The organism is Nocardioides sp. Z40_12 (assembly GCF_058215795.1).
The window spans coordinates 110092-222510 of record NZ_JBZAJA010000003.1 but is presented as its reverse complement, the minus strand read 5'-3'; the positions used below and the strand labels follow the sequence as shown (position 1 = coordinate 222510).

The 112419-nt window shown below is 73.1% G+C and carries 109 protein-coding genes and 1 riboswitch (2 of these 110 cut by a window edge); of the genes, 85 read left to right on the top strand and 24 right to left on the bottom strand.

All coding sequences use genetic code 11. The features are described from left to right. Positions 1–65: riboswitch (TPP riboswitch) on the top strand (it extends 67 nt beyond the left edge of the window). The 5 genes from AC4BG9_RS07375 to AC4BG9_RS07355 all read left to right on the top strand — a co-directional run bounded on the left by AC4BG9_RS07375 (position 58) and on the right by AC4BG9_RS07355 (position 6519). After that, complete coding sequence (locus tag AC4BG9_RS07375) at positions 58–1116, top strand: thiamine ABC transporter substrate-binding protein (protein ID WP_490570430.1); 1059 nt, start codon at positions 58–60, stop codon at positions 1114–1116. (Overlaps the previous riboswitch by 8 nt.) A 7-nt stretch (positions 1117–1123) precedes the next feature. Continuing rightward, positions 1124–2758, top strand: a complete 1635-nt coding sequence (locus tag AC4BG9_RS07370) for an ABC transporter permease (RefSeq protein WP_490570429.1) — start codon at positions 1124–1126, stop codon at positions 2756–2758. A 1-nt stretch (position 2759) separates the two neighbouring features. Then, a complete protein-coding gene (locus AC4BG9_RS07365; RefSeq protein WP_490570428.1) occupies positions 2760–3791 on the top strand; it encodes an ABC transporter ATP-binding protein in 1032 nt (343 codons plus the stop codon). Between the two features lie 9 nt (positions 3792–3800). Beyond that, positions 3801–4877, top strand: coding sequence for a phosphatase PAP2 family protein (locus AC4BG9_RS07360; protein WP_490570427.1), 1077 nt, complete (start codon positions 3801–3803; stop codon positions 4875–4877). A gap of 208 nt (positions 4878–5085) precedes the next feature. After that, on the top strand, positions 5086–6519 hold the full coding sequence (locus AC4BG9_RS07355) for a C40 family peptidase (RefSeq protein ID WP_490570426.1): 1434 nt from the start codon (positions 5086–5088) through the stop codon (positions 6517–6519). A 56-nt stretch (positions 6520–6575) separates the two neighbouring features. On the opposite strand, the gene AC4BG9_RS07350 is transcribed toward AC4BG9_RS07355, so the two are convergent. Further along, positions 6576–7457 carry a sulfotransferase domain-containing protein gene (locus AC4BG9_RS07350; RefSeq protein WP_490570425.1) on the bottom strand — a complete coding sequence of 294 codons (882 nt, stop codon included), beginning with the start codon at positions 7455–7457 and terminating at the stop codon, positions 6576–6578. A gap of 118 nt (positions 7458–7575) precedes the next feature. Between AC4BG9_RS07350 and AC4BG9_RS07345 the strand changes: the two genes are divergently transcribed. From AC4BG9_RS07345 to AC4BG9_RS07325, 5 genes are all read left to right on the top strand, one after another. Further along, on the top strand, positions 7576–9591 hold the full coding sequence (locus tag AC4BG9_RS07345; protein ID WP_490570424.1) for an acyl-CoA dehydrogenase family protein: 2016 nt from the start codon (positions 7576–7578) through the stop codon (positions 9589–9591). Next, on the top strand, positions 9588–10205 hold the full coding sequence (locus AC4BG9_RS07340) for a hypothetical protein (protein ID WP_490570423.1): 618 nt from the start codon (positions 9588–9590) through the stop codon (positions 10203–10205). The genes AC4BG9_RS07345 and AC4BG9_RS07340 overlap by 4 nt, the downstream gene beginning before the upstream one ends. A gap of 314 nt (positions 10206–10519) precedes the next feature. Next, complete coding sequence (locus tag AC4BG9_RS07335; RefSeq protein WP_490570422.1) at positions 10520–11812, top strand: HNH endonuclease signature motif containing protein; 1293 nt, start codon at positions 10520–10522, stop codon at positions 11810–11812. Between the two features lie 86 nt (positions 11813–11898). Next, a complete protein-coding gene (locus AC4BG9_RS07330; RefSeq protein WP_490570421.1) occupies positions 11899–12474 on the top strand; it encodes a carboxymuconolactone decarboxylase family protein in 576 nt (191 codons plus the stop codon). Continuing rightward, positions 12471–13382 (top strand): RNA polymerase sigma-70 factor, encoded by a 912-nt coding sequence (locus AC4BG9_RS07325; protein WP_490570420.1) that lies wholly within the window; start codon positions 12471–12473, stop codon positions 13380–13382. Before AC4BG9_RS07330 ends, AC4BG9_RS07325 begins: the two co-directional genes overlap by 4 nt. Positions 13383–13451: 69 nt before the next feature. Here the strand turns inward: AC4BG9_RS07325 and AC4BG9_RS07320 are convergent, their stop codons facing one another. Further along, positions 13452–13991 carry an inorganic diphosphatase gene (locus AC4BG9_RS07320; RefSeq protein WP_490570659.1) on the bottom strand — a complete coding sequence of 180 codons (540 nt, stop codon included), beginning with the start codon at positions 13989–13991 and terminating at the stop codon, positions 13452–13454. A 157-nt stretch (positions 13992–14148) separates the two neighbouring features. Here AC4BG9_RS07320 and dacB point away from each other — a divergent pair, with 157 nt between their 5' ends. From dacB to AC4BG9_RS07260, 12 genes are all read left to right on the top strand, one after another. After that, positions 14149–15675: a D-alanyl-D-alanine carboxypeptidase/D-alanyl-D-alanine endopeptidase gene (gene dacB, locus AC4BG9_RS07315; protein WP_490570419.1), complete on the top strand. Its 1527-nt coding sequence runs from the start codon at positions 14149–14151 to the stop codon at positions 15673–15675. 9 nt (positions 15676–15684) lie between these two features. After that, positions 15685–16722 carry a zinc-dependent metalloprotease gene (locus AC4BG9_RS07310; protein ID WP_490570418.1) on the top strand — a complete coding sequence of 346 codons (1038 nt, stop codon included), beginning with the start codon at positions 15685–15687 and terminating at the stop codon, positions 16720–16722. Positions 16723–16733: 11 nt separating this feature from the next. Next, entirely contained in the window at positions 16734–17789 is a 1056-nt protein-coding gene (tilS, locus tag AC4BG9_RS07305; RefSeq protein ID WP_490570417.1) for a tRNA lysidine(34) synthetase TilS, read from the top strand. A 10-nt stretch (positions 17790–17799) separates the two neighbouring features. Continuing rightward, positions 17800–18351 (top strand): hypoxanthine phosphoribosyltransferase, encoded by a 552-nt coding sequence (gene hpt / locus AC4BG9_RS07300; protein WP_490570416.1) that lies wholly within the window; start codon positions 17800–17802, stop codon positions 18349–18351. 81 nt (positions 18352–18432) lie between these two features. Continuing rightward, positions 18433–20499 (top strand): ATP-dependent zinc metalloprotease FtsH, encoded by a 2067-nt coding sequence (gene ftsH / locus AC4BG9_RS07295; protein ID WP_490570415.1) that lies wholly within the window; start codon positions 18433–18435, stop codon positions 20497–20499. Positions 20500–20594: 95 nt separating this feature from the next. Next, on the top strand, positions 20595–21113 hold the full coding sequence (folE, locus tag AC4BG9_RS07290; RefSeq protein WP_490570658.1) for a GTP cyclohydrolase I FolE: 519 nt from the start codon (positions 20595–20597) through the stop codon (positions 21111–21113). 32 nt (positions 21114–21145) lie between these two features. Next, positions 21146–21946: a dihydropteroate synthase gene (folP, locus tag AC4BG9_RS07285; RefSeq protein ID WP_490570657.1), complete on the top strand. Its 801-nt coding sequence runs from the start codon at positions 21146–21148 to the stop codon at positions 21944–21946. Next, complete coding sequence (folB, locus tag AC4BG9_RS07280) at positions 21946–22317, top strand: dihydroneopterin aldolase (RefSeq protein ID WP_490570414.1); 372 nt, start codon at positions 21946–21948, stop codon at positions 22315–22317. The genes folP and folB overlap by 1 nt, the downstream gene beginning before the upstream one ends. Continuing rightward, positions 22314–22883 (top strand): 2-amino-4-hydroxy-6-hydroxymethyldihydropteridine diphosphokinase, encoded by a 570-nt coding sequence (gene folK / locus AC4BG9_RS07275; protein WP_490570413.1) that lies wholly within the window; start codon positions 22314–22316, stop codon positions 22881–22883. The genes folB and folK overlap by 4 nt, the downstream gene beginning before the upstream one ends. Before the next feature lie 42 nt (positions 22884–22925). Then, complete coding sequence (locus AC4BG9_RS07270) at positions 22926–23456, top strand: DUF3180 domain-containing protein (RefSeq protein ID WP_490570412.1); 531 nt, start codon at positions 22926–22928, stop codon at positions 23454–23456. A 10-nt stretch (positions 23457–23466) separates the two neighbouring features. After that, a complete protein-coding gene (locus tag AC4BG9_RS07265) occupies positions 23467–24066 on the top strand; it encodes a hypothetical protein (RefSeq protein ID WP_490570411.1) in 600 nt (199 codons plus the stop codon). A gap of 105 nt (positions 24067–24171) precedes the next feature. Continuing rightward, positions 24172–25257, top strand: coding sequence for a GNAT family N-acetyltransferase (locus AC4BG9_RS07260; protein WP_490570410.1), 1086 nt, complete (start codon positions 24172–24174; stop codon positions 25255–25257). Here AC4BG9_RS07260 and AC4BG9_RS07255 read toward each other — a convergent pair. Next, positions 25247–26257: an ABC transporter ATP-binding protein gene (locus tag AC4BG9_RS07255; protein ID WP_490570409.1), complete on the bottom strand. Its 1011-nt coding sequence runs from the start codon at positions 26255–26257 to the stop codon at positions 25247–25249. The two genes, AC4BG9_RS07260 and AC4BG9_RS07255, sit on opposite strands and share 11 nt — an antisense overlap. Before the next feature lie 10 nt (positions 26258–26267). Between AC4BG9_RS07255 and AC4BG9_RS07250 the strand changes: the two genes are divergently transcribed. Genes AC4BG9_RS07250 through AC4BG9_RS07240 form a run of 3 tightly spaced genes read left to right on the top strand, consistent with a single transcriptional unit; the run spans position 26268 to position 28688 of the window. Continuing rightward, positions 26268–26984 (top strand): ABC transporter permease, encoded by a 717-nt coding sequence (locus AC4BG9_RS07250; RefSeq protein WP_490570656.1) that lies wholly within the window; start codon positions 26268–26270, stop codon positions 26982–26984. Positions 26985–26994: 10 nt separating this feature from the next. Next, positions 26995–27699, top strand: coding sequence for an ABC transporter permease (locus tag AC4BG9_RS07245; protein ID WP_490570408.1), 705 nt, complete (start codon positions 26995–26997; stop codon positions 27697–27699). A gap of 26 nt (positions 27700–27725) precedes the next feature. Next, entirely contained in the window at positions 27726–28688 is a 963-nt protein-coding gene (locus AC4BG9_RS07240) for an ABC transporter substrate-binding protein (RefSeq protein WP_490570407.1), read from the top strand. Here the strand turns inward: AC4BG9_RS07240 and AC4BG9_RS07235 are convergent. Continuing rightward, positions 28681–29673, bottom strand: coding sequence for a phosphatase PAP2 family protein (locus tag AC4BG9_RS07235; protein WP_490570406.1), 993 nt, complete (start codon positions 29671–29673; stop codon positions 28681–28683). The genes AC4BG9_RS07240 and AC4BG9_RS07235 overlap by 8 nt on opposite strands. 49 nt (positions 29674–29722) lie before the next feature. Then, complete coding sequence (locus AC4BG9_RS07230; RefSeq protein WP_490570405.1) at positions 29723–30871, bottom strand: glycosyltransferase family 2 protein; 1149 nt, start codon at positions 30869–30871, stop codon at positions 29723–29725. 44 nt (positions 30872–30915) lie between these two features. Here AC4BG9_RS07230 and AC4BG9_RS07225 point away from each other — a divergent pair, with 44 nt between their 5' ends. From AC4BG9_RS07225 to AC4BG9_RS07180, 10 genes are all read left to right on the top strand, one after another. Next, positions 30916–32079, top strand: coding sequence for a sulfotransferase family protein (locus AC4BG9_RS07225; RefSeq protein WP_490570404.1), 1164 nt, complete (start codon positions 30916–30918; stop codon positions 32077–32079). Next, the gene (locus AC4BG9_RS07220; protein WP_490570403.1) at positions 32076–33011 is read left to right on the top strand and encodes a hypothetical protein; all 936 of its coding nucleotides are present in this window, start codon (positions 32076–32078) and stop codon (positions 33009–33011) included. Before AC4BG9_RS07225 ends, AC4BG9_RS07220 begins: the two co-directional genes overlap by 4 nt. Positions 33012–33228: 217 nt before the next feature. Then, a complete protein-coding gene (locus tag AC4BG9_RS07215; protein ID WP_490570402.1) occupies positions 33229–34158 on the top strand; it encodes a Rossmann-like and DUF2520 domain-containing protein in 930 nt (309 codons plus the stop codon). Beyond that, a complete protein-coding gene (gene panC / locus AC4BG9_RS07210) occupies positions 34155–35072 on the top strand; it encodes a pantoate--beta-alanine ligase (RefSeq protein WP_490570401.1) in 918 nt (305 codons plus the stop codon). Before AC4BG9_RS07215 ends, panC begins: the two co-directional genes overlap by 4 nt. After that, entirely contained in the window at positions 35072–35488 is a 417-nt protein-coding gene (gene panD, locus AC4BG9_RS07205) for an aspartate 1-decarboxylase (RefSeq protein WP_490570400.1), read from the top strand. Before panC ends, panD begins: the two co-directional genes overlap by 1 nt. A gap of 5 nt (positions 35489–35493) precedes the next feature. Further along, positions 35494–37233 carry an L-aspartate oxidase gene (locus AC4BG9_RS07200; RefSeq protein ID WP_490570399.1) on the top strand — a complete coding sequence of 580 codons (1740 nt, stop codon included), beginning with the start codon at positions 35494–35496 and terminating at the stop codon, positions 37231–37233. Continuing rightward, positions 37230–38141, top strand: a complete 912-nt coding sequence (gene nadC / locus AC4BG9_RS07195) for a carboxylating nicotinate-nucleotide diphosphorylase (protein ID WP_490570398.1) — start codon at positions 37230–37232, stop codon at positions 38139–38141. Before AC4BG9_RS07200 ends, nadC begins: the two co-directional genes overlap by 4 nt. After that, complete coding sequence (locus AC4BG9_RS07190) at positions 38138–38920, top strand: type III pantothenate kinase (protein ID WP_490570397.1); 783 nt, start codon at positions 38138–38140, stop codon at positions 38918–38920. Before nadC ends, AC4BG9_RS07190 begins: the two co-directional genes overlap by 4 nt. 150 nt (positions 38921–39070) lie before the next feature. Then, the gene (locus tag AC4BG9_RS07185; protein ID WP_490570396.1) at positions 39071–39412 is read left to right on the top strand and encodes a histone-like nucleoid-structuring protein Lsr2; all 342 of its coding nucleotides are present in this window, start codon (positions 39071–39073) and stop codon (positions 39410–39412) included. Between the two features lie 192 nt (positions 39413–39604). Next, entirely contained in the window at positions 39605–42178 is a 2574-nt protein-coding gene (locus AC4BG9_RS07180) for an ATP-dependent Clp protease ATP-binding subunit (RefSeq protein WP_490570395.1), read from the top strand. A 191-nt stretch (positions 42179–42369) separates the two neighbouring features. Here the strand turns inward: AC4BG9_RS07180 and AC4BG9_RS07175 are convergent, their stop codons facing one another. Together AC4BG9_RS07175 and AC4BG9_RS07170 are read right to left on the bottom strand one after the other, a co-directional pair. Next, entirely contained in the window at positions 42370–43227 is an 858-nt protein-coding gene (locus AC4BG9_RS07175; RefSeq protein ID WP_490570655.1) for an HhH-GPD family protein, read from the bottom strand. A 43-nt stretch (positions 43228–43270) separates the two neighbouring features. Then, a complete protein-coding gene (locus AC4BG9_RS07170; protein WP_490570394.1) occupies positions 43271–43993 on the bottom strand; it encodes an AIM24 family protein in 723 nt (240 codons plus the stop codon). A gap of 84 nt (positions 43994–44077) precedes the next feature. On the opposite strand from AC4BG9_RS07170, the gene AC4BG9_RS07165 reads away from it, so the two are divergent. Further along, entirely contained in the window at positions 44078–44947 is an 870-nt protein-coding gene (locus tag AC4BG9_RS07165; RefSeq protein ID WP_490570393.1) for a hypothetical protein, read from the top strand. 27 nt (positions 44948–44974) lie between these two features. Here the strand turns inward: AC4BG9_RS07165 and disA are convergent, their stop codons facing one another. Next, positions 44975–46069, bottom strand: a complete 1095-nt coding sequence (gene disA, locus AC4BG9_RS07160; protein ID WP_490570654.1) for a DNA integrity scanning diadenylate cyclase DisA — start codon at positions 46067–46069, stop codon at positions 44975–44977. Positions 46070–46115: 46 nt separating this feature from the next. Beyond that, a complete protein-coding gene (radA, locus tag AC4BG9_RS07155; RefSeq protein ID WP_490570392.1) occupies positions 46116–47537 on the bottom strand; it encodes a DNA repair protein RadA in 1422 nt (473 codons plus the stop codon). A gap of 146 nt (positions 47538–47683) precedes the next feature. On the opposite strand from radA, the gene AC4BG9_RS07150 reads away from it, so the two are divergent. Continuing rightward, the gene (locus tag AC4BG9_RS07150) at positions 47684–48694 is read left to right on the top strand and encodes a LacI family DNA-binding transcriptional regulator (protein WP_490570391.1); all 1011 of its coding nucleotides are present in this window, start codon (positions 47684–47686) and stop codon (positions 48692–48694) included. 33 nt (positions 48695–48727) lie between these two features. Here the strand turns inward: AC4BG9_RS07150 and AC4BG9_RS07145 are convergent, their stop codons facing one another. The 3 genes from AC4BG9_RS07145 to AC4BG9_RS07135 all read right to left on the bottom strand — a co-directional run bounded on the left by AC4BG9_RS07145 (position 48728) and on the right by AC4BG9_RS07135 (position 51004). Then, complete coding sequence (locus AC4BG9_RS07145; protein ID WP_490570390.1) at positions 48728–49387, bottom strand: class I SAM-dependent methyltransferase; 660 nt, start codon at positions 49385–49387, stop codon at positions 48728–48730. An 83-nt stretch (positions 49388–49470) separates the two neighbouring features. Beyond that, positions 49471–50106, bottom strand: coding sequence for a VOC family protein (locus tag AC4BG9_RS07140; RefSeq protein ID WP_490570389.1), 636 nt, complete (start codon positions 50104–50106; stop codon positions 49471–49473). A 112-nt stretch (positions 50107–50218) separates the two neighbouring features. Continuing rightward, complete coding sequence (locus tag AC4BG9_RS07135; protein WP_490570388.1) at positions 50219–51004, bottom strand: DUF3109 family protein; 786 nt, start codon at positions 51002–51004, stop codon at positions 50219–50221. A 40-nt stretch (positions 51005–51044) separates the two neighbouring features. On the opposite strand from AC4BG9_RS07135, the gene AC4BG9_RS07130 reads away from it, so the two are divergent. The 6 genes from AC4BG9_RS07130 to proC all read left to right on the top strand — a co-directional run bounded on the left by AC4BG9_RS07130 (position 51045) and on the right by proC (position 56091). Continuing rightward, a complete protein-coding gene (locus AC4BG9_RS07130; RefSeq protein ID WP_490570387.1) occupies positions 51045–51977 on the top strand; it encodes a Ppx/GppA family phosphatase in 933 nt (310 codons plus the stop codon). Between the two features lie 10 nt (positions 51978–51987). Next, positions 51988–52797 carry a sugar phosphate isomerase/epimerase family protein gene (locus AC4BG9_RS07125; protein ID WP_490570386.1) on the top strand — a complete coding sequence of 270 codons (810 nt, stop codon included), beginning with the start codon at positions 51988–51990 and terminating at the stop codon, positions 52795–52797. 65 nt (positions 52798–52862) lie between these two features. After that, positions 52863–53570 (top strand): ABC transporter ATP-binding protein, encoded by a 708-nt coding sequence (locus tag AC4BG9_RS07120; RefSeq protein ID WP_490570385.1) that lies wholly within the window; start codon positions 52863–52865, stop codon positions 53568–53570. Further along, the gene (locus AC4BG9_RS07115; protein WP_490570384.1) at positions 53567–54304 is read left to right on the top strand and encodes an ABC transporter permease; all 738 of its coding nucleotides are present in this window, start codon (positions 53567–53569) and stop codon (positions 54302–54304) included. Before AC4BG9_RS07120 ends, AC4BG9_RS07115 begins: the two co-directional genes overlap by 4 nt. A gap of 10 nt (positions 54305–54314) precedes the next feature. Beyond that, positions 54315–55262: a proline dehydrogenase family protein gene (locus AC4BG9_RS07110; RefSeq protein ID WP_490570383.1), complete on the top strand. Its 948-nt coding sequence runs from the start codon at positions 54315–54317 to the stop codon at positions 55260–55262. A 16-nt stretch (positions 55263–55278) separates the two neighbouring features. After that, positions 55279–56091, top strand: a complete 813-nt coding sequence (gene proC / locus AC4BG9_RS07105; protein WP_490570382.1) for a pyrroline-5-carboxylate reductase — start codon at positions 55279–55281, stop codon at positions 56089–56091. Positions 56092–56118: 27 nt separating this feature from the next. Here the strand turns inward: proC and AC4BG9_RS07100 are convergent, their stop codons facing one another. Then, complete coding sequence (locus AC4BG9_RS07100; protein WP_490570381.1) at positions 56119–56628, bottom strand: YflT domain-containing protein; 510 nt, start codon at positions 56626–56628, stop codon at positions 56119–56121. 331 nt (positions 56629–56959) lie between these two features. On the opposite strand from AC4BG9_RS07100, the gene AC4BG9_RS07095 reads away from it, so the two are divergent. The 5 genes from AC4BG9_RS07095 (at position 56960) to AC4BG9_RS07075 (ending at position 60923) form a co-directional block, all read left to right on the top strand. Then, positions 56960–58147 (top strand): acetoin utilization protein AcuC, encoded by a 1188-nt coding sequence (locus AC4BG9_RS07095; protein ID WP_490570380.1) that lies wholly within the window; start codon positions 56960–56962, stop codon positions 58145–58147. A 179-nt stretch (positions 58148–58326) separates the two neighbouring features. Beyond that, complete coding sequence (locus AC4BG9_RS07090; RefSeq protein ID WP_490570379.1) at positions 58327–58527, top strand: helix-turn-helix domain-containing protein; 201 nt, start codon at positions 58327–58329, stop codon at positions 58525–58527. Positions 58528–58675: 148 nt separating this feature from the next. After that, the gene (locus AC4BG9_RS07085; RefSeq protein ID WP_008356322.1) at positions 58676–58777 is read left to right on the top strand and encodes a 30S ribosomal protein bS22; all 102 of its coding nucleotides are present in this window, start codon (positions 58676–58678) and stop codon (positions 58775–58777) included. Between the two features lie 15 nt (positions 58778–58792). Further along, on the top strand, positions 58793–59788 hold the full coding sequence (locus AC4BG9_RS07080) for an NAD-dependent epimerase/dehydratase family protein (protein ID WP_490570378.1): 996 nt from the start codon (positions 58793–58795) through the stop codon (positions 59786–59788). Further along, positions 59781–60923, top strand: coding sequence for a lysophospholipid acyltransferase family protein (locus AC4BG9_RS07075; RefSeq protein WP_490570377.1), 1143 nt, complete (start codon positions 59781–59783; stop codon positions 60921–60923). Before AC4BG9_RS07080 ends, AC4BG9_RS07075 begins: the two co-directional genes overlap by 8 nt. A 4-nt stretch (positions 60924–60927) precedes the next feature. On the opposite strand, the gene AC4BG9_RS07070 is transcribed toward AC4BG9_RS07075, so the two are convergent. The 3 genes from AC4BG9_RS07070 to AC4BG9_RS07060 all read right to left on the bottom strand — a co-directional run bounded on the left by AC4BG9_RS07070 (position 60928) and on the right by AC4BG9_RS07060 (position 64228). Further along, on the bottom strand, positions 60928–62322 hold the full coding sequence (locus AC4BG9_RS07070; protein ID WP_490570376.1) for a DUF5667 domain-containing protein: 1395 nt from the start codon (positions 62320–62322) through the stop codon (positions 60928–60930). Between the two features lie 136 nt (positions 62323–62458). Next, positions 62459–63253 carry a sigma-70 family RNA polymerase sigma factor gene (locus tag AC4BG9_RS07065; protein ID WP_490570375.1) on the bottom strand — a complete coding sequence of 265 codons (795 nt, stop codon included), beginning with the start codon at positions 63251–63253 and terminating at the stop codon, positions 62459–62461. 87 nt (positions 63254–63340) lie between these two features. Further along, a complete protein-coding gene (locus AC4BG9_RS07060; RefSeq protein ID WP_490570374.1) occupies positions 63341–64228 on the bottom strand; it encodes an HAD family hydrolase in 888 nt (295 codons plus the stop codon). 52 nt (positions 64229–64280) lie between these two features. Between AC4BG9_RS07060 and AC4BG9_RS07055 the strand changes: the two genes are divergently transcribed. The 7 genes from AC4BG9_RS07055 (at position 64281) to hemB (ending at position 72010) form a co-directional block, all read left to right on the top strand. Beyond that, positions 64281–65924, top strand: coding sequence for a class I adenylate-forming enzyme family protein (locus AC4BG9_RS07055; RefSeq protein WP_490570373.1), 1644 nt, complete (start codon positions 64281–64283; stop codon positions 65922–65924). Between the two features lie 5 nt (positions 65925–65929). Then, positions 65930–66196, top strand: a complete 267-nt coding sequence (locus AC4BG9_RS07050) for a glutaredoxin family protein (RefSeq protein ID WP_490570372.1) — start codon at positions 65930–65932, stop codon at positions 66194–66196. 147 nt (positions 66197–66343) lie between these two features. Then, the gene (locus tag AC4BG9_RS07045; protein WP_490570371.1) at positions 66344–67057 is read left to right on the top strand and encodes a redox-sensing transcriptional repressor Rex; all 714 of its coding nucleotides are present in this window, start codon (positions 66344–66346) and stop codon (positions 67055–67057) included. Next, entirely contained in the window at positions 67054–68364 is a 1311-nt protein-coding gene (locus tag AC4BG9_RS07040; protein WP_490570370.1) for a glutamyl-tRNA reductase, read from the top strand. The genes AC4BG9_RS07045 and AC4BG9_RS07040 overlap by 4 nt, the downstream gene beginning before the upstream one ends. Further along, positions 68361–69314, top strand: coding sequence for a hydroxymethylbilane synthase (gene hemC, locus AC4BG9_RS07035; RefSeq protein WP_490570369.1), 954 nt, complete (start codon positions 68361–68363; stop codon positions 69312–69314). The genes AC4BG9_RS07040 and hemC overlap by 4 nt, the downstream gene beginning before the upstream one ends. Next, positions 69311–70969 (top strand): bifunctional uroporphyrinogen-III C-methyltransferase/uroporphyrinogen-III synthase, encoded by a 1659-nt coding sequence (locus AC4BG9_RS07030; RefSeq protein ID WP_490570368.1) that lies wholly within the window; start codon positions 69311–69313, stop codon positions 70967–70969. Before hemC ends, AC4BG9_RS07030 begins: the two co-directional genes overlap by 4 nt. Positions 70970–71044: 75 nt before the next feature. Continuing rightward, positions 71045–72010 (top strand): porphobilinogen synthase, encoded by a 966-nt coding sequence (gene hemB / locus AC4BG9_RS07025; protein WP_490570653.1) that lies wholly within the window; start codon positions 71045–71047, stop codon positions 72008–72010. A 3-nt stretch (positions 72011–72013) separates the two neighbouring features. Here the strand turns inward: hemB and AC4BG9_RS07020 are convergent, their stop codons facing one another. Further along, a complete protein-coding gene (locus tag AC4BG9_RS07020) occupies positions 72014–73465 on the bottom strand; it encodes a lytic transglycosylase domain-containing protein (RefSeq protein WP_490570367.1) in 1452 nt (483 codons plus the stop codon). A gap of 128 nt (positions 73466–73593) precedes the next feature. Between AC4BG9_RS07020 and hemL the strand changes: the two genes are divergently transcribed. Genes hemL through ccsB form a run of 6 tightly spaced genes read left to right on the top strand, consistent with a single transcriptional unit; the run spans position 73594 to position 79590 of the window. After that, a complete protein-coding gene (hemL, locus tag AC4BG9_RS07015; RefSeq protein ID WP_490570366.1) occupies positions 73594–74913 on the top strand; it encodes a glutamate-1-semialdehyde 2,1-aminomutase in 1320 nt (439 codons plus the stop codon). Continuing rightward, a complete protein-coding gene (locus AC4BG9_RS07010) occupies positions 74910–75587 on the top strand; it encodes a histidine phosphatase family protein (RefSeq protein ID WP_490570365.1) in 678 nt (225 codons plus the stop codon). The genes hemL and AC4BG9_RS07010 overlap by 4 nt, the downstream gene beginning before the upstream one ends. 2 nt (positions 75588–75589) lie before the next feature. Next, positions 75590–76198 (top strand): TlpA disulfide reductase family protein, encoded by a 609-nt coding sequence (locus AC4BG9_RS07005; protein WP_490570364.1) that lies wholly within the window; start codon positions 75590–75592, stop codon positions 76196–76198. Beyond that, positions 76191–76952, top strand: coding sequence for a cytochrome c biogenesis CcdA family protein (locus AC4BG9_RS07000; protein ID WP_490570363.1), 762 nt, complete (start codon positions 76191–76193; stop codon positions 76950–76952). Before AC4BG9_RS07005 ends, AC4BG9_RS07000 begins: the two co-directional genes overlap by 8 nt. Beyond that, positions 76949–78547 carry a cytochrome c biogenesis protein ResB gene (gene resB / locus AC4BG9_RS06995; protein WP_490570362.1) on the top strand — a complete coding sequence of 533 codons (1599 nt, stop codon included), beginning with the start codon at positions 76949–76951 and terminating at the stop codon, positions 78545–78547. The genes AC4BG9_RS07000 and resB overlap by 4 nt, the downstream gene beginning before the upstream one ends. Further along, on the top strand, positions 78544–79590 hold the full coding sequence (gene ccsB / locus AC4BG9_RS06990; RefSeq protein WP_490570361.1) for a c-type cytochrome biogenesis protein CcsB: 1047 nt from the start codon (positions 78544–78546) through the stop codon (positions 79588–79590). Before resB ends, ccsB begins: the two co-directional genes overlap by 4 nt. Here ccsB and AC4BG9_RS06985 read toward each other — a convergent pair. Further along, positions 79563–79775 carry a hypothetical protein gene (locus AC4BG9_RS06985; RefSeq protein ID WP_490570360.1) on the bottom strand — a complete coding sequence of 71 codons (213 nt, stop codon included), beginning with the start codon at positions 79773–79775 and terminating at the stop codon, positions 79563–79565. The two genes, ccsB and AC4BG9_RS06985, sit on opposite strands and share 28 nt — an antisense overlap. Positions 79776–79821: 46 nt before the next feature. On the opposite strand from AC4BG9_RS06985, the gene AC4BG9_RS06980 reads away from it, so the two are divergent. Continuing rightward, on the top strand, positions 79822–80082 hold the full coding sequence (locus tag AC4BG9_RS06980) for a DUF4229 domain-containing protein (protein WP_490570359.1): 261 nt from the start codon (positions 79822–79824) through the stop codon (positions 80080–80082). Between the two features lie 20 nt (positions 80083–80102). Further along, a complete protein-coding gene (locus AC4BG9_RS06975; protein WP_490570358.1) occupies positions 80103–81362 on the top strand; it encodes a GNAT family N-acetyltransferase in 1260 nt (419 codons plus the stop codon). Positions 81363–81366: 4 nt separating this feature from the next. On the opposite strand, the gene AC4BG9_RS06970 is transcribed toward AC4BG9_RS06975, so the two are convergent. The 3 genes from AC4BG9_RS06970 to AC4BG9_RS06960 are packed head-to-tail and all read right to left on the bottom strand — an operon-like array spanning position 81367 to position 84417. Then, a complete protein-coding gene (locus AC4BG9_RS06970) occupies positions 81367–82236 on the bottom strand; it encodes a 1,4-dihydroxy-2-naphthoate polyprenyltransferase (protein WP_490570357.1) in 870 nt (289 codons plus the stop codon). Further along, the gene (locus tag AC4BG9_RS06965) at positions 82233–83063 is read right to left on the bottom strand and encodes an acyl-CoA thioesterase domain-containing protein (protein ID WP_490570356.1); all 831 of its coding nucleotides are present in this window, start codon (positions 83061–83063) and stop codon (positions 82233–82235) included. The genes AC4BG9_RS06970 and AC4BG9_RS06965 overlap by 4 nt, the downstream gene beginning before the upstream one ends. 22 nt (positions 83064–83085) lie before the next feature. Beyond that, positions 83086–84417, bottom strand: coding sequence for an MFS transporter (locus AC4BG9_RS06960; RefSeq protein WP_490570355.1), 1332 nt, complete (start codon positions 84415–84417; stop codon positions 83086–83088). Positions 84418–84565: 148 nt separating this feature from the next. Between AC4BG9_RS06960 and AC4BG9_RS06955 the strand changes: the two genes are divergently transcribed. From AC4BG9_RS06955 to menD, 4 genes are read left to right on the top strand one after another with little or no spacing between them, the layout of a single operon-like run. Next, positions 84566–86296, top strand: coding sequence for a M28 family metallopeptidase (locus tag AC4BG9_RS06955; RefSeq protein ID WP_490570354.1), 1731 nt, complete (start codon positions 84566–84568; stop codon positions 86294–86296). 47 nt (positions 86297–86343) lie between these two features. Then, positions 86344–87387 (top strand): AMP-binding protein, encoded by a 1044-nt coding sequence (locus AC4BG9_RS06950; protein ID WP_490570353.1) that lies wholly within the window; start codon positions 86344–86346, stop codon positions 87385–87387. Then, positions 87384–88337, top strand: coding sequence for an o-succinylbenzoate synthase (locus AC4BG9_RS06945; protein WP_490570352.1), 954 nt, complete (start codon positions 87384–87386; stop codon positions 88335–88337). Before AC4BG9_RS06950 ends, AC4BG9_RS06945 begins: the two co-directional genes overlap by 4 nt. Next, positions 88334–89959: a 2-succinyl-5-enolpyruvyl-6-hydroxy-3-cyclohexene-1-carboxylic-acid synthase gene (gene menD, locus AC4BG9_RS06940; RefSeq protein WP_490570351.1), complete on the top strand. Its 1626-nt coding sequence runs from the start codon at positions 88334–88336 to the stop codon at positions 89957–89959. Before AC4BG9_RS06945 ends, menD begins: the two co-directional genes overlap by 4 nt. Positions 89960–90042: 83 nt before the next feature. Here menD and AC4BG9_RS06935 read toward each other — a convergent pair whose 3' ends face one another. Next, positions 90043–91275, bottom strand: coding sequence for a glycoside hydrolase family 16 protein (locus AC4BG9_RS06935; RefSeq protein ID WP_490570350.1), 1233 nt, complete (start codon positions 91273–91275; stop codon positions 90043–90045). A 144-nt stretch (positions 91276–91419) separates the two neighbouring features. Here AC4BG9_RS06935 and AC4BG9_RS06930 point away from each other — a divergent pair, with 144 nt between their 5' ends. Beyond that, positions 91420–92061: an MBL fold metallo-hydrolase gene (locus AC4BG9_RS06930; protein WP_490570349.1), complete on the top strand. Its 642-nt coding sequence runs from the start codon at positions 91420–91422 to the stop codon at positions 92059–92061. 15 nt (positions 92062–92076) lie between these two features. Here AC4BG9_RS06930 and AC4BG9_RS06925 read toward each other — a convergent pair whose 3' ends face one another. After that, the gene (locus AC4BG9_RS06925; protein WP_490570348.1) at positions 92077–93366 is read right to left on the bottom strand and encodes an isochorismate synthase; all 1290 of its coding nucleotides are present in this window, start codon (positions 93364–93366) and stop codon (positions 92077–92079) included. A 73-nt stretch (positions 93367–93439) separates the two neighbouring features. Between AC4BG9_RS06925 and AC4BG9_RS06920 the strand changes: the two genes are divergently transcribed. The 16 genes from AC4BG9_RS06920 (at position 93440) to AC4BG9_RS06845 (ending at position 111001) form a co-directional block, all read left to right on the top strand. Further along, entirely contained in the window at positions 93440–94129 is a 690-nt protein-coding gene (locus AC4BG9_RS06920) for a demethylmenaquinone methyltransferase (protein ID WP_490570347.1), read from the top strand. A 216-nt stretch (positions 94130–94345) separates the two neighbouring features. Next, the gene (locus tag AC4BG9_RS06915; RefSeq protein WP_489964370.1) at positions 94346–94705 is read left to right on the top strand and encodes an NADH-quinone oxidoreductase subunit A; all 360 of its coding nucleotides are present in this window, start codon (positions 94346–94348) and stop codon (positions 94703–94705) included. A 12-nt stretch (positions 94706–94717) separates the two neighbouring features. Beyond that, positions 94718–95272: a NuoB/complex I 20 kDa subunit family protein gene (locus tag AC4BG9_RS06910; RefSeq protein WP_490570346.1), complete on the top strand. Its 555-nt coding sequence runs from the start codon at positions 94718–94720 to the stop codon at positions 95270–95272. After that, on the top strand, positions 95269–96060 hold the full coding sequence (locus AC4BG9_RS06905; RefSeq protein ID WP_490570345.1) for an NADH-quinone oxidoreductase subunit C: 792 nt from the start codon (positions 95269–95271) through the stop codon (positions 96058–96060). The genes AC4BG9_RS06910 and AC4BG9_RS06905 overlap by 4 nt, the downstream gene beginning before the upstream one ends. Continuing rightward, on the top strand, positions 96060–97406 hold the full coding sequence (locus tag AC4BG9_RS06900; RefSeq protein WP_490570344.1) for an NADH-quinone oxidoreductase subunit D: 1347 nt from the start codon (positions 96060–96062) through the stop codon (positions 97404–97406). Before AC4BG9_RS06905 ends, AC4BG9_RS06900 begins: the two co-directional genes overlap by 1 nt. Continuing rightward, positions 97403–98080 (top strand): NADH-quinone oxidoreductase subunit NuoE, encoded by a 678-nt coding sequence (gene nuoE / locus AC4BG9_RS06895; protein ID WP_490570343.1) that lies wholly within the window; start codon positions 97403–97405, stop codon positions 98078–98080. The genes AC4BG9_RS06900 and nuoE overlap by 4 nt, the downstream gene beginning before the upstream one ends. Then, a complete protein-coding gene (gene nuoF / locus AC4BG9_RS06890) occupies positions 98077–99396 on the top strand; it encodes an NADH-quinone oxidoreductase subunit NuoF (protein ID WP_490570342.1) in 1320 nt (439 codons plus the stop codon). The genes nuoE and nuoF overlap by 4 nt, the downstream gene beginning before the upstream one ends. After that, a complete protein-coding gene (locus tag AC4BG9_RS06885; protein ID WP_490570341.1) occupies positions 99393–101849 on the top strand; it encodes an NADH-quinone oxidoreductase subunit G in 2457 nt (818 codons plus the stop codon). The genes nuoF and AC4BG9_RS06885 overlap by 4 nt, the downstream gene beginning before the upstream one ends. Positions 101850–101872: 23 nt before the next feature. Continuing rightward, complete coding sequence (nuoH, locus tag AC4BG9_RS06880) at positions 101873–103231, top strand: NADH-quinone oxidoreductase subunit NuoH (protein ID WP_490570652.1); 1359 nt, start codon at positions 101873–101875, stop codon at positions 103229–103231. Next, positions 103231–103818, top strand: coding sequence for an NADH-quinone oxidoreductase subunit NuoI (gene nuoI, locus AC4BG9_RS06875; protein WP_490570340.1), 588 nt, complete (start codon positions 103231–103233; stop codon positions 103816–103818). Before nuoH ends, nuoI begins: the two co-directional genes overlap by 1 nt. After that, positions 103815–104630 carry an NADH-quinone oxidoreductase subunit J gene (locus AC4BG9_RS06870; protein WP_490570339.1) on the top strand — a complete coding sequence of 272 codons (816 nt, stop codon included), beginning with the start codon at positions 103815–103817 and terminating at the stop codon, positions 104628–104630. Before nuoI ends, AC4BG9_RS06870 begins: the two co-directional genes overlap by 4 nt. Next, on the top strand, positions 104627–104926 hold the full coding sequence (gene nuoK, locus AC4BG9_RS06865) for an NADH-quinone oxidoreductase subunit NuoK (RefSeq protein ID WP_490570338.1): 300 nt from the start codon (positions 104627–104629) through the stop codon (positions 104924–104926). Before AC4BG9_RS06870 ends, nuoK begins: the two co-directional genes overlap by 4 nt. Before the next feature lie 13 nt (positions 104927–104939). Then, complete coding sequence (gene nuoL, locus AC4BG9_RS06860; protein ID WP_490570337.1) at positions 104940–106883, top strand: NADH-quinone oxidoreductase subunit L; 1944 nt, start codon at positions 104940–104942, stop codon at positions 106881–106883. Continuing rightward, positions 106880–108397, top strand: a complete 1518-nt coding sequence (locus AC4BG9_RS06855) for an NADH-quinone oxidoreductase subunit M (RefSeq protein WP_490570336.1) — start codon at positions 106880–106882, stop codon at positions 108395–108397. Before nuoL ends, AC4BG9_RS06855 begins: the two co-directional genes overlap by 4 nt. Further along, positions 108390–109997, top strand: coding sequence for an NADH-quinone oxidoreductase subunit NuoN (nuoN, locus tag AC4BG9_RS06850; protein ID WP_490570335.1), 1608 nt, complete (start codon positions 108390–108392; stop codon positions 109995–109997). Before AC4BG9_RS06855 ends, nuoN begins: the two co-directional genes overlap by 8 nt. Before the next feature lie 26 nt (positions 109998–110023). After that, positions 110024–111001: a polyprenyl synthetase family protein gene (locus AC4BG9_RS06845; RefSeq protein WP_490570651.1), complete on the top strand. Its 978-nt coding sequence runs from the start codon at positions 110024–110026 to the stop codon at positions 110999–111001. Between the two features lie 35 nt (positions 111002–111036). On the opposite strand, the gene rarD is transcribed toward AC4BG9_RS06845, so the two are convergent. Next, on the bottom strand, positions 111037–111945 hold the full coding sequence (gene rarD / locus AC4BG9_RS06840; protein ID WP_490570334.1) for an EamA family transporter RarD: 909 nt from the start codon (positions 111943–111945) through the stop codon (positions 111037–111039). Positions 111946–112059: 114 nt separating this feature from the next. On the opposite strand from rarD, the gene AC4BG9_RS06835 reads away from it, so the two are divergent. Then, positions 112060–112419: the 5' portion of a hypothetical protein gene (locus AC4BG9_RS06835; protein WP_490570333.1), read on the top strand. It continues 27 nt past the right edge of the window; 360 of the gene's 387 nt are visible here — the first part of the coding sequence; it begins with the start codon at positions 112060–112062; the stop codon falls past the right edge of the window.

The window sequence follows — 112419 nt, the reverse complement described above, 5'->3', positions numbered from 1 at the left end:
AGAGCCGCAGACCCTCCGAACCTGCACCGGTTAGCACCGGCGAAGGGAGTCAGAGAAGTGAAGACCCATGCCCTCCTCGCGTCCGTGGCGGTGCTGAGCGCGGTCACGGCCGGCTGCAGCGCCCTCGGCGACGACAACGACGACACCGCCGGCGCGGACGAGCGTGACCGGGTCATCCTGGTCACCCACGAGTCCTTCCAGCTGCCCGAGGAGCTGATCGAGGAGTTCAGCGAGCGGCACGACCTCGACCTGATCGTCCGGGCCTCCGGCGACGCCGGCTCCCTGAGCGCCAAGCTCGGGCTGACCAAGGAGAACCCGCTCGGGGACGCCGCCTTCGGCATCGACAACACCTTCGCCTCCCGCGTGCTCGCCGAGGGTGTCTTCGCCCCCTTCGAGGCCCCGCTGCCGGCCGGCGCCGAGGAGTTCGCGCTGCCCGAGGGGGCCGACCGGCTTACCCCGGTCGACGTGGGCCACGTCTGTGTCAACGTCGACGACACCTGGTTCGCCGAGCGGGACGTGAAGCCGCCGCGGACGCTGGCGGACCTCGCCGAGCCGGCGTACCAGGACCTGATGGTGGTGCCGGCCGCCTCGACCTCCTCGGTCGGGATGTCCTTCCTGCTCGCCACCGTGGCGGCCTACGGCGACGAGTGGCCCGTCTACTGGCAGTCGCTGGTCGACAACGGCGTCAAGATCGTCGACGGCTGGAGCGACGCCTACTACACCGACTTCACCCAGGGCGGCGAGGACGGCACCCGCCCGATCGTGCTCTCCTACGACTCCTCGCCGGCGTTCACCGTCCCCGAGGGGAAGAACCGCTCCACCACCAGCGCGCTGCTCGACACCTGTTTCCGCCAGGTCGAGTACGCCGGGGTGCTGGCGGGCGCGTCCAACCCCGAGGGGGCCGAGGCGCTGGTGGAGTTCCTGGTCGGCCGGTCGGTGCAGGAGGCGCTGCCGGAGTCGATGTACGTCTTCCCGGTCGACGCCTCCGTGGAGCTGCCCGAGGCCTGGGCCGCCCACGCCGTCCAGCCCGACGAGCCGTTCACCGTGGCGCCCGAGGAGATCGCGGCCAACCGCGAGCGGTGGCTCCAGGAGTGGACCGAGCTCACCACCCGGTGACCGGGCCGTGACCCGTCGGCTGCTGGCGCTGGCCGCCCTCTCCGCCGGACCGCTGCTGGTGCTCGGCGTCTTCTTCGTGCTGCCGGTGACCGGAATGGTGGCCCGCGGGTTCTGGGTCGACGGCGCCTTCGACCCCGGCGGGGTGCTCGAGGTGCTCCGCCGGCCCCGGGTGCTGCGGGTGCTCTCCTTCACCGTGGGCTCGGCACTGGCCGGGACGCTGCTCTCACTGGTGCTCGGGCTGCCGGCCGCCTACGCGCTCAGCCGGCTCGCCCTGCCGGGGCGCCGGGTGGTCCGCGCCGCGCTGCTGGTGCCGTTCGTGCTCCCCACCGTGGTGGTCGGCGTCGCCTTCCGGGAGCTGCTCGGGGAGTCCGGCCCGCTCGGCTTCCTCGGGCTCGACGGCACGCCGGCGGCGATCGTGCTGGGCCTGGCCTTCTTCAACTCCGCCGTCGTGGTGCGCGGGGTGGGGGCGGCGTGGGAGTCCCTCGACCCGCGCCCGGCCGAGGCCGCTGCGGCCCTCGGTGCCCCCCCGTGGCAGGTGCTGCGCACGGTCACCCTGCCCGCCCTGCGGCCGGCCATCGTCTCCTCGGCGTCGGTGGTCTTCCTCTTCTGCGCGACCGCGTTCGGCATCGTGCTCACCCTCGGCGGGGTCCGCTACGCCACCGTGGAGACCGAGATCTACCTCCTGACCACCACCCTCTTCGACCTGCGGGCGGCGGCCGCCCTCTCGCTCGTCCAGCTGGCGGTGGTGGCCGGGTTGCTCCTGGTGACCGGCCGGCTCCGCGCGACCACGGCGGCGGTCGCCCGGCGTACCGCCCGCGCCCGGCGCCCGGGTCGCCACGACGTCTGGGCGCTGGCGATGACCGGTCTGCTGCTGGCCTTCGTCGCCGCCCCGCTGGTCACCCTGGTGCTGGGCTCGCTGCGGGTCGGCGGCGCCTGGAGCCTGGACAACTACCGCGCCCTGGGTGGGCGTGGCGACGACGGGGCGCTGCTGGTCCCGGTGACCGAGGCGCTGGTCAACTCGCTGCGGATCGCGGTGGACGCCACCTGGATGGCGCTGCTCCTCGGGCTGCTGCTGGCGGTGCTGGTCACCCGGCGCTCCCAGACCCGCACCGAGCGCCGGCTGAGGTCGGGGATGGACGCCCTCTTCATGCTGCCGTTGGGGGTCTCCGCGGTCACCCTGGGCTTCGGCTTCCTCATCACCCTCGACCGGCCGCCGGTCGACCTGCGCGACTCGGCGCTGCTGGTGCCGATCGCCCAGGCGCTGGTGGCCCTGCCCCTGGTGCTGCGCACGCTGGTCCCGGTGCTCGCCGGTGTCGACGACCGGCTGCGGCAGGCGGCCGCCTCGATGGGTGCCGGACCGGTGCGCACCTGGGTCACCGTCGACCTTCCGGTGGTGTGGAAGCCGCTGCTGGCGGCCACCGGGTTCGCCTTCGCGGCGTCGCTGGGCGAGTTCGGGGCTACCTCGTTCCTGGCCCGCGACGACCGCCCCACGGTGCCGGTGGTGATCTTCCGGCTGATCGGCCACCCCGGGCAGATGAACTACGGGATGGCCCTGGCCGCCTCCGTGGTGCTGGCGGCCACCACCGCGCTGGTGATGCTGGCCGTGGAGCGGCTGCGGGTGCCGAGCGTGGGAGCCTTCTGACATGGCCGGCGACCAGCAGGGGCTGCAGCTCGAGGGCGTCGAGGTGCGCTACGACGGCGTGCCCGCCGTGGTCGACGTCGACCTGGAGCTCCCACCGGGCGAGGTGCTCGCCGTGCTCGGCCCCTCGGGCTGCGGCAAGTCGACGCTGCTGCGCGCGGTCGCCGGCCTGGAGCCGGTCACCGCCGGCACGGTCCGCTTCGACGGCGAGGACCTGGGCGGGCGCCCCACCCACCGGCGCGGCTTCGCGCTGATGTTCCAGGACGGCCAGCTCTTCGCCCACCTCGACGTGGCGCGCAACGTCGGCTACGCGCTGCGCCTGGCGCGGCGTCCCCGGGCCGAGGTCGCCCGCCGGGTGGCTGAGCTCCTGGCGCTGGTGGGGCTGGAGGGCTACGGCGCGCGGATGCCGGCGACGCTCTCGGGTGGCGAGCGGCAGCGGGTGGCGCTGGCCCGGGCCCTGGCCGTGCGGCCGCGGCTGCTGCTCCTCGACGAGCCGCTCTCCGCCCTGGACGCCGCGCTGCGCGAGTCGCTGGCCCAGGACCTCCGCGCGATCCTCACGGCTGCGCGGACCACGGCGGTGATGGTCACCCACGACCACGAGGAGGCGTTCACGGTCGCCGACCGCTTGGCGGTGATGTTCCGCGGCCGGGTCGTGCAGGAGGGGCCCATCGGCGCGGTGTGGTCGGCACCCGCCACCCCCGAGACCGCGGTCTTCCTGGGCTACGCCACGGTGCTCACCGGCGCCGCGGCGCACCGGCTGGCCGACGCGGCCGGCCTGCCCCGCGGCGGGGGGCTCGCACTGCGCCGCTCGGCGCTGCGGGTGGCGGCCGACGGCCGGCTGGAGGGGACGGTGACGCTGGCCGCGGCGACCCCGGAGCTGCTCCGGCTCCAGGTCGAGGTGCCGGGCCTGGGGGCGCTGCACGCGGTGGCCCCCCGCGACCTGGGCGTCGCGGTCGGGGACCGGGTGCGCCTCGGTGTCGACGCGAGCCGGCTCGCGCCGGTGCCCGTCCGGGCGCAGCTGCCCGGAACTCTCTAGGATGCGGGGGTGTACCGCCGCGCCCACGTCCTCCTCATCGGAGTCGCGGCCACCATGGGGCTCCTGGCCCTGGTGGCCTCGATCTCCTTGGACCGACCGCTCGTGGACCCCGAGGGGTTCCTGGGCCCGGCCGCCGTCCGCCTGCCGCTGCTGGTCGGGGCGGCGCTGCTGGTCGACATGCTTCCCCGCTACTTCTGGGAGGGCATGGGACACCCTCGCGCCGGCTGGGAGGCGATGAAGAAGCGGTGGCACACCCACTGGAACCGGGAGCGCCTCACCCTCGTGGTGCTCGGCATCGTCTGCTTCTACCTCACCTACGTCAGCTACCGGAACCTCAAGTCGTTCCTGCCGTTCATCATGGGCGACACGAAGTACGACCGCGAGCTCCACGTGCTCGACCGGGCGATGTTCGGCGGCACCGAGCCGGCCGAGGTGCTGCACACGGTCTTCGGCACCAGCTTCAGTGCGTTCTTCCTCTCCACCATCTACCTCTGGTTCCTGCCGCTGGTGCCGATCGGCGTCGCGGTCTTCCTGGTCTGGTCGCGCAACATCACCTTCGGCTACTGGTTCGCCAACTCCCAGGTGCTGATCTGGACGCTGGGGACGGCCTCCTACTACGCGCTGCCCACCCTCGGCCCCGGCTTCCGCTACCCCTGGCTCTACGCCGACCTCCCCGACACCGGCACCAGTGCGTTGATGGAGTCGCTCTTCTACGTGCGCAAGGGGGTGATCCACGACGGGATCGAGGGTGCGGTGCAGTCGGTGGCTGGGTTCGCCAGCCTGCACACCGGCGTCACCCTGCTGGTCGCGCTGATGATCCAGTACACGATGCGCAGCCGCACCCTCAAGATCGTCTTCTGGGTCAACTTCGCGGTGACCGTCGTGGCCACCCTCTACTTCGGCTGGCACTACGTGGCCGACGACATCGCCGGGGTCGCGATCGCGCTGGTCTCCTTCTACGCCGGGGGCCTGGCCGCGGGGCAGAAGTTCACCAAGAGGGGCCTGCTCCTCAACTCGTCCTCGACGTCGTCGCGGGAGACGGTGGACCTGCCGGACGAGGTCGCGGAGCGAATTACACCAGTGTAGTTCGTCAAGGCGACACGCCGGTGTGGCGAAGAAAACTTGAGATTTGTGTTTCCAATGTGACGAAAGCGCACTACCGTGCCTGATGTGTCTCGGGCGGTGGGGAAGCCGCCCGAGGCGCAGCCGACTCGGTGACCCGCCGAGCGGCTGAGCTCCAGGCAGGTCCGGGCGGGCCCACGCAGGCCCCGCCGACCTAGGCGAGGGGAACACCGTGCGCAGGCGACGGCACCACCGCACCCGTGCGCGGCGACAGGTGCCCCTGACCGGTGCCCTGCTGGTGCTGCTCCTGGCGGCGACTCCCGCCGGGGCGACCGACGAGCCCGTGCCGTCCGCCGACGAGGTGGCGGCCGCCGAGCGGGCCACCGACACGGCCGCCCGCGGCGTCGCCGCGGTCCGGGCCGAGCTGGCGCTGGCCGGCCACGCGCTCGACGAGTCGGCGATCCGGGCGGCCCAGGCCGCGGAGACCGCCAACCGCACCGCCTGGGAGCTGACCCAGGCCGAGGCCGCTGCCGAAGCCGCCCGGGTCGCCGCCGCCGCCGCGACCGACGACCTGGCCCGGCAGCAGGAGGCGTACGGCGCGACCCTGGTCCGCTCCTACGAGACGGTCCCGCAGGTGGCGGGGCTGGCCGCCATGGTGGAGGCCGACGGGATCACCGACTACGTGGAGCGCTCGGTCACCACCGCCAACGCCGTCGAGGCGATGGAGGGCTCCTACGACCGCTTCCGGGCGTCCGCGACCTTGGCCGAGGTCGCGGTCACGGGCGCCGAGGACGCCGAGCGGCGCGCCGCCGAGCTCGCCGAGGAGGCGCGGCTGAGCCGGGAGTCGGCGGAGTCCGCCGCCGCCGTGGCCGCCGCCGAGGCGCAGCAGATCGCGGCGCGCAAGGCCGAGCTGGTGGCCGAGCTCGCCACCCTCCAGGGCATCAGCGTGCGGCTCGCCGAGCGGCGTCAGACCCGGCTGGAGCAGCGCGCGGCCGAGGCCGCCGCCCGGGCCGAGGAGCAGCGACGCCGCGAGGAGGCGGCGCAGGCGCGCCGCGCCGAGCGGGAGGCGGAGAAGCAGCGCGCCACCCCGACGCCGGCGCCCACCCCGACGTCCGCGCCGACGCCCACCCCGACCCGCACGCCCACGCCGGCGCCCACCCCGACCCGCAGGCCCGCGCCCACCCCGCCGTCCACGCCGGAGCCCACCCGGACCGCCACACCGACTCCGACAGCCACCCCGACCCCGACCCCGACGCCGACGCCGACGCCGGCCCCCGCTGTGCCGCCCGCGCCGGCCCCCGCCTCGGGCGCCCCGGCCGCGATCGCCTTCGCCACCGCCCAGCTCGGCGAGCCCTACCGCTGGGGTGCTGCCGGCCCCGACGCCTGGGACTGCTCCGGCCTGACCGCGATGGCCTGGGCGGCCGGGGGAGTGGCGCTGCCCCACTACTCCGCGGGTCAGTACGCCGCGTCCACGCCGGTCCGGCCCGCCCAGCTGGCGCCGGGCGACCTGGTCTTCTGGGGCTCGTCGTCGAGCCCGTCCTCGATCTACCACGTGGCGCTCTACGTCGGCGACGGGATGATCGTGCACGCGCCGCGCACCGGCCGGCCCGTGGTCAGGGAGTCGATGTACTACTGGCGCACGCCCAACTTCTACGCGCGCCCCTAGCGTCGCGGGTGCCTAGGGCCGAGCGCCCCTAGCGCGGTGCGGCCCCGGGCGGGCGGTCAGGCCGGGGCGACGCGGGTGGCGAAGCGCGCCGCCAGCTCGCCGGGGTCGAGATCGCCGGCCAGGATCCGCGCCGTGGGCCAGTGCGAGGTGTCGATCCCGGTGAGCCGGGCGAAGAGCGCGAGGTCGTCGGCATAGAGCCGGGCCAGGCCGTCGAGGTCCTCGGCGGTCGGCGCCGTCCCGGGCACCAGCTCGGCCCCGGCGTACCGGTTGCGCAGCGGCGGCCGCTGCTCGAAGCGGGGCAGTCCCAGGTGGTCGGTGACCCGGTCGAGGACCGTGTCGTAGTCGGCCAGCATCTGCCGGAACTCCAGCAGCAGCCACTGGTCCCGGTCGAAGACCTCGAAGCCGTGGGCGAGCTGGGCGCCGTAGAAGCCGCGGGCGATCCCCGAGAGGTGCTTGTAGCGCATCGGCCGCACCCCCTCGGGCAGGCTGGTGGGGAAGGTGGTGGGCCGGAACTCGGTGAGGAAGCCCGGCCAGTCGGGCCAGTCGGGGTGCCGGGTGCGCAGCATCGTCCAGTGCGAGAAGAGCCGCTCCAGCGGGTCGCGGAAGATCGCGATCAGCGGCATGTCCGGCTTGTAGGCCGCCATCCGCTCCAGCGCCTGGGGCCACATCAGGTAGACGGGGGTCGAGTCGCCCACCATCCGGTGGATCCGGGCCCGCTTCGGCGCGGTGTAGTCACGCTCGTAGTCGGGGTCGGCCCAGTCGTACTCCTCGTCGTTGAAGAAGTGCGCCTCCTTGCGCGGGGGGCGGCAGACCAGGGGGTGCTGGCTGATCGTGCCCGACAGGGTGGAGGTGCCGGACTTCTGGGCCCCGACGATCGAGAAGTTGTAGCCCAGCCGACCGAACGGGGTCTCCTCGGGCTCGGGACGGGGGGGAGTCACGGGGCTGAGGCTACCGACCGCCTCCGGTACGGGCGCAGTGCGCCACCCGGTGCCGTGGCGGTACAGACCACTCCCGCCCCACGAATCCCTCTGCCTACTCGCGGGTACCGTCGGGGACATGACAGCCCAGAGCCTCTCCCCCGCCCAGGCCGCTGCCGCCGAGGAATCCGTCCAGGACAAGGGATACCGCCAGCCGGTCGTCGACGTCGAGGCGCTGACCCGCCTGCTGGACGGTAGGTACGGCGAGGTGCGCCAGCTCGTCCGCGACAACCTGGTCGACCACGCCGGCCTGCTCGCCGAGGCCGAGGAGCTGGACAGCGAAGCGTTCCGCGAGCGGGTCAAGGACGTCGTCCTCGAGCTCGCGGCCACGGGGCAGACCGGGATGGGACTGCCGCAGGAGTACGGCGGAGGCGGCGACGTCGGGGCCTCCATCGCCGCCTTCGAGACCCTCGCGCTCGGCGACCTCTCGGTGCTGGTCAAGGTCGGCGTGCAGTTCGGCCTCTTCGGCGGGGCGATCCTCCAGCTCGGCACGCAGGAGCACCACGAGCGCTGGATGGCCGACATCATCAGCGGGCGGCTGATGGGCTCCTTCGCGATGACCGAGACCGGGCACGGCTCCAACGTGCAGGCGCTGGGCACCGTCGCGGTCTACGACCCCGAGACGGCCGAGTTCGTGATCACCACCCCCGACGAGGCCTCCCGCAAGGACTACATCGGCAACGCCGCCCGGCACGCCGAGCTGGCCGTGGTCTTCGCCCAGCTCGAGGTGGCCGGCGAGCGGCACGGCGTGCACGCCTTCGTCGTCCCCGTCCGGGTCGACGGCGAGCCCGCTCCCGGCGTCCGGATCGAGGACTGCGGCGCCAAGATGGGGCTCAACGGCGTCGACAACGGACGCTTCTGGTTCGACGGCGTCCGGGTGCCCCGCGCCAACCTGCTCAACAAGTTCGCCGAGGTCAGCGAGGACGGCGTCTACAGCAGCCCGATCGAGAGCCCCGGCCGGCGCTTCTTCACCATGCTGGGCACCCTCGTGCAGGGTCGCGTCTCGGTCGGCGGCGCGGCGATCAACGCCGCCAAGGTGGCGCTGGCCATCGCCGTGAAGTACGCCGACAAGCGGCGCCAGTTCGAGGCCGCCGACCCCGACAGCGAGCAGCTCCTCCTCGACTACGGCATGCACCAGCGCCGGCTGCTGCCGCTGCTCGCGGAGAACTACGCCATGCACTTCGCCCAGGAGGTGGTCGCCGGCCAGCTCCACGACGTCTTCTCCGGCATCACCGACGACCCGGAGACCCGGCGGCTGCTGGAGTCGCGGGCCGCGGGCACCAAGGCCTACGGCACCTGGCACGCCACCCGCACCATCCAGGAGTGCCGCGAGGCCTGCGGCGGTGCGGGCTACCTGTCGACCAACCGGTTCCACGCCCTCAAGGCCGACACCGACGTCTTCACCACCTTCGAGGGCGACAACCACGTCCTGCTCCAGCTGGTCGCCAAGGGCCTGCTCACCGACTACGCCGGCGAGTTCGAGGAGATGGACCAGTTCGGGATGGTCCGCTTCGTCACCGGCCTCGCCGTCGAGACGGTGCTGGAGAAGAGCGCGGTCCACAAGCTGCTCGAGCGGATCAAGGACGTGCTGCCCGGCGGTGACGAGTGGGACCAGGAGGCCGGCCTGCTCGACCCCAACTACCAGCTGGCGATGCTCCGCTTCCGCGAGGAGCACATGCTCGGCGGGGTGGCCCGGCGCCTCAAGGCGGGGGTCGACGGGGGCGGCAACCCCGGCGAGGTCTTCTCCCGCGTCCAGGACCACGTGATCGCCACCGCCCGCGCCCACGTGGAGCGGCTGGTCCTCGAGGCGTTCGTGACCAAGGCCGCCGAGCTGCCCGAGGGTGACAACAAGGTCGCGCTCAACCTGCTCTGCGACCTCTACGCCCTCTCCCGCATCGAGGCCGACCGGGCCTGGTTCATGGAGCACGGCCGGCTCTCCATCGCCCGGAGCAAGGCGATCACCCGCGAGGTCACCAGCCTGTGCCGCAAGATCCGTCCGATCGCGGTCGACCTGGTCGACGCCTTCGGCATCCCGCGCGTCCTGCTGCGCTCTGAGGAGCTGCTGGCCGACGAGGCCGTGGGGGTCGACCGATGACCTTCGGCGGGCTGCCCGTCCGGTGGGAGCCGGAGGGCCCGAGCCGGGGGCTGGCGCTGGTCCTGCCGGGGCGCGCCTACGCCCCCAGCGCCCCGCTGCTGGAGTTCGCCCGCCGTGCGCTGCTGCAGCACGGCTTCACCGTGCGGCAGGTCTGGTGGGACACCACGGCGATGACCCCGGCCGACAACGACGCGCCCGAGGCCTGGGTGCGGCGGCACGTCGAGGAGGCGCTGGTCGAGGAAGGGCTGGCCGAGGAAGGAGTGGTCGGAGCGGGGGACGGCCGGGTGCTCGTGGTCGGCAAGTCGCTCGGCACCTTCGCCGCGTCGTACGCCGCGGAGCGCGGCCTCGACGCCCTCTGGCTCACCCCGCTGCTGACGCGGCCGGAGGTGGCGGAGGCGATCGCCTCCAACACCGGGCGACAGATGCTGGTCGGAGGGCTGGCCGACGAGGCCTGGGACGCCGACGTGGCGGCCGAGCTGGTGCGCAGCGGTCACGACGTCCTGGAGATCCCGGGGGCGGACCACTCGATGAGCACCCGGGACGCGGTGCGGTCGGCGGAGATCCAGTACGCCGTGGCCGAGGCGACGGAGCTCTTCCTGCGCCGACTGGACTGACCGCTCCCTGCCGGCTGGTCACGGCTCCTCCAGCTGGGTGTGTCCCGGCAGCCGCCTGACGCGCTCATGCGAACCGCACTCATCGCGGCAGATCCGGAGGTTCTCAGTCGACGGTTTCGCGGCGCATGTACACCCACTCTTGGTTGTCGCAGGGGCAGATCGCCTCGATCGTGGGGGAGCACAAGTCGACGATCTGCCGTGAGCTGGCCAGGAGCTTCTCAGCGCCGGGGGCCCCGGGAAAGTGGCCGGCTAGTTATCGCACATGCTATCGAATACAGTCCAGAACTGTCGGTGGTCCTCCGTAGGTTGTGGGTATGAGCCGGCCGGTGATCCCCGAGGAGACGCACCCCGTCCTGGGCTGCGCGGCGGTGATCGAGGCGGCGCTCAGCGAGGTGGCCGTCCTGGATCCGGTCTTCATGAGCGTCGCCGCGAAGCGCGAGGCGCTGGTGGTCCTGGACCGGTTGGTGTCCAGGGTGACCGCACTCCAGACCCGGGTCGTCGCGGCCTCCGAGGACGTCGCGGCCGCTGAAGGTCACCGCGACGTCGCGTCCTGGCTCCTTCACCGGACCCGCCGCGACCGGCACCACCACCGTCGGCTCCTACGCCTCGCCCGGGCCTGCGACGAGCGGTGGCACGACCTCGGCGCCGCCCTGGAGACGGGTGCGGTCAACACCGACCAGGGACAGGTGATCGCCCGGGCGCTGGACGACCTCGACCGCGTGCTCGGCGACCTCGCCGCCGACCCCCGGATCAGCCCGGCCCTCACGCCCGATCGTCGGGCCGAGGTGCTTTCCCTGGCCCAGGAGCACCTGCTCCGGGAGGCCGCGACCTTCGGGCCGCGTGACCTGGCCCGGATCGGCGCGAAGATCCTCCACGTCATCGCCCCGCACCTCGACGAGGATGCTGAGGGCAAGAAACTGGCCGACGAGGATCGCCACGCCCGACGCGTCACGACCCTGTCCACCCAGAGCCTCGGCGACGGGACCACGCTGGTCAAGGCCCGCGTCCCGGACCACGTCGCGGCCCGGCTGGTCACTACCTTGGAGGCGTTCACCAACCCGCGTGGAGGAGCGAGCGACGGCACCGGGGAGCGGCTGCCCTACGACCTGCGGCTCGGCCAGGCCTTCTGCTCCCTGCTCGAGGGGCTCGACCCCGGCCGGCTGCCGATCCACGGCGGGAACGCCACCCAGCTCGTCATCACGATGCAGCTCTCGGACCTTCTCGAGGGCCTGGGTGCGGGCACCCTGGCCGACGGGCAGGCGATCAGTGCCGGTCAGGTGCGCCGGCTCGCCTGCACCGCCGACCTGGTCCCCGCCGTCCTCGGCACCCGGTCCGAGCCCCTCGACCTCGGCCGCACCGCCCGGCTCTTCTCCCCGGGCCAACGCAAGGCCCTCGCCCTGCGCGACCGGCACTGCCGAGCCGAGGGGTGCACCATCCCCGCCACCTGGTGCGAGGCCCACCACCTCACTCCCTGGATCCGGTGGGGCCCCACGGACCTCGACAACGGACTCCTGCTCTGTTCGCACCACCATCACCGCATCCACGACGACCGCTACCTGACCAAGCGCCTCCCCAACGGCGATATCCGCTATGCCCGACGCAGATAGCCGTCGACCTGTCACAGATCGACCGTGGGCGGTGTCTCCATGTCGACAGCCCGGCACCGGCAGGGTGCTCAGCAGATGGAGGAGAGATGTCCAGCAGCTTCCGGATCCCGCAGGCCCGACCCGACGGCGCCTACGGCGCGGTGATGACCCGTATCGCTCGGCGGATGTGGGGCAAGGTGCCCGACAGCGCCTACGTGCTCTGGCACAACCGGGCGGTGACGAGGACGATCTTCGGTTTCGAGCGCAAGGTCGCGTCGTGGTCGGCGCTCGACGCCCACCTCAAGACCTATGCGGTGATGGCCTCCGCGGGCAGCATCGGCTGCTCCTGGTGCCTCGACTTCGGCTACTTCATGGCCCGCGAGGACGGTCTCGACCTGGCGAAGGTCCGCGAGGTGCCGCGCTGGCGGGAGTCCGAGGTCTTCTCCTCGCTCGAGCGCGACGTGATGGCCTACGCCGAGGCGATGACGGCCACCCCGCCGACCGTGACCGACGAGATGGTCGCCGGTCTGGGCCGGGCGCTGGGGCACGCGGCGGTCGTGGAGCTGACGATGATGGTCGCGGTGGAGAACCAGCGCTCCCGGTTCAACTCCGCGATGGGACTGGCGAGCCAGGGCTATTCCGACGTCTGCGAGCTGCCGCTCGCCGTACCCTCGACCGCGTGAGTGACACCGGACGGGGGAGCGCCGGGCAGGGGAGCGTGGCAGGCGCCACCGACGACTTCGTCCGGCACCGCAGCCTGCTCTTCACCGTGGCCTACGAGATGCTGGGCTCCGCCGTCGACGCCGAGGACGTGCTGCAGGAGACGTGGCTGCGCTGGGCCGAGGTCGACCACGAGCAGGTCCGCGACCCGCGGGCCTACCTGGTGCGCACCACCGCCCGGCAGGCGCTCAACCGGCTGCGCGCGGCGTCACGGCGTCGCGAGGAGTACGTCGGACCCTGGCTGCCGGAGCCGCTGCTCACCGCCCCCGACGTAGCCGACGACGTGGTGCTGGCCGAGGGCGTCTCGACCGCGATGCTGCTGGTGCTGGAGACCCTGCCCCCGGCCGAGCGGGCGGTCTTCGTGCTGCGCGAGGTCTTCGACCTGCCGCACGACGAGATCGCCCGGGCTCTGGGGCGCAGCTCCGCGGCCGTGCGCCAGCTCGCCCACCGGGCGCGCGAGCACGTGGCCGCGCGCCGGCCGCGGGCCCGGGTCGACCCCGAGGAGGCGCGGGAGGTGATCGAGCGGTTCCGGGTCGCCACCGAGACCGGTGACCTCCAGCAGCTGCTCGACGTCCTCTCCCCGGACGTGGTGCTCACCACCGACGGCGGCGGGCAGGTGCACGCCGCGCTGCGCCCGATCGTGGGGGTGGAGAAGGTGCTGCGCTTCCTCACCGGCGTCCGGCCGGAGTCGGCGGTGCTGGAGCCGATCTGGCTCAACGGCGCGCCGGCGATGCGGTTCGTCCTCGACGGGGTGGCCGACGGGATCGCCACCATGCTGGTCGAGGGCGGGCGGGTGACCGCGCTCTACCTGGTGCGCAACCCGGAGAAGCTGCGGGCGCTCGAGGTCGAGGCGGCGCTCTCCCGGAGATGACAGAACCGGGTGCGCCGCGCGGGAGATCCCGTGCTGCGCACCCGGCTCAGGGCCCGGAAGGGGCCGGTGTCAGGAGTTCTTCTCGCCCAGGCTGTCGTCGGCGAGGTTGGCCACGTCGTCGCCGTGGCCCTCGGTCTTGAAGCGCTCGAAGGAGGCGTGCACCTCGGCGATCGCCTCGTCCTTGCCGACCCACTCGGCGCCCTCGACCGACTTGCCGGGCTCCAGGTCCTTGTAGACCTCGAAGAAGTGCTGGATCTCGAGCCGGTCGAACTTCGACACGTCGCCGATGTCCTGCAGGTGCTCCATGCGCGGGTCGTGCGTGGGCACGCACAGCACCTTGTCGTCGCCGCCGGCCTCGTCGGTCATCCGGAACATGCCGATCGCCCGGCAGGCGATCAGGCAGCCCGGGAAGGTCGGGGCGCCGAGGATCACGAGCGCGTCCAGCGGGTCGCCGTCCTGGCCCAGGGTGTTCTCGATGTAGCCGTAGTCGGCCGGGTAGGCGGTCGAGGTGAAGAGCATCCGGTCGAGCCTGAGGCGCCCGGAGTGGTGGTCGACCTCGTACTTGTTGCGCTCGCCCTTGGGGATCTCGACCAGCACGTCGAACTCCAGCACGGATTTCACCTCGTCATCTCTACGTCAGCGGTTGTGGGCCACGGCGACCAGCTTCACCTGCCGGCGGTGACAACCGCCAGGGGAGTCCCCGGGACGTGACGGGGGTGATTGTCGCGCACAATGGGCGCGCACACACACTCGGGAGGAGGTAGCCGTGACGCGACGTGACGCAGGCCACACGTCGCCGACGTGTCCGCGAGGCCCCGGCAAGGTCGCCCACTGGCTGCCGACCCTGCTGGTCCTGGTCCTCCTGGGCGGCGCCGCCGCGGCCTGGCAGCAGGGATGGGGAGCGACCCACCTGGGCTGGGGGAGTGAGCCGGAGCGGGGTCCGGAGGCCCGGACGGCGCTGGCCCTGCCCGCCCCGGCGGACCCGCTGCCGGTGGCCGAGCCGGCGACGCCGGCGCCGCTCGACCCGGCCGCGGTGCGCGCGGCGATCGGCGACGGGCTGCGCGACGACGCCCTGGGCGACCACGTGGTGGCCGCGGTCGCCGACCTGGCCGGGGGTGAGCCGGTGCTGACCCGGGGGCGAGGCCGGGTGCTGCCGGCCTCGACGACCAAGCTGCTCACCGGCGTGGCCGCGCTCGAGGTGATGCCTCCCGAGACCCGCTTCCGGACTCGGGTCGTCGAGGGCGCCAAGGACGGCCAGGTGGTGCTCGTCGGGGGTGGCGACCCGCTGCTCGCCGCGGAACCGGACCCGGCCGCCGCGTCCGAGGGGTCGGCCGGACCCGCACGGGCCGACGTCGTCACCCTCGCCGGGCTCGTCGCCGAGGAGCTCGTGGCCGGCCGGCAGGCCAGGGCCGAGCCGGACGCGGGTGCGCCCAAGGTGCGGGTCCGCTACGACACCAGCCTCTTCACCGGAGGGCAGGAGAGTGCCCACTGGCGCCCCGACTACGTCCGCGACGGCATCGTCTCGCCGATCGTCCCCCTGTGGGTCGACTCCGGCCGTGACGACTCGGGGTGGGGCCGGGTGGCCGACCCGGCCCGGGTGGCCGCCGAGAGGTTCGCCGACGCGCTGCGCGCCGCCGGGGTGCGGGTGGTCGGCGAGCCCCGGCCCGCCGTCGCCCCGCCGGGAGCCGCCGAGCTGGCCGCGGTCGAGTCGGCCCCGCTGGACCAGCTGGTGGCCCGGATGATCGAGGTCAGCGACAACGAGACCGCGGAGGTGCTCGCCCACCACGTCGGGCTGGTCACCTCGGGGGTCGGCAGCTTCGAGGCCGGTGCCGCCGGGACGACGCAGGCCCTGGCCGACCTGGGCCTCGACGTCTCCGGCGACCGGATCCACGACGGCTCCGGCCTCTCCCGGGACAACCGGATCTCGGCGCGCACCCTGCTGGAGGTGGTGCGGCTGGCCGCCTCGCCCCAGCACCCCCGGCTGCGTGCCGTGGTTGAGGGGCTCCCGGTGGCCGGCTTCAGCGGGTCCCTGGCGCTCCGCTTCGGCGAGGGCGCGCCGCAGGGGCCCGGCCGGGTCCGCGCCAAGACCGGCACCCTCACCGGGGTGCACTCGCTGGCCGGCCTGGTGGTCGACCTGCAGGGCAACGCCATGGCCTTCGTGCTGGCCGCCGACCGGGTGCCGGCCGACCGGAGCCTGGACGCCCGCGAGGCGCTGGACGCCGTGGCCGCCTCGCTGGCCGCCTGCTCCTGCGGGCCTCCCGAGGCCCCTGCCCCGTCGGGGGGCGGCGGCTAGGGTCGGCCCATGACGTCACAGGGCATGGTCGACTGGGAGCTCGCGGCACGCATCGGCGCACGTGCCGCCGGCGCCGGCCCGGAGGTGAGCGCGGCGCAGGCGGCCGACGCCGTCGCCGAGCTGCGTGCCGGGGCCGAGCGCTCCACCGGCCTGGTCTCGGAGTTCACCGGGCTGGAGGCCGCCTGGGGTGAGGCCCCGGTGCTCGTCGTCGACCGGGCCGGCTGGGTGCAGGCCAACGCCGACAGCTTCGCCCGGATCATCGACCCCCTCGCCGACCGTCTCGCCGCCCGCAAGGGCGCTCCGCGGGGGATCGCCCAGGCCGTCGGCTCCCGGGTGACCGCGGCCGAGGTCGGGGGGCTGCTCGGCTTCCTCGGCGGCAAGGTGCTCGGCCAGTTCGACCCGTTCCACGAGCCCGCCGGCCGGTTGCTGCTGGTGGCCCCCAACGTCGTCCACGTGGAGCGCGAGATCGAGGCCGACCCCCACGACTTCCGCCTGTGGGTCTGCCTGCACGAGGAGACCCACCGGGTGCAGTTCACCGCGGTCCCGTGGATGCGCGAGCACCTCTTCACCCTGATGGACCAGCTCGTGGGCTCCGTGCGGCCCGACGAGATGGCCGACGACCTCCTGGCCCGGGTCTCCGAGGTGGTCCGCGGCGCCAAGGAGGGCAGGAGCCTGCTGGAGCTGGTCGGCTCCCCCGAGCAGCGCCGGCTGATCGACCAGGTGACCGGGGTGATGTCCCTGCTCGAGGGCCACGCCGACGTGGTGATGGACGGCGTCGGCCCCGAGGTCATCGCGTCGGTCGCCGCGATCCGCCGCCGCTTCGACCAGCGGCGCGGCGGCGTAGGCACCCTGGACCGGCTGCTGCGCCGGCTGATGGGGCTCGACGCCAAGATGGCGCAGTACCGCGACGGTGCCGTCTTCGTGCGCACGGTGGTGGACCTGGTCGGCATGGACGGCTTCAACGCGGTCTGGGACGAGCCGGGCAACCTGCCGTCCAAGGCGGAGATCCACGAACCCGGCGCCTGGGTGGCCCGGGTGCACGGCTGAGGCGGCCGGTCGTGGTGGGTCCCGACCCCGCGGTGGCCGCCACCCGGGTGGCGGTCCGGCGCACCCTCGCCGCGCTGCCGGGCGACGCGCCCACCGTCCTCGTCGCCTGCAGCGGCGGTGCGGACTCGCTGGCCCTGCTCGCCGCCTGTGTCTTCGAGGCCCGCGAGCGACCGGGCAGCCGCCCGGTGCGGGTGGTGGGGGTGACCGTCGACCACGGCCTGCAGCCGGGGTCGGAGGAGCAGGCGGCCCGGGTGGTGGCCCAGATGGAGGCCCTCGGTGTCGCCGAGACCTTCAGCGCCCGGGTCCGGGTGAGCGCGCTCGGCCGGGGCCCGGAGGCGGCGGCCCGGGAGGCGCGCTACGCGGTGCTCGGCGAGGTGGCCTCGCGCACCGGTGCCGCAGTCGTGCTCCTGGGTCACACCCTGGACGACCAGGCCGAGACCGTGCTGCTGGGCCTGACCCGGGGGAGCGGTGGCCGGTCGATCGCCGGCATGCGGGGCGTCCTGGAGCGGGACGGGACGACCTACGCCCGGCCGCTGCTCGACCTGAGGCGGGCGCAGACCGAGCGGGCCTGCGTGGCCCAGGGCCTCGACTTCTGGACCGACCCCCACAACGCCGACCCGCGGTTCCTGCGCTCCCGTGTCCGCCACGACGTGCTCCCGGTGCTGGAGCGCGAGCTGGGCCCGGGGGTCGCGGAGACGCTGGCCCGGACCGCCGAGTCGCTGCGCGTCGACCTGGAGGGCCTCGACGACCTGGCCGAGGCCGCCCTCGCCGAGGCGTCGCCCCCTGGGGAGGGCGCTGCGGGTGGCCTCTCGGTCCGGGCGCTCGTGTCGCAGCCCTCGGCCGTGCGCCGCCGGGTGCTGCGGCTGGCCGCCCTGGGTGCGGGCGCCCTCGGCGGCGAGCTCGCGCACGCCCACGTGCTGGCCCTGGAGGAGCTGGTGACGCGCTGGCGCGGGCAGCGCGGGGTCGAGCTGCCCGGCCACGTGCGCGCCGTGCGCCGCCGCGACCCGTCGCAGGGCGACTGGGTGTACTTCGAGCGGACCCGCGGCACCGGGGACGGCGCGGGTTAGGGTTCTCGGCATGGAGACCACCGATGTGGAGAACGACCTGGTCAACGTGCTCTTCACCGAGGAGGCGATCCAGGCCCGGCTCGCCGAGATGGCGGAGCAGATCGCGGCCGACTACGAGGGCCGCGAGATCCTGATGGTCGGCGTGCTGCGCGGCGCGGTGATGGTGATGGCCGACCTGGCCCGCGCCCTCCCGGTGCACGTGGAGATGGACTGGATGGCCATCAGCTCCTACGGCGCCGGCACCAAGTCGAGCGGGGTCGTGCGGATCCTCAAGGACCTCGACACCGACATCAGCGGCCGCGACGTGCTGATCGTCGACGAGATCATCGACACCGGCCTCACCCTGAGCTGGCTGGTCAACAGCCTGAGCACCCGCAACCCCGCCTCGATCGAGATCGCGACGCTGCTCCGCAAGCCGGAGGCGATGTCGATGCCGGTGGAGCCGAAGTACGTCGGGTGGGACATCCCCAACGAGTTCGTCGTGGGCTACGGCCTCGACTACCGCGAGCGGTATCGCAACCTGCGCGACATCGGCACCCTCGCCCCGCACGTCTACTCCTGAGCCGTCCCTGGGGGCGGCTGGGGCTCGGCGGGTAACGTCTTCCTTCGAACCCGTCCGTCGTCCTGATCGCGAAAGAAGCCTGTGAAGCGCATTTTCAAGGGTCCCTGGCTGTGGATGGTCATCGCCGCCCTCGGTGTCCTGCTGGCCATTCAGCTCTTCGCGCCCAACGACGGGTACGACGAGATCACCACGTCGGAGATGAACGCCTACATCGCCGACGGCAAGGTCGACGAGATGACCTTCGTCGACGGCGACCAGGAGATGCGCGCCACCCTCGACAAGGGTGCCCGCGAGGGCTCGGACAAGGTCGTGGCCTTCTGGCTCAACGGCACCCAGGCCGAGATCGAGAAGGCGGTGGCCAAGGGCGTCGACGACGGCACCATCGCCGAGTACACCACCGAGGTGCCCAAGCCCAGCGTCTTCGGCTCGATCCTGCTGACGCTGCTGCCCTTCGTGCTGATCGTCCTCCTCTTCGTCTTCCTGATGAACCAGGCCCAGGGCGGTGGCGGCCGCGGGGTCATGCAGTTCGCCAAGTCCAAGGCCAAGCTGATCACCAAGGACATGCCGAAGACGACGTTCACCGACGTCGCCGGCTGCGAGGAGGCCATCGAGGAGCTCGGTGAGATCAAGGAGTTCCTCCAGGAGCCGGCGAAGTTCCAGGCGGTCGGCGCCAAGATCCCCAAGGGCGTGCTGCTCTACGGCCCGCCCGGCACCGGCAAGACCCTGCTGGCCCGCGCGGTGGCCGGCGAGGCGGGCGTCCCGTTCTACTCGATCTCGGGCTCCGACTTCGTCGAGATGTTCGTCGGCGTCGGCGCCTCCCGGGTCCGCGACCTGTTCGAGCAGGCCAAGGAGAACGCGCCGGCCATCGTCTTCATCGACGAGATCGACGCCGTCGGCCGCCACCGCGGCGCCGGCATGGGCGGCGGTCACGACGAGCGCGAGCAGACCCTCAACCAGCTGCTGGTCGAGATGGACGGCTTCGACGTCCGCGGCGGCGTCATCCTGATCGCCGCGACCAACCGCCCCGACGTGCTCGACCCGGCGCTGCTGCGCCCGGGCCGCTTCGACCGCCAGATCCAGGTCGACGCCCCGGACCTGCACGGCCGTCACCAGATCCTCAAGGTGCACTCGCGCGGCAAGCCGATGGCCGACGACATCGACCTGCTCAGCGTGGCCCGCCGTACCCCCGGCTTCACCGGGGCCGACCTGGCCAACGTGCTCAACGAGGCCGCGCTGCTGACCGCCCGCTCCAACCAGAAGCTGATCACCGACGAGAACCTCGACGAGGCCATCGACCGGGTGATCGCGGGCCCGCAGCGCCGGACCCGCCTGATGAGCGAGAAGGAGAAGCTCATCACCGCCTACCACGAGGGCGGTCACGCCCTGGTGGCCGCGGCGCTGCCCGGCACCGACCCGGTGCACAAGGTGACGATCCTGCCGCGCGGCCGCGCCCTGGGCTACACGATGGTGCTGCCCGACGAGGACAAGTACTCCACCACCCGCAGCGAGATGCTCGACAAGCTGGCCTACATGCTCGGCGGGCGCGCGGCCGAGGAGATGGTCTTCCACGACCCGACCACCGGGGCCGGCAACGACATCGAGAAGGCCACCAACCTGGCCCGCGCGATGGTCACCCAGTACGGCATGACCGAGCGGCTCGGCGCGATCAAGCTCGGCGAGACCCAGGGCGAGCCGTTCCTGGGCCGCGACATGGGCCACCAGCGCAACTACTCCGAGGAGGTCGCCGCGGCGGTCGACGAGGAGACCAAGAACCTGCTGGCCACCGCCCACCAGGAGGCCTTCGACATCCTCGTGGAGAACCGCGACGTCCTCGACGCGCTGGTCCTGGAGCTGATGGACAAGGAGACCCTGGACAAGGCCCAGATCGCCCGGATCTTCGAGGCGCTGCGGCTGCGGCCCCGCCGTCCCGCGTGGACCGGCAGCCCCGACCGCACGCCGTCGGACATCCCGCCGGTCGAGATCCCGCAGGCGATCCGCGACCGCGCCAAGGCCAACGGCACCGTCGCCGAGGAGGAGTCGGAGGCCAACGTCATCCTCACCCCGCCCGGCAGCGGCGGCGACGTGCACGGCGCGATGCCGCCCACCGGCCAGACCCCCACCCCGCCGAGCCCCGGGACGGGCGCGTGACCGACCCGATCGGTCTGGCGGCGCGCGACCCGCGCTCCGTGCCGGAGTTCGACCACGCCCGCGCGGAGGCGGCGGTGCGCGAGCTGCTCGCCGCGATGGGCGAGGACGTCGACCGCGAGGGCCTGCGCGAGACGCCGGCCCGCGTCGCCCGCGCCTATGCCGAGCTCACCTGCGGCCTGCGCCAGCAGCCCAGCGACGTCCTGACCACCACCTTCGACCTGGGCCACGACGAGATGGTGCTGGTCCGCGACATCGAGCTGTGGTCGATGTGCGAGCACCACCTGGTGCCCTTCACCGGGGTGGCCCACGTGGGCTACATCCCGGCCGAGACCGGGAAGATCACCGGCCTGTCCAAGCTGGCCCGGCTGGTCGACGTCTACGCCAAGCGCCCGCAGGTCCAGGAGCGGCTCACCACCCAGATCGCCGACGCGATGACCGAGATCCTCGAGGCGCGAGGGGTGATCGTGGTGATCGAGGCCGAGCACCTGTGCATGACCATGCGCGGGGTGCGCAAGGCCGGCGCCCGCACCATCACCTCCGCGGTCCGCGGCATCATGCACAACGCGGCCACCCGCAGTGAGGCGATGGCCCTGATCCGCTCCGGCACCCGGTGACCCGCCCGGAGCCCGACGGCCGCCCGCTGGTGATGGGCATCGTCAACGTCACCCCGGACTCCTTCTCCGACGGCGGCCGCTGGGCCGACCGGGACTCCGCGGTCGCCCGCGGCCGCGAGCTGCGCGCCCAGGGGGCGGACCTGCTCGACATCGGGGGGGAGTCGACCCGGCCCGGGGCCACCCGGCCGCTGGTCGCCGAGGAGCTGGACCGGGTGGTCCCGGTGATCGCCGACCTCGCCGCGGACGGCGCGGTGGTCTCGGTCGACACCATGCGCGCCGAGGTCGCCGCCGCCGCGATCGCGGCGGGCGCCCGGATCGTCAACGACGTCAGCGGCGGGCTGGCCGACCCGCGGATGCTCGCGGTGGTCGCCGACTCCGAGGCCACCTACGTGGCGATGCACTGGCGCGCCCACGCCACCCACATGGACTCCTTCGCCCGCTACCAGGACGGCGTGGTGGCCGGCGTGCGCGACGAGCTCGCCGCCCGGCTCGAGGCCACCCGGGCCGCCGGCCTGCCCGACGAGCGGCTCGTCCTCGACCCGGGGCTCGGCTTCGCCAAGACCTCCGAGCAGAACTGGGAGCTGCTGCGCGGCCTCGACGAGATCGCCGGGCTCGGGCTGCCGCTGCTGGTCGGCGCCTCCCGCAAGCGCTTCCTGGGCACCCTGCTGGCCGACGCCGAGGGCATCCCGCGGCCCGTCGCGGAGCGCGAGCACGCCGGGGCGGCCCTGTCGCTGCTCCTGGCCCAGCGGGGGGTCTGGGGTCTGCGCGTCCACGAGGTCCGTGCGACCCTCGACGCCTTGGCGGTCTGGCAGCGACTGGGAGGGGGAGCCTGATGAGCGACGAGCTGACCATCTCGGGCCTGGAGTGCTGGGGGCACCACGGTGTCTTCGACTTCGAGCGCCGTGAGGGGCAGAGGTTCGTGGTCGACCTGACGCTGGGCCTGGACACCTCGACCGCGGCGCGGACCGACGACTTGCAGGACACCGTCGACTACGGGAGCCTCGTGGCGCGCGTCAAGCACGCGGTGGAGAACGACCCCGTGGACCTGATCGAGCGCCTCGCACAGCGCCTCGCTGACGTGGCCCTGGAGCAGGACCGTGTTGAATGGGCGCGGGTGCGGTTGCACAAGCCCGACGCCCCCATCGACGCCACGTTTCGGGACGTGACGCTGACCATCACCAGAAGCAAGGGGAACCACCAGTGACCGAGACGCCCAACCCGCACATCGTCGACACGGACGCGTTGACCGGCGAGATGCACCCCATCCGCCGGGTGGTGGTGGCCCTCGGATCCAACCTGGGCGAGCGGATGGCGGCGTTGCAGGGTGCGGTGGACGCGCTGGCCGACACCCCGGACGTCTGGCTCACCAGTGTCTCCGGCGTCTACGAGACCGACCCGGTCGACGCCCCCGAGGGCTCCAAGCCCTACCTCAACGCCGTGGTGCTGCTCGACACCACGCTCCCGGCCCACCGGCTGATGGAGCGGGCCCTGGCCATCGAGATCGCCTTCGACCGCGAGCGCAGCGACATCCGCAACGCGCCGCGCACCCTCGACGTCGACCTGATCCAGGTCGGCGACCGGCGGGCCGACGACGAGCTGCTCCGGCTGCCGCACCCCCGGGCCCACGAGCGCGGCTTCGTGCTCAAGCCGTGGCACGACCTCGAGCCCGACGCGGTGCTGCTCGACAGCGGTCCCATCGCCGACCTGCTGGAGAAGGTCGACCTCTCCGGCGTCCGGCGGCGCGACGACCTGACCCTCGAGATGAGCTGACGGCACCGGCCCGCCGGTCGCCCGTCGACACCTCCCGGTGAGATGACCTCCCTGCCCCCGGACAGCCCCGACCCCGACTCCCCGGAGTCCGGGGAGGAGCCGCCGGGCGGGGTGTCGCCGGCGCACCTGCGGCCGCTCGGCCCCGGACCGATCGCCGGCGCCACGGTGCTGGGCCTCTTCGGGGGGTGGCTGTGGCACCCGGTGGCCGAGCGGGTCTCCGGGACCGCGCCCGTCCTGTCCTGGACCCAGGGCCTGCTGCTCTTCTTCGTCGCCGCCATCCTGGGGGCGGTGGCGCTGGTGACCTGGCGCGCGGTCCACGTGCGGCGGGAGCGGCTCGTGGCCCGCCAGATGGTCAACCGGCTGGTGCTGGCCCGCGCGTGCATGCTGGTGGGTGCCCTGGTCGGCGGGATCTACACCGGCTACCTGATCTCCTGGCTGGGCTCCCCGGCCGAGCTGGCCGACGAGCGGATCCGGCACGCGGCGGTCGCCGCGGTGGGTGGCGCGGCGGTCGTCGTGACGGGCAAGTTGCTCGAACGCGCGTGTCGCGTCCCCAAAGACAACCCTCACCTCTAGCCTGAGGGTCATGACTTCCCCGTCTGCTCGTTCCAGCGCCCGCCGACGTCAGCGCAGCACGCGCCTGACCGTCGCCTCCGGCCTGCTGTTGCTCGCGACCGCCCTCGTCCTCGGGTCGATCGCCACTGGCCAGTTCGTGCTGGTCCTCTGCGGAGCCCTCTCCGCCCTCGTCCTCGGTGCCGCCGCCACCCGGATCACCTACTCCGAGCTGGTGCAGGCCCGCCGCGACGCCGCCATGGACAGGGCGCAGCAGGCCCAGGCCTACCGCGACATCACCGCCCGGCGTACGGCGGAGAGCGCCGCCTTCGCCGCGGACATGTCCACCCGCATCGCGCAGCGCGAGGAGACCATCGGTCAGCTCGAGAGCGAGCTCGGCAAGGCGCTGGAGCGCGCGGCCACCGCGACGCTGAAGATGAACACCGAGGCCCGCCGGGCCGACGTGGCCGAGCTGGAGGGCCTCAAGCTGAGCGAGGTGCTCGAGCAGTCCGAGGCCCGCGCGGCCGACGCGATCGTCCGGGTCGCCGAGCTGGAGGCCGAGCTCGACGCGCTCCGCGCCGAGCTGGAGGCCTGGCAGGCCGCGGCCAACCAGGCCGCCTACAAGCGCGCCTGAGACCCGCGCCACCCGGTCCCCCGCGGCCGGTGACCTCCCCGCGGGAGGCCGCCGGACGCGGGGGACTGTCGCGTCACGGTCATGGAGTGAGGAAGAATCACACGCGTGATCCCCGACGACAACAGGTTCGAGAGCGATCCAGACGCGGCCCTCCCCGACGACTCCGGGCTACCCGAGGGGTGGACCGCCGAGCCTCCTGACGGCACCTCCGCCGCCGACGTGGGCCGGCTGACCTGGCTGCTGCGCGAGCACGAGCGCGCCGGCCGCGGCTGGGCCGGCGCCACCGAGCAGGACGTGCTGGTGGAGGTCTCCCCGCCCGCCCTGGCGATGCGGGAGAACCTGGTGGTCCGGGACGCCGCTGGCCTGATCCGCGCCTGGGCGAGCGTCCACGACCGCTCCCTGGGGCGGATGCTCCTGGTGCACGTGGTGGACCGGACGCTCCCGGAGGTGGAGGCGCGGCGCAGCGCGCGGGTCCTCTTCGAGTGGGCCGAGAGCCAGGCCCGGGCGGTGGGGGCCGCACGCGGCCTCGAGGTGCAGCAGATCGACACCGGCACCTTCGCCGACGACGAGCGCCAGCACGCGATGCTGAGCGACCGCGGGTTCGAGCGGGTGCGCACCTGGTGGCAGATGACCCGCCCGGTGACCTCCGAGGAGGCCGAGCTGGTCGAGGACCCGGAGCTGTGGGAGGACGGCGGGGTCCGCTTCCGCTCCGTCGGTCGCCAGGGTGACGGGATGCCCGACGAGGCCGACCTGCGCGCCGTGCACGACGTCCTCGAGGGCGCCTTCACCGACCACTTCAACTCCTCCGAGGAGACCTTCGAGGAGTTCGTGCACCGGCTGCGCGAGGACCCCGGCCACCGCTGGGACCACTGGTGGCTGGCCGAGCTGCTCGACGGCGAGACCCCCCAGCCCTGCGGCGCGCTGGTCGGCACCGTCTCGGAGTCGCTCCGGGGACCCGACGGCTCCTACGTCTCCTACCTCGGGGTGCTGGAGTCGGCCCGCGGCCGCGGGGTGGCCAAGGGGCTGCTGCGCACGGTGATCGCCGACGCGGCCTCGCGCGGCCGGGACCGGGTCGGGCTCGAGGTCGACGCCGACTCCTCGACCGGGGCCGACGGGCTCTACGTCTCCATGGGGTGGGGCACCACCTACGTCACCGAGTCATGGCACAAGGACGTGCCGGTCAGCGACTGAGCGAGGCCCGCAGCTGGGCGTGCACGCCCGCCGGGGTCAGCACGCCCAGGAAGCGCGGGCCGCGGCGCACGCCGATCATCGACTTGTCCTCGCGCAGCATCAGGGCCAGCGCCTCCTCCAGGGTGGAGTCGATGTCGATCGCCGAGCCCAGCTGACCGGCGGTGACGCCCTCGAGGGGCTCGAGACGGGACTCGTCGATCCGGGTGACCGCGAGGCGGCGCAGACCGCTGGTGGCGCCGACGAAGTCGGCCACGAAGTCGTCGGCGGGGTGGGCCAGCAGCTCCTGCGGGGTGCCGTACTGGGCCAGCCGACCGCCGTCGGCGAAGATCGCGACCCGGTCGCCCATCCGCACCGCCTCGTCGATGTCGTGGGTGACCATGACGACCGTCTTGCCCAGGTCGCGCTGGAGGCGGAGGAACTCGTCCTGGAGCCGGGTCCGCACCACCGGGTCGACCGCGCCGAAGGGCTCGTCCATCAGCAGCACCGGGGGGTCGGCGGCCAGGGCCCGCGCCACCCCGACGCGCTGGCGCTGCCCGCCGGAGAGCTGGTGGGGGTAGCGCTGGCCGTAGAGGTCGGGGTCGAGGCCGACCGTCTCCAGCAGCTCGCGGGCCCGCTCCCGGGCGCTGGCCCTGGACTCGCCGTGGAGCAGCGGCACGGTCATCACGTTGGCCTCGACCCGCTGGTGGGGGAAGAGCCCCACCTGCTGGATGACGTAGCCGATGTTGCGCCGCAGGGCGTGCGGGTCGATCCCGGTGACGTCCTGGCCGTCGAGCAGGATCCGGCCGGTGGTCGGCTCGATCAGCCGGTTGATCATCTTCAGCGTCGTGGACTTGCCGCAGCCCGAGGGGCCGACCAGGCAGACCAGCTCGCCGCGGGCCACCTGCAGGTCGAGCTCGCGCACGGCGACGGAGCCGTCGTCGTACGTCTTGCCGAGACCGACCAGCTCCAGCATCGGCAGCTCGCCCGTGGTCTCCCCGGCCCTCGACCCGGTAGCGTCCATGCCCGTGACCATGCCCGTGACCCTACTGGTGTCAACGGGTGCCGCGCCTCAGGCGGCCGTCGAGCCGAGCTGCTACAGCCGGCTCCGCAACGAGTGGCTCTGCGCCGACTACCTGGTCGACCGGCGCGAGGAGATCCTCTCCGCCCTCGGCTCCCACGTCGCGCTGACGCTCTCGGCGGTCCTGCTCGGCCTGCTGCTCGCGTTCCCGCTGGCCCTGCTGGCCCGCCGGGTGCCGCGGCTGGAGGGGGCGGTCACCGGGCTCTCCACCGGTCTCTACACCGTCCCGTCGCTGGCGCTCTTCCCGCTGCTGGTGCCCTTCACCGGCCTGACCGCGACCACCGTGGTGATCGGCCTGGCGCTCTACGCCCTCACCATCCTGGTCCGGGCCCTCATCGACGGCCTCGCCGCGGTGCCCGAGGAGGTCCGGGAGGCCGCCCGGGGGCTGGGCTACACCCCCACCCGCCAGCTGCTCCGGGTGGAGCTGCCGCTGGCCCTGCCGGTGCTGATGGCGGGCATCCGGGTCGCCTCGGTCTCCACCGTCGCCCTGACCACGGTGGGGGCGCTGGTCTCCCACGGCGGGCTGGGCAACCTGCTGGTCACCGGGGTGGCGGAGTCGTTCCGCGCCCAGGTGCTGACCGCGGCGGTGCTCTGCGTGGCGCTGGCGGTGCTCCTCGACGGCCTGCTGGTGCTGCTCCAGCGCGCGCTGACCCCGTGGGCCCGAGCATGAGGGGGCGGCGGTGAGCGTCTTCGCCGACATGTGGCACTACCTGACCGACCCCGACAGCTGGCGGGGGCCGGGCGCGATGCTCGAGCTGCTGTGGCAGCAGCTGCTGCTGACCGGTACGGCGCTGGCGGCGGCGATGCTCCTCGGCCTCCCGCTGGCGCTGTGGCTCGGGCACCTGGGCCGGGGCGGCTTCGTGGCGATCAACCTCTCCGCGGTCGGCCGGGCAGTCCCGACCTTCGCCCTGCTGGCGATCCTGGTCGCGGCGCAGTGGCCGGGCAGCGCCTCGCTGGGGCCCTACGGCCGCGCCGGGGCGGCCACCCTGATCGCCCTGACCCTCTTCGCGCTGCCGCCGCTGATCACCGGCGCCTACGTCGCCCTCACCCAGGTGCCGCCGGAGGTGAAGGAGGCGGCCCGCGGGATGGGCATGACCGGCCGGCAGCAGTTCTGGCGGGTCGAGCTGCCCCTGGCCCTGCCGCTGGTGGTGGCCGGGATCCGGCTCGCGCTGGTCCAGGTGTGGGCGACCGCCACCATCGCCGCCCTGGTCGCCGGGCCCGGCCTGGGCCGCGTCATCACCGACGGGTTCTACCGCAACGACTACGGCCAGGGCCTGGCCGGAGCGGTGGTGGTCGCGCTGGTGGCCCTGGCGTTGGAGATCGCCGCCGGACGGGTACAGCGAAGTGCGGCCCGGCGGGCCCAGCTCGCGCCGGCCGGCCGATGACCGCCCCACCACCCCCGGAGACGACCATGGACCGACACCCCTTCCCGACCACCAGGCGACGGGTCGCGGCCGCGACGGCGCTCGCCGGTCTCCTCCTGCTGGGCGGCTGCGCCGGCGACGACCTCGCCGCCGACGGCGACGGCGAGGCCGAGCGGGAGGGCGGCGGCACCGTCACCCTGGCCAGCCAGAACTTCCCCGAGGCCGCCCTGGTCACCGCGATGTACGAGAAGGTCCTCGACGACGCCGGCTACGACGTCACCACCCGGCTGGTCGGCACCCGCTCGGTCTACATGGCGGAGTTCCCCGGCGACGTCGACGTCGTCCCGGAGTACGTCGCCGGCATCTCCGACTACCTCAACACCGCCGCCTCCGGCGCCGACGCCAAGCCGATCACCACCAACGACCCCACCGAGTCGATCGAGGCGGCGGGCCAGTTGCTGGACGAGGCCGGGATCACCCTCCTCGCCCCGTCGGAGGCCACCTCCCAGAACGCCTACTTCATCACCGCCGAGCGGGCCGAGGCCGACGGCATCACCGCCCTCTCCGACCTCGAGGGCGAGCAGACCGTGCTGGCCGCGGCCCCCGACTGCGAGGGCCGCGACGACTGCGAGAAGGGCCTCCGGGAGGTCTACGGCATCAAGATCGCCGAGCTCCTGCCGCTGGGCTACGGCAGCCCCGAGACCTACAAGGCCGTCGCCGACGGCGAGGCCGACCTCGGCCAGACCGGCACCCTGGACGGCACCCTGGAGGAGCAGGGCCTGGTCCTGCTGGAGGACGACCTGGGCATCCAGCCGGCGCAGAACCTGGTCCCCGCCGTCTCGGCCGACTTCCTCGCCGCCAACCCCGAGGTCGCCGGGATGCTCGAGGACCTGATGGCCGCCCTCGACAACGAGACGCTGGCCGGCCTGATCCAGCAGGTCTCGGTCGACCGGGCCAAGCCCGCCGACGTGGCCGAGCAGTTCCTCCAGGAGGAGGGCCTGCTCAGCTGAGAGCCGGTGCCTGGTCGGGTGACTCGCGGTGCGCCCGCCGGCGCTCCCAGACCGAGCAGCCCCACAGCACCAGCACCGCCGCGAGCCAGCCGGCGAGCACGTCGACCACGTAGTGCTCGGCGTAGTAGACCAGCGCGAACGCCATCACCAGCGGGTAGGCGACCAGCAGCAGCCGGACCGCGGCGTTGCTGCGGGAGAAGGCGTACAGGGCGACGAAGGCCGCGACGCCCGCGTGCAGCGAGGGCATCGCGGCCACCGGGTTGCCGGCCGCGGAGAAGGTGTCGTGGAAGTTGCCGGGGCCCAGGTCGTACCAGCCGCGCCCGGTGATCCGGGCGATGTCGTCGCTCAGGTAGCCGTGGTGCGAGGCCAACCACGGCGGGGACATCGGGTAGGCGATGTAGATCACCAGGGCCAGGATGTTGAGCGAGAGGTAGCGGCGCATGAACCGCACCCACGCGCGCCGGCGGCTCGCCCACAGGATCGCGGCGGTGATGGGCGCGACGAAGAAGTGGGAGTAGTAGACGGTCGTCAGCACCACGTCGTACCAGGCGCGAGGCGCCGTCCGCTCGCACGGGACGCCGCACAGCTGGGCCTGCAGCCACTCGGTGGGCAGCACGCCGCCGAAGAGCGCCCGGTCGGCCGCGATGGGCTCGGTCACGTGCACCGTGACGAGGCCGAGGTCGTCGGCCAGGCCGCGGCTGAAGAGGTAGAAGGTGAGCACCGCCAGGGGCAGCGACCAGTCGCGCAGGAAGGCCAGGTGGGAGCGCCACGGCGCCTGGATGTTCCAGGCGATGAGGGCGAGCCAGATCCAGGTGAAGGCCTGGTAGACCGACTTGGGCAGCTCCACCAGCTCGATCCACGCCGCCAGTGCGACGGTGTAGACCGCGAGGGCGAGCACCCGCGCCCGGTGCGAGGTCACCGGGGTGGGGCCACCGCCGGGCTCGTCGGCCTCCGCCGCGGGCTCACGCGAGGCCGTGTCGGTCACCGGGTGCCCCGGGAGGCGCGGTCGTGCACAGACCTACGGTAGGTCCCCCTCACCGTTCGTGCGACCTGATCTCCAGGGCGACGTCGGGGACGCTGGCCGGCCGGATCACCTCGGCCGGGATCGCCAGCCGCTCGCCGCTGGCGGTGGTGGGGGCCGGGCCCACGAGCGAGGCGGACCAGGTCATCAGGGCCTCGGCGTCCTCGCGGCGGCCCCGCTCGACCAGGAAGCCGCACACCCGGTGCACCGGCGGCAGGCCCGAGTGGGCCAGGGAGCGCTCGCCCCACAGCTCGCGGACCCCGTCGCGCAGCAGCTGCCACCAGGCGTCGGAGCAGCCCGGGATCAGCTGGAAGTAGCGCCACATGTCGCCCGGCATCACCCGGTCGACGAAGACCTGCGTCACGCGGGGGTCGCCGTGCTCGCGCACCGACGCCAGGGCCATCCGCTTGGTTGCCCACCGGTCGACGAGGTCCGCCACCGAGCTGCGCTGCTGGGTGATGGAGGTGCCGTCGGTGCGCACCCGCCACTGGTAGACCGGCTCGGAGAGGATGTCGAAGGACCCGGCGAGGTAGGCGCGCGTCGTCGTCGGCTGGTCCTCGTAGTGGATCCGCTCGGGCCAGGCCAGCCCGGCCGACTCCCAGAAGGAGCGACGGTAGAGCTTGTTCCAGGCGAAGACGTCGCCCAGGATCTCGGGGTGGTCCGCGATCCGCGCACCCGAGCGCGGCGGATGGTGCAGACGTCGCATCCACGGCGGCTCGTGCAGGCCGGCCCCCTCGGGCGGCGGTGCCTCCCAGCGCAGCACCGAGCCCACCGCGAAGTCGGATCCGCTGGCCTCCAGCGAGGCGACCAGCCGGCGCAGCGCGTCGGGGGGCAGCAGGTCGTCGGAGTCGAGGAAGGCCAGGTGCTCGACAGGGGTCCCGGTGTCGGCGAGCAGCGCGGCCACCCCGGCGTTGCGGGCCGCGCCCAGGCCGCCGTTGGGCGTGTGCAGCACCCGGATGCGGGAGTCGCGGGCGGCGTACTGCTCGGCGACCTCGCCGCTGCGGTCGGGAGAGCCGTCGTCGACGACCACGGCGCGCCACGCGGTGTGCTCCTGGGCCAGCAGGCTCTCCAGCGACTCCGGCAGCCACTGCTCGACGCAGTAGGCCGGGACCACCACGCCCACCACGGGTCCCTGTCGGCGCAGACGAAGTGACCACCTCATGGGGCGAGAGTATCCAGCGTCCCCCTCGGATAGGCTCACCGACCGTGACTGGAGCAGAGACCGGCAGCGCGAGCGGCACACCCGCGCAGCGCCGCGCGCGTGCCATCGACGAGCTCAACCCCGAGGGCGTTCCGCGCAAGGTCCTCTTCGTCGCCGGCGCGGGGCGCAGCGGCACCAGCACGCTGGCGGGGATCCTCAGCCTGCTGGGCATGCACGTGCCCAAGCCCGAGGTGGAGGCCGACGCGTCCAACCCCAAGGGCTTCGGCGAGCCCAAGTGGGCGGTGGAGACCCACGACGCCTGGCTGCGCGAGGTCGACGTCCAGGTCAGCGACTCCCGCCCCAGCGCCTGGTTCGAGACCGGGCGGATCTCCAGCCGGGAGCCTGCCCGCATCCGCGTCTCGGACTGGCTCGAGACCCACTTCGCCGAGCACCCCGAGCTGGTGGTCAAGGACCCGCGGCTCAGCTGGTTCCTCGGCCTGTGGCGGGTCGCGGCGATCCGCACCGGGGCGACCCCGGTCTTCGCGACCATGCTCCGCCCGCCCGCCGAGGTGGTGGGGAGCAAGCAGAAGTACTACGCCAACAAGCTCGGCTCGGCCCACCTGGCCGCGAGCTGGCTCAACATGCTGCTGCACACCGAGAAGGCGACCCGCGAGTCGCTCAGCGGCTCCCATGTGGGCGGCGGGCGCGTCTTCGTGCGCTACGAGGACCTGCTCAGCGACTGGGTGCGGACCACGATGGCGCTGGGCCGGCGGCTCGACGTGCAGTCGGTGATCCACACCCGCAGCGACCAGATCCGCGAGGTGCACCGCTTCATCGACCCCAGCCTGCGCCGGGTCACCACCTCCCTCGACGACCTCGGCCTGCCGCCGCGCCTGCACGAGCTGGTCGCCGAGACCTGGTCGGAGCTCAACAAGCTGGCCGACGAGGGCGGAGACACGCCCGCGGCCCACGCCACCCTCGACCAGCTCCGGGCCGCCTACACCGCCCTCTACGAGGAGTCCGAGGCGATCTCCCGGTCCTCGGTGGTGGCCGCCCGTCTCGCGCAGGCCCGACAGGACGCCCAGGCGCACGACCTCGTCGTCCCGCGGGCCGGGCTCGCCGACCTGGTGCCGCACGAGGTCCGGGCCAAGATCCCGCCGTCGGTGCGCCGCGGCGTGCGCAAGGCGCTGGGTCGCGAGCGCGACGGGCATCCCGAGGCGCAGGGATGATCCCCATCGGCCAGGGCGACGGCATCGCCAACCTCGAGGGTCACACCGACTTCGACATCACCTGGCCCTGGCGGCGGCCCGGCGGGCTGCGCCGCGGCGCCACCGCGGTGCTGCGGGTCAAGGACGAGGCGCCCGGCCTGCGGTTCGTGCTGCCCCCGCTGCTGCGCGCGGTCGACCACGTGCTGCTGGTCGACAACAACTCCACCGACGGCACCCCGCAGGAGGCGCTGCGGGTGGTGGAGGAGACCGGCCACACCGACCGGTTCACCCTGGCCCACTACCCCTTCGACGTGGCCCGGGCGGGGGCCGAGCACCTCGCGGTGCCCGAGCGCTCGGTGCACTCGCTGGCCTACTTCTACAACTGGTGCTTCTCCCACGTGCGGACCAGCTACAGCTGGAAGTGGGACGGCGACATGGTGCTCACCACCGAGGGGGAGGTCTCGATGGGCGACCTGTCCTGGCAGGTCGGCGCCACCGACGCGGTGATCCGCTTCCCCCGCCACGGCCTCTACGTCGAGTCCGAGCGGCGCGCCTTCCTCGACCTCGGGCTGCGCAACATCGAGGAGTGGGGCTTCCCGATGGGCCCCGACTACGTCTACACCAAGGCGCCGGAGTGGGAGATCCGCACCACTCCCGACCACTTCGAGATGTTCGCCCTCCCGCAGGGGCTGTGCGTGGAGCTGAAGTGGCTCGACGGCGACGAGTTCGCGCACTGGACCGACCCGCAGTCGTTCGCCACCAGCCTGCGCAACCGGCGCAAGCGCCGCGAGTGGACCGTCTGGAACGCCCTCCAGGAGGGGACGGTGCCCGAGGGCGTGGTCGAGATCGTCGCCCCCGACGGGGTCCACGTGGTCGACCACGTCACCCACGACTGGCTGCCGCGCGCCCCTCGGCCCTTCGTCGTCGACGACCCCGCCCACGCCGTCGGCTGACCGCCCGCGCGCCGCGGACCGCCCGGAGCTGGGCCCGGAGGTGGGCCCGGAGGCGGGCTGCGGGTGGGCCAGGTCACACGCCGACCTGTTCACACGCGTGTAACAGCGACGTAGTCTCGTGTTCGCACGATCCACAGAGCCACATCGTCTGGTACCCGTACCGGCTCCCCCGCCCCGGCGGAGGAGTGGTCGGCGGGACTGAAGCGAGAGGTCCCTCATGACTGCCGCACCCCTCCGGGTGGGCGTGGTCGGCGCTGGCCGCGTCGGCGCCGTCCTCTCTGCCGCGCTGCGCTCCGCCGGCCACCGCGTGGTCGCCGCCGCCGCAGAGTCCGACGCCTCGCGTCACCGCCTCGAGACGCTGCTGCCGGGCGTCCCGGCCCGCAAGCCGAGTGCCGTCGCGCGCTCCTGCGACCTGCTGCTCCTCACCGTGCCCGACGACATGCTCGGCAACGTCGTCTCGATGCTCGCCGCCAGCGGCTCCCTGCGGAAGGGCCAGTACGTCGTGCACACCTCGGGCCGTCACGGCCTCGCGGTGCTCGCCGACGCGACCGCGGTGGGTGCCCGTCCGGTGGCGCTGCACCCCGCGATGACCTTCACCGGGACCGAGGTCGACCTGCCCCGGCTGGCCGGCTGCGTCTTCGGTGTCACCGCCGGTCCGCAGGAGCGCGGCCTGGTCGAGAGCCTGGTCGCCGACCTGGGCGCCCGGCGGGTCTGGGTCCCGGAGGAGAAGCGCACGCTCTACCACGCCGGCCTGGCCCACGGCTCCAACCACCTGGTCACCCTGGTGACCGAGGCGATGGAGATGCTGGCCGCCTCGGGGGCCGACGACCCGGCGGCGATCCTGCGCCCGCTGCTCTCCGCGGCCCTGGACAACTCCCTGGCCCACGGCGACGCGGCCCTGACCGGCCCCATCGTGCGCGGCGACGTGCAGACGGTGGCCGCGCACCTGGTCGACCTGCAGGCCAACGCCCCGCAGACCGTGCCGTCCTACGTCGCGCTGGGCCGCGCCACGCTCGGCCGGGTGGTGACCGACGGCCGGGTGCTGCCGATCCGCGCCGCCCGCATCCTCGAGCTGCTCGACGCGGCCGCCCGGGGCGTCGCGGTGACCGGCCTGCTGCGCACCGACGAGGGTCGCCCGGCCCGATGAACGACATCCGTCTCGCGCACAGTCGCGAGGAGCTCGGCGGGGCGCTCGACCGGCCCGCCTCGACGCGCCGCGTCGCCCTGGTGCCGACGATGGGCGCCCTCCACGAGGGGCACGCCAGCCTGATCCGCGAGGCGCGGCGTCGGGCGGGCGAGCAGGGCCGGGTGGTGGTCAGCATCTTCGTCAACCCGCTCCAGTTCGCCCCCGGCGAGGATCTCGACCGCTACCCGCGCACCCTCGAGGCCGACCTGGCGCTGTGCGCCGCCGAGGGTGCCGACGTGGTCTTCGCCCCGAGCGCCGAGGAGGTCTACCCCGGCGGGGTGCGCCCCGGCCACACCGACGAGCTGATCACCGTCGACCCGGGGCCGCTGGCCCTGGAGCTGGAGGGCGTCAGCCGGCCCACCCACTTCCGCGGGGTGCTCACCGTGGTCGCCAAGCTCTTCGGCCTGGTCCGCCCCGACGTCGCGGTCTTCGGCGAGAAGGACTACCAGCAGCTGGTGCTGGTGCGCCAGATGGCCGCCAACCTCTGCATGGGCGTGGAGGTGGTCGGTGCGCCCACCGTGCGCGAGCCCGACGGGCTCGCGCTGAGCAGCCGCAACCGCTACCTCGACCCCGAGCAGCGCTTCCGCGCCGCCGCGCTGCACCGGGTGCTGGTGGCGGCCGAGGAGGGTGCCCCGTGGGGGCCGGACGTCGCCCTGGAGGCCGCCCGCGCCGAGCTGCGGGAGTCCCACGGGGTCGACCTGGACTACCTCGAGCTGCGCACCCCCGAGCTCGCCCCCCTGACCGCCGTGCTGCCCGAGAGCACCCCGGCCCGGATCCTGATCGCCGCGCGGGTGGGCACCACGCGGCTGATCGACAACCTGCCCCTGACCCTCGGTCCCCGCCGAGAGCCGCGCGCCACCGAAGGAGAACGCTGATGCTGCGCACCATGATGAAGAGCAAGATCCACCGGGCCACCGTGACCCAGGCCGACCTGCACTACGTGGGCTCGGTCACCGTCGACGAGGACCTGCTCGACGCGGCCGACCTGCTGGCCGGCGAGCTCGTCCACATCGTCGACGTGACCAACGGCGCCCGCCTGGAGACCTACACGATCGCCGGCGAGCGGGGCTCGGGCGTGATCGGCATCAACGGCGCCGCCGCCCGGCTCGTCCACCCCGGCGACATCGTCATCCTGATCGGCTACGGCCAGATGGAGACCGCCGAGGCCAAGGAGTACCAGCCGGCGGTCGTCTTCGTCGACGCCGAGAACAAGATCCTCGCCACCGGCTTCGACCCGGCCGAGACCTTCGGCGACCCCTCGCTGAAGCGCGGCGACCTGATCGGCCGCTGAGGTAGGTGGCCCCGCACCTGCAGGCCCCCCGGATCCCGGCGCGGCTGGTCGCTCCCGCGCCGGGATGGACCACGCGCGCCGACGTGGTGGTCGTGGGCTCGGGGATCGCCGGCCTGACCGCGGCGCTGCGCATCGACGCGGCCGCGCCCGGGCTCAAGGTCCTGGTGGTCACCAAGGACGTCCTGCACGCCGGGTCGACCCAGTGGGCCCAGGGTGGGATCGCCGCGGCCCTCGGCCCCGGCGACACCCCCGACCAGCACGAGCGCGACACCCTGGTCGCGGGCGCGGGCGCCTGCGACGTGGAGGCGGTCCGGGCGCTGGTCACCGAGGGGCCGGCCGCGGTGCACGAGCTGATCGCGCTGGGCACCGAGTTCGACCACCACCCCGACGGCGAGCTGAGCCTGACCCGCGAGGGGGGCCACCTGCGCGACCGGATCGCCCACGCCGGGGGTGACGCCACCGGCGCGGAGATCCAGCGCGCGCTGATCGCCGCCGTCGAGCGGGCCCCGCAGATCGAGGTGGTGCAGCACGCGCTCGCCGTCGACCTGCTCCGCGCCGCGGACGGCGGCGTCGCCGGGCTGACCCTGCACGTGCTCGGTGAGGGTCAGCGCGACGGGGTCGGCGCGGTCCACGCCCGCGCGGTGGTGCTGGCCAGCGGCGGCCTCGGCCAGGTCTTCTCCCAGTCCACCAACCCGGCGGTGGCGACCGGCGACGGCATGGCGCTGGCGATTCGGGCCGGTGCGGCGGTGCGCGACCTGGAGTTCGTGCAGTTCCACCCGACTGTGATGTACCTCGGCCCCGACTCCCAGGGCCAGCAACCGCTGATCTCCGAGGCCGTCCGCGGCGAGGGCGCCGTCCTGGTCGACTGGGAGGGCCGACGGGTGATGGAGGGCGTCCACGAGCTCGGCGACCTGGCGCCCCGCGACGTGGTGGCCAAGGCCATCACCCGCCGGATGCTGGAGACCGGGCGGCCGCACATGTGGCTGGACGCCCGCCACCTGGGCGCGGAGTTCTGGGGGCGCCGCTTCCCGACCATCCTCAGCGTCTGCCGCGCCCACGGGGTGGACCCGGTGACCGCGCTGGTCCCGGTCTCGCCCGCCCAGCACTACGCCTCCGGCGGCGTGGCCACCGACCTGGACGGCCGCACCAGCGTCCCCGGGCTCTACGCGACCGGTGAGGTCGCCTGCTCCGGGGTGCACGGAGCCAACCGGCTGGCCTCCAACTCGCTGCTCGAGGGCCTGGTCTTCTCCCGGCGGATCGCCGAGGTCCTGCCCGGTGAGCTGCGGCCCTGGGCGGAGCCGGCCGTCGGTCCCGACGACCCGCGGGCCGAGGACACCTGGCTGGTGCCGGGGGCGGCCCGGCGCCGGCTCCAGGCGCTGATGACCCGCCACGTCGGGGTGCTGCGCCACGACACCGGCCTGCGCGAGGCGCTCGCCGCGCTGGCCACCCTGGGGCAGGCCGGCGCCCGGGAGCCCGCCGAGCCGGGCGTCGCCGCGTGGGAGACGACCAACCTGCTCACGGTGAGCGCCGCGCTGTGCGCCGCCGCGCTGCTGCGCACCGAGACCCGCGGCTCGCACTGGCGCGAGGACTTCCCCGAGCGCGACCCGCGGGTCGCCGGCCACGTCGACGCCTGGCTGGCGGACGGTGCGGTCGAGGCCCGCTGGACCCCGTCGCCGTCGACCGACCCCACCGACGCCAACACCAGTACCGGCCCGTCCACCGTCGCGTCAGGGAGCCCCGCATGAGTCCGTCGTACGCCGCACTTCCCGACGACCTCGCCGGCGAGCTCTGGGTCGCCGGGCTCGACCCCGAGGCGGTGCGCCGGCTGATCCTGGCCGGCCTCGAGGAGGACCTGCCCGACGGCGGGGTCGACACCACCAGCTTCGCCACCATCGGGGCCACCCAGCAGGGCGCCGCCGGCTTCCACGCCCGCGAGCCCGGCGTGGTCGCCGGCCTGGCGGTGGCGGCGGCGGTCTTCGCGGTGGTGATGGGCGAGGAGGTGCAGGTCACCGACCGGCTGCCGGACGGCGCCCGGGTTGCCCCCGGGGACAGGGTGATGACCGTCAGCGGGCCCACCCGCGGGCTGCTCACCGCGGAGCGGACGGCGCTCAACTTCGCCAGCCACCTCTCCGGGGTGGCGACCGGCACCGCGCGCTGGGTGGAGGCGCTCCAGGGCACCCGCGCCCGGGTGCTCGACACCCGCAAGACGCTGCCGGGCTGGCGGGCGCTGCAGAAGTACGCCGTGCGCTGCGGGGGCGGGGTCAACCACCGGTTCAGCCTCACCGACATGGCGATGGTCAAGGACAACCACGTGGTGGCCGCGGGCGGGGTGGTCAAGGCCCTGGAGGCGGTCCGGGAGGCCTTCCCGGGACTGCCGGTGGAGGTGGAGGTCACCGACCTCGACCAGCTCGCCCAGCTGCTGGACGCCGGCTGCGACCGGGTGCTGCTCGACAACATGGACACCGCGACGATGGCCGAGGCGGTACGGCTGCGCGACCAGCACCCCGGCGGTGCCGCGGTCGAGCTGGAGGCCTCCGGCGGGCTCACCCTGGGGCGCGCCCGGGAGGTCGCCGAGACCGGGGTGGACTACATCTCGGTGGGGGCGCTGACCCACTCGGTGACGGTCTTCGACCTCGGGATGGACCTGGCATGAACGTGCTGCTGGCGGCCGACATCGGCAACAGCAGCACGGTGCTCGGCCTGCTGGTGGGCGAGGAGGTGGTGGCCCACTGGCGGGTGGCCACCGACGAGCGGCGCACCAGCGACGAGTGGGCGGTGCTGGTGCGCGAACTGCTGGCCGACAGCGAGCACGGCGCGCGCCTGTCGGGAATCGCGGTCTGCGCGACCGTTCCGGCGGTGCTGGCCGAATGGCGGGAAATGCTCGCGACCTATTTCTCCGGGCTTTCCACGGTCATCGTCGAGCCCGGCGTCCGCACCGGAATCCCGGTGCTGATGGACAATCCGCGCGAGGTGGGCGCCGACCGCGTCGTCAATGCACTGGCCGCCGCCCGTATCCACGGCGGCCCGGCCATCGTCGTCGACTTCGGTACCGCCACCACCTTCGACGTGGTCAACGACCAGGGCGCCTACGTGGGCGGCGCCATCTCGCCCGGTATCGAGATCTCCCTGGAGGCGCTCGGCCGCCGCGGCGCCCAGCTGCGCAAGGTCGAGCTCAAGCGGCCCCGCCAGGTGATCGCCAAGAACACGGTGGAGGCGCTCCAGTCGGGCATGCTCTTCGGCGTGGCGGCGCAGGTCGAGGGGATGGTCGCCCGGATGGTGGCCGAGCTCGGCGCCGATCCGGCGCAGGTGCAGGTGGTGGCCACCGGGCACCTGGCGCCCCTGGTGGTGGAGGAGTGCGACTGCTTCACCGCGCACGAGCCGTGGCTCACGATCCAGGGCCTGCGGATGGTCCACGAACGCAATTGCCAGTAACTGCGGCGACGAGGGTTAATTCACACCGCGGACGTCCAGCGCAATCCCCAAAAAGGCACGTCGCTCCTCTTTTCTCGGGGGAATTGTCGCGGCGATATTGCGTGTGGCAAGGTGGAGGGGTTGCTCCGACCAGTAGAAGGAATTAATCCCATGGCTCAAAAGGTGAACATCGTGCTGGTCGACGACCTCGACGGCAGCGAGGCGACCGAGACGGTCAGCTTCGCCCTGGACGGCACCTCCTACGAGATCGACCTCAACGACGAGAACGCCGCGGCGCTGCGCGAGGCGCTGAGCGGCTACGTCGGTCACGCCCGCAAGGCGTCCGGTGGTCGCCGCGGCGGCGCCCGTCGCTCCTCCGGCTCGGCCGGCGGGTCCGCCGGCGGACCGAGCGCGGCCGACGTCCGGGCCTGGGCCCGCGACAACGGCTTCGAGCTCTCCGAGCGGGGCCGGGTGCCCGCCGAGGTGCGCCGGGCCTACGACGCCGCGCACTGAGCGCCCCTGGTTGACCGGCCCGGCGCCTGTTCGCTCTGAGCGGACCGCGTGGGGTCGGTCACCGGGAACACGTAGGCTGTCGGAGGAGTTGGAACTCGTGTCCGCTGCCCCGCTGCTCCGACCCCGGTCGGCCCGCCGCGAGGCGGACCCACGACGTACCACCTGTGCACACTGCTGAGAATCGAGGCGCACATGTTCGAGCGGTTCACCGACCGAGCCCGACGAGTTGTCGTGCTGGCCCAGGAAGAGGCCCGCATGCTCTCCCACAACTACATCGGCACCGAGCACATCCTGCTCGGGCTGATCCACGAGGGCGAGGGTGTCGCGGCCAAGGCGCTCGAGTCCCTCGACATCTCGCTGGAGGCCGTGCGCGCCCAGGTCGAGGAGATCATCGGCCAGGGCCAGCAGGCCCCGTCCGGTCACATCCCCTTCACCCCGCGTGCCAAGAAGGTGCTCGAGCTCTCGCTGCGCGAGGCGCTGCAGCTCGGCCACTCCTACATCGGTACCGAGCACATCCTGCTCGGCCTGATCCGGGAGGGTGAGGGCGTCGCCGCCCAGGTGCTGCAGAAGCTGGGCGCCGACCTCAACCGGGTCCGCCAGCAGGTCATCCAGCTGCTCTCCGGCTTCCAGGGCAAGGAGGCCGCCGGCGCGGCCGCCGGCCCGGGTGCCAGCGGCAGCGAGGCTCCGTCCTCCTCGCTGGTCCTCGACCAGTTCGGCCGCAACCTGACCCAGGCGGCCCGCGAGGGCAAGCTCGACCCGGTGATCGGGCGCGAGCAGGAGATCGAGCGGGTCATGCAGATCCTCTCCCGCCGCACGAAGAACAACCCGGTGCTGATCGGCGAGCCCGGCGTCGGCAAGACGACGATCGTCGAGGGCCTGGCCCAGGACATCGTCAAGGGCAACGTCCCGGAGACGCTCAAGGACAAGCAGATCTACACCCTCGACCTCGGTGCGCTGGTGGCGGGCAGCCGCTACCGCGGCGACTTCGAGGAGCGCCTCAAGAAGGTGCTCAAGGAGATCCGCACCCGCGGCGACATCGTGCTCTTCATCGACGAGATCCACACCCTGGTGGGTGCGGGTGCCGCCGAGGGTGCGATCGACGCCGCCAGCATCCTCAAGCCGATGCTGGCGCGTGGCGAGCTGCAGACCATCGGGGCCACCACCCTCGACGAGTACCGCAAGTACCTCGAGAAGGACGCCGCGCTCGAGCGCCGCTTCCAGCCGATCCAGGTCGCCGAGCCGTCGATCGCGCACACCATCGAGATGCTCAAGGGGCTGCGCGACCGCTACGAGGCGCACCACCGGGTCACCATCACCGACGAGGCCCTGGTCTCCGCCGCGACGCTGGCCGACCGCTACATCTCCGACCGCTTCCTCCCGGACAAGGCGATCGACCTGATCGACGAGGCGGGCTCCCGCCTGCGGATCCGCCGGATGACGGCGCCGCCGGACCTGCGCGCCTTCGACGAGCAGATCGGCGAGGTCCGCCAGCGCAAGGAGGCGGCCATCGACGGGCAGGACTTCGAGGCCGCGGCCCGCCTGCGCGACGAGGAGAAGCAGCTCATCGCCAAGAAGTCCGAGCGCGAGAAGCAGTGGCGCGCGGGCGACATGGACGAGATCGCCGAGGTCGACGAGGAGCTGATCGCCGAGGTGCTGGCGGTCGCGACCGGCATCCCGATCGTCAAGCTCTCCGAGGCCGAGTCGACGCGCCTGCTCAACATGGAGGAGGAGCTCCACAAGCGGGTCATCGGGCAGGAGGAGGCCGTCAAGGCGCTCTCCCGCGCCATCCGGCGTACCCGTGCCGGCCTGAAGGACCCGAAGCGTCCCGGTGGGTCGTTCATCTTCGCCGGGCCCTCGGGCGTCGGCAAGACGTGGCTCTCCAAGACGCTGGCCGACTTCCTCTTCGGTGACGAGGACTCGCTGATCCAGCTCGACATGAGCGAGTTCTCCGAGAAGCACACCGTCTCGCGGCTCTTCGGCTCGCCTCCCGGCTACGTCGGCTACGAGGAGGGTGGCCAGCTGACCGAGAAGGTGCGGCGCAAGCCGTTCTCGGTCGTCCTCTTCGACGAGGTCGAGAAGGCGCACCCCGACATCTTCAACTCGCTGCTCCAGATCCTGGAGGAGGGTCGCCTGACCGACTCCCAGGGCCGGGTGGTCGACTTCAAGAACACCGTCATCATCATGACGACCAACCTCGGCACCCGGGACATCGCCAAGTCGGTCAACTTGGGCTTCGCCCAGGTCGGCGACGCGGCCGGCTCCTACGACCGGATGAAGAGCAAGGTCGCCGACGAGCTCAAGCAGCACTTCCGGCCCGAGTTCCTCAACCGCGTCGACGAGATCATCGTCTTCCCGCCGCTCTCGCAGCAGCAGATCGTGTCGATGGTCGACAACATGATCGCCGCCGTCGAGCTGCGTCTGCGCGACCGGGACATGCAGCTGGAGCTCACCCCGGCCGCCAAGCAGCTGCTCGCAGTCCGGGGCTTCGACCCGGTGCTCGGCGCCCGGCCGCTGCGCCGCACGGTGCAGCGCGAGATCGAGGACACGCTCGCCGAGAAGATGCTCTTCGGCGAGGTCGGCCCCGGCCAGATCATCCTGGTCGACGTCGAGGGGGAGGGTCCGTCCGCGACCTTCACCTTCCAGGGCCAGAAGGTCGACAAGCTGCCCGACATGCCGCCGCTGGAGACCGTCGACACCGGGGTCGCCCCGATCGAGGGTCCGGACGACTCCGCCGGCCCGGTGGACGTCCCCCGCGCGGAGGACTGAGACAGCTGCACCCCGACGCCCCGGTCACCTCTGGTGACCGGGGCGTCGTGCGTCTGACCGGGGGTGTCCCCGAGCTCTCTGGCCGAGCCTCCAGCGTGTGGCTCGGTGATGGACCCGTCGGGCGTTGGTGGCCTGGTGCTCTGGACGTCGCCGGCTCCTGAGCCGCGCGGGGCGTCACCGCGAGGTCCCGCTCACGGCAGGGAGAACGACCGGTCCTCGTAGGAGACCAGGAGCCCGTCGGCCGCCAGGCCGGCCAGGCAGCGCTCGCGCTGGACCGCGTCGGGCCAGACGGCGTCGATGCGGTGCCGGTGCACCGGGCCGTCGGCCTCGCGCAGCACCGCCATGATCCGGCCCCGGCACTGCCGGTCGGTGCCGTCCCAGGCCTGGCCGCGCCGCGGCGGGCCGTCGTACGCCGGGTAGCCGGCCGCGCGCCAGGCGCACAGGTCCGCCACCGGGCAGTCGCCGCAGCGGGGGGCGCGAGCGGTGCAGACCAGGGCGCCCAGCTCCATCACGGCCACCGACCAGGTGGCGGCGGTGGGCGGGTCCTCAGGGAGCAGCTCGGCGGCGTCGCGCCGCTCGTGGGCGCGGACCGCGTCGGGCGGGGGCTCCACGGCCCGCAGCACCCGGTGGTGGACCCGCCGCACGTTGGTGTCGAGCACCGCGACCCGGCGGCCGAACGCGAAGGCGGCGACCGCCGCCGCGGTGTAGTCGCCGACTCCCGGCAGGGCCCGCAGCGCCTCGGGGGAGGAGGGCACCTGGCCGTCGTGGTCGGCGAGGATCGCGGTGGCGGCGGCGTGCAGGCGCAGGGCGCGGCGCGGGTAGCCCAGTCGGCCCCACGCCCGCAGAGCCTCCCCGACGGGCTCCGCGGCCAGCGCCGCGGGCGTGGGCCAGCGCGCCAGCCAGGCGTCGTGGACCGGCAGCACCCGGGCCACCGGCGTCTGCTGCAGCATGAACTCCGAGACCATCACCGACCACGCCGACGCCTCGGGTCGCCGCCAGGGCAGGTCCCGGGCGTTCTCGTCGTACCACTCCAGCAGCGGCTCGGTCAGCGACCCCGGAACCGCCCCGCCCCCGGCACCCGCCGCAGCCGGCTCAGCCCTTGAGGACGTCACCGAAGAACCCGCCCGTGCTCGTGTCGCAGGAGCCGTCGTCGGGCTGCTGCGTCGGGCCCGCGGCCGGTTGGACCACCACGAAGCCGGGCCCGTGGAAGGCGTACTGCGCGGACTCGCCACCGCCGCGGCGCGTCGGGCGGGAGGGGGTGGCGCCCTGCAGCACCGGCTGCAGCCCGGCCGACCAGCAGACGGCGGCATGGACGTCGACCTGGGTCGGCTCCCGGCTGCAGTCGAGGACCACTGGCGTGCCGTGGCAGGTCACGGCCACCCGGCCCTGACCCCGCAGCAGGGCGGTGAAGGCACCGGCGGCCGGCAGCCCCAGGCCACTGGCGGGGTGGACGTCGTAGTCGAGGGCGGACTCGAAGGCCAGGAGGCTGGTGCCGGAGACGGTGAGGGCGTCGTCCGGGCCCTCCAGGTCGACGAGGAAGACGTGGCGGCCGGAGTGGGCGAAGAAGGCCTGCCCGCTCCCGGAGACGGTCATCAGCGGGGTGTCGTCGCTGGTGACGATCCGCCGCAGCAGCCTGCTCACGGACCCGACGGACCGGTGCTCGCACGTCACCTGCCCCTGGGAGGCGACCATCGAGCCCTTCGCCGCGACGACCGGGGCACCCAGGGTCGCCCGCAGGAGGGAGCCGTTCTGCAGGGCCAGCGCCTCCGGTGAGGGGACCTCCTCGTGGACGCGGGAGAAGAGATCACCACGCATGCGCGGAAGCCTAGACGCAGGCCGTCGCCCGGGGCACGGTGTGGCACCCACCACTCGGCGCCTCGGCTCGATAGCGTGCTGGCCATGTCTGCGCTGACCGCACCCAAGGGGCCGCTGCCCGCCCGGGTGTACTGGTTCCGTCGGATCCTGGTGCTCTCGACCGTCCTGGTGCTGCTGCTCGGTGCGGTGCGGCTCTTCGGCGGCGGCGGCGAGGAGCCGCCCGAGGCCGACCAGCAGGCCGCGCCCGCCGCGGCCGAGGTGGTGCCCGAGGCCGAGGAGACGCCGGAAGCGCCCGCCGAGGAGACGACGGGGAAGAAGAAGGGTCGCGGCCAGCAGGCACCCGCGCCGGAGGCGAGCGCCGAGCCGGCGCCGGAGCCCACCCCCGAGCCGACACCGGAGCCGCCGCCGCTGCCCGCGCCGACCGGTCCGTGCGTCAACAGCGACGTGACGGTCACGCCCGTGGTCGGCGCGCCGCGCGCCGACGGCAAGGTCGACATGGTGCTGCTGCTGCGCACCCTGACCACCCCGGCGTGCACCTGGCAGGTCTCGGCCGAGACGGTGACGGTCAAGATCAGCTCGGGCAGCGACGACTACTGGTTCAGCAGCCACTGCCCCCAGGCGCTCCCGGCGCAGGACGTCGTGCTCTACCAGGGCACCGACACCACGGTCCCCTTCCTGTGGAGCGGTCGCCGCTCGGACCCGGAGTGCTCGCGGGCCACCGACTGGGCCCAGCCCGGCTTCTACCACGTCAAGGCCGCCGCCTTCGAGGGCGAGCCCACCGAGGTGCAGTTCGAGCGCACCCGAGCCTCGATCACCGCGACCCGGGCACCCGAGCCGGAGCCCGCTCCCGCGAAGAAGAAGAAGAAGAAGAAGAAGAAGAACAAGCCCGCCGGTCAGGCGACGCCGCCGGCCCCGAAGCCCTCGGGCGCGGTGGAGCCCACGCCGGCCGGCTGACGCCTCGGGCCCCTCGGGCGCGGGACGTCAGACGTAGCGCTCGAGGATGCTCGACTCGGCGAGCCGGGAGAGCCCCTCGCGCACGCTGCGCGCCCGCAGGTCGCCGACCCCGTCGACGACCTGGAGGTCGTCGATGCCCGCCGAGAGGAGCTGCTGGAGCCCGCCGAAGTGCTCGACCAGGCGGTCGACGACCGGGCTGGGCAGCCGGGGCACCTTGGCCAGCAGACGGTAGCCCCGGGGCGCCACGGCGCCGTCGAGGTGGTCGCCGGTGGTGAGGCTGAGGGCCTTGGCCACGGCGGCGGGGTCGACCAGCTCGGTGGGGGAGAGCAGGCCGAGGTTGTCCAGCAGGGCCTCGGGAGAGGCGGTCGTCCCGCTCGGCAGGTAGTCGCGGATGACCAGCTCGCGGTCGGCGTCGACCCCGGTGATCAGCTCCTCGAGCTGGAGCGAGAGCAGCCGGCCGTCGGTGCCGAGCTCGAGCACGTAGTCCTCGATCTCGCGGGCGATGCGGGTGACCATCTCGAGCCGCTGGGCCACCACGGCGACGTCGCGCACGGTGACGAGGTCCTCGATCTCCAGCGCGGAGAGGGTCGAGGAGACCTCGTCGAGCCGGAGCTTGTAGCGCTCCAAGGTCGCCAGGGCCTGGTTGGCCCGGGAGAGGATCTGCCCGGAGTCCTCCAGGACGTAGCGGGTCTCGCCGACGTAGACGGCGATGATCTGCATCGACTGGGAGACCGAGATGACCGGGAACCCGGTCTGCCGGGCGACGCGGTCGGCGGTGCGGTGCCGGGTGCCGGTCTCCTCGGAGAAGATGGTGTGGTCGGGCATCAGGTGGACGGCGGCGCGGTGGATCCGCGTGACGTCCTTGTCGACGATGATGGCGCCGTCCATCTTGGCCAGCTCGCGCAGGCCGGTGGCGGTGAACGGGACGTCGAGGGTGAAGCCGCCGCTGGCGATCGAGTCGACCAGCTTGTCGTGGCCCAGCACGATCAGAGCCCCGGTGCGGCCGCGCAGGATCCGCTCGAGCCCGTCGCGCAGGTGGGTGCCAGGAGCGATCGTGGCCAGGGTCGCCCGCAGGCGCAGGCTCTCGTCACTGCGCTCGATGCCGACCAAGGCGCCCTCCATCACGGACCACACGACGAAACGCCGAGTGGCTGCAGCGCTCCGCGCGTCAGTCTATGGGACGAAGCGCAGTGGCGCGGGTCCTGGTGAGCCTCAGCAGCCCCAGAGCGGTGGCGACGTCTCCCACGTCGAGCACCTGCATGCCGTCGATCGTCCACGACTCGGGAGACCGAGGCCCCGGCGGCGCGTTGCGCTCGCTGGGCACCACGGCGACCTTGAACCCCAGCCGGGCGGCCTCCGAGAGCCGCTGGGGGAGGTCGCGCACCCGGCGCAGCTCGCCGGCCAGGCCGATCTCGCCCATCGCCACCACCCCGGTGGGGGCCGGGATGCCGAAGGTGGCGCCGGCCAGGGCGACGGCGATGGCCAGGTCGCTGGCGGGCTCGTGGATCCGCGCGCCGCCGACGGTGGAGACGAAGACGTCCATGTTGTGCAGCCGGATCTGGCAGTGCTGCTGGAGCACCGCCAGCACCATCGAGACCCGCGAGGAGTCGACGCCGGAGGTGGTGCGGCGTGGGCGCTCCGCGGGCGTGGGCGCGACCAGCGCCTGCACCTCGGCCAGCAGCGGGCGGCGTCCTTCCATGGTGACCGCCACGCAGGTCCCCGGGACCTGCTTGGAGTGGTGCTCCACGAAGAGGCCGGTGGGGTCGGTGACCGCCCGGATGCCCTGGGCGGAGAGGTCGAAGCAGCCCACCTCGTCGACCGGGCCGAACCGGTTCTTCATGGCACGGACCATCCGGAACCGCGAGTTGCGGTCGCCCTCGAAGTGGAGCACGACGTCGACGAGGTGCTCCAGCACCCGCGGCCCGGCGATGGAGCCGTCCTTGGTGACGTGGCCGACGATCACCGTGGTGATGTTGCGGGTCTTGGCGACCCGGATCAGGGCGGCGGCGACCTCCTTGACCTGGGTGACGCCACCGGGGACCCCCTCGATCCCCGAGGCGCCGATGGTCTGGATCGAGTCGACCACCAGCAGCGTGGGCTTGACCTGCTCGATGTGGCTGAGCACGGCGCCGAGGTCGGTCTCGGCGGCGAGGTAGAGCTCGTCGTGGACCGCGTCGGTCCGGTCGGCGCGCAGCCGCACCTGGGAGGCGGACTCCTCGCCGGTGATGTAGAGGGTGCGGTGCCGGTGGCGCGCGGTCTGGGCGGCCACCTCGAGGAGCAGGGTGGACTTGCCGACCCCCGGCTCGCCGGCGAGCAGGATGGCCGCCCCCGGCACCAGCCCGCCGCCGAGCACCCGGTCGAGCTCGGCCACCCCGCTGGAGCGGAACGCGGACTCCTCCACCGAGACCTGGCCGATCGGCACCGCGGCGGTGGTGACGGCGCTGGCCTGGGTGCGCCCCACCGGGGCGGCGGCCGCCTCCGCGACCGACCCCCAGGCCTGGCACTCGCCGCAGCGCCCCACCCACTTGCCTGTCTCCCACCCGCACTCGGAGCAGCGGTAGGCGGGGCGGGTCCGGGCCTGTTTGCTCATGGCGCAGACGGTAGGCCACAGCGCCGACAGGCCCGAAAGTGCGGACAGCGCAGCAGAGACGCCGGGGCGGCGCATGCGCCTATGCTCTCGTTGGAACGATCAAGGGCCGGCCCGAGCCGGTCCGCGGCGGTCGGAGGGGAGGCACGGTGGCGGTCAACCCACCCACGCTGGCCGACGTGGCGGAGCGCGCCGGGGTCTCGCGGCAGACGGTCTCCAACGCGGTCAACAGCCCACACCTGCTGCGTCCCGACACCCTGCTCCGGGTCCAGGCGGCGATCGCCGAGCTCGGCTACTCGCCCAACCGCGCCGCACGCAGCCTGCGCACCCGCGCTTCGCACCTCGTCGGCCTGCGGTTCACCCCCGCCCAGGAGGGCACCGCCAACGCGCTGATGGACCGCTTCGTGCACAAGCTGGTCGCCACCTCCGCGCTCGCGGGCTACCACGTGCTCCTCTTCTCCGACGACGACACCGAGCCGCTCTCGGCCTACGACCACCTGCTGCGCTCCACCGCGGTGGACGCCTTCATCGTCACTGACACCTATCTCGGCGCCCCGCAGGCCGCCTACCTGACGCAGCAGCGCGCGCCGTTCGTGGCCTTCGGCCGGCCGTGGCAGGACCCGCACGCCGCCCACTCCTGGGTCGACGTCGACGGGGCCGCCGGGGCGCAGCTGGCCACCGACCACCTGCTGGAGCGCGGCCACACCCGGATCGGCTGGATCGGCTGGCGCAAGGACTCCTTCATCGGCGAGGACCGCCGCGCGGGCTGGGTGCGGGCGATGCGCCGCCGGGGCCTGGCCACCACCGGGCTCGCCTCCCGGGTCGATGACACGGTGGCCAGCGGACGCGAGGCCGCCGCCGTGCTCCTCGACGACGCCGGGCCCACCGCGTTCGTCTGCGCCTCCGACACCCTGGCGGTGGGGGTGCTCCAGCTGCTCTTCGACCGGGGGATGGTCGCGGGCCGCGACCTCGCCGTGGTCGGCTTCGACGACTCCCAGGTCGCCCAGGTGGTGCCGCGGGGCCTCACCTCGGTGCGCCAGCCGCTGGAGGAGGTGGCGGTCGAGGTGGTCAAGGCGCTGCAGCGGCTGATGACCTCGCCCCTGCTCGAGCCGACCGGGGTGCTGCTCCTGCCCACCCTGGCGGTCCGGGGCTCCAGCTGAGGGGCGCGGCCTCTCGGGCCCGGTGGGAGCGCCCTAGTAGGAGCGCCAGAACAGGTTGACCGCGTAGTCGACCTCGAGACCCTCGCCGGAGGCCCGGTCGTGTGCCGCCCAGTGCTCGGCCAGCACCGCCTCGGCGGCGGCGGGCGGCAGCTCGATGCGCACCACCGCGTCGAGGTCGTCGGCGGAGCCGAACCGGAGCGAGGTGAGCACCGGCTCGCGGTTCCAGCCGTGCCGCGACCAGAAACGCTCCACCTCGTCGGGGTCGATCCCGGGGTAGCCGCGCCGGAACCAGCCGCCGAAGGTCGACCGGGTGCCGTCGTTGTCGAGCACGAACGCCGTGCCGCCGCGGCGTACCACCCGGTCGAGCTCGGCGAGGCCCGGCTCGCAGCCGGGCCCGAAGAAGTAGGCCCACCGCGCCTGCACCACGTCGACCGAGGCGTCGGGCAGCGGCAGCTCCTGCGCGCTGCCGGCGAGCACGCTCACGTGGGGGACCCGCCGGGTGCGCCGCCGGGCGAGCGAGACCAGGGGAGGGTGCGGCTCCACGCCGATCACCGAGGCGGCCTCCTCGGCCCACCGGCCCAGGTGGAAGCCGGAGCCGCACCCGACGTCGAGGAAGGTGCGGCCGCGCCAGCCCGCGACCCGGGCCATCGCCGCCTCGACCAGCCGGTCGGGGTCGAAGGCGTGGTTCTCCACCTCGTAGGTGGAGGTGTGGTGCCAGATGTTGGGGCTCGGCGTGGCGCCGTACCGCCGGAGGGGTCGGGTGATGACCGCCTCCGTCAGATGCGGACCAGGCCGGTGGGGGTCAGGACGTTGACCGCCATCAGGCCGGGGGTGCCGTTGGGCGCGACCCACTCGACCTTGACGTCCTCGAGCGGCGCCTCGACCGACTCCCCGAGCCACTCGCTGACCCGCTGTGGGTCACCGGCGATCTCCAGGCAGGCCAGCGAGCACGAGCCGTCGGCACCCGAGCTCGGGTGCAGGTCGGGGGTGAGCCACTTGATGAAGAACGGCAGCTGCGGGTCCGCGATGAGTCCGTTGATCCCGATCTGGAGCCAGCGCAGCTCGGTGCCGTCGGGGCGGTGCCGGTTGCCCGGCGCGGCCTCGCGGCCCAGGCGCTCCTCGACGGACTCGAGGTCGTCGGTGGCCACCACCCAGCCGAGCCAGCCGCCGCCGTTGGCGGAGCGGGCCTTGACCGCCTGGCCGAAGGGGGCCTTGTCGGAGGCGGGGTGGTCCAGGGCCTCGACGATCTCGAGGTAGGTCCCGCCGGCGAGCGGCAGGATCATGTTGCGGGTGCCGAAACGTGGATGCACGCCGCCATCGAGGAACTCACGACCCAGTAGCCCCCCGATGCGCGCAGCCGTCGCGGCCAGACCATCGGGTCCGGCGGCGTACGAGATGTGGTCCAGGCGCATGTCAAGCATTGTGGCGCGTCCGCCACCGGCGTGTTCACCGGGGTGCTGGTCTCTTGACATCGAGGGTTCCGCGGGGTGGCGGCAGCGGACGGACCCGCGGGTGGCGCCGGTCTCAGTGCGGGTCGGCGGGGTGCAGTGCCAGGGCCGAGCGGGAGCGCAGGTGGGCCTCGCAGTGTCGTGCCAGCTCGTCGTAGGCCTCGCGGCCCATCAGCTCCACCAGCTCGGCCGCGCTGGTCAGGTAGAGCGGCTCGGGCGCCACGTGGGCCTCGGTGTTGCCCGAGCAGTACCAGTCGAGGTCGTGCCCACCCGGGCCCCACCCGCGCCGGTCGTACTCACTGATCGAGACCTCGGTGTAGGAGGTGCCGTCGGGGCGCTCCACGGTGCGGTAGGTACGCCGGATCGGCAGCTGCCAGCACACGTCGGGCTTGGTCTCCAGCGGGTTGCGCCCCTGGGCCAGCGCGAGCCCGTGCAGCGCGCAGCCCGCGCCCCCCGCGCCCCCCGCGCCGCTGTGCGGCGCGAAGTCGCTGCGGTTGTGGAAGACGCAGGCCTGCTGGCCGTCGACGGTCAGCGTCGCGGTCTTGCGCCCGCCCTCCTCGTCGGTCTCGCGCCAGTCGCTCCTGCGCACCTTGCGGCCGGGGTGGAACTGCCACAGCTCGGGGGTCAGCTGGTCGACGAAGGCCGCCACCCTGCGCTCGTCGTCGGCGTCGCTGAAGTGCGCTCCCAGCGTGCAGCAGCCGGTGTCGGGGGCGTCGGCGTAGATGCCCTGGCAGCCCTGGCCGAAGATGCAGGTGTAGGCGGAGGTGAGCCAGGTCAGGTCGCAGCGGAAGACCTGGTCGGGGTCGGCGGGGTCCGCGAACTCGACGTACGCGCGGGGGAAGACGAGGTCGACTTCTGGCACAGGAGGAACCCTACGTCGCTTCGCCGGGTACGTTGGAGGCATGCGGCTCGGCGTCCTCGACATCGGCTCCAACACCGGTCATCTGCTGGTGGTGGACGCGCACGGCGGCGCCGCCCCGCTCGCGGCCTTCAGCCACAAGGAGCCGCTCCGCCTCGCCGAGCACCTCGACGCCGACGACGCGATCAGCCCGGCGGGCATCGCGGCGCTGACCGAGTTCACCCGGCACGCGATCGACTTCGCCGAGGAGAAGGGCTGCGAGGAGATCCTGGCCTTCGCCACCTCGGCGGTCCGCGAGGCGGTCAACACCGACTCGGTGCTCGGCGCCGTCGAGGAGGCCACCGGCACCCGGATCGGCGTCCTCTCCGGAGAGGAGGAGGCCCGGCTGACCTTCCTGGCCGTACGCCGCTGGTTCGGCTGGTCGGCCGGCCGACTGGCGGTCTTCGACATCGGCGGCGGCTCGCTGGAGATCGCCGGCGGCCCCGACGAGGCGCCGGACGTCGCCTGGTCGCTGCCGCTGGGTGCGGCCCGGCTCGCCCGGGACCACTTCGCCCACGGCGTGGAGGAGATGGGGGTGCGCGAGCTGCGCCGCTGGATCCGCACCGAGATCGCCCGCGACGCCGGCGGGCTGCTGCGCGGCGGCGCCCCGCACCGCGCGGCGGCCACCTCCAAGACCTTCCGCTCCCTGGCGCGCATCTGCGGCGCCGCCCCCTCCGCCCAGGGCCACCTGGTGCCCCGGGTGCTGCGCCGCGACGACCTGGCCCAGTGGCTGCCCAAGCTGATCTCGGCCCCGCCCGCCGAGGTGGCGCAGCTGCCCGGCGTCTCGGTGGGCCGCGCCCACCAGATCCTCCCCGGGGCGCTGGTCGCCGAGGCCGTGATGGACATCTTCGACCTGGCCGAGCTGGAGATCTGTCCGTGGGCGCTGCGCGAGGGCATGATCCTGGAGCGCCTCGACCGCCTCTCGGTGCTGGACTGAGGGCCGCCACGTGACCGTGTCGATCGGGCTCTCCTCCGCGTCGGTCTTCCCCGAGTCGACCGCCCACGCGTTCTCCTACGCGGCGGCGCTGGGCTACGACGCGGTCGAGGTGATGGTCGGGATGGACGCGATCTCCCAGCAGACGGCCGCGGTGCGCCAGCTCTCCGAGCACCACGGCATCGGGGTCTGCGCCGTGCACGCGCCCTGCCTGCTCTGGACCCAGCGGGTCTGGGGGCTGGAGCCGTGGGGCAAGCTCGAGCGCTCCGCCCGGATGGCCCAGGCGCTGGGCGCCCCGGTGGTCGTCGTCCACCCGCCCTTCCGCTGGCAGAAGGAGTACGCGACCGGGTTCGAGGACGGGATCGCGGCCCTGGAGGCCTCGACCGGGATCGACTTCGCGGTGGAGAACATGTATCCCTGGCGCACCGGCGCCCGCCGGCGGGCCCGCCGCCCCCGGGCCGTGGAGATGTACATGCCGCACTGGGACGTCTCCCTGGGCGACTACGCGCACACCACCTTGGACCTCTCCCACGCGGCGACCTCCCACTCCGACGTCGTCGACATGGCGATGCGGATGGGGGAGCGGTTGCGGCACGTCCACCTCACCGACGGAGGGGGGAGTGCCAAGGACGAGCACCTGGTGCCGGGGCGCGGGACGACCCGGGCCGACGAGCTGCTCCGGCTGCTCGCCGAGCGGGAGTTCGACGGCTCCGTGGTGCTGGAGATCAACACCCGGCGCTGCAGCTCGGTCGAGGAGCGGGTCGCCGACCTGACCGAGTCGCTCGCCTTCGCCCGCCAGCACCTGGCGGTCCCGACCCGCTGAGCCCGCCCCGCCCTTGACACCCCCGCGGGTGTCCGCGAGCGTCGGAGGGGAGAGGGGCTGCGGTGATGGAGCACGTGGTGGAGGTGCGCGACCTGACCGTGGTGCGCGGCGGCCGGCAGGTCTTCGACGCCCTCTCCCTCGACGTGGGGCGCGGCGTCACCGGTCTGCTGGGGCCCAGCGGCTGCGGCAAGACCACACTGATGCGCTGCCTGGTCGGGGCCCAGCAGGTCCGCTCCGGCACGGTGGAGGTGCTGGGCCTTCCCGCCGGCAGCCCGGCTCTGCGGGACCGGGTCGGCTACGTCACCCAGTCCGCCAGCGTCTACGACGACCTGACGGTCGCCGAGAACCTCCGCTTCTTCGCCCGGGTGCTGGGCGTCGGCCGGTCGGAGGCCGACGAGGTGCTGGCCGCCGTCGACCTCGCCGACCTGCGGGGCCGGGTCGTGGGCCGGCTCTCCGGTGGCCAGCGCAGCCGGGTCAGCCTGGCCGTGGCACTGCTGGGCAGCCCCGACCTGCTGGTCCTCGACGAGCCCACCGTGGGGCTCGACCCGGTGCTGCGTCGCGACCTGTGGGCGCTCTTCCACCGGCTGGCCGAGGGTGGTGCGGCGGTGCTGGTCTCCAGCCACGTGATGGACGAGGCCGAGCGCTGCGACCGGCTGCTGCTGATGCGCGAGGGCCGGGTGATCGCCGAGGGCAGCCCGGAGCAGGTGCGCTCGCGCACCGGTGCCGCCGACGTGGAGCAGGCGTTCCTGGCGATCGTCGAGGGCCGGGCATGAAGCCGCGGACGACGCTGGCGGTGGCCGGCCGGGTGCTCACCCAGGTCCGCCGCGACCGCCGCACGCTGGCCATGCTGCTGGTCCTGCCCTGCGCCCTGGTGACGCTGCTGTGGTGGATCTACGACGACGTGCCGGGCCAGGTCTTCGAGCGGATCGGTCCCGCGCTGCTGGCGATCTTCCCGTTCTTCGTGATGTTCCTGGTGACCAGCGTGACCACGCTGCGCGAACGCACCAGCGGCACCCTGGAGCGGCTGCTCACGATGCCGATGGGACGGCTGGACTTCCTGCTGGGCTACGCGCTGGCCTTCGGCCTGCTCGCGGCCGTGCAGTCGGTGCTGACCGTGGCGGTCAGCGTGTGGGGCCTGGACCTGTCGGTGCGCGGGCCGCTGTGGCTCTTCGCCGTGGTCGCGGTCTGCGACGCCGTGCTGGGCACCGCGATGGGGCTGTGCGTGAGCGCCTTCGCGCGCACCGAGTTCCAGGCCGTGCAGTTCATGCCCGCGGTGGTGATCCCGCAGATCCTGCTGTGCGGGCTGCTGGTGCCCCGGGACCGGCTGCCGCGGGTGCTGGAGGCGGTCGGCGACGTGCTCCCGCTCTCCTTCGCGGTGGACGCGATCGACCAGCTCAGCCGCAGCGAGGCCACCGCGGAGGTCTGGCAGGAGCTGGCGGTGATCGCGGTCTACGCCCTGGTCTTCCTCTCCCTCGGGGCGCTCACCCTGTCTCGGCGCACCCCGTAGCCTGGGCGGCATGTCCCTGCTCCGCCAGCCCATCCTGATGCTCTCCCGCTCCGGGCGGGTCAAGGAGATGATCAGCACCCTGCCCGTCTCCTCCCGGGTGGTCGCCACCTACGTGCCGGGTGAGACGACCGAGTCCGCGGTCGGTGCGACCGCCGAGCTGGTGGGGTCCGGTCTCGCCGTCAGCCTGGACTACCTCGGCGAGGACACCACCGACCGCCGGCAGGCCGAGCTCACCGTCGCGGCCTACGTCGAGCTGCTCGAGCAGCTCTCCGCCCGGGCCCTGGGGCGCCGCGCGGAGGTCAGCGTCAAGCTCAGCGCGATCGGCCAGGCGCTGCCCGAGGAGGACGGCGTCTCCGGGCAGGCGGTCGCCCTGGCGGGCGCGCGGACCATCTGCCTGGCCGCCCGCAACGCCGGCACCACGGTCACCTTGGACATGGAGGACCACACCACCACCGACGCGACCCTGGAGATCCTCCGCGAGCTGCGCAAGGACTTCCCCGAGACCGGGGCGGTGCTGCAGTCGGCCCTGCGGCGCACCGAGGACGACTGCCGGGCGCTGGCCCACGAGGGGTCGCGGGTGCGGCTGTGCAAGGGTGCCTACCTCGAGCCCGACGACGTGGCCCACCAGGAGCGCGCCGAGATCGACAAGGCCTACGTGCGCTGCCTCAACATCCTGCTGGCCGGCTACGGCTACCCGATGATCGCCACCCACGACCCGCGGATGATCCAGATCGCGGCGTCGCTGGCCAGCCGCCACGGCCGCGCCCAGGGCACCTACGAGTTCCAGATGCTCTACGGCATCCGCCCCGAGGAGCAGCGGCGGCTCGCGGCGGCCGGCGAGACGGTGCGGGTCTACGTGCCCTACGGCCAGGAGTGGTACGGCTACCTGATGCGCCGCCTGGCCGAGAAGCCCGGCAACGTGTCGCTGTTCCTCAAGTCGCTGGTCCGCAAGGACTAGCGGCACAATGGGCGCCATGGCGACCACGAAGCAGACCGCGATCCTCGGCGCCGGCGTGATGGGCGAGACGCTCCTGTCCGGACTCGTCCGGGCCGGTCGTCGCGTGGACACCCTCCTGGTGGGGGAGAAGCGGGCCGAGCGCGCCACCGAGCTCGAGGAGCGGTACGGCGTGACCGTGCTCGGCAACCGTGAGGCGGCGGCCGAGGCCGACACCGTCGCCCTGGTCGTCAAGCCGCAGGACATGGCCGACCTGCTCGCCGAGATCACTCCCGTGCTGCGCCCGGGGCAGCTGCTGGTCTCGCTGGCCGCCGGGATCACCACCGCCTGGATCGAGGCGCGGGTGCCGGCCGAGGTCGCGGTGGTCCGGGTGATGCCCAACACCCCTGCGCTGGTCGACGAGGGGATGGCCGCCATCTCGCCCGGCTCGCACTGCGACGAGCAGCACCTGGCCGAGGCGGAGGCGCTGATGGACTCCTGCGGCAAGGTGATGCGGGTGCCGGAGAAGCAGATGGACGCGGTGACCGCGATCTCCGGGTCCGGTCCCGCCTACGTCTTCTTCGTCATCGAGTCGATGATCGAGGCGGGCGTCCACCTCGGGCTCCCGCGGGCCACCGCGACCGAGCTCGCGGTGCAGACCCTGGTGGGGTCGGCCATCATGCTGCGCGAGACGGGCACCCATCCGACGGTGCTGCGCGAGCAGGTCACCTCCCCGGCCGGCACCACCGCGGCGGCGCTGCGCGAGCTGGAGATCCACAGGGTGCGCGCGGCGTTCCTCGCCGCCATGGAGGCGGCGCGCGACCGCTCCCGCGAGCTGGCCGCGGGCGCCTGAGCCGAGCCGCTCCGGCGGGCGGGCGTCTCAGGCGAACGGGTCGGGCAGCAGCCCGGGCGTGGCGGCCAGGATCTCGCGGGCCCGCTCGCGGTGCTTGTGCTCGACCAGCACCTCGTAGCGGGTGGCGACCACCGCCTGGACCGAGGAGAAGTCGCGTCGCCCCCGGGTGGCCGCGTAGCCGGCCAGGCCCCAGATCAGGCCGAAGACCGCGCCGAAGAACGCGGCCGCGACCAGCATCGCCAACCAGCCGCCGCCCTCGACGAAGAGCCCGAGCAGCAGGCCGAGGAAGAGGCCCAGCCACAGGCCCGAGAGCAGCCCGGCCACGGCCACCCGGCCCCAGGTCAGGCGCCCGGTGATCCGCTCGACCTGCTTGAGGTCGGTCCCGACGATCATGCAGTTCTCCACCGGGAACTCCTGGTCGGAGAGGTGGTCGACCGCCTTCTGGGCCTGGGCGTAGGTGTCGTAGACGGCCAGGGACTGGGGGAACTCGAGCGCCAGCACCCGGGCGCTCGCGGGGTTCATCGAGGTTCCGGACATCTTCTCAGTCTGCCCCCAGCGCGGTGACCTGCACAGAGGTGTGTTCTTCATTCCTTCACTTGCGCAAGTTTTCATGTAGAGAAGTCGCCGAAATGATCTGGCCGGGCGACGGGACGCGACCGTCTCCCGCCCGAGGAGAGGGGAGGCCGATGGCGCCCACCACCAGCACGACGACAGCACGACGACCTGGTCACCTGGAGCTCGAAGGGGCCTGACGAGGTCTCGCGCACCGGGTCGGTGACCCGCGGCTCGACCCGGCGACCTCGACGCGCGCGAACGCGGCGCAGCGGAACTTGGGTGGAGGGCGCGCCGCGGGAGTAGCGTGCCGTCCATGAGGGAGTGTCACGGGCCGGCCAGTGTCGTGTTCGACAAGACGCTGGCCGAGTACGACTTCGGCCAGCAGCACCCGATGTCGCCGCTGCGCGTCGAGCTGACGATGCGTCTGGCCGAGGAGCTCGGGGTGATGGAGCGGGGTCTGCAGGTGGTGCCGGCGCCGATGGCCGACCTCGACCTCATCGCCTCGGTCCACTCCGAGTCACTGATCGAGGCGGTCCAGCGGGTCGGCTCGACGCCGGGCCTGGTCGACGAGAAGCACGGCCTCGGCACCGAGGACAACCCGGTGTTCCGGGACATGCACCACGCGTCGGCCCACGTGGTCGGGGCCAGCGTCGAGGCGTTCCGCCAGGTCTGGAGCGGCGAGTCGCTGCACAGTGCCAGCGTGGTCGGAGGCCTCCACCACGCGATGCCCGACCGGGCCAGCGGCTTCTGCATCTACAACGACGTGGCGGTGGGCATCCGCTGGCTGCTCGACCAGGGGGCGGAGCGGGTCGCCTACGTCGACGTCGACGCCCATCACGGCGACGGTGTGGAGAAGGTCTTCTGGGACGACCCGCGGGTGCTCACCATCTCCCTGCACGAGACGGGGCAGATGCTCTTCCCCGGGACGGGCTTCCCGGCCGACCTGGGTGGGCCCGAGGCGGCCGGCACCGCGGTCAACGTCGCCCTGCCGCCCGGCACCGCGGACGCCGGCTGGCTGCGCGCCTTCCATGCCGTGGTCCCCGAGCTGTTGCGCGAGTTCGACCCGCAGGTCCTGGTCACCCAGCACGGCTGCGACTCCCACATGGAGGACCCCCTCACCCACCTGATGCTGAGCGTCGACGGCCAGCGGGCGACCTACCTGGCGCTGCACGACCTGGCCCACGACGTGGCCGACGGCCGATGGGTGGTCACCGGCGGTGGCGGCTACGCGATCTCGTCGGTGGTGCCGCGGGCCTGGAGCCACCTGCTCGCCATCGTCGGCGGCCAGCCGCTGGACCCCGCCCTGGAGACCCCGGAGGCGTGGCGCGACCACGTCTCCACGGTGCTCGGCACGGGGGCCCCGCACCGGATGACGGACGGCCGCACCCCGGCCTACCGGGACTGGCGCGACGGCTACGACCCGGAGACGTGGCTGGACCGGGCGATCCACGCCACCCGGATGGAGGCCTTTCCCCTGCACGGCCTGGACCCGTACGCCTGAATCACCTCGTCAAGAAGGGCAATCGGGCGGAAATCAACGCGACACGCCGCCAAAGGAAAGTTTCACTAGTCATTCCCTTCCCCACGGGTCACAGGAAGCCCTATTCTCACGGAAACGCCACACGTCTGTGACGCCGGTGGGGAAGCCGGCGCCGTGGGGCAGAAGGATCAGGTGCACAGATGGCCAACCCCTCGGACAGGTCCGACGTCAAGTTCCTCACGATCGCCGAGGTGGCCGCCATGATGCGGGTCTCCAAGATGACCGTGTACCGGCTGGTTCACAACGGGGATCTCCCCGCGGTGCGGGTCGGGCGCTCATTCCGGGTGACCGAGGACGACGTCGACGAATACCTGCGCAAGAGCTTCTTCAACGCCGGTTGAGCACGGCACCGCCGGCCCGCGTCGCGGGTCGGCGGCCCGGGTACTGCCCAACGGGTGGCACCCGATTCTGCCCGGCTGGTGCGGGCAAGTAGGCTGGCACACCGGTCCGGCGAATCGCCGAGGACGTGAAGACGTTGAAAGGTTTCCTGTGGGTTCTGTCATCAAGAAGCGGCGCAAGCGTATGGCCAAGAAGAAGCACCGCAAGCTCCTGAAGAAGACGCGCGTGCAGCGTCGCAAGCTCGGCAAGTAAGCACACACCGCGGTCATGGGGAGGGTCGCGCTGGTCACCGGGGTCTCCCGGGATGTGGGCCGCCGCTTCGCGCGCGCAGCCGCTGCCGACCCCTCCATCGATCGTGTGATCGGCGTCGACGTCGTCCCCCCGCGGGGCGACATCGGTGAGGTCTCCTTCATCCGGGCCGACATCCGCAACCCGGTCATCGCCAAGGTGATCGCTCGCGAGAACGTCGACACGGTGGTGCACATGAGCGTCATCGCGACGCCGGCCGGCAACGGTGGGCGGACGGCGATGAAGGAGATCAACGTCATCGGCTCGATGCAGCTGCTGGCGGCCTGCCAGCGCGCGCCGGGCGTCAGGAACCTGATCGTCAAGTCGAGCACCGCCGTCTACGGGGCCAGCAACCGCGACCCCGCGATGTTCACCGAGGACATGGCGGCGAAGCGGATGCCGCGGGCCGGCTACGCCCAGGACGTCTCCGAGGTGGAGGGCTACGTCCGCGGGTTCGCCCGCCGGCGTCCCGACGTCCGGGTGACCATGCTGCGCTGCGCCAACGTGATCGGCGCCAACGTGGTCAGCCCGATGACCTCGTTCTTCCGGATGCCGGTGGTCCCGATGGTCCTCGGGTTCGACCCGCGCCTGCAGTTCCTGCACGAGGACGACCTCTACGACGTGCTGCTGCACGCGACGACCGGTGACGAGGTCCACGGCACCTTCAACGTCGCCGGTGACGGCGTCGTCATGCTCTCCCAGGCGATCCGCCGCCTCGGCAAGCTGCCGCTCCCGCTGCCGGCCATGTCGCTGGGGCGGGTCGAGGCGTTGCTCCGCTCGGCCCGGCTCGCCGACCCGTCCGCCGAGCACCGGACGCTGCTCACCTACGGGCGCGGGGTCGACACCACCCGGATGCGGGAGGTGCTGGGCTTCTCACCCCGCTTCACGACCCCCGAGGCGTTCGACGACTTCTGTCGCAGCCTCGACCACGACGTCGTGCTCGACCCCGCACCCGCAGGAGGTCCCCGTGCCTGAGGCAGAGATCATCCCGCTGGGCACCGGCGGGCGTCCCGGGCGCGGAAGCGGGCGGAGCAAGCCGTCCGCGGCCGCGCGCGACCTCGCCGGCGGAACCCGCAGCCAGGCGGCGCCGAAGCCGCGCAAGGCGCGCAAGGCCCCGGCCTCGCCGGCCGACGCGAGCCCCGAGGAGACCGAGGCAGCTGCCGCGGCGCCGGAGGCGCGCAGCCCCTTCACCACCGCGGAGCGCGAGCCCACCGGCGGGATCCCGGTCGGCGACTGGCTGGCGGCGCTCGAGACGGGCGCGCGCGAGGTCTTCGGCGAGGACTGGGAGCGGCGGCTGGCGGAGCTGCTCTCCTTCCTGCGTCGCCGGCTGGAGGGCCACTACCTCGTGGACGACTTCGGCTTCGACCCCGAGCTGACCGAGCGCCTGCTGCTGGCCGTGCTCCGGCCGATCGCGGAGAAGTGGTTCCGCATCGAGGTGCGCGGGGTGGAGAACATCCCCGCCGAGGGCGGCGCCCTGGTCGTCTCCAACCACTCCGGCACCATCCCGGTGGACGGCCTGATGACGATGGTCTCGGTCCACGACCACACCGGCCGGTTCCTGCGTCCTCTCGGCGCGGACCTGGTCTTCCGTCTCCCGGTGGTCGCCGCCCTGGCCCGCCGCTCGGGCGCGACCCTGGCGTGCCAGGCCGACGCCGAGCGGATGCTCACCCAGGGCGAGCTGGTGGCGGTCTGGCCCGAGGGCTTCAAGGGCATCGGGAAGCCGTTCTCGGAGCGGTACAAGCTGCAGCGTTTCGGTCGGGGCGGCTTCGTCTCGGCGGCCCTGCGCACCGGCGTCCCGATCGTGCCCCTGTCGGTGGTGGGCGCGGAGGAGATCTACCCGATCGTCGGCAACCTCTCCACGCTGGCGCGACTCCTCAACCTGCCCTACCTGCCGGTCACCCCGTTCTTCCCGCTGCTCGGGCCGCTGGGCCTGGTGCCCCTGCCCTCCAAGTGGCTGCTGGAGTTCGGGGAGCCGATCCGCACCGACGCCTACGACGAGGCGGAGGCCGAGGACCCGATGCTGGTCTTCAACCTCACCGACCAGGTCCGCGAGACGATCCAGCAGACCCTCTTCGCGCTGCTCAAGGAGCGGAGCTCGGTCTTCTTCTGACCCCTCAGGGGGTCGGGCGCGGCGGGCGCGTGGGGCCGTTGAGGACCCCCGAGAGCAGCCGCCGGACGCCGTCGGTGGTCTCCTCGACCGCCTCGCCGACGGGGGTGCCGAGCAGGTTCCCGGTGACCTCGCCGAGGACCTCGCCCAGGCCCCCGACCACGCCGGTGGACGGCGTCCCTCCCGGGGCCGGGGTGCCTCCTCCCACGAGCGTCTCGGTCAGTCCTTCCAGCACGGTCGTGCTGGTGGGCTGGGGCGGGGACGGGGCGGTGTCCTGGGGCGGTCCGGGCGCGGTCGAGGGCTGCGGCTTCGGGGTGGCGGTCGGGGTGGGTGCCGGCGTGGGCGGCGCCGTGGCCCGGGGCCCGGCGGGGTCGGACGGCGCCTCGCCCGGAGGCGTCCGCTCCGCGGGCGTCGTGGGGGTGGGGGTCGGCGTGCCCAGGGGTGTGCCCGGCGCCGGGAGCGGGGCACCGCGCTCGACCCCGCTGCCGGGCCCGGGACCCAGGGCGCGGGGCGCCGGGTCGGTCGCCGGCCCGTCGTCACCCGGGGTGCCGGGAGTCCCCGGCGCCGGGCCGTCGGCGAGGAACCGGGGGACGCTGATGCTGCCGGCGTCGCCGCAGTCGGGGCAGAGCGCCACGGCCCGGTCGTCGAGGGTGAGGAGAGCGGCGGCGGCCGCCTCCAGCTCGTCGAGCGCGTCGGTGGGCACCACCGGCGCGAGGGCCTCGAGCCGGGGCATCGCCGCGGCGGCGAAGTCGCGCAGCGCGAGCACCGAGGCGCGCCGGCCGGAGGACTCGAAGTCGGCCAGGAGCAGGTCGCCGGCCTCCTCGGCCTGGTCGGTGAAGGACTCCAGGGTGGGGCCGACCTCGCGGCTGCTGCCGGCGTCGTCGCGGGTCGCGAGCTCCTGGAGCTCGTCGAGGCGGGAGCCGGCGCGGGAGAGGAGCAGCATGCCCTTGTCGTGGTCGCCGGTGGCGATCTCCTCGCGGGCCGACTCCAGGGCCGACTTCACCGGGTAGAGGAGGTCGCCGGGGAGAGCGGCCTGGGAGGCGACGCCCACCGACCCGCTGGCCACCAGGAAGGCGGCGGTGCCCAGCGTGGCCGCCACCCGGCGGTCGCGCCGGACGCGGCGCGGGTCGCGCGCGTGCTCCGGACCGGCCGGGGCACCTCCGGGGGTCGTGGCGGGTGCGTGCTGCGGCGCGAGCACGGTCGCCGCCTCGGCCATCAGCCGCTCCCGCAGGTCCACGACGAACGCGGGTCGCGGTGCCGTCTCGGGCACCGCCGTGAGCTGGGCCGCGACCGCCAGCACCCGGGCGTGGCGCTGCCTCGCGCGGGCGCCCACGCCCGCGGCGCCCTGCAGCAGGGCGTCGAGCTCGTCGGCGCGACGGCGCGAGGCGGACGGCGGGATCATGGGAGGCTTCCTGGGTGCTGGCCGCCGGCCGCCGACGGCAGCCGGTCCACCCGGAGCAACGAGCCGGGGCGGGCGGAGGTTACGGCGAGGCACCCGGCGGGCGACAGGGCCGCCGAGGGGGCCGAGGACAGGGCGCTCACGGTTCCGTCACCCCCTCGGGCAGCCGGGCGGCGAGGTTGCGCAGGCCGCGGAGCTGGAGCTGCTTGACCGCGCCGGTGGACCGTCCCAGGGCCTCGGCGGTCTCGGCGAGGCTCATCCCCTGCAGGAAGCGCAGCGCCAGGCAGTCGCGCTGGTCGTCGGCGAGCGTGCGCAGCGTCTCGAGCAGCACCTCGTGGGTCAGCCGCGAGACCACCAGGTCCTCCGGGCTGCCGGGGGCGGCACCGCCGGCCACCCCCGGCCGGTCCTCGTGGCTGCCGAGGTCGTCGGTGCTGGTCTCGAGCCGGGTGCGTCCGGCCTTGAAGTGGTCGGTGGCCAGGTTGCGGGCGATGGTCGTCAGCCAGGCGCCGAAGTCCTTGCCCTGCCAGCGGAAGTCGCGCATCGCCCGGAGTGCCCGGAAGAAGGTCTCCGAGGTCAGGTCCTCGGCCACCGTCACCGACCCGGTGCGGTGGAGCAGGAAGCGGTGGACGGCCCGGTGGTAGTGGTCGAAGAGGAGCCCGAACGCCTCGGCGTCGCCGGTGCGGGCCAGCTCGACCAGCGCGATCAGCCGGTCGCGGTCGGCCGCGGAGGACTCGCTCGACGTGGCGAGGTCGCCGTCGTCGGGCCCGCCGGCGGGGCGGGGGACCGGCACCGGGGCGCCGTGGAACCGGGCCGACCCGGCCCCGGCGGGGGCCACGGACTCGGCGAGCAGGAGGCCGGCGCCCGGGTGGAGCACCTCCAGCACGGCGCGGCGCAGGGCGTCGAGACCCTGCGCGGCGTCGTCGCTCCCGAGCATGCCCAACCTCCCCGTCAGACGTGGTCCACGAGGCTACGGAGCGCGACGGCCTTTGGGCAAGGGGGAGGACCCGTCCCTGGACTCGGATCAGTCGCGGTGGCGGCCGCGGACGGCCAGCCCGGCGGCGACGCCACCGGCGGAGGCGCCCAGGGCGGCGCCGGTGAGCAGGCCGATCCGGGCGGCCTTGCGTCCGGTGCGGTAGTCGCGGACCCGCCAGCCGTGGGCCCGGGCGTGCGAGCGCAGCGCGGGGTCCGGGTTGATCGCCACCGGGTCGCCGACCAGCGAGAGCATCGGCAGGTCGTTGATGGAGTCGGAGTAGGCGGAGCAGCGGGACAGGTCGAGGTCCTCGCGCTCCGCGATGGCCCGGATCGCCTCGGCCTTGGCGGGGCCGTGCAGGAGGTCGCCCACCAGGCGGCCGGTGTAGACCCCGTCCCGGTGCTCCGCGACGGTGCCCAGGGCGCCGGTGAGCCCGAGCCGCCGGGCGATGATCGAGGCGATCTCGATCGGGGCCGCGGTGACCAGCCAGACCCGCTGGCCCTGGTCGAGGTGCATCTGGGCCAGGGCGCGGGTGCCGGGCCAGATGCGGTGGGCCATCACCTCGTCGAAGATCTCCTCGCCCAGCTCCTCGAGCTCGGCGACGGTGTGCCCGGCGATGAACCCGAGCGCGGAGTTGCGGGCGTCCTCGATGTGCTCGGGGTCCTCCTTGCCCACGACCCGGAACCAGGCCTGCTTGTACATCGCCCCGGCGATGTCGCGGGTGGTGAAGAACTTGCGCTTGTAGAGGCCCTTGGCCAGGTGGAAGATGCTGGCGCCCTGCATGACGGTGTTGTCCACGTCGAAGAAGGCGGCGCTGCCCGGGTCGGCCGGGGTGGCGAGAGCGACCTCGACCTCCGCGGTGGCCGCGGCGGCCTCTCCGGCGAGCGTCGAGCGACGTCGCAGGTCCGACGGGGTTCGGTGCTGTCCGGGGTGGGTCACCCGATCAGCGTAGTAGGACACGGAGGGGGCAGGTTGTGGAAAGATCTTCGACATGCCGCGCTCCCCGCACGTAGCCGACCTGGTGGTGTCCGCCGCCGCCGAGTGTCCAGACCGGCTGGCACTGGTCGAGGTGGGTGGGCGGAGCCTCACCTGGGCCCAGCTGGACGACGAGGTGCAGCGCGTGGCCGCCGGTCTCGGCCGCCTGGGGCTGGTCGCCGGCATGCGCGTGATGATCGTGCTGGGCAACCGGCTGGAGTTCGTCACCTGCTATCTCGGCTCGCTCGCGGCGCAGGTCGTCGCGGTGCCGGTCAACCCCGGCTCCACCCCCTACGAGCTCGTCCGGTTGCTGGCCGACTCCGGCTCCCGCCTGGTGGTCGCCGACGGCGACACCGCCCCCGCGGTCCGGGAGGCGTTCGAGATGCTGCGTGCCGCCCAGGACGGGCGCCCCGTCCCCGACGCCGAGCTCGAGGACGACCTGCTGGAGCGCGCCCGCGACCCCCGCCTGGTGGTGATCGGCGACGTCGACGGGGCGGACGGGGGCAGCTATGCCCAGCTCGTCGCCGAGCCCGGGGAGGCCCCGCCGCCCCTGCAGGACCCCGAGAAGCTCGCCGTGCTGCTCTACACCAGCGGCGCCTCGGGCCGTCCGCGCGGCGCCATGCTCACCCACCGGGCGCTGATGGCCAACATCGAGCAGGTGGCGGCGGTGCGGCCGGAGATGATGCACGGCGACGACGTGGTGCTCGGGGTGCTCCCGCTCTTCCACGTCTACGGCCTCAACGCCGTGCTGGGCAGCGTGCTGCGGCACCGCGCCAAGCTGATCCTGGTCGACCGGTTCGAGCCCGAGTCGACCCTCGACGTGATCGACGACGAGGCCGTCTCGGTGGTCCCGGTCGCCCCGCCGGTCTTCGCCCACTGGCTGCCCGTCGAGGGGCTGCGCGACCGCCTGGGGCCGGTGCGGCTGATGCTGTCCGGCTCCGCGCCCCTGGCCGCCGAGGTGATGGACAGGTTCGCGGAGGCCGCGGGCGTCGAGGTGCACCAGGGCTACGGGCTGACCGAGGCGGCCCCGGTGGTCACCTCGACCCTGTGCAGCAGGAGCCGGGCCACCCCGGGCCGGGCCGGCGGGTCCAGGCACACCGGGTCGGTCGGCGCGGCGCTGCCCGGCATCGAGCTGCGCCTGGTCGACGAGCACACCGGACACCTCGAGGGCGACGACCCGGGCGAGATCCAGATCCGGGGCGACAACCTCTTCTCCGGCTACTGGCCCGACGGCTCGGGCGGGCCGGACGCCGAGGGCTGGTTCGACACCGGCGACGTGGGCTACCTCGACGGCGACGGCGACCTCTACCTGGTCGACCGGGTCCGCGAGCTGGTGATCGTCTCGGGCTTCAACGTCTACCCCTCCGAGGTCGAGGACGTCATCCGCGACGTCGAGGGCGTCGCGGAGGTCGCGGTGATCGGCGCCGACGACGAGTCGACGGGCGAGGCCGTGGTCGCCTACGTGGTCGCCCGCGACGGCGCCGACCCGCAGCAGGTCGAGGACGCCGTCCGGGCCCGGACCGGCAGCCACCTGGCCCGCTTCAAGCAGCCCGCCCGGATCGAGGTCGTCGCGGAGCTGCCGCGGACCGCCACCGGCAAGATCCAGAAGGGGCGGCTGCGCGGCATCGAGCGCCGCCGTCGCCTCGGTCTGCTGGAGTGACGCCGGTGGGCGGGCTCGAGGAGACCCGGGACCTGGCCCGGGTGGTCGTCTACAGCCGGGAGGGGTGCCACCTCTGCGAGGAGGCGGTGGCCGTGGTGCGCCGCGTCTGCGCGGAGACCGGCGACACCTGGACCGAGGTCGACATCGACGAGGACGACGAGCTGCTGGACCGCTTCACCGAGGAGGTGCCGGTCACCTTCGTCGACGGTCGCCAGCACGACTTCTGGCGGGTCGACGAGTCCAGGCTCCGCGCGGCCCTGACCCGCGGCTGATCGCGGGGGGTGGGACTCCTCACTCCACGCCGTCGCGGCCGGAGGGGATTTTGTTCTCGCGTTCACAAACTCCTACAGTGAGGAGCGCCGAGCGATGCCGGACCCGGACCCGACCGGGCCGTCGTTCTGGCTGGAAAGAAGAAGCCAGTGACTGCACGGACTTCGGCCGAGGCGGCCAGGGAGATCCCTGAGGCGACGGTGGCTCGGCTCCCGGTCTACCTGCGCGCCCTGACCAGCCTCTCCGAGGCCGGTACCCTGACCTGCTCGAGCGAGGAGCTGGCCGCGGCGGCCGGCGTCAACAGCGCCAAGCTGCGCAAGGACCTCTCCTACCTGGGCAGCTACGGCACCCGCGGGGTGGGCTACGACGTGGAGTACCTGCGCTACCAGATCGCCCGCGAGATCGGGGTGACCCAGGACTGGCCGGTCGTCATCGTCGGCATCGGCAACCTCGGCCACGCACTCGCCAACTACTCCGGCTTCCGCAGCCGCGGCTTCCGGGTGGTCGCCCTGCTCGACGCCGACCCGACACGGCACGGCGAGAAGGTCGCCGGCGTCCCGGTGCGCCCCTTCGACGACCTCGAGGCGATCGTGCGCGAGGACTCCGTGGCGATCGGCGTGGTCGCCACCCCGGCGCCCGCCGCCCAGGACGTCGCCGACCGGATGGTCGCGGCCGGGATCACCAGCATCCTCAACTTCGCGCCCGGGGTGCTGTCGGTGCCCGAGGGCGTCGACGTGCGCAAGGTCGACCTCTCCATCGAGCTCCAGATCCTGGCCTACCACGAGCAGCGCAAGGCCCAGCACGGGCGCCCGGACGGTGCGGCCTCCGCCGGCCTGCCCGCGGTCGAGGGGAGTGCGTCATGAGCGTGCTGGTGGTGGGCATCTCCCACAAGTCCGCCCCGATGGCCGTCCTGGAGCGGCTGGCCCTGGACGGCGAGGGCGTCGTCAAGCTGATCACCGACGTCTCCGGCTGCGAGCACGTCGCGGAGGCCACGGCCATCTCCACCTGCAACCGCCTCGAGGTCTACGCCGACGTCGACCGCTTCCACGGCAGCGTCGAGGAGCTCTCCCGGCTCCTGGTCGACCGGGCCGGCAGCAGCACCGAATCGCTGCTGCCCCACCTCTACGTGCACTACGACGACGGCGCGGTCTCCCACCTCTTCCACGTGGCGGCCGGACTCGACTCGATGGTGCTCGGCGAGGGCCAGATCCTGGGTCAGACGCGGGAGGCCCTGCGGGTCGGCCAGGAGCTCGGCACCGTCGGCTCCTCCCTCAACCTGCTCTTCCAGCAGGCGCTGCGGGTCGGCAAGCGCTCCCACGCCGAGACCGGGATCGACTCCGCCGCGCCGTCGCTGGTGACCGCCGCGCTGGAGCACACCACCGAGCCGCACGGCGGCCTGCGCGGCCGCAAGGTCGTCGTCCTCGGCGCCGGTTCGATGGCCGCCCTGGCCACCGCCACCGTCACCCGGATGGGGGCCGGTGAGGTCGTGGTGGCCAACCGCTCCCTGGAGAACGCCGAGCGTCTGGCCGAGGAGTACGCCGCCACCGCGCTGCCGCTGGCCCGCCTCGACTCGGCCCTGGCCGACGCCGACGTGCTGATCACCTGCACCGGGGCCACCGGGATCCTGGTCAGCGCCACCATGCTGGCCGCGGCCCGCGGCGCGCGCACCGAGCGCCTCGACATCATCGACCTGGCGCTGCCCCACGACGTCGACCCGGACGTCTCCGAGCTGCCCGGGGTGGCCCTGACCGGCCTGGCCGAGCTCGCGGCCGTGCTCGACGACAGCGACGCCGCCCGCGACGTCGCCGGGGTGCGCAAGATCGTGGCCGAGGAGGTCTCGGCGTTCCTCAGCGCCCGCCGCCAGGCCAGCGTGACGCCGACCGTGGTGGCCCTGCGGACCATGGCGACCGGCGTGGTGGAGAGCGAGATGGACCGCCTCGCGGCCCGGCTGCCCGACCTCGACGACGAGGTCCGGGCCGAGGTGCGGCGCACCGTGCACCGGGTCGCCGAGAAGCTGCTGCACCAGCCCACCACCCGGGTCAAGGAGCTGACCGGCGAGGCCGAGCCGGTCTCCTACGCCGAGGCGCTCGCCGAGCTCTTCGCCCTCGACCCCAAGGCGGTCACCGCGGTCACCCGCGGCATCGTGCCCGACGAGGGGGAGACGCGATGAGCCCCCGACCCCTGAGGCTCGGCACCCGAGCCTCCGCCCTGGCCACGACCCAGTCGGGCCACGTCGCGGAGATGGTGCGCCGGCTCGGTCGCGAGGTCGAGCTGGTCGAGGTGACCACCCACGGCGACGTGAGCCGCGCCCCGCTCGCCTCGATGGGCGGCACCGGCGTCTTCGTCAGCGCCCTGCGTGACGCCCTGCTGGCCGACCAGGTGGACCTCGCCGTCCACTCCCTCAAGGACCTGCCGACCTATCCGCACCCCGGCATCACGCTGGCGGCCGTGCCCGGGCGGGAGGACCCGCGCGACGTCGTCGTCGCCCGTGACGGCCTGACCCTGGGCGAGCTGCCGGTGGGCAGCCGCGTCGGCACCGGGTCGCCCCGGCGGGCCGCCCAGCTGGCCGCGCTCGGGCTGGGACTGGAGATCGTGGACATCCGGGGCAACGTCGGCACCCGGATCGCCAAGGTCACCGGCGGTGAGCTCGACGCGATCCTGCTGGCCCGCGCCGGGCTGGCCCGGCTGGGGCGCCTCGACGAGGTGACCGAGGTGCTCGACCCGATCCAGATGCTCCCGGCCCCCGGGCAGGGTGCGCTGGCCATCGAGTGCCGGACCGACGACCAGGAGCTGACCGCCGTCCTGGGCGAGCTCGACGACCCGCGCGCCCGCGCGGCCGTCGAGGCGGAGCGGGCCGTGCTGGCCACGCTCGAGGCCGGGTGCAGTGCGCCGCTGGGCGCCCTGGCCGAGGTGGTCGAGGGAGACACGGGGGAGGAGCTGTGGCTCAGGGCGGTGGCCCTGTCCATGGATGGGGGCCTGTCGGTGCGCATGAGCGCCACCGGCCGGCCGGAGGAGGCAGCGGGCGTCGGCGCCCGCCTGGCGAGCGAGATGCTCGCCGATGGCGCCAAGGACCTGATGGAAGCACCGCACGAAGCAGCAGTGAGGAAGCAGCACCCATGACCCGAGGCAACACCCCCGCCACCACGTCCACCCCCACCGGCTGGGTCTCCTTCGTCGGCAGTGGCCCCGGCGACCCTGGCCTGCTGACGGTCCGTGCCGTCGAGCTGATCAAGGAGGCGGAGGTGATCCTCACCGAGGCCCCCGAGCACGAGGATCTGGTCCGCACCGTCCTCGGCCTGCCGGCCCGCGTCCCGGGGGAGGAGGCGGAGCCCATCGAGGGCGCGCCCGTCCTGGTCGACGGCGGCTTCGGCGAGGACGGCCAGCCCCTCACCCACGCCAACCGGGCCCGGGTGGTGGTCAAGCACGGCAAGAAGCACCGCGTGGTGCGGCTGATGACCGGCGACCCCTTCCTCTACGCCTCCGGGCCCGAGGAGGCCCAGGCGTGCGTCAAGGCCGGGGTGGGCTTCGACATCGTGCCCGGCGTCTCCTCGGTGCAGGCGGTCCCGGCCTACGCCGGCATCCCGCTCACCGACAAGACCCACCGCGAGGTGGCCGTGGTCACCTGCGGCGGCAACATCGACTGGTCGCAGTACGCCGACGGCCGCACCCTGGTGCTGCTCTCGGGCGTCGGCACCCTCGCCGAGACCGCGGCGGCGCTCCAGGCCGCCGGTCGCTCGCCGCAGACCCCGGTCGCGGTGACCCGGGTCGGCACCACCACCGAGCAGGCGACGCTCATCTCCACCCTCGCCGACGTGGCCGCCGACGTGCGGGCCGCCCGGGTGGCCCCGCCGGCCATCATCGTGATCGGCGACGTGGTCAACCTGCGCGAGACCCTGTCGTGGTTCGAGACCAAGCCGCTCTTCGGCTGGCGGGTCCTGGTGCCGCGCACCAAGGAGCAGGCCGGCTCGCTCTCCCAGCGGATCCGCGCCTTCGGGGGCGTGCCGGAGGAGGTGCCGACCATCTCGGTGGAGCCGCCGCGCAACCCGCTCCAGATGGACAAGGCCGTCCGCGGCCTGGTGGAGGGCCGCTACGAGTGGATCGCCTTCACCTCGGTCAACGCCGTCAAGGCGGTCCGGGAGAAGTTCGAGGAGTACGGCCTCGACGCCCGGGCCTTCTCGGGGCTCAAGATCGCCGCGGTGGGCGACAAGACCGCCGAGGCCATCGCCGCCTGGGGCCTGCGGGCCGACCTGGTCCCGGTCGGGGAGCAGTCGGCGGCCGGCCTGCTGGCCGAGTGGCCGCCGTACGACGAGCTGCTGGACCCGATCAACCGGGTCTTCCTGCCGCGTGCCGACATCGCCACCGAGACCCTGGTCGCCGGGCTGGTCGAGCTGGGCTGGGAGTGCGACGACGTCACCGCCTACCGCACGGTGCGGGCCACGCCCCCGCCGGCGCCCACCCGCGACGCGATCAAGAGCGGCAAGTTCGACGCGGTCGTCTTCACCTCCTCCTCGACCGTGCGCAACCTGGTCGGGATCGCGGGCAAGCCGCACCCCTCGACGGTGATCGCGGTCATCGGGCCGGCGACCGCCAAGACGGCCGAGGAGCACGGGCTGCGGGTCGACGTGATGGCCCCCAGGCCCGACGTCGAGGTGCTGGTCGAGGCCCTCGCCGACTTCGGTGCCTCCCGCCGGCTGGCCCTGGTGGAGGCCGGGCAGCCGGTCACCAAGCCGTCGGACCGCAAGGCGTCCGGCCGGCGCAAGGTCGGGTCGAAGTAGGTGCCGGCCGCGGGTCCGGCCGACGAGGCCGCGGGGTCGTCCGGGGAGGTCGGCCCCGGGGCCGTCACCGGCCCGCTGGTGCGTCCCCGGCGGCTGCGGACCACCCCAGCGCTGCGCCGGATGGTCGCGGAGGTGGCCGTCCAGCCGCGCCAGCTGGTGCTGCCGCTCTTCGTCCGTGAGGGCATCGACGTGCCCCAGCCCATCTCCTCGATGCCCGGGGTCGTGCAGCACACCCGCGACTCGCTCCGGGCGGCGGCGGCCGAGGCGGCCGAGCTCGGCCTGGGCGGGGTGATGCTGTTCGGCGTCCCCGCGAGGAAGGACGCGCTGGGGTCGGGTGCCGTGGACCCCACCGGCATCCTCAACCTGGCCATCACCGACGTGGTCGCGGAGGTCGGCGACACGCTGACCGTGATGAGCGACCTGTGCCTGGACGAGTTCACCGACCACGGGCACTGCGGCCTGCTCACCTCCGACGGGCAGGTCGACAACGACCGGACCCTGGCGGCCTACGCGCAGATGGCGCTCGCCCAGGCCGACGCCGGCGTCGACATGGTGGGCCCCAGCGGGATGATGGACGGCCAGGTCGCCACGATCCGCACCGCGCTGGACGCCAGGGAGCACACCGACGTCTCGATCCTGGCCTACTCCGCGAAGTACGCCTCCGCCTTCTACGGGCCCTTCCGCGAGGCGGTCGACTCCACCCTCGAGGGTGACCGCCGGACCTACCAGCAGGATCCGGCCAACGCGGTCGAGGGCGTCCGGGAGGCGCTGCTCGACGTCGAGCAGGGGGCCGACCTGGTGATGGTGAAGCCCGCGCTGGCCTACCTCGACGTGGTCCGCCGGGTGCGCGACGCCGTCGACGTGCCGGTGGCGGCCTACAACATCTCCGGCGAGTACTCGATGGTCGAGGCGGCGGCCGCCCACGGGTGGATCGACCGCGAGGCGGCGATCATGGAGACGCTCACCTCGATCCGCCGGGCGGGCGCCGACGTCATCCTGACCTACTGGGCCGCCGAGGCCGCGCGGATCCTCTCCCGCTGACGGCTAGGGGGTAGGGGCCGGCGGTTCGGTGGGCGGCAGCAGCCACTGCGCCAGGCAGTCGCGGAGCGGCTCGGTGTCCTCCGCCGCCACCCCGGCCTCGAAGCAGAGCGCCGCGGCGGTCAGCAGCGCCGTGCTCCAGGCCACGTCGGCGGCGAGGTCGTCGGGCACCGGCAGGCCCTCGGGCACCGGGAGCGTCGCCGGGTCGAGGTCGGGCAGCGGCCCGACGGGCAGCGGCAGCACCGGGAGCTGGTAGGGGCCCGGTGGTGTCGGGGCCGGCGCCGGTGTCGGGGTGGGTGTCGGGGTGGGTGTCGGCGTCGGCTCGGCCGGCGGTGTCCCCGGGGGCTGGGCCTGGGGGGCCTGCGGGTCCTGGGGGGCCTGCGGGTCCTGGGGCGGCCACAGGCCCGGGTCCTCCGGGGGAGCGGGCGCCGGGGGACGGGGCTTGGGGGGAGCGGGAGTCGGCACCTCCGGCGGCCGTGCCGGGCGCTCGCCGGGCGGCGCAGAGACGGGGCCCAGCGCCTTCAGGGAGGCCTCCGGCCGCTCCCGCGGCTCGCCCGCGGGTGTCCCGGGCCCGCCGGCGGCGCGGTCGCCCGGCTGCGGTGCGGGGCCCTGAGCGCCGGGTCCGCCGGTCATCCGGCTGTCGGCCTGGAGGAGAGGGGTGTCGAGCGGGACCTGCCCGGCCCCCGCGCGGTAGGCGTCGGCCACCTCCATCACCAGGCGCACATAGCTGGCCGAGCGGTTGTAGCGCAGCAGGGCGGCCCGGAGCGTGCCCGGGTCCAGGAGCGACCCCGGCCCCGAGCAGAGGTGGACGGCGCTGGCCAGCGCGGCGTCGTCGAGGTCCTGGGGGTCGCGCACGCCGTCCGCGTCGCCGTCCACCGCCACCGCCGACCAGGTGGAGGGGATGAACTGCATGGGCCCGACGGCGCGGTCGAACCGGTCGTCGCCGTCCAGCCGGCCGCGGTCGGTGTCGGGGATCCGGGCGGTCCCCCGGCTCCCGTCGAGGGCGATGCCGACCACCCCGGGGGTGGAGCGGCCGTCCGCGTCCAGCAGGTTGCCGCCGTAGCGGCCGTGGTCGGACTCGACCCGGCCGATCGCGGCCAGCACCGGCCAGGTGAGGTCGCAGCCGCCGTCCGCGCTCCGCATCACCGCCTCGGCGAGCTGGTAGGCCGCGAGCGCGGCCGCCGGGATCCCGCCGAGGCTCGACGCGGCCGCGGCGGCGTCGAGGCCGCCGTGCAGCGGCCGCGGGACAGGGTCGGTCTCCGTGCTGCGGATCACCTCCGGCACGACCACCGCGGGCGCCGCGGCCAGGGCGTCCGGTGCGGCCGGCCGGCCCGCCCGTACGTCGGTGTCGCCGGCCCCCGAGAGCGGGTCCAGCCACGCCGTCCAGCCGAGCGTCAGGGCCGCCAGCGGCAGCGCCGCGAACGTCCTGTGCCAAGTGCGGAAGCGGGTCTCCGCCATGTCATGTCCCCTGCCCGAGCCGATTGCTCCTCGATCATGCCTCCGCTCCGTGGACCGGGGGAACCCCCGGGTGCCCGGGTTCTCCCCTGCATTTCGGCCCCCTTGGAGCGGTGCGCGACAATGAGGCCGTGACTTCCCCCAACCCGGTCTCGGCCGACCTCTTCGCGCGCGCCAACGCGGTGACGCCCGGTGGGGTGAACTCACCGGTCCGCGCCTTCAACGCCGTCGGCGGGACCCCCCGCTTCATGCGCTCCGCGACCGGGGCGTGGCTCACCGACGTCGACGGGCGCGACTACGTCGACCTGGTCTGCTCCTGGGGCCCGATGCTGCTCGGCCACGCCCACCCCGAGGTCGTCGAGGCGGTGCAGGCGGCCGTGGCTCGCGGCACCTCCTTCGGCACCCCCACCGAGCCCGAGGTGGAGCTGGTCGAGGAGATCGTGCGTCGCACGCCGGTCGACCGGGTGCGCCTGGTCTCCAGCGGCACCGAGGCGACCATGTCGGCGATCCGGCTGGCCCGCGGCTTCACCGGCCGCGACGTGGTCGTGAAGTTCGCCGGCTGCTACCACGGGCACGTCGACTCGCTGCTGGCCGAGGCCGGCTCGGGAGTCGCCACCTTCGCCCTGCCGGGCACCCCGGGCGTCCCCGTCTCGGCCACCGACCTCACCTTGGTGCTGCCCTACAACGACCGGGCTGCGGTCACCGCGGCCTTCGCCGAGCACGGCCCGCGTATCGCGGCGTTGATCACCGAGGCCACCCCCGGCAACATGGGCGTGGTGCCCCCCGAGCCCGGCTTCAACGCCTTCCTGGCGCAGACCTGCCGCGAGGCGGGGGCCCTGTTCATCTCCGACGAGGTGATGACCGGCTTCCGGGCCACCGCCAGGGGCGGGTGGGGCCTGGACGGCGCGCACGAGGGCTGGACGCCCGACCTGATGACCTTCGGCAAGGTGATGGGCGGCGGCTTCCCCGCCGCCGCGTTCGGCGGACGCGCCGACGTGATGGCCCACCTCGCGCCGCAGGGCCCCGTCTACCAGGCCGGGACCCTCTCGGGGAACCCGGTCGCGACCACCGCGGGGCTGGCCACGCTGCGGCTGGCCACCGACGAGGTGTACGCCGCCCTGGACGCCACCGCGACGACGATCCGCGAAGGCGCCGAGAAGGCGCTCGCCGAGGCCGGGGTCGCCCACGTGGTGCAGTCGGCCGGCACCATGTTCTCGGTCTTCTTCACCGACTCCCCGGTGCGTGACTTCGCCGGCGCCTCGCGCACCGACACGACCGCCTACGCCGCGTTCTTCCACGCCATGCTGGAGGCGGGTGTCTACCTGCCGCCCTCGGCCTACGAGTGCTGGTTCGTCTCCGCCGCCCACGACGACCGGGCCGTCCAGCACGTGCTCGACGCCCTGCCCGGCGCCGCCCGCGCCGCGGCCGCCGCCCAGGAGGACCCGCGATGACCGACAAGACCATGGTGCACCTGCTGCGACACGGCGAGGTGTACAACCCCGAGGGCATCCTCTACGGCCGCCGCGACGGCTTCCACCTCTCCGAGCTCGGCCAGCGGATGGCCGAGCGGGTCGCCTCCGTGGTCGGCGGGCGCGACATCGTGCACCTGCGCACCTCGCCGCTGGAGCGGGCCCGGGAGACGGCGGCGCCGTTGCTCGCCGCCCGCGGCCTCGAGCCGGTCGTCGACCCGCGGGTCATCGAGTCGACCAACCGCTTCGAGGGCGTCAGCTTCGGACAGGGCGCCAAGACCCTGCTCAAGCGGCCCGACCTGTGGCGCTACCTCTACAACCCGTTCAAGCCCTCGTGGGGCGAGCCCTACGAGGAGATGGTGGCCCGGATGATGGCGGCGGTCTACGACGCCCGCGACGCCGCCCGGGGGCACGAGGCCGTGATCGTCTCCCACCAGCTGCCGATCTGGACGACCCGCCTGGCCGCCGAGGGCCGCTCCTTCGTCCACGACCCGCGCAGCCGCGAGTGCACGCTGTGCTCGCTGACCACCCTGCACTTCGAGGACGACCGGCTGGTCCGGCTCTCCTACTCCGAGCCGGCCGGCGACCTGATCCCCACCAAGGACAAGAAGGCCCCCTTCTCGGCAGGTGGCGCGCCCGCGGAGAAGCGACCCTGACCGTGCTCCCCCCCGCTTCCGTCCGGCCCGCTCGGGGCCGGGCCGCCCTGCTGGCCGCCGTGGCGGCCCTCTGCCTGCTGCTGGCCGGCTGCTCCAGCCTCTCCGGGACCGGCGACAAGGGCTACGTCGCCGGCGACGGCCGGATCCGCACCGTCGACCCGGAGCAGCGCCAGGAGCCGGTCGAGCTCGCCGGGGAGGACCTGCACGGCGAGGCCCTGGACCTCGCCGACCTGCGCGGCCGGGTGGTGGTGGTCAACGTCTGGTGGTCGGGCTGCCCGCCGTGCCGCAAGGAGATGCCGATGCTGGTGGAGGCGGCCGAGGAGACGGCCGAGCACGCCAGCTTCGTGGGGATCAACATCCGCGACAGCGACACCGCGCAGGCCCAGGGCTTCGCCCGCAACTTCGGGGTGGAGTACCCGTCCTTCTTCTCCCCCGACGGCAAGGCGCTGCTGCCCTTCAGCGGCACCATCCCGCCCAGCGCGATCCCCTCGACGGTGGTGCTGGACGCCGAGGGGCGGGTGGCCGCGGCCATCATCGGGGAGGTCCCCTCGACCCTGACCCTGGTCGGACTCGTCGAGGACGTCGCGCAGGAGAGCGGCACCGATGGCTGAGTGGTTCGAGCAGCAGGCGGCGGCCGGGTCCCTGGCCCTGGCCATCCCGGTGGCGCTGGTGGCCGGGCTGGTCTCCTTCTTCTCCCCGTGCGTGATCCCGCTGCTGCCGGGCTACCTCTCCTACGCCACCGGCCTCTCCGGGGCCGATCTGGCCACCGGGGAGGCGGAGCGCCGGCGGGGCCGGATGCTGCTGGGCTCGTTGCTCTTCGTGCTGGGCTTCACCGCCGTCTTCGTCGCCCTCGGCGCGCTGTCGGGCGCGCTGGGGGAGTGGCTGGTCGACTGGGAGCGGCAGATCACCGTGGTGCTGGGGCTGCTGACCATCGTGCTCGGCCTCGCCTTCGCCGGTCTGCTGCCCTGGTTCCAGCGGGACTGGCGCATCCACAAGGTGCCGGCCGTCGGCCTGGCGGCGGCGCCCTTCCTCGGCGTCCTGTTCGGTCTCGGCTGGACCCCGTGCATCGGCCCGACCCTCGGGGTGATCCTCAACCTCTCCTACCAGGAGGGCAGCGCCGGTCGCGGCGCCCTGCTCTCCGCGGTCTACTCGCTCGGTCTCGGGGTGCCCTTCGTCCTGGCCGGGCTCGCCTACGGCCGCGCGATGCGCGCCTTCTCCTTCTTCCGGCGTCACCAGGTCTGGGTGATGCGGGCCGGCGGCCTGATGCTGGTCGCCGTCGGCGTGGCGCTGGTGACCGGGTGGTGGGCGGAGATGGTGACCTGGGTCCAGGTCAACCTGGTGAGCGGCTACGAGGTGAGCGTGTGAGCGAGAGGCAGGAGCGCAGGCCCGGCGAGCTCGGGGCCCGAGAGCTGGGGCGCTGGACGTGGCGTCAGCTGACCTCGATGCGCACCGCGCTGGTCCTGCTGCTGCTGCTCGCCCTGGCCGCGGTGCCGGGGTCGGTGGTGCCGCAGGAGGACATCGACGCCCTCAAGGCCTCGCAGTGGAAGGAGTCCCACGAGACCCTGACGCCGATCTACGAGAAGCTCGGGCTCTTCAACGTCTACGAGACGCCGTGGTTCGCCGCCATCTACCTGCTGCTGATGGTCTCGCTGGTCGGCTGCATCATCCCCCGCACGGTGGTCTACGCGAAGGCCCTGCGGGCCCGGCCGCCGCGGGCCCCGCGGAACCTGACCAGGCTGCCGGACCACACGACCTACGAGACCGACCAGACGCCCGCGCAGGTGCACGCCCGCGCCCGCGAGGTGCTCAAGCGCCGCCGCTACCGGGTCGAGGTCGCGCCGGAGGCCGCCGAGGACCAGTGGGTCGCGGCCGAGCGGGGCTACCTGCGCGAGGCCGGCAACCTGGTCTTCCACCTCTCGATCCTGGTGGTGCTCGTCGGCTTCGCGATGGGCAGCCTGCTGGGCTACAAGGGCGGCGCCATCGTGGTGGTCGGCAACGGCTTCAGCAACAACATCACCCAGTACGACGACTTCGTGCCGGGCAGCCTCTTCCAGCAGGAGTGGATGGAGCCCTTCGCCTTCGACGTCACCGACTTCGACGTCGAGTGGCTCACCGAGGGCCCGGCGGCCGGGCAGGCGCGCAAGTTCGTCTCCCACCTGACCTACACCGAGGAGCCGGGCGGCGCCGAGCACGAGTACGACCTGCGGGTCAACCACCCGCTCACCATCGGCGGCACCGACATCTTCCTGATCGGCCACGGCTACGCCCCCGTGATCACCGTCCGCGACGGCAACGGCGACGTCGCCTACTCCGGGCCCACCATCTTCCTGCCCACCGACGCCTCCTTCCGCTCCTTCGGCGTGGTCAAGGCCGCCGACGCCCGGCCGGAGTCGCTCGGGCTCCAGGGCGAGCTCTACCCGACGTTCGGGTTCCAGGGCGGCGAGGACGGCGTCGGCCCCTACTCGGCCTTCGGCGACGCGGTCGACCCGCTGGTCTCGCTGACCGTGTGGAAGGGCGACCTCGGCCTCGACGACGGCGGCTCCCAGTCGGTCTACGTGCTCGACACCAGCCAGGCCGAGGAGGTCACCAAGAAGGACGGCTCGATGTTCCGCCTCGACCTGCGGCCGGGCGAGAGCGCCGAGCTGCCCGACGGGCTCGGCACCGTCAGCTTCGACGGCATCGAGCGGTGGAACCGGATCCAGATCAGCCGGACGCCGGGCAAGCTGGTCGCGCTGACCGGGGTCAGCCTGGCCCTGCTCGGCCTGATCGGCTCCCTCTACATCAGGCCCCGACGGGTCTGGGTGCGGGCCCGGCGCACCGGCAGCGGGCCCGACGCGGTCACCCTGGTGGAGATCGCCGGGCTCGACCGTGCGGGCGGCGGCGACGTGGCCGCGGAGCTCGCCGAGGTGAGGACAGGCATCATGGACCAAGCAGCATCGACCAAGGAGCAGCAGGCGTGAGCGACGCACAGTGGGAGACCCTCAGCAACCAGGCGATCGCCGCGGCCGGGGTGGTCTACTTCCTCGCCCTGCTCAGCCACCTGGTGGAGTGGACGGCCCTGCGCAAGATCCCGGCCACCGTGGTGCCGGAGACGGGCCGCACCGCGCTCTTCGGCCGCCTCGGCTTGCTGCTGACCGTGATCGCCACCGGCGCGCACTTCGTGGCCCTCGTGGGCCGCGGGATGGCCGCGGACCCCAACCGGGTGCCCTGGGGCAACATGTACGAGTTCACCCTCTCGGGCGCCTTCTTCGTCTCGCTCCTCTACCTGGTGCTCTACCGCCGGTTCTCGCTCTCCTGGATGGCGCCGATCGTGGTCGCCTTCGTGCTGGCCACCTCGATGACCGCCGTGGTCTGGCTCTACGACCCGGTGGCCCCCCTCAGCGAGGCGCTCTACTCGCCCTGGCTGGTCATCCACGTGGTCTCCGCCGTGATCGCCACCGGCGCCTTCACCCTGGGCGGCATCACCTCGGTCCTCTTCCTGCTCAAGGCCCGTCAGGAGCGGCGTACGGCGGAGCGCACGCCCGTCGCGGTGGGAGCGGGCGTCGGCGCGGGGTCCGTCGACGGGCCCGAGACCGGCGGCGAGCAGGCCACGGTGCGCGGCACCGGCTACCTGTCGCGGGTCCCCGACACCGCCACGCTGGACCGCATCTCCTACCGGATGCACGCCTTCGGCTTCCCGGTGTGGACGTTCGCGGTGCTGATCACCGGCCCCATCTGGGCGCACGAGGCCTGGAGCTCCTACTGGAGCTGGGACCCCAAGGAGGTGTGGGCCTTCATCACCTGGGTGGTCTACGCCGCCTACCTGCACGCCCGGACCACGGCCGGCTGGAAGGGGCGCAACGCCGCCATCCTGGCCCTGGTCGGCCTGGCCACCCTGTGGTTCAACTTCATCGGGATCAACTTCTTCTCCACCACCTCCCAGCACTCCTACGCGGAGGGAGCGCCGGCGATCGTGCAGGCGTGGGAGCAGCCGGCTCAGCCGGCTTCCGGCTCGTCCTTCTGACGGCGGCGCCGCTCCCGCTCGAGGTTGCGCAGGAAGTCGGGATCGTCGTCGGGACCCACCACCCGCGGCGGCTCCCGGCGCGGCCTCGGCCCGGGGCGGGCGGCGCGGCCTCGCCTCTCCAGCACCCGGGTCACCGCATAGATCGCGAGTGCGACGAGGAGCACGATGAGCAGGATCTTCAGCACGTCACCAAATGTAGGCGGTGGGTGGGCAGCGACCTACAGTTGAGGTGTGAAGCCGTTCCTCGTCTACAACGCACTCCGTCTTGCCCTCCTCCTCGGCTCGCTGGTGGTCGTCGTGGGGGTCTGGTCCCTCTTCGCCGACCAGGTGCCGCTCCTGTGGGCGGCGGTCGTGGCCCTGGTGATCTCCGGCATCTCCTCGTGGTTCCTGCTGGCCAAGCCGCGGGAGGCCGCGGCCCTGTGGATCGAGCAGCGGGCGTCGCGGGCCAGCGCCGCCTTCGAGGCCCGTCGCGCCAGCGATGACGTCGACTGACCCGGCGTAGCCTGCCGTCCATGGACCTCGACTTCGCAACCCTTGACCCGCACGACGAGACGCCCGCGAACGTCGCCCGGCTCAAGGGCTGGTCCAACGCGGTCGCCCGGGGCTTCCACAAGTCGCGGCTGGGGGACCAGCCGTACGGCGTCTGGCTCGACGCCACCCGCGACCTGGCCCCCCGGATGCGTGGGGCCTGGGTGCCCGAGGGCGAGTTCGGCGCCGGGCCGATGCCGGTGGCGACCTTCGTCTCCTTCGCCGGCGAGCTCAGCACCGGCTGCACGCAGCTGCCGCTGCACATGATCACCGACGTCACGGTCAGCCCGGCCCACCGTCGCCAGGGACTGCTGCGCCTGCTGATCACCGAGGACCTGCGCCACGCGGTCGAGCAGGGCCGGCCGGTTGCCGCCCTCACCGTGTCGGAGGGGTCGATCTACGGCCGGTTCGGCTTCGGGCCCGCCACCTGGCGGGCCGAGGTGGAGGTCGACACCTCCCGCTTCGCGATGCACGGACCGGTGCCCGCCGGGCGCTGCGAGATGGTGGAGCCGGCCGAGATGTGGCCGCTCCAGCAGGAGCTCTTCGGGGCCTGGCACCGGGGGGCGCGCGGCTCGATCTCGCGCCCCGCCTTCTACGGACCGATGAACCGGGGCGAGTGGGACTGGGAGAAGCAGGCGCCGGACCTGACCCTGCGCGGCGCGGTGCATCTCGACGCGGACGGGCGCCCTGACGGCTTCCTGCTCTACCGGCACCTCGGGTGGGACCGGCCCTTCACCGCCCAGGTCCAGGACCTGGTGGGCACGACCCCGGCTGCCGAGCTCGCGCTGTGGCAGTTCCTCGCCGACCTCGACCTGACCCAGCGGGTCAAGGCGCGCGCCCCGGTCGTGGACCCGTTGACCTGGGCGCTGACGGACCCGCAGTGCCGTCGGGTCACCGAGGTCGGCGACCACATCTGGGTGCGGGTGCTGGACGTCCCGGCCGCCCTGGAGGGACGCCCGTGGTTCGGTGACGGCGACGTGGTGCTGGGGATCGAGGACGCCCTCGACCACGCCGCGGGCAGCTGGCGGGTCGAGGTCCGCGACGGGCAGGCCTCGGTCACCCGCACCGAGGAGCCACCGGCGGTGAGGATGGACGTCAGCACCCTCTCGGGGATGTACCTGGGCGGTGTGGGGGTGCCCACCCTGGCGGCGGCGGGCCGGATCCTCGGGGAGGACGAGCCGGTCGCGCGCTGGGCCGCGATGGCCGACGGCGGTCCGGCGCCCTACTCGCGCACCTCGTTCTGACCCCTCAGGGGACCAGCAGCAGGACCACCACGAGCCCGGCCCACCAGAGCTGGGCGGTGCCGGTCTGTGCCAGCACCGGGATCAGGGCCGGTCCGCGTGCCCCACCGAGCACGGTGCGCACCGCCGGGACCAGCTGCACCACGAAGGTCAGCGCGCCGAGGACCAGCCAGTGGGTCGAGGCAGCGACGGCCACCACCGCGACGGCCGCGGCGGCGACCAGCAGCACGTAGAGGTAGCGGGTCCGCTCCTCGCCCAGGCGGACCGCCAGCGTCAGCTTGCCGGCCTCGCGGTCGGTGGGGATGTCGCGCAGGTTGTTGGTGACCAGGATGGCGCAGGCCAGCGAGCCGATGCCGATCCCGGCGTAGAGCGCCGGCCACTCCCAGCTCCGCGTCTGCACGAACGTCGTGCCGATCACCGCGACCAGGCCGAAGAAGACGAAGACCATCACCTCGCCCAGCCCCAGGTAGCCGTAGGGCTTCTTGCCGCCGGTGTAGAACCAGGCGGCCACCAGGCAGACGACCCCGACGGCGACCAGCCACCAGGCGGTGGTGGCGGCCAGCACCAGGCCGGCCGCGGCAGCGACGCCGAAGGCCGCGAACGCCGCCCGCTTCACCGCGCCGGGGGACGCGGTGCCCGAGCCGACCAGGCGCATCGGCCCGACCCGGTCCTCGTCGGTGCCGCGGATCCCGTCGGAGTAGTCATTGGCGTAGTTGACCCCGACCTGGAGCGCCAGGCTGACCACCAGGGCGAGCAGCGCCTTCCACCAGACCAGCCCGTCGGCGTACGCCGCCACCCCGGTGCCCGCCAGCACCGGTGCGACCGCGGCGGGCAGGGTGCGGGGCCGGGCCCCGGCGACCCAGTCGGCGGCGCTCACCGGCGCGGACCCCGCTGGTAGGACATGCCGTCGGAGAGGTCGACGGTGCGCCGGCTGTTGGCCAGCGCGGTGACGGTGGCGACGCCGAACGGGCCCTGCCGGTCGTAGACGGTGGCCGAGCCGACGGCGATCCCGTCGCTGGCGTGGTGGTCGGTGGCCAGCAGGCCGATCTGCACCCCGGCGGGCGGCCGCGCGATCGAGAGCGTGATGTCGGTGTTGATGTACTGCACGCCCTCGGTGCCCCAGTTGGTGACCAGGCTGGTGGCGTCGGCGATGCTCGCCGCGGAGACGAACGGGGAGGGCCGCTCACCGAGCACCACCGGCAGGCCGGTCTGCCAGGTCTGCTTGCGCGAGGCGTTCTGGTGCTGGCCGAAGTCCTGGGACCAGCCGGCCTCGCTGTGGAAGAAGGGGATGTGCGGGGTGTCGTCGTCCGGGGCGATCTCCAGCGGTGGCGGCGACGGGACGTCGTCGGGGGACCAGACCTCGCCGCTCGGCACCTCGGTGCGGCGCAGCAGCACCGCGCTGGCCCGGGCCACCGCCTCGCCGTCCTGGCGCATCACCGCGTCCACCAGCAGCAGTCGCGGACCCTCGCGGACCACCTGCGTCTCCAGCTCGCAGGGCTCCATGCTCGCGGCCTTGAAGAGGTCGACGGTGTAGCGCGCCGGCACCAGCTCGGGACGCCCGGCGGTCAGGCCGCGCGCCTCGATCGCGCGCCCCAGGGCCCCGCTGACCGCCAGCCCGTGCATCTGGTCGTCGCGCCACATGCTGCGCGCGAGGTCGAGGGGGACGAGTCGGTCGCCGTCGAGGCGGAAGAAGGCCAGATCCACCAGAGGATTGAAGCAGGCGCCCCTAGGGAGTCATCGACGGGCCGGGCGGCACCACGGCCGCCGGCTGCTCGGCGACGGGATCGTGGAGCTCCGGGGTCGACGACGGCGGGGGACCGTGCTTGACCAGCCACCGCTCCGCCATCCGGACCGCGGGGTGGGTCCCGACCCCCGCCGCGGCGACGATCGCCGCGATCACCAGCCAGCCGCCGGCCCCCCAGCTCATCACCAGGAACGTGTAGAGCGCCGGCGCCCAGACCCTGCCCAGGGTGCCGGTCAGCTCGGCGGCGCCCTGGTACTCGCCGCGCCGGCGCGGGTCCATCAGGTCTGCCTCGAAGGCCCAGCTGGCGGCCGAGAGGTAGAGCTCGGCCCCGGTGACCGTGACGTGACCGAGCCAGATCAGGGCGATGGTCACCCACCCGACGGTCTCGTGCGTGGCGAGGGTGATCAGGCAGCAGACGAGGAAGAAGGTGGTGGAGATGCGCACCGCCCGCAGGCCGGTGGTGACGTCCCTGACCCCCCGCGAGGCCGCCATCGGCAAGAAGATGCACATCACGGTGTTGGTGCCGAAGAGGAGGGCGAGCAGCACCCGGGGTGCGTCGGTCTCCTCGATCACCCACAGCGGGATCACGATGTTGAGGAGGACCTGGTTGGTCCACATCACCCCGCCGAAGAAGGTCACCGCCAGCCAGCCGGGGTTGCGCAGGGGGCCGGGCCCGGGGAGCCTCACCCGGCGCTCCTCGGGGGTCCGGTCGTCGTGCGAGGCGTTGGGGAGACGCAGGATGAAGACGGTGTTGACGGCGAAGGCCAGCGTGGTGAGCCACGGCAGCAGCAGGAGCAGGTCGTTGGAGTCGAAGGCGAGCGCGACGGCGGCGACCAGCGCGCCGAGGGTGAAGCCGAGGTTGAGGGCGGAGTACATGTAGGCACGCGAGGTCACCCGCTCCGCGGGCGGGAGCACGTCGATCGTGTATGCGCCGTGCGCCGCACCGCCCAGCGCCCCGAGCACCTCCACCGCCACGGCCATCACGAGGTAGCCGGCGAAGCTGTCGATGAAGGGCCAGGCGGTGAAGACCGCGGCCTGGCCGGCGGCGCTCAGCGCCCACATCCGCTTCGGCCCGAAGCGGTCGACGAGCTTGCCCATCGGCAGGGCCACGACGAACCCGGCCATCCCCGCCAGGGTGAGGCCCAGGCCGACCTGGGCCGCGCTGAGACCGACCAGCTGGGTGAAGAAGACCATCGAGCCGGTCATGAAGGTGCCCTCGCCGAGGGCGAAGAGGAGGTTCTGGACGGCGAGGCGGCCGGCGAGGGGCGACGGCGGTCGCAGGGACCGGAAGGGCCGCAGGAACGTGGTGGGCATCGGCGCCAAGTGTGGACCGTGGTGCCACCGGTGTCGCCTGCTTTTTCTCCGCGCCGTGCCGTGGCTCTTGACACACGGGCGCGCCGACGCTCAGATATCGCTCACGCGGCGGCCAACCTGCTGCGACCTCTCGGGAAAGGTTGACCCTATGAACGACCCCTCGCGGCTGCGCCCCTCCTGGCGCCGCCAGGCCGGGCTGGCCACCGCCGCCCTGGTCACCGCTGCCCTGGCCGGCACCGCCCTCACCGCGCCGGCCACCGCCGGACCGGAGCGCGACGCCGGCAAGCAGCAGTCCAAGCCCAAGGACAAGCCCCAGCCCCAGGACAAGGGCAAGGGACACGGGAAGGGACACGGGAAGCACAAGCACCCCGGCAAGGACAAGGACAAGGACAAGGGTCACGACAAGACCTCGAAGGCGCTGCAGAAGGCGGTCACCCTGGCGGGGGTCCGCGACCACCTGGAGGCCTTCCAGGAGATCGCCGACGCCAACGGCGGCAACCGCGCCTCCGGCACCCCGGGCTACGCCGCCTCCCGCGACTACGTGGTGCGCACGCTGCGCCAGGCCGGCTACCGGCCGCAGGTGCAGAAGTTCGACTTCGCGTTCTTCCGCGAGACCGCGCCGAGCAGCTTCGCTCAGGTCACGCCCACGGCGACGACCTACGAGGACGGCGTGGACTACGCGTTGATGGACTACTCCGGCTCCGGCGACGTCACCGCGCCGGTGCAGGCGGTCGACCTCAACCTGGGCGGCACCTCCACCAGCGGCTGCGAGGACACCGACTTCGCCGGGTTCACCGCCGGCAACATCGCGCTCGTCCGGCGCGGCACCTGCGCGTTCGGCGAGAAGGTGGTCAACGCCCAGGAGGCCGGCGCGGCCGGCGTCGTCCTGATGAACACCGGCACCCCCGGGGCGACCGACGCGTTCGCCGGCACCCTCGGCGGTCCGGTCGGCACCGTCCCGTCCGTCGGCGCCAGCTACGCCGTCGGCCTGTCGCTGGCCGAGGGGGCGACCGTCACCCTGTCGGCGAGCACCGAGTCGGAGATCCGGCCCACCTGGAACGTCGTCGCCGAGACCCGCGAGGGCCGCAGCGACAACGTGGTGATGGCCGGGGCCCACCTCGACTCCGTGGTGGAGGGCCCGGGCATCAACGACAACGGCAGCGGCAGCGCCGGCCTGCTCGAGGTCGCCGTCCAGCTCGCCAAGCAGAAGACGAAGCCGAACAACCAGGTGCGCTTCGCCTGGTGGGGCGCGGAGGAGAAGGGCCTGCTCGGCGCGGAGCACTACGTGGCCGACCTGGTCGAGAACGACCCGGACACCCTCGAGGAGATCGCGCTCTACCTCAACTTCGACATGATCGGCTCTCCCAACTACGCGCTGTTCGTCTACGACGGCGACAACTCCGCGGCCTTCCCCGACGGCGCGGTCGGCCCCGAGGGCTCGGACTCGATCGAGGCGCTCTTCCACGAGCACTTCGAGGACGCCGGGCTGGAGTCGGCGGAGACCGCCTTCTCCGGGCGCAGCGACTACGGGCCGTTCATCGCGGAGGGCATCGCCTCCGGCGGCCTCTTCACCGGCGCCGAAGGGGTCAAGACCCCCGAGCTCGCGGCCGCCTTCGGCGGCACCGCGGGGGTGGCCTTCGACGAGTGCTACCACCAGGAGTGCGACGACCTGGACAACGTGAGCGACGAGGCCCTGGACGCCAACTCCGACGCGATCGCGCACGCGGTGCACACCTACGCGCAGTCCACCTGGACGGTCAACGGCGTGGGACCGCGGCCCCGCGGCTCGGTGGGCGGCGCAACGGCGAGCCCGCGCTCGGGTCTCACCGCCCCGCACGACGGCGGCCACGACCACGCGCACGACCTGCCCGTGCACTGAGGGGCCGCTCTGCTCGACCCTGACGGGGAGGGGGATAGCGTGCGGGGGTGACCCGCACGTCCCCCTCCCCGTTGGTGCCTTCGGCCGATCCGGCGCTGGCCGTCGACCAGCTGGCCCGGTGGCTGGCCGATCCGGCGCCACCGCAGCTGGAGCTGGCGACCTCGGGCTCCAGCGGACAGCCGAAGCGGGTGCTGCTCTCCCGCGACGCGGTGCTCGCCTCCGCCCGGGCCAGCGCCCGGCGCCTGGGCGGCGAGGGCCGGTGGGCGCTGGTGCTGCCGTCGGGCTACGTGGCCGGGGTGCAGGTGATCGTCCGCTCGCTGCTGGCCGGCCACCCGCCCGTGCTGGGCGCGTGGGCCGACGAGGCCGGGCCGGCGGCGTACACCTCCGTGGTGCCGACCCAGCTGCACCGGATGGTCCGCAGCCCCGAGGACGCCGAGGCGCTGGCCGCGATGCGGGCGGTGCTGGTCGGGGGTGCCGGCCTGGACCCGCGGCTGCGCGAGGAGGCCGACCGGGCGGGCATCCGGGTGGTGACCACCTACGGCGCCTCGGAGACCGCCGGCGGCTGCGTCTACGACGGCCTCCCGCTCGACGGGGTGGCGCTCTCCCTGGGGACCGACGGCCGGATCCGGCTCGGCGGTCCCACGCTCTTCGACGGCTACGCCGACGACCCCGTGCTCACCGCCGAGACCCTGGTCGACGGCTGGTACCGCACCGCCGACGCCGGGAGGCTCGACCACGACGGGCGGCTGCAGGTCCTCGGCCGGCTCGACGACGTGGTGGTCTCCGGCGGGGTCAACGTGCCGTTGCCCGCAGTCGCGGCCCGGCTGCGGGAGCACCCGGCGGTGGAGCAGGCCGAGGTGCTCGGCGTGCCCGACCCGGAGTGGGGTCAGCGGGTGGTGGCCTGGGTGCGGACGGCCCCGGGTGCCGAGGTGACGCTGGCCGGGCTGCGCGACTGGGTGGGTGCCCGCCACCCCCGCTCCTGGGCCCCGCGCCAGCTGGTGCCGGTGACCTCGTGGCCCCTGCTCGACAACGGCAAGGTGGACCGGCAGCGGCTCCGCGCCGCGGTGACCGGTGAGGAGGAGCGGGCATGAGGCTGCACGTCTACTCGGTCCCGTTGCGCACCCGGTTCCGCGGCATCACGGTGCGCGAGGGCGTCCTGCTGGAGGGTGAGGCGGGGTGGGGGGAGTGGAGCCCGTTCCTGGAGTACCCGCCCGCGGTGGCCGAACCCTGGCTGCGCTGCGCCCGCGAGGCCGCCGCCGGGGACTGGCCGGAGCCGGTCCGCGCCGGCGTCCCGGTCAACGTGACGGTCCCCGCGGTGGGACCGGAGCCGGCCCACCGGATCGTGCTGGCCGGAGGGTGCACCACCGCCAAGGTCAAGGTCGCCGAGCCGGGACAGTCGCTGGCCGACGACCAGGCGCGCGTCGAGGCGGTCCGCGACGCGCTCGGCCCCGGCGGCCGGATCCGGATCGACGTCAACGGGCTGTGGAGCGTGGAGGAGGCGGTGGCCCGGATCCCGCTGCTGGACCGGGCCGCGGGCGGGCTGGAGTACGTCGAGCAGCCGTGCGCCGAGGTCGAGGAGCTGGCCGCCGTGCGCCGCCGGGTCTGCGTGCCGATCGCCGCGGACGAGTCGATCCGCCGCGCCGAGGACCCCTACCGGGTGCGCGACCTGGAGGCCGCCGACGTCGCGGTCCTCAAGGTGCAGCCGCTGGGCGGGGTCAGGGCCTGCCTGCGGATCGCCGAGGAGATCGGGCTCCCGGTGGTCGTCTCCTCGGCGCTGGAGAGCAGTGTGGGCATCGCGGCCGGGGTCGCCCTGGCGGCGGCGCTGCCCACCCTGGAGCACGCCTGCGGGCTGGCCACCGTCCAGCTGCTCACCGACGACGTGGTCACCGAGCCGCTGCTGCCGCGCGACGGGATGCTCCCGGTGGGGCCGGTGCGGATCGACGAGGCGGCGCTGACCCGGCTGGCCGCGCCGCCGGACCGGGTGGCCGCCTGGCGGGAGCGTCTCGCCGCGGTCGAGGCGCTCCAGGAGGAGGCACCGTGAACAGCTCCACCGCCCTGGCCCGGGCCGTGGTCGCGACGCTGGTCGAGGCGGGCATGGTCGAGGCCGTGCTCAGCCCGGGCAGCCGCAACGCCCCGCTCGCCTTCGCCCTGCACGACGCCGGGGCGGCCGGCCTGCTCCGGCTGCACACCCGGATCGACGAGCGCAGCGCCGCGTTCACCGCCCTCGGCCTGGCCAAGTCCTCGGGCCGCCCGGTCGCGGTGGTGTGCACGTCGGGGACCGCCGTGGCCAACCTCGCCCCCGCCGTCCTGGAGGCCCGGCACGCCGGTGTCCGGCTGGTCGCGGTCACCGCCGACCGGCCGCTGCGCCTGCGCGGCACCAGCGCCAACCAGACCACCGACCAGGTGGGGCTGCTGCCCGGAGCCCCGGTGCTGGACCTCGCCGACGGCGCGCTGCCGCCGACCGTCCGGGACCTGCTCGGCACGCAGCTCGCCCGGGAGCGCCCCGGGCCGGTCCACCTCAACGTGCAGCTCGACGAGCCGCTGCTCCCCGAGGACCGGTGGGCGCCCGACCTGGCCGCCGGGCCGCCGCCGGCCGAGCACGCCTGGCGGGCGCTGGCGGAGGTGGCCGAGCCGATCCCGCTGGGTCCGCGGACCGTGGTGGTGGCAGGGGACGACGCCGGGCCGCCCGCCCGGGTGCTGGCCGAGCAGGCCGGCTGGCCGCTGCTCGCCGAGCCCAGCTCGGGCTCGCGGACCGGCACCCACGCCCTGCGCACCTACCGGCTCCTGCTCGACTCGCCCCTGGGCGCCGAGATCGAGCGGGTGGTGGTCTTCGGGCACCCGACGCTGTCGCGCCCGGTCACCCGCCTGCTGGCCCGCGACGACGTCGAGGTCTGGGACGTCGACCCGGGCGCGCGGTGGCAGCGGCGGCCCTTCGCGGTCGCCCGGTCCGCGCCGGCCCTGCGGGTCGAGGGGCCGGACGAGGCGCACGCGTCGTGGCTGGCGCGGTGGTGGACCGCCGACGCCGAGACCGGGCGCCGCCTCGACGCGCTGCTGGCCGCGGAGCCCGACCTCACGCCCTACGAGGTGGCCGGCGCCGTCGCCCGCGCCGTCGCGCCCGGGGGGCTGCTGTGGGTGGGGGCCTCCAGCCCGATCCGCGACCTGGACCTGATGGTGCCCCGCTGGCAGGTGGGTGCCCGCCGCAAGGTGCTGGCCAACCGCGGCCTCGCCGGCATCGACGGGGTGGTGAGCAGCGCCGTCGGGGCCGCGCTGACGCGGCGGCCGGGCTCGCGCAACCTCGCCCTGCTGGGCGACGTGACGTTCCTGCACGACGCCGGGGGACTGGTGCTGGGCCGGCGCGAGGAGCGCCCGGACCTGACGCTGGTGGTGGTCAACGACGACGGCGGCTCGATCTTCACCATGCTCGAGCAGGGCGCCGAGACCTACGCCGACCGCTTCGAGCAGCTCTTCGGCACCCCGCACGGCGTCGACCTCGCCGCCTGGTGCGCCGCGACCCGCACCCCGCACTGGCGGGTGGAGTCGGCGGCCGAGCTCGACCACGCCCTGGCCCAGCCCGCCGGGGGGATCGAGGTGGTCGAGGCGCGGGTGCGCCGCGACAACCGTCGCGCGCTCGACGCCTCGATCCGCGCCCTCGGACCCGGCTGAGACGGCCGACGCGCCGCACCCCCGAGGGGATGCGGCGCGCCGGACGGTGCTGGTCGACCCGGGTGGCCCGGGTCAGCCCTGGATCAGCTGGTCTCCCAGATCCGGATCCAGTCGACGTACATGTGCTGGGGCAGCTTCTTCTCGTTGCCCAGCTGGTTGAGCTCGTAGTCGGAGCTCAGCAGCGACAGGATCGGGTACTGCGGCTGCCCGGAGACGCCGCGGTTGCTGCGCCAGGTCTCCTGGCCGTCGATCCGGAAGATGTAGTGCTCCGGGGTCCACTCGACGGAGAAGACGTGGTAGGCCTTGAACCAGTCGTCGTTCTTCTTGGCGGTGTACTGCTTGACGTTCTTGAGCCAGTTGCCGGTCTTGACCCGCTGGCCACCCTTGCCCCAGTGGTAGGTGAAGCTGGTCAGGCCCATCGAGTCCTTGGGGCCGGAGCCCTTGCCGAAGTGCTCGATGATGTCGATCTCGGCACCCGAGAGCTTCGGGTCGGTGGAGCCCACGACGTGCTCGGCGGGCTGCATCCAGAAGGAGCTGTGCTGGCCGCGCGCCTTGGGGAACTTCATCCGGGCGGCGGCGACGCCGTACTTGAAGCTGTAGCTGTTCTCGGTGGAGATGTGGCCGTTGAGGCGGTAGTCGAACTTGCCGACGACCTTGCCGCCGCGCTTGGCGGCGCACTTGTCGCTGCGCGCGGGGTCCTTGATCACGCTGAGCCGGACGGTGCCCTTGCCCACGCTCACGGCCTCCGGGCCGCCGCGGGAGCAGAGGCGGTTGCCCTCGGGGTTGTAGTCGGGGATCCGGTGGGTCCAGGCCTCGCTGAGGTTGCTGCCGTCGAACCCGTCGGTGAAGTTGGGGTTGAGCCACGGCGCGGTGCTGTCCGAGTTGGAGGTCGCCTTGCCCAGCTTGACGCGGTACTCCAGCGGCTGGCCGCCGCGGCTCGCGGCCGCGAGGATCTGGGTCTTGCCGCTCTTGTCGGTCTTGCCCTTGCCGGCCTTCTTCCAGGACGAGCCGCTCTTGACCTGGAGGACGACCTTCTTGTTCCGAGCGGCCTTGCCCGGCTTGGCGCTGACCTCGACGACCGCCTTGGCGGAGTCGGGGCTCGAGGGCCGCTTGCCGTACTGCGCGATCTGGGGCAGCACGTTGATGCTCACCTTGGCCTTGCGCTGCTTCTTGCGCGCCAGCAGGTCGACGGTGGCGGTGCTGCTCAGGTCGGTGGCGGCGGGCTTGTCAGCCGCGCTCGCCTGGGTGGAGACGAGGGCCGCGGCGGGCAGCAGCAGGGCTGCGGCACCGGCGGCGATGAGACGACGTCCAGACATGTAGATCCTGTTCGGGCGAGTTGAGTGTGGTCGAGTGCCGCCCCCTTCGGCGACGACGGGGGCCACGGTAACGGGTGGGACTCGGAATCCTGTTCTCCGCACCGCCTCTGGTGCCGCCCCAGGCACCTTCCTAGGCTGCGGGGTGTGCGGATCACGAAGTACGGCCATGCCTGTGTCCGGGTGGAGCACCGCTCCACCGTCCTGGTGCTCGACCCCGGGGCATTCACCGGCGTCGAGGCGGTCGCCGGCGCCGACGTGGTGCTGGTGACCCACGAGCATCCCGACCACCTCCACCTCGACCACCTGCGCGCCTGCACGGCCGAGCTGGTCACGATCGAGGCGGTCGCCGCCCGGATCCGGGAGGAGGCGCCCGACCTCGTCGACCGGCTCCGGGTGGTCGCCCCGGGCGACGTGGCGGACCTGGGGGTCCCGGTCCGGGTGGTGGGGGAGAAGCACGCCGTGATCCACGCCGAGCTGCCGCACGTGGACAACTCCGGCTTCCTGCTCGACCTCGACGGCACCCGGGTCTACCACCCCGGCGACGCGCTCACCGCGCCCGGCGAGCAGGTCGACCTGCTGCTCGCCCCGGCCAGCGCGCCGTGGCTCAAGGTGGGGGAGGCGATCGACTTCGTGCGCGCGGTGGGCGCGCCCCGCAACCTGGCCATCCACGACGCGATCTACTCCGAGGCCGGGCTGGGCGTCGTCGACGCTCACATGGCGCGCCTCAACGGGCCGCGCGGCCTGGCCTGGACCCGGCTGGCCGTCGGGGAGGACCTCGACCTCTGAGCCGCTCGGCGCGGGTCAGCCCAGCGAGTCGCGGACCGGCACGAACTTGGCCTGCGCCTCGGCGAGCTCCGCCTCGGGGTCGGAGTCGGCCACGATGCCGCAGCCCGCGAAGAGCCGCACCACGTCGCCCTCCACGCTGGCCGAGCGGAGCCCGATGCCCCACTCCCCGTCCCCGGAGGAGTCGATCCAGCCGACGGGACCGGCGTACCTGCCACGGTCCATCTGCTCGATCTCGGAGATCAGCGCGGTGGCCACCGGGGTCGGCGTCCCGCCGACGGCCGCGGAGGGGTGGAGCGACTCGGCGAGCTGGAGGGAGGAGACGGTCTCGGCGTCGTGGACCACGCCGTTCACGTCGCTGGCCAGGTGCATCACGTTGGGCAGGTGGAGGACGAAGGGCGCCTCGGGCACGTTCATCGACGAGCAGTGCGGCTCGAGGGCGTCGGCGACCGACCGCACGGCGTACTCGTGCTCCTCGAGGTCCTTGGAGCTGCGGGCCAGGGTTGCGGCCAGGGCGAGGTCCCGGTCGTCGTCACCGGTACGGCGGATGGTGCCGGCCAGCACCCGGGAGGTGACCAGGCCGCGCTCGCGGCGCACCAGCATCTCGGGGGTGGCGCCGAAGAAGCCGTCCACGTGGAAGGTCCAGCACATCGGGTACTGCTCGGCCAGCCGGGCCAGCGGCCAGCGCACGTCGACCGGCTCGGCCGAGGTGGCGAGCAGGTCGCGGGCCAGCACCACCTTCTCCAGGTCGCCGCGCTGGATGCGGGCCACCGCGTCGGCGACCACCGTCATCCACTGGTCGCCGTTGAGCGCGCCGTCGGCGAACTGCACGGTGCTCGGGGCCCGCGGGGGCGGTGCCGGGGCGGCGAGCAGGTCGTGCGGGTCGGGGGCGGAGGCGGCGTCGCCGGCGGTGACCGTGGTGCACCAGGTGGTGGCGCCGCGCCGTCCGACGATGACCGAGGGCACCACCAGGACCGAGTCGCCGGGCTCGTCGGCGAAGGCGAAGGAGCCGAAGGCGACCAGGCCGCTGCCGGGCTCCTGCACGGCGTCGTGCACCCGGGCGCGGGCGACCTGCTCGGCCCACCACTTGTCGGCGTCGTGGAAGCGGGTGGCCCCGCGGGTGCGGACCAGGGCGGCCACGCCCCAGCCCACGAGACCCTCGTCCTTGCGCAGCCAGGTGACGGGCCGGTCGTCGGGGAGCACGGCCAGCAGGTCGTCCACCTCGGAGGGGTCGATCGCCGTGGTCCTGACGACCAGTGGCTCACCGGTGGCAGGTCCTGACGCAGGTGTGGCCGCGCGGTTGTTCACCCCGCGAGACTACCGCCGGGCCGGGTGGCGGCCCCCGGCGACCGGGGTGGCCACCGCTGCGTAGGCTCCACCTGTGGCCCGTGCAGAACTCGACAAGCAGCCCTCGGACGTCCAGCGCATGTTCGACGCCGTCGCGCGTCGCTACGACGTGACCAACGACGTCCTCTCCCTCGGCCAGGACAGGCGGTGGCGCCGCGACGTGCTGGCCGCGGTGGGGCCCCGGCCCGGTGAGCGGGTCCTCGACCTGGCGGCCGGCACCGGGACCTCCAGCGTGCCCTTCGCCGAGGCCGGCGCCAGGGTGGTGCCGTGCGACTTCTCCCTCGGCATGCTCCGCGTCGGCAAGCAGGCCAGGCCGCACCTGCCGTTCACCGCCGGGGACGGCACCCGACTGCCCTTCGCCGACGCCTCCTTCGACGCGGTCACGATCTCCTTCGGCCTGCGCAACATCGTCGACCCCCTCGCCGGCCTGCGCGAGATGCGCCGGGTGACCAGGCCCGGCGGCCGGCTGGTGGTCTGCGAGTTCAGCCACCCCACGTGGGCCCCGCTGCGCACCGTCTACCTGGAGTACCTGATGAAGGCGCTGCCCACGATCGCGCGCGGCGTCTCCTCCAGCCCGGACGCCTACGTCTACCTGGCCGAATCGATCCGCGCCTGGCCCGACCAGGCGGGGCTGGCGGAGCTGATCGGCCGGGCCGGCTGGCTCAGCCCCCAGTGGCGCAACCTCAGCGGCGGCATCGTCGCCCTGCACCGCGCCACGGCCTGAGCCGCGCCGCCGACCCGCGGGGGCATTTATGCAAGGCTCCGCGGTGGAAAATGCCCAGGTCAGTGCGGGAGTCGCCGGGCGGACCCCCGGCGTGACGTAGCGCGCAGGGCGACCTAGACTGGCCCGCGCGGCCATTCGTGAAGACTTTCACAATCGCACGACGGTGACTCGGGTCTCCCTCAGGTGGTCGTTCCAAGGAAGGAGTGCGCAGGGGTAATGGAGCTCTACACGCCGGTTCTGTTCCTGGCCGCCATCGCGGCCGGCTTCGCCGTCCTGTCGATCGGGCTGAGCTCGGTCCTCGGGCCCAAGCGCTACAACCGGGTCAAGGTCGACTCCTACGAGTGCGGCATCGAGCCGACGCCCCAGCCCGTGGGCGGGGGCCGCTTCCCGGTGAAGTACTACACGATCGCGATGACCTTCATCGTCTTCGACGTCGAGATCATGTTCCTCGTGCCGTGGGCGGTCTACTTCGACCAGCTGAGCTGGTTCGGCCTGGCGGCCGTCGCGCTCTTCCTGCTCAACGTGACCATCGTCTACGCCTACGAGTGGCGTCGCGGCGGACTGGACTGGGACTGAGGACCAACTGACATGAGTATCGAGGACAAGCTCCCGAGCGGAGTCATGCTCACCACGGTCGAGGGACTCGCCGGGTGGATGCGCAAGTCGTCGTTCTGGCCGGCCACCTTCGGCCTGGCCTGCTGCGCCATCGAGATGATGACCAGCGGCGGCCCGAAGTACGACCTGGGCCGGTTCGGCATGGAGGTCTTCCGGGCCAGCCCCCGCCAGGCCGACCTGATGATCGTCGCGGGCCGGGTGAGCCAGAAGATGGCCCCGGTGCTGCGCCAGATCTACGACCAGATGCCCGAGCCCAAGTGGGTGCTGGCGATGGGCGTGTGTGCCAGCTCCGGCGGCATGTTCAACAACTACGCGATCGTCCAGGGCGTCGACCACGTGGTGCCGGTCGACATGTACCTGCCCGGCTGCCCGCCCCGTCCCGAGATGCTGATCGACGCGATCCTCAAGCTCCAGGACAAGGTGCAGCACACCAAGATGGGCAAGCACCGCCTCGCCGAGATCGAGGAGCAGGAGAACGCCGCGCTGCGCGCGCTTCCCACCTCCCAGATGCGGGGGCTGCTGCGGTGAGCGGCGACAAGAAGGAGTTCGGCTCCGACGACAACGTGCGGGTCACCCGGGACACCCCGGACACCCGGGCCCGCGAGGACGAGGTCAACGCCCCGGGCGAGGGCGGCGAGCTGCTGCCGTCGGGCGCCACCGAGGAGCGTGCGGTCGGCGTGCGCCACGGCATGTTCGGCACCGCCGGCACCGGCGACACCAGCGGCTTCGGCGGACTGGTCGCCCCGACGGTCTTCCCGGGCGCCACCCAGCGGCCCTTCGGCGGCTGGTTCGACGAGGTGGCCGACGTGCTCGACCAGCGCCTGCGCGAGGGCGGCCTGGAGCACGCGACCGAGCGGGTCGTCGTCCACCGCGGCGAGATCACCTTCCACGTCCGCCGCGAGGACCTCCTCGCGGTGGTGCAGCTGATGCGCGACGAGGAGCGGCTCCGGTTCGAGCTGCTCGCCTCGGTCTCCGGCGTGAACTACCCGGGGGACTCCGGCCGCGAGCTGCACGTCGTCTACCACCTGCTCTCGATGACCCACAACCGCCGGGTGCGGCTGGAGGTCTCGGTGCCCGATGCCGACCCGCACCTGCCCTCGGTCGTCGGGGTCTACCCGACCGCCGACTGGCAGGAGCGCGAGGCCTGGGACATGTTCGGGATCGTCTTCGACGGCCACCCGGCGCTGACCCGCATCCTCATGCCCGACGACTGGCCGGGCCACCCCCAGCGCAAGGACTACCCCCTGGGGGGCATCCCGGTGGAATACAAGGGCGGGTCCGTCCCGCCGCCGGACCAGCGGAGGTCCTACAACTGATGGCAACCACAGACCAGAACGACCTCTACGCGCAGGGCGCGGAGACCAGCCAGGGACGCGTCTTCACCGTCACCGGCCAGGACTGGGACACGATCGCGGAGGGCCTCGGCGACGGGGTCGAGGAGCGGATCGTCGTCAACATGGGGCCGCAGCACCCGTCCACCCACGGCGTGCTCCGGCTGATCCTCGAGCTCGAGGGCGAGACGGTGACCGAGGCCCGCTGCGGCGTCGGCTACCTGCACACCGGCATCGAGAAGAACATGGAGTACCGCTCCTGGGTGCAGGGCGTGACCTTCTGCACCCGGATGGACTACCTCTCCCCGTTCTACAACGAGGCGACCTACTGCTTCGGGGTCGAGCGGCTGCTGGGCATCGAGGACGACATCCCCGAGAAGGCCCAGGTCATGCGGGTCCTGCTGATGGAGCTCAACCGCATCTCCTCGCACCTGGTCGCGGTCGCCACTGGCGGCATGGAGATCGGCGCACTGACGGTGATGACCATCGGCTTCCGCGAGCGCGAGCTCGTGCTCGACCTCTTCGAGACGATCACCGGCCTGCGGATGAACCACGCGTTCATCCGGCCCGGCGGCGTCGCCCAGGACCTCCCCGCGGGTGCGCTGGACGACATCCGGGCCTTCATCGCCCTGATGAAGAAGCGCCTGCCCGAGTACGCCGACTTCTGCAACGCCAACCCCATCTTCCGGGGGCGGCTCGAGGGCGTCGGCGAGCTGGACCTGGCCGGCTGCCTCGCGCTCGGCATCACCGGGCCGCCGCTGCGCGCCACCGGCTACGCCTGGGACCTGCGCAAGACCCAGCCGTACTCCGGCTACGAGGACTACGACTTCGACGTCCAGACCTGGGACACCGCCGACTCCTACGGCCGCTTCCGGGTCCGGCTCAACGAGATGTGGGAGTCCCTGCGGATCGTCGAGCAGTGCGCCGACCGGCTGGCCAAGCTCGACGGCGCCCCGGTGATGGTCGGCGACCGCAAGATCGCCTGGCCCAGCCAGCTGGCGATCGGCAGCGACGGCATGGGCAACAGCCTCGACCACATCCGGCACATCATGGGTGAGTCGATGGAGGCCCTGATCCACCACTTCAAGCTGGTCACCGAGGGCTTCCGGGTCCCGCCGGGCCAGGCCTACGTACCGGTGGAGAGCCCCCGCGGCGAGCTCGGGGCCCACGTGGTCTCCGACGGCGGCACCCGCCCCTTCCGGGCGCACTTCCGGGACCCGTCGTTCGTCAACCTGCAAGGCACCAGCGTGATGTCCGAGGGCGGCATGGTCTCGGACGTGATCGTGGCGATCGCCTCGATCGACCCCGTGATGGGAGGAGTGGACCGATGACCGAGCCGATCGACGCCAAGACGATCGCCGAGCTGCGCGAGATCGCGGCCCGCTACCCCCAGCCCCGCTCGGGGCTGCTCCCGATGCTCCACCTGGTCCAGTCGGCCCAGGGCCGGATCACCCCCGAGGGCATCGAGGCGTGCGCGGAGGTGCTGGGCATCACCGCCGCCGAGGTCAGCGGCGTGGCGACCTTCTACACGATGTACAAGCGCCGTCCGGTCGGCGACTACCACGTCGGCGTCTGCACCAACACGCTGTGCGCGGTGATGGGCGGCGACCAGATCTTCGAGCGGCTCAAGGACCACCTCGACGTCGGCAACGACGAGACCGCCGAGCGCCGCGAGGGCGACACCGCGACGGTCTCGCTGGAGCACATCGAGTGCAACGCGGCCTGCGACTTCGCACCGGTGATGACGGTCAACTGGGAGTTCATGGACAACCAGACCCCGGAGTCGGCCGTCGACCTGGTCGACGACCTGCGGGCCGGCCGCGAGGTGCACTCCACCCGGGGCCCGAAGATCTGCACCTGGCGCGAGGCAGAGCGCGTGCTGGCCGGCTTCAACGACGGTCTGGCCGACGAGGGCCCGTCGGCCGGGCCGGCGTCCCTGGCGGGCCGCGAGCTCGCCCGGGAGAACGGCTGGACCGCTCCCGAAGTGAAGGCGGACGAGAAGTGAGCGACCCCATCGACACCCTGACCCCGGTCCTGACCTCCAACTGGGGCGACGAGCGCTCCTGGACCCTGGAGGCCTACGAGGGCCAGGGCGGCTACCGCGCGCTCGCCAAGGCGCTGACGATGACCCCCGACGAGATCATCGGCGCGGTCAAGGACTCCGGCCTGCGCGGTCGCGGCGGCGCCGGCTTCCCGACCGGCATGAAGTGGGGCTTCATCCCCCAGGACAACCCGAAGCCGAAGTACCTCGTGGTCAACGCCGACGAGTCGGAGCCGGGCACCTGCAAGGACATCCCGCTGATGATGGCGAGTCCGCACACCTTGATCGAGGGCGTGATCATCAGCGCCTACGCGATCCGGGCCAACCACGCCTTCATCTACGTGCGTGGCGAGGTGCTCCACGTGATCCGCCGCCTCCAGCGCGCCGTGCAGGAGGCCTACCTGGCCGGACACCTCGGCAAGGACGTCCACGGCTCGGGCTACGACCTCGAGCTGGTGGTGCACGCGGGCGCCGGCGCCTACATCTGCGGCGAGGAGACCGCCCTCCTCGACTCGCTGGAGGGCCGCCGCGGCCAGCCCCGGCTGCGGCCGCCGTTCCCGGCGGTGGCCGGGCTCTACGCCAGCCCCACGGTGATCAACAACGTGGAGTCGATCGCCTCGGTGCCCAGCATCGTGGCCAACGGCCCCGAGTGGTTCTCCGCGATGGGCACCGAGCGCTCCAAGGGCTTCGGCATCTTCAGCCTCTCGGGCCACGTGACCCGCCCGGGGCAGTACGAGGCCCCGCTGGGCATCACCCTGCGCCGGCTGATCGAGATGGCCGGCGGCATGCGCCACGGCCACGCGCTGAAGTTCTGGACCCCCGGCGGCTCCTCCACGCCGCTGCTGACCGACGAGCACCTCGACGTCCCGCTCGACTTCGAGGGGGTCGGCGGCGCCGGCTCCATGCTCGGCACCCGCGCACTGCAGATCTTCGACGAGACCGTCTGCGTGGTCCGGGCCACCCTGCGGTGGCTGGAGTTCTACAAGCACGAGTCGTGCGGCAAGTGCACGCCGTGCCGCGAGGGCACCTGGTGGCTGGTGCAGGTCCTGGCCCGCCTCGAGAAGGGGCAGGGCACCGAGGCCGACCTCGACCAGCTCCTGGACCAGTGCGACAACATCCTGGGCCGCTCGTTCTGCGCGCTGGCCGACGGTGCCGTCAGCCCGGTCCAGTCCTCGATCCAGTACTTCCGGGACGAGTACGTCGCCCACCTCACCCACGGCGGCTGCCCGTTCGACCCCCATGCCTCCACCGTCTTCGCACCCGCAGGAGCGCACGCATGACCCAGGTCTCCACCGAGCTGGTCAACCTCACCATCGACGGCGTCGCCGTCAGCGTCCCGCCCGGCACCCTGGTGATCCGCGCCGCGGAGCAGATCGGCGTGCAGATCCCGAGGTTCTGCGACCACCCGCTGCTCGCCCCGGCCGGCGCCTGCCGCCAGTGCCTGGTCGAGGTGGCGATGCCCGGGCCCGACGGCTCGATGCGCCAGATGCAGGGCCCTCCCGGCCGGATGAAGCCGCAGGCCTCCTGCACGCTGCCCGTCGCCGAGGGCATGGAGGTGCGCACCCAGCTCACCTCGCCCGAGATCGACAAGGCGCAGCAGGGCGTGATGGAGCAGCTGCTCATCAACCACCCGCTGGACTGCCCCGTCTGCGACAAGGGCGGCGAGTGCCCCCTGCAGAACCAGGCGATGTCCAACGGTCGCGGCGAGTCGCGCTTCTCCGCCCAGGGCGGCGTCAAGCGGACCTTCCCCAAGCCGATCAACATCTCCGCGCAGGTGCTGCTCGACCGTGAGCGCTGCATCCTCTGTGCCCGGTGCACCCGCTTCTCCGCGGAGATCGCCGGCGACCCGTTCATCGCGCTGATCGAGCGCGGGGCCCTCCAGCAGGTGGGCATCTACGAGCGGGAGCCCTTCGAGAGCTACTTCTCCGGCAACACCATCCAGATCTGCCCGGTGGGGGCGCTCACCAGCGCCGACTACCGCTTCCGCTCCCGCCCCTTCGACCTCGTCTCCGCCCCCGGCGTGGCCGAGCACGACGCCTGCGGCGCGGCCATCCGGATCGACCACCGTCGCGGCAAGGTGATGCGCCGCCTCGCCGGCAACGACCCGGAGGTCAACGAGGAGTGGATCACCGACAAGGACCGCTTCGCGTTCCACTACGCCCGCCAGGACGACCGGCTCACCTACCCGCAGGTGCGTGACCGGGTCGAGGACGGCGGCACCGGCGAGCTGCGCCCCGCCTCGTGGCCGGAGGCCTTCGCGGTCGCCGCCCGCGGCCTCGCGGCGGCCGGCGGCTCCGCCGTGCTGACCGGTGGTCGCGTCACCGCCGAGGACGCCTACGCCTACGCCAAGTTCGCGCGGGTGGCGCTCGGCACCCACGACATCGACTTCCGCGCCCGGCCGCACAGCGCCGAGGAGGCCTCCTTCCTGGCCTCCGAGGTGGTGCTGAGCAGCCACGAGGCCCAGGGAGTGACCTACTCCGACCTGGAGAGCGCCTCGGTCGTAGTCCTCGCGGGCCTCGAGCCCGAGGACGAGGCCGGCACCCTCTTCCTCCGCCTCCGCAAGGCGGTCAAGCGGCACGGCACCCGGGTGGTCTCCCTGGCGCCGTACACCTCCCGCGGGCTGGCCAAGCTGGACGGGCGCCTGGTGCGCACCGTCCCGGGCACCGAGCCCGAGGCCCTGCGCGAGCTGGCCTCCGACGGCGAGGTCGCCCTCGACGGCGGCGGCATCATCCTGGTGGGCGAGCGGCTCGCCGCCACCCACGGAGCCCTCACCGCGGCGGTCGAGCTGGCCCGCACCACCGGTGCGCGGCTGGCCTGGGTCCCGCGGCGCGCGGGTGACCGCGGCGCGCTCGAGGCGGGCTGCCTGCCCACCCTGCTCCCGGGCGGTCGCCCGGTGGGCGACGCGGGTGCCCGGGTCGACGTGGCCACCGCCTGGGGCGTGGAGTCCCTCCCGACGGCGCCCGGCCGCGACGGCGACGCCATCGTGGCGGCGCTGCTCTCCGGCGAGCTCGGCGGCCTGGTCGTCGGCGGCGTGGACCCCGACGACACCTCCGACCCGGCGGCCTTCCGCCGGGCGCTGGAGCAGGCTCGCTTCGTGGTGCAGCTGGAGCTGCGCGCCACCGACGTGAGCCGGCACGCCGACGTGGTCTTCCCGGTGGCCCCGGTCACCGACAAGGCCGGCACCTTCGTCACCTGGGACGGCCGGACCCGCTCCTTCGACGCGGTCTTCGCCAACCCCGGCTCGCTGCCCGACCTGAGGGTGCTGTCCGGGATCGCCGAGGAGCTCGGCGCCCCGCTCGGCTTCCGCACGGTCCAGGAGGTGCGCCGCGAGATGGCCGCACTCGGGCCCTGGGACGGCCCGCGCCCGGCGCTCGAGGCCGGCAAGGCGCCCAAGCAGCCGCGGCCCAAGGCCGGCTCCATGGTGCTGGCCAGCTGGAAGCAGATGGTCGACCTCGGCTCGATGCAGGACGGCGAGGGGCACTACCGCGCCACCGGCCGCCGCGCCGTGGCCCGCATCTCGGCGGCCGACCACGACCGGATCTTCGGGATGATCGAGAACCCCGACGCCCGGGTGGAGGTCACCGGTGACCGGGGCAGCCTCACGCTGCCCGTCGAGGTGGCCGACCTGCCCGAGGGCGTCGTCTGGCTGCCCGCCCGCTCGTGCGGGCGCGGGGTGCTGGCGGACGTCGCCTCGCCCGGGAGCCAGGTCACCGTGAAGGGAGCAGCCGAATGAGTGCCCACCTGAGTGCGCTGAGCATGCTGGCGGACGCCTCGACCCAGGTCGAGGGATCCGGCGGCCTCGACGCCTTCGGCCAGGACCCCTGGTGGCTGGTCCTGGTCAAGGCCGTGCTGATCTTCCTGGTCCTGGTGCTGCTGACCCTGTTCAACATCTGGTTCGAACGCCGCGTCGTCGGTCGGATGCAGCACCGGATCGGCCCCAACGTCAACGGACCCTTCGGCCTGCTGCAGTCGCTGGCCGACGGCACCAAGCTGATGTTCAAGGAAGACATCTTCCCCAAGGCGGCCGACAAGGTCGTCTACTTCGCCGCGCCCTTCATCGCGGTGATCCCGGCCTTCGTCACGTGGTCGGTGATCCCGTTCGGGCCGGAGGTGAAGGTCCCCTTCAGCGACATCACCACCCCGCTGCAGCTCACCGACATGCCGGTCGCCGTCCTCTTCCTGCTCGGCATCGCCTCGATCGGCATCTACGGCATCGTGCTGGCCGGCTGGTCCTCGGGGTCGACCTACTCGCTGCTCGGCGGCCTGCGCTCGAGCGCGCAGATGATCTCCTACGAGATCGCGATGGGTCTGGCCCTGGTGGCGGTCTTCATCTACGCCGGCACCATGTCGACCTCGGAGATCGTGGCCGCGCAGGCCGGCGGTCACGTGGAGCTCTTCGGCGCCGAGGTCCCGGTGCCCGGCTGGTTCGGGCTGATCCTGCTGCCCTCGTTCGTGGTCTACGTGATCGCGATGGTCGGTGAGACCAACCGCGCCCCCTTCGACCTCCCCGAGGCCGAGGGCGAGCTGGTGGGCGGCTTCCACACCGAGTACTCCGCGATGAAGTTCGCGATGTTCTTCCTCGCCGAGTACATCAACATGGCGACCGTCTCGGCGATCGCGACCACCCTCTTCCTGGGCGGCTGGCGCGCGCCGTTCCCGTTCTCGATGTGGGACGGCGCCAACGAGGGCTACTGGCCGGTGCTGTGGTTCTTCGGCAAGATGTTCATCTTCATCTTCATGTTCATCTGGCTGCGCGGCTCGCTGCCCCGCCTGCGCTACGACCAGTTCATGGCGTTCGGCTGGAAGGTGCTCATCCCGATCTCGCTGGCCTGGATCATCGCGGTCGCCGCGATCCGGCTGGCGGCCGGTCCCGACGGAATCGACCGCAACTACCTGCTGATCGGCTTCGCCGTGGCGGTGGTGCTGCTCTCGGCGGCGCTGCTGATCCCCGGTGGCGGCGACGACGCCGAGGAGGCGCCGGAGACCGACGAGCAGGAAGCCTTCGCCGGCGGCTTCCCCGTCCCGCCGATGCCCGCGGGGGGTGCCGTGCGTGGCGCCGCCGCCCCGCTGACCTTCCCGACCCGCACGACCGACCACGCTGGTGAGGAGAGCTGATGACCACCCCGAAGCCCCGTGCTGAGAGGGCAGAGTCCGAGAAGGGGTCCAAGACCCTCAAGGAGCAGCTCTGGGACCCCGTCGCGGGATTCGGCGTCACCTTCCGGACGATGTTCCGCAAGGTGGTCACCGAGCAGTACCCGTTCGACAAGCAGCCGACCGCGCCGCGCTTCCACGGCCGGCACCAGCTCAACCGCTGGCCCGACGGCCTGGAGAAGTGCATCGGCTGCGAGCTGTGCGCCTGGGCCTGCCCGGCCGACGCGATCTACGTCGAGGGCGCGTCCAACTCCGACGCCGAGGGCGGGGAGCGCTTCAGCCCCGGTGAGCGCTACGGCCGGGTCTACCAGATCAACTACCTGCGCTGCATCCTCTGCGGCCTGTGCATCGAGGCCTGCCCCACCCGGGCGCTCACGATGACCAACGAGTACGAGCTGGCCGACACCACCCGCGAGTCGCTGATCTACGAGAAGAGCGACCTGCTGGCCCCGCTGCTGCCCGGCATGGAGCAGCCGCCGCACCCGATGCTCCTCGGCGACGACGAGGGCGACTACTACCGCGGCAGCTTCAAGAAGGAGGGAGACCAGTGACCGCCTTCTGGATCCTCGCCCCGGTGATGGTGCTGGCCGCGCTGGGCGTGCTCTTCGTGCGCAAGGCCGTGCACGCGGCCCTGCTGCTCGCCGTGGTGATGATGAGCCTCTCGGTGCTCTACCTGGTGCTCGAGGCGCCCTTCCTGTTCGCCGTGCAGATCATCGTCTACACCGGCGCGATCCTGATGCTCTTCCTCTTCGTGGTGATGCTGGTCGGCGTCGACGCGAGCGACTCGGTGGTGGAGACCATCCGCGGGCAGCGGCTGGCCGCCACCCTGTTCGGCCTGGTGCTGGGCGCCGTCATGGTGCTCGCCGTGGCCCAGCTCTCGCTCGGTGCCGCCACCGGGATGGGCGCGGCGAACGCCGACGGCAACGTCGAGGGGATCGCCTCGCTCCTGTTCAGCCGCTACGTGTTCGCCTTCGAGGCGATCGCGGCGCTGCTGATCACCGCCGCGCTGGGCGCCATGGTGCTGGCCCACCGCGAGCGGCTGACCCCCAAGCAGGGGCAGGCCGACATGGCCGCGCAGCGGATGCGCGACTACGCCGAGTCCGGGAAGCACCCGGGCCCGCTGCCGGCCCCGGGCGTCTACGCCCGCCACAACGCGGTGGACACCCCCGCCCTGCTGCCCGACGGCTCGATCTCGGAGATCTCCGTCTCCCGGGTGATGCAGGCCCGGGGCGTGGTCCGCTCCGGTCCGGCGCTGGCCGAAGACATCGATCCCATCGCGCGCCAGCTCGGCGTCCCTGACAAGGTGCCGGAGACCGGCGGCAAGGACTCGGGCGTCGCGAACACCGAGGAGGACCAGGCATGAGCCTCACCCCCTTCATCGTCCTCTCGGCGATCCTCTTCACCATCGGTGCGGTGGGCGTGCTGGTCCGGCGCAACGCGCTGGTCGTCTTCATGTGCGTCGAGCTGATGCTCAACGCCTGCAACCTGGCACTGGTGACCTTCGCCAAGCAGCACGGCAACCTCGACGGCCAGATCGCCGCCTTCTTCGTGATGGTGGTGGCCGCGGCCGAGGTCGTGGTCGGGCTCGCCATCATCATGACCATCTTCCGGACTCGTCGCTCGGCCTCGGTCGACGACGCGAGCCTGCTGAAGTACTGACGAGGTCGCTGACATGTCAATCTCCCTTGCTGACGCACACATCCCGGTCGTCGACCCCGGCCCCGCCGATGGTGTGCTCTCCCTCCTCTGGCTGATCATCGCCCTGCCGCTGGCCGGCGCGGTGGTGCTGCTCCTCGGCGGTGCCCTGGCGCGCGGCGCCATGGACCGCTGGGGCCACTGGCTCGGCACCGCCACCGTGGGCGGCTCCTTCGTGCTGAGTCTGCTGGCGTTCCTCGCCCTGCTCGGCCGCGACGAGGCCGACCGCCAGGTCGGCCAGGAGCTCTACACCTGGTTCGAGTCCGGTGGGCTCAAGGTCGGGCTGGACCTCCTCTACGACCCGCTGACCGCGCTCTTCCTGCTGCTGATCACCGGTGTGGGCACCCTGATCCACGTCTACTCCATCGGCTACATGGAGCACGACCCGCGCCGCCGCCGGTTCTTCGGCTACCTCAACCTCTTCGTCGCGGCGATGCTGGTGCTGGTCATGTCGGCCAACTTCCTCGGCATCTTCCTGGGCTGGGAGGGCGTCGGCCTGGCGTCCTACCTGCTGATCGGCTTCTGGCAGCACAAGCCGTCGGCGGCCGCCGCGGCCAAGAAGGCCTTCGTCATCAACCGCGTCGGTGACATCGGGCTCTCCCTGGCCATCGCGCTGATGTTCGCCACCTTCGGGTCCACCGACTTCTCGGTGATCAGCGCGGTCAGCTCCGAGGCGAGCCAGGGCACGCTCAACGCGATCGGCCTCCTGCTGCTGCTCGGGGCCTGCGGCAAGTCCGCCCAGGTGCCGCTGCAGGCGTGGCTGCTCGACGCGATGGAGGGCCCGACCCCGGTCTCGGCCCTCATCCACGCCGCGACCATGGTCACCGCCGGCGTCTACCTGGTGGTCCGCTCCAACTTCATCTTCGAGCTGGCCCCGGCCGCCCAGACCGTCACCGTCATCGTCGCCACCGTCACCATCTTGTGGGGTGCGGTCCTCGGCTGCGCCAAGGACGACATCAAGAAGGCGCTCGCCGGCTCCACGATGAGCCAGATCGGCTACATGATGCTGGCCGCCGGGCTCGGCGTGGTGGGCTACGCCTTCGCGATCTTCCACCTGCTCACCCACGGCTTCTTCAAGGCCAACATGTTCCTCGGGGCCGGCTCGGTGATGCACGGGATGAACGACGACGTCGACATGCGTCACTACGGCGGCCTGCGCTCGTACATGCCGGTCACCTTCCTGACCTTCGCGATGGGCTACCTGGCGATCATCGGCTTCCCGCTCTTCTCCGGCTTCTGGTCCAAGGACAAGATCATCGAGACCGCCATCGCCGAGAACTGGGTGGTCGGCCTCTGCGCCCTGCTGGGCGCCGGCATCACCGGCTTCTACATGACCCGCCTGATGCTGATGACCTTCTTCGGCGAGAAGCGCTGGGAGGACGACGTCCACCCCCACGAGTCGCCCAAGCTGATGACCGTGCCGCTGATCGTGCTCGCGGCGCTCTCGGTCCTGGGCGGCGTGATGCTGCTCGGCGACTGGATCGTCGACTTCCTGGCCCCCGTCACCGGGGTCGCCGCACACCACGAGCCCCCGGTGCCGCCGCTGGTGATCACCCTGATCATCGTCGCCGTGGTCGCCCTCGGGGTGGCCGCCGCCTGGTTCCTGGTCGGCAAGCAGGCGATCCCGCGGGTGGCGCCCACCGACGTCTCCCCGCTCACCCGGGCCGCCCGTGCGGACCTCTACGGCGACCAGATCAACGACGTCGCGGTGGTGGGGCCGGGCGCGGCCCTGGTCCGCGGCCTGACGACGGTCGACCGGGTCGGCGTCGACGGCGCCGTCGAGGGCGGCGCCGCCACGCTCGGCGGGTTGTCCGCGGTCGGTCGCCGCCTCCAGAACGGCTTCGTCCGCTCCTACGCCCTTTCCGTTGTCGGCGGCGTGCTGCTCGTCGTCCTGGCCCTGATGGCGGTGAACCTCGCATGAGCGAACTTCCCTGGTTGACCCTGCTGATCCTCGTCCCGCTCGTCGGGGCGCTGGTGACTGCCTTCCTGCCGAGCCGGCCCGGACAGCCGCTGGCCAAGCAGGTGGGCCTCGGCTTCGCCGCCGCCACGGCGGTCCCCGCGCTCGTGGTCGCCTCCGGGTTCGACCTCGACGGCGGCTTCCAGTTCACCGAGCAGCACGAGTGGATCGGCCTGCTTGGCGCCCACTACGCCCTCGGTGTCGACGGGCTGGGGCTGCTGATGGTGCTGCTCACCGTGGTGCTGGTGCCGCTGGTGATGCTCGCCTCCTGGCGCGACAGCGACGAGGGCTCCACCCGCGCCTTCTTCGCCTGGGTGCTGGCCCTGGAGGGCCTCTCGCTGGCGGTCTTCTCCGCCACCGACGTCTTCCTCTTCTACGTCGTCTTCGAGGCCACCCTGATCCCGGCCTACTTCCTGATCGCCGGCTACGGCCGGGCGGGACGCAGCCGGGCGGCCACCAAGTTCCTCATCTACCAGCTCGCCGGCGGACTGGTGATGCTCGCCTCGGTGATCGGCCTCTACGTCGTCTCCGCCGACGCCGGTGAGCCGTCCTACCTGCTCGGTGACCTCGCCGCGCTCGAGATCGACGAGACCACCCAGCGCTGGCTCTTCGCCGGCTTCTTCATCGCCTTCGCGATCAAGGCGCCGCTGTTCCCGGTGCACACCTGGCTGGCCGACACCACCGAGAAGGCGACCACCGGCACCTCGGTGCTCCTGGTCTGCGTGCTCGACAAGATCGGCACCTTCGGGATGCTCCGGTTCTGCCTCGGGCTGCTGCCGGACGCCTCGCAGTGGGCCACCCCGTTCGTGGTGGTGCTGGCGCTCATCTCGATCGTCTACGGCGCCCTGGTCGCGATCGGCCAGGACGACATCCTGCGCCTGATCGGTCTGACCTCGCTGTCGCACTTCGGCCTCATCGTCCTGGGCATCTTCGTCTTCTCCACCCAGGGCGCCGCGGGCGCGATCCTCTACATGGTCAACCACGGCCTGGCCACCGCCGCGCTCTTCCTGGTGGCCGGCTTCATCATCCGGCGCAGCGGCACCCCGCTGATCAGCCAGATGGGTGGCCTGGAGAAGGTCGCGCCGGTGATGGCCGGTGCGTTCCTGATCGCCGGGCTGGCCGCGCTGGGCCTGCCGGGCCTCTCGCCCTTCGTCTCGGAGATGATGGTGCTCATCGCCGCCTTCGGCTACGCCTGGTGGGCCGGGGCGGTGGCAGTCACCGCGATCGTGCTGGCCGCGATCTACATCCTGTGGACCTACCAGCGCACCATGACCGGGCCGACCCGGCCCGAGCACTCCGGCGTCACCGACCTCGACACCCGAGAGGTCGGCACCCTCGCCCCGCTGCTGCTGGCGCTGGTCCTCCTCGGATTCGTGCCGATGCCGCTGCTCGACGTGATCAACCCCAACGTCGAGGACACCCTGACCCACGTCGGGGTGACCGACGACCCGCCCACCGTGGGAGCCACAAGTGACTGACTTCGTCAAGCCGTCCCTCGACTACCTCCAGCTGACGCCCCTGCTGGTCGTCTTCGGCCTGGCCTGCGTGGGGGTCGTCGCGGAGGCGTTCGTGCCCCGGACCTACCGCTACGTCACCCAGACCTCCCTGGCCCTGGTCGGGCTGGTGGGCGCCCTGGCGTGCGTGGTGCTGATCGCCGTCGACTACTCCGGCGACCAGGCCTTCACCCACGCCGACGGTGCCGCCTACGGCCTGATCGCGGCGATGGGCACGGTGGCCGTCGACGGGCCGACGCTCTTCATCTGGGGCCTGATCCTGGTCCTGGCCATCCTCGGCACCATGCTCTTCGCCGAGCGTCGCCTCGACGGCGGCGTCTCCGCCTTCGCCGGCCAGGCCGCGGCCCTGCCCGGCACCGAGGGCGAGCGCGAGGCCTCCACCCGGGGCCTGGAGCACACCGAGATCTACCCGCTGCTCCTCTTCGCGGTCTCCGGCATGCTGCTCTTCCCGGCCGCCAACGACCTGCTCACGATGTTCGTGGCCCTGGAGATCCTCTCGCTGCCGCTCTACCTGCTCTGCGGGCTGGCGCGCCGTCGCCGGCTGCTGAGCCAGGAGGCGGCGATGAAGTACTTCCTCCTCGGTGCCTTCTCCTCGGCGTTCTTCCTCTACGGCGCGGCCCTGCTCTACGGCTTCGCCGGCTCCATGGAGCTCGCCGCGATCGGCGAGGCCGTCGCCGGGTCGACCGACAACCAGGCGGTGCTGCTGCTCGGCATCGGGCTGCTCGCGGTGGGCCTGCTCTTCAAGGTCGGCGCCGCGCCCTTCCAGGCCTGGACGCCCGACGTCTACCAGGGCGCCCCGACCCCGCTGACCGCCTTCATGGCGGCTGCCACCAAGGTCGCGGCCTTCGGCGCGCTGCTGCGCCTGCTCTACGTCGGCCTCGGCGCCGACCGCTGGTCCTGGGCTCCGATGCTCTGGGTGGTGGCGATCCTGTCGATGGTCGTCGGCACCGTCCTGGCGCTGACCCAGAACGACGTGAAGCGCCTCCTGGCCTACTCCTCGGTCGCCCACACCGGGTTCATCCTCACCGGCGTGCTCGGCCTGCAGGCGTCCACCGACCTGTCGCCGGGGGAGATCACCTCTCTCCAGGCGGTGCTCTTCTACCTCACCACCTACGGGCTGATGACCCTCGGCGCCTTCGCCGTGGTGAGCCTGGTCCGCGACTCCGGTGGCGAGACCACGCACCTGAGCCGGTGGACCGGGCTGGGCAAGGAGGCTCCCTTCGTGGCGGCCGTCTTCGCCTTCTTCCTGCTGGCGATGGCGGGCATCCCGCTGACCTCGGGCTTCATCGGCAAGTGGGCGGTCTTCTCCGTCGCCCTGGCTGCCGGTGCGTGGCCGGTGGTGATCGCCGCGGTGCTGACCAGCGCGGTCGCGGTCTACATCTACGTGCGCGTGATCGTGCTGATGTACTTCCGTGAGCCGGTGGGCGACGGTCCGTCGGTCGTCACCCCGTCGGTGCTGACCGCCTCCGCCATCGCGGTGGGTGCCGCGGCGACCCTCGTGCTGGGCGTCGTGCCGGGCCCCCTGCTCGACCTGGTGGCCAGTGCGGGAGAATTCATCAGGTGACCACTGAAGCCACCCCCGCACTCGCCCTGCCCGTCGTCGACGACGAGCTGGCGGCACGGCTGAGGGAGCGGCTCGCCGAGGTCGAGGTCGCGCTCGCCGGGCACGTGCGCGGCAGCGCCGACTTCGTGACCCAGGCCGCCGGCCACCTGCTCTCCGCGGGGGGCAAGAGGTTCCGGCCGCTCCTGGTCCTGCTGGCGGCCGAGACCGGTCCCCGGCCGTGGGCGCCCGAGGTGCTCACCGCGGCCTGCGTCGTCGAGCTGACCCACCTCGCCTCGCTCTACCACGACGACGTGATGGACGAGGCCGACCTGCGGCGCGGGGCCGACTCGGCCAACGCCCGCTGGGACAACCACGTGGCGATCCTGATCGGCGACTTCCTGTTCTCCCGGTCCTCGGAGCTGACCGCCGACCTGGGCGCGGACGCCGTGCGCATCCAGGCGCAGACCTTCTCCCGGCTGGTCCAGGGGCAGGTGCTGGAGACGGTCAGCGCCGCGCCGGGCGCCGACCCGCTCGACCACTACCTCGAGGTGGTGGCCGGCAAGACCGGCTCGCTGATCGCCACCTCCGCCCGCTACGGCGCGATGTTCGGTGGCGCCTCCGACGAGGTGGTCGCCGCGCTGACGTCCTACGGCGAGCTGGTGGGCTCGGCCTTCCAGCTCTCCGACGACATCCTCGACATCGCCTCGGAGTCCTACGAGTCGGGCAAGACCCCGGGCACCGACCTGCGCGAGGGGGTGCTCACCCTGCCCGTCCTCCTGGCCCTGCGCTCGGAGGACCCCGCCGACGCGCGGCTGCGCGAGCTGCTCGGCCAGGACCTCAGCGACGACGCGCTGCACGCCGAGACCCTCGACCTGCTGCGCCGCAACCCCGCGATGGCCCAGGCCCGTGCCTACGTCGAGAAGCAGGCCGGCGAGGCCAAGGCGCTGCTCTCCGTGCTGCCCGAGGGGCCGGCGCGACAGGCGCTCGAGGCCTTCGCCGACGTGGTCGCCGTCCGCTCGGCCTGAACGGCCGTAGGCGACCTCCCCACGCGCGGGGAGGGTCAGTGGGCCGGTCCCGCGGCGACGGTCCGGGCGAGCTGGCGGCGGTGCGAGATCATCTCCGCGCTCAGCAGCACCAGGGCGAGCCAGACCAGGCCGAAGCCGACCCAGCGGCCGGCCGGCATCTCCTCGCCGAACCACAGCACCCCGAGGGCGAACTGCAGGATCGGCGTGAGGTACTGCAGCAGGCCCAGGCCGACGAGGCTGACCCGGGTCGCGGCGGCCCCGAAGAGCACCAGCGGGACGGCGGTCACGATCCCGCTGGTGACGAAGAGGAGCGCCTGGCCGGCGCCGTGGGACCCGAACTGGGCCGAGCCGCTCAGGGTCAGCCAGCCGACGTACGCCCCGGCGATCGGGGCCAGCAGCACGGTCTCGACGGTGAGCGACTCGATCGCCCCGGCGTCGGCCTTCTTCTTGGCCAGGCCGTAGGTGCCGAAGCTGAAGGCCAGCAGCAGCGCGAGCCACGGGGGCCGCCCGTAGTCGACGGTGAGGACCACGACGGCGAGCGCGGCGACGCCCAGGGCGAGCCACTGCCGGCCCCGTAGCCGCTCGCCGAGGAGGAGGACCCCCAGCAGCACCGTGACCAGCGGGTTGATGAAGTAGCCCAGCGAGGCCTCCACCACGCGCCCGTGGTTGACGCCCCAGATGTAGCCGCCCCAGTTGACGCTGATCACCGCGGCCGCGAAGCCGAGCAGCGCGACGGTACGCCGGTCGGCGACCAGCGCGCGCAGCTGGCGGCCGCGGCCGAGCAGCAGCACCACCAGGACCATGCACACCGCGGACCACAGGACCCGGTGGGCCAGGATCTCCAGCGCCCCCGCCGGCTCGAGGAGCGGCCAGTAGAGGGGGAAGGCGCCCCAGATCACGTAGGCCGCCAGGCCGAACCCCAGACCAGCCCCCGTCCTGCTCACCGGCCCAGCCTAGGCGCCGGGTCCTCGCCGGGTATCGACACCCCCATGAGGGTCCCCGTCCTAGGATGAGCGGACCAACACTCCGTCCACACGCCACACCGGGGGTACACACACATGCGGATCTTCCGCGCACTCATCGCCACCCTGACCGCCACGCTGCTGGGGGCCACTCTGCTCGGCACCGTCCCGGCCCACGCCGACGACCGTCCGGTCCGGACGATCGAGTGGCAGACGACGCAGAAGAACTGGCGGTCCTTCCAGCTCACGGCCACCGTGCAGGACCTGATCGGTGGCAAGGCGGTCATCCAGCGCAAGACCTGCGGCAAGTGCCGGTGGAAGAAGGTCAAGAAGGTCAAGACCAACGATCTCGGCGTCCTGAAGACGCGGATCTACGCCCCGCGGACGAAGGGCAAGTGGCTCTACCGCATCCAGATCAACGCCCAGGACGGCTACGCCCGCTCGCGGAGCACCCGC

Bases quoted from the DNA above. Each gene is read 5' to 3' on its own strand.
- AC4BG9_RS07365 (WP_490570428.1), top strand. From the start codon at position 2,760: ATGGCCGGCGACCAGCAGGGGCTGCAGCTCGAGGGCGTCGAGGTGCGC.
- AC4BG9_RS07345 (WP_490570424.1), top strand. From the start codon at position 7,576: ATGACAGCCCAGAGCCTCTCCCCCGCCCAGGCCGCTGCCGCCGAGGAA.
- AC4BG9_RS07340 (WP_490570423.1), top strand. From the start codon at position 9,588: ATGACCTTCGGCGGGCTGCCCGTCCGGTGGGAGCCGGAGGGCCCGAGC.
- AC4BG9_RS07335 (WP_490570422.1), top strand. From the start codon at position 10,520: ATGAGCCGGCCGGTGATCCCCGAGGAGACGCACCCCGTCCTGGGCTGC.
- AC4BG9_RS07330 (WP_490570421.1), top strand. From the start codon at position 11,899: ATGTCCAGCAGCTTCCGGATCCCGCAGGCCCGACCCGACGGCGCCTAC.
- AC4BG9_RS07310 (WP_490570418.1), top strand. From the start codon at position 15,685: ATGACGTCACAGGGCATGGTCGACTGGGAGCTCGCGGCACGCATCGGC.
- hpt (WP_490570416.1), top strand. From the start codon at position 17,800: ATGGAGACCACCGATGTGGAGAACGACCTGGTCAACGTGCTCTTCACC.
- folE (WP_490570658.1), top strand. From the start codon at position 20,595: ATGGGCGAGGACGTCGACCGCGAGGGCCTGCGCGAGACGCCGGCCCGC.
- folP (WP_490570657.1), top strand. From the start codon at position 21,146: ATGGGCATCGTCAACGTCACCCCGGACTCCTTCTCCGACGGCGGCCGC.
- folB (WP_490570414.1), top strand. From the start codon at position 21,946: ATGAGCGACGAGCTGACCATCTCGGGCCTGGAGTGCTGGGGGCACCAC.
- AC4BG9_RS07270 (WP_490570412.1), top strand. From the start codon at position 22,926: ATGACCTCCCTGCCCCCGGACAGCCCCGACCCCGACTCCCCGGAGTCC.
- AC4BG9_RS07265 (WP_490570411.1), top strand. From the start codon at position 23,467: ATGACTTCCCCGTCTGCTCGTTCCAGCGCCCGCCGACGTCAGCGCAGC.
- AC4BG9_RS07255 (WP_490570409.1), bottom strand. From the start codon at position 26,257: ATGGACGCTACCGGGTCGAGGGCCGGGGAGACCACGGGCGAGCTGCCG.
- AC4BG9_RS07250 (WP_490570656.1), top strand. From the start codon at position 26,268: ATGCCCGTGACCCTACTGGTGTCAACGGGTGCCGCGCCTCAGGCGGCC.
- AC4BG9_RS07240 (WP_490570407.1), top strand. From the start codon at position 27,726: ATGGACCGACACCCCTTCCCGACCACCAGGCGACGGGTCGCGGCCGCG.
- AC4BG9_RS07230 (WP_490570405.1), bottom strand. From the start codon at position 30,871: ATGAGGTGGTCACTTCGTCTGCGCCGACAGGGACCCGTGGTGGGCGTG.
- AC4BG9_RS07220 (WP_490570403.1), top strand. From the start codon at position 32,076: ATGATCCCCATCGGCCAGGGCGACGGCATCGCCAACCTCGAGGGTCAC.
- AC4BG9_RS07215 (WP_490570402.1), top strand. From the start codon at position 33,229: ATGACTGCCGCACCCCTCCGGGTGGGCGTGGTCGGCGCTGGCCGCGTC.
- panC (WP_490570401.1), top strand. From the start codon at position 34,155: ATGAACGACATCCGTCTCGCGCACAGTCGCGAGGAGCTCGGCGGGGCG.
- panD (WP_490570400.1), top strand. From the start codon at position 35,072: ATGCTGCGCACCATGATGAAGAGCAAGATCCACCGGGCCACCGTGACC.
- nadC (WP_490570398.1), top strand. From the start codon at position 37,230: ATGAGTCCGTCGTACGCCGCACTTCCCGACGACCTCGCCGGCGAGCTC.
- AC4BG9_RS07190 (WP_490570397.1), top strand. From the start codon at position 38,138: ATGAACGTGCTGCTGGCGGCCGACATCGGCAACAGCAGCACGGTGCTC.
- AC4BG9_RS07185 (WP_490570396.1), top strand. From the start codon at position 39,071: ATGGCTCAAAAGGTGAACATCGTGCTGGTCGACGACCTCGACGGCAGC.
- AC4BG9_RS07180 (WP_490570395.1), top strand. From the start codon at position 39,605: ATGTTCGAGCGGTTCACCGACCGAGCCCGACGAGTTGTCGTGCTGGCC.
- AC4BG9_RS07170 (WP_490570394.1), bottom strand. From the start codon at position 43,993: ATGCGTGGTGATCTCTTCTCCCGCGTCCACGAGGAGGTCCCCTCACCG.
- AC4BG9_RS07165 (WP_490570393.1), top strand. From the start codon at position 44,078: ATGTCTGCGCTGACCGCACCCAAGGGGCCGCTGCCCGCCCGGGTGTAC.
- disA (WP_490570654.1), bottom strand. From the start codon at position 46,069: ATGGAGGGCGCCTTGGTCGGCATCGAGCGCAGTGACGAGAGCCTGCGC.
- radA (WP_490570392.1), bottom strand. From the start codon at position 47,537: ATGAGCAAACAGGCCCGGACCCGCCCCGCCTACCGCTGCTCCGAGTGC.
- AC4BG9_RS07140 (WP_490570389.1), bottom strand. From the start codon at position 50,106: ATGCGCCTGGACCACATCTCGTACGCCGCCGGACCCGATGGTCTGGCC.
- AC4BG9_RS07130 (WP_490570387.1), top strand. From the start codon at position 51,045: ATGCGGCTCGGCGTCCTCGACATCGGCTCCAACACCGGTCATCTGCTG.
- AC4BG9_RS07120 (WP_490570385.1), top strand. From the start codon at position 52,863: ATGGAGCACGTGGTGGAGGTGCGCGACCTGACCGTGGTGCGCGGCGGC.
- AC4BG9_RS07115 (WP_490570384.1), top strand. From the start codon at position 53,567: ATGAAGCCGCGGACGACGCTGGCGGTGGCCGGCCGGGTGCTCACCCAG.
- AC4BG9_RS07110 (WP_490570383.1), top strand. From the start codon at position 54,315: ATGTCCCTGCTCCGCCAGCCCATCCTGATGCTCTCCCGCTCCGGGCGG.
- proC (WP_490570382.1), top strand. From the start codon at position 55,279: ATGGCGACCACGAAGCAGACCGCGATCCTCGGCGCCGGCGTGATGGGC.
- AC4BG9_RS07100 (WP_490570381.1), bottom strand. From the start codon at position 56,628: ATGTCCGGAACCTCGATGAACCCCGCGAGCGCCCGGGTGCTGGCGCTC.
- AC4BG9_RS07095 (WP_490570380.1), top strand. From the start codon at position 56,960: ATGAGGGAGTGTCACGGGCCGGCCAGTGTCGTGTTCGACAAGACGCTG.
- AC4BG9_RS07090 (WP_490570379.1), top strand. From the start codon at position 58,327: ATGGCCAACCCCTCGGACAGGTCCGACGTCAAGTTCCTCACGATCGCC.
- AC4BG9_RS07080 (WP_490570378.1), top strand. From the start codon at position 58,793: ATGGGGAGGGTCGCGCTGGTCACCGGGGTCTCCCGGGATGTGGGCCGC.
- AC4BG9_RS07070 (WP_490570376.1), bottom strand. From the start codon at position 62,322: ATGATCCCGCCGTCCGCCTCGCGCCGTCGCGCCGACGAGCTCGACGCC.
- AC4BG9_RS07065 (WP_490570375.1), bottom strand. From the start codon at position 63,253: ATGCTCGGGAGCGACGACGCCGCGCAGGGTCTCGACGCCCTGCGCCGC.
- AC4BG9_RS07055 (WP_490570373.1), top strand. From the start codon at position 64,281: ATGCCGCGCTCCCCGCACGTAGCCGACCTGGTGGTGTCCGCCGCCGCC.
- AC4BG9_RS07040 (WP_490570370.1), top strand. From the start codon at position 67,054: ATGAGCGTGCTGGTGGTGGGCATCTCCCACAAGTCCGCCCCGATGGCC.
- hemC (WP_490570369.1), top strand. From the start codon at position 68,361: ATGAGCCCCCGACCCCTGAGGCTCGGCACCCGAGCCTCCGCCCTGGCC.
- AC4BG9_RS07030 (WP_490570368.1), top strand. From the start codon at position 69,311: ATGACCCGAGGCAACACCCCCGCCACCACGTCCACCCCCACCGGCTGG.
- AC4BG9_RS07020 (WP_490570367.1), bottom strand. From the start codon at position 73,465: ATGGCGGAGACCCGCTTCCGCACTTGGCACAGGACGTTCGCGGCGCTG.
- AC4BG9_RS07010 (WP_490570365.1), top strand. From the start codon at position 74,910: ATGACCGACAAGACCATGGTGCACCTGCTGCGACACGGCGAGGTGTAC.
- AC4BG9_RS07000 (WP_490570363.1), top strand. From the start codon at position 76,191: ATGGCTGAGTGGTTCGAGCAGCAGGCGGCGGCCGGGTCCCTGGCCCTG.
- AC4BG9_RS06975 (WP_490570358.1), top strand. From the start codon at position 80,103: ATGGACCTCGACTTCGCAACCCTTGACCCGCACGACGAGACGCCCGCG.
- AC4BG9_RS06960 (WP_490570355.1), bottom strand. From the start codon at position 84,417: ATGCCCACCACGTTCCTGCGGCCCTTCCGGTCCCTGCGACCGCCGTCG.
- AC4BG9_RS06955 (WP_490570354.1), top strand. From the start codon at position 84,566: ATGAACGACCCCTCGCGGCTGCGCCCCTCCTGGCGCCGCCAGGCCGGG.
- AC4BG9_RS06945 (WP_490570352.1), top strand. From the start codon at position 87,384: ATGAGGCTGCACGTCTACTCGGTCCCGTTGCGCACCCGGTTCCGCGGC.
- AC4BG9_RS06935 (WP_490570350.1), bottom strand. From the start codon at position 91,275: ATGTCTGGACGTCGTCTCATCGCCGCCGGTGCCGCAGCCCTGCTGCTG.
- AC4BG9_RS06915 (WP_489964370.1), top strand. From the start codon at position 94,346: ATGGAGCTCTACACGCCGGTTCTGTTCCTGGCCGCCATCGCGGCCGGC.
- AC4BG9_RS06910 (WP_490570346.1), top strand. From the start codon at position 94,718: ATGAGTATCGAGGACAAGCTCCCGAGCGGAGTCATGCTCACCACGGTC.
- AC4BG9_RS06900 (WP_490570344.1), top strand. From the start codon at position 96,060: ATGGCAACCACAGACCAGAACGACCTCTACGCGCAGGGCGCGGAGACC.
- nuoE (WP_490570343.1), top strand. From the start codon at position 97,403: ATGACCGAGCCGATCGACGCCAAGACGATCGCCGAGCTGCGCGAGATC.
- AC4BG9_RS06885 (WP_490570341.1), top strand. From the start codon at position 99,393: ATGACCCAGGTCTCCACCGAGCTGGTCAACCTCACCATCGACGGCGTC.
- nuoH (WP_490570652.1), top strand. From the start codon at position 101,873: ATGCTGGCGGACGCCTCGACCCAGGTCGAGGGATCCGGCGGCCTCGAC.
- nuoI (WP_490570340.1), top strand. From the start codon at position 103,231: ATGACCACCCCGAAGCCCCGTGCTGAGAGGGCAGAGTCCGAGAAGGGG.
- nuoK (WP_490570338.1), top strand. From the start codon at position 104,627: ATGAGCCTCACCCCCTTCATCGTCCTCTCGGCGATCCTCTTCACCATC.
- nuoL (WP_490570337.1), top strand. From the start codon at position 104,940: ATGTCAATCTCCCTTGCTGACGCACACATCCCGGTCGTCGACCCCGGC.
- AC4BG9_RS06855 (WP_490570336.1), top strand. From the start codon at position 106,880: ATGAGCGAACTTCCCTGGTTGACCCTGCTGATCCTCGTCCCGCTCGTC.